Here is a 112,815-nt window from a genome sequence, read left to right on the forward strand (position 1 = left end):
CGCACGGCGTGGACTCCCTGAACGTCGGCGCGGCGGCCGCGGTCGCCTTCTACGCGGTGGCCACGGGCCGCCCGCAGGGGTAGCCGTGCCGCAGGGCGAGGCGATCGTCGCGATCCTGCGCCGCGGTGACCGGCTGCTGGCCATCCGCCGGGGCCCCGGTGTCGCGCGCCCCGGCTACTGGCAGCCCCTCAGCGGCAGGATCGAGCCGGGGGAGAGCCAGGAGGAGGCCGTCGTCCGGGAGGTCCGCGAGGAGGTCGGCCTCTCGGCGACACCCCTGGCCAAGGTCTGGGAGTCGGAGACCGACGACGGCACCTTCCGCCTCCACTGGTGGACGGCTCACGCACCCACCGGAGAGGTGGTCCCCGACCCCGACGAGGTCGGAGACTTCCGCTGGGTCACCCCCGAGGAGTTCCTCGCCCTCGACCCGGTCTTCGACGGCGACAGAGAGTTCTTCGCCCGCGTCCTTCCGAGCCTCTGAAGCCTTAGGGCCCGTCGCCCGCGACGCCCAGCTGATCCGGACGACAGGCCCTAGCTTCCCTGGCTGCGGCCCGGCTCCACCTGCTGCTGGTGCTGTCGTACGACGGGGCCGTCGCCGCCGAGGCCGCGGGACGGTCCCTGGCAGCCCTGGGCCGCGGCGATGCCGAGCGCGACCAGCAGCGTCACGACCACGAACACGAACAGCCGCTGCCGCAGCAGCCGCGGATTGGCCGGCCGGCGTCCCGTCCCGGTGGTCCTGGGCGCCGGGCGTCCGGCCCCGCTGCGCGGCGCGGGCCGGCTTCCGCTGCCGGAACGGGTGCCGCTGCGCGAGGCGGGCGTGGGCCGGGACCCCGAACGTGGGGACGCCGCCCCGCCGGCACGCGAGGACTGGCCGCCGCCTCGCGACTGGCTCCCGCCGCCGGTCGCCGCACCGCCACCCCGGGACGGGACCCCGCCCTGCGACGGGGCGGCCCCGCGCGAGGAGGAGGACGTACCGCGCGGCGGGGGAGTCCCCTGCGGACGCCTGCGCTGCGGCTCGCGCAGCGTCTCCGGATAGGTGTCGGCGAGCCGCCCGGTGGGCCGGTCCGCCTCGCCCGTCCGCGGCCCCGGCGGACGCACCTCCGCCAGGCCCTGCGCCTCACGGGCGGCGATCTCCTTCAGGCGCAGCGACAGCTGGAGTGTGCTGGGCCGCTCCTCGGGGTCCTTCGCCAGACACGCCCGCACCAGCGGCGCCAGCGCGTCCGGGACGCCGTGCAGCTGCGCCTCCTCGTGCACCACGCGGTACAGCATCACCTCCGAACTGCCGTGTCCGAAGGGCGAGTCGGCCATCGACGCGTACGCCAGGGTCGCCCCGAGCGAGAACACGTCCGTGGCCGGCGTGACGGCGGCACCCCGCACCTGCTCCGGGGCGAGGAAGCCGGGGGAGCCAACGGCCGTACCGACGTGGGTGAGCGTCGAGGCCCCCGTCGCCCAGGCGATGCCGAAGTCGATGATCCGTGGCCCCTTGGGGGACAGCAGGATGTTGGACGGCTTGAGGTCCCGGTGCACCACACCGGCCTCGTGCACCGCGACCAGCCCCTCCGACAGGGCGGCCCCCACGGCCGCGACGTCGGCCGCGGCCAGCGGCCCCTCGTCGGCGACCTTGTCGTGCAGCGAGGGCCCGGGCACGTACTGCGTGGCGAACCAGGGCCGGTCCGCGTCCAGATCGGCGGCGACCAGCCGGGCCGTACACCCACCCCTGATCCGCCGCGCCGCCGAGACCTCACGCGCGAACCGCGACCGGAACTCCTGGTCCTCCGCCAGGTCAGGCCGGATGACCTTCAGTGCTACCCGCTGCCCCTTCTTGTCGGAGCCCAGGTACACAACGCCCATCCCACCCGCGCCGAGCCGTCTGTGAAGCCTGAACGAGCCGACGACGCGCGGGTCCTCGCGCCTCAGGCGCATCATCGCCATGTTCATCCCCGCTGCCCGGTCCGTGTGACGTGGCACAGCTTACGTTTCCACGGCCGCCCGCGCGCAGAGGCCGCGCCCTCTCGCGCAGATCGATTGTCAGTGCCGGGTGGGAGACTTGAGGGGTGGTCAGGGAGCACGGCAGCAGGCGGACTTGTTGCTGCACGGGCTGCCAACCACCCATCACAGAAGGGGGATTGAACCCGTGAAGGGTGACCGTGTGGAGATAGTGGTGGACGCGGGGGACACGACCCGCACCTACGAGGTGGTGGCGAGCAGGGCGGGCCGCAGGGTGGAGACGGCGGTGCGCCGAGGCGTCGTGGAAGTGAGCGAAGTCACCCGAAACGGATCCGTGGTCCGCACGGCCCGCTTCATGGCGACCCGGGTCCTGGCCCTGGTCGAGCAGCCGGTCCCCAGGGAGGACAGCTCGGAAAAGCGCGCACACACCGGGCACCCCCTCGGGGAAGACCCTGAGACCTAGGTCCTCGTCTCCACCCAGGGGAGTACGCCTCGACCGGCGGCTCATCCTCCGGGAGGCCCGCCAATCGGTACGAGGGCATGACGACCCGAGCACGCCGGACGCCTAGATTTGAGGTCAAGCGGCGGGTGCAGCACTCGTCCCCCGAGGTCAGACACCCGCCGCTGCCAATGACAACAAGATCGGTCAGGAGAGGGACCATGGCCTGGACGGCACCGCGGACACAGTTCCGCACGCTGGAGCACCGTACGCTCCGCCCCCGCCGCACGGGCCGCCGCCACCCCCTGGTGGCGACGCTCATGGTCCTCCCCCTGGCGGCCCTGCTCTTCTTCGTCTTCGACGGCTGGGAGACAGTGGCCACACAGGCGTCGTCCGTGGGAGTGATGCTGGGGCGCTGAGCGGCGACCCCAGGCCCGGAAGAGCGGTCCGGGCGGGGACATCCACCCATGAAACCCCGTGGGGACGGGGGTGCGGCGGACGGCAAAAATGCCGGCGCAGCTGGGGAGCTGCGCCGGCATTGCTCTGCCCGGAGACGGACGTCACCTCGCCGACGCGGGTCCGCACGGCCGTTACGGCGACCGCGTCGTACGCCGTACCCTGCGCAAGCAGCCCCGCACCGCCCCAGGGAGCCCCGTGACCGCCACCCCCTTGCTCGCTGAACTCACCGTCCGAGCCGAGGCCACGGCCCACACCCGCACCCCGAACTGCCCCTGCGGCGAGTCCACCACCCTGGCCGACCGGCCGGACACCACCGTCGTCCGGCACGCGGACACGGTCGCCAAGGCACACGCCCCGCACACCGACCTCCGCGACCTCGCTCCCCGCCTCGCGGCCGCCGCCCGCCTCCCGGGCATCCTCCTGTCCCCACTGACCGCGGCCCCCGTCGACCTGCACGGCCGCGTCGTGACCTTCTGGCCCTACGGCACCCCCGTGGACCCGGACGCCCCCGACGCCGCCCCCTGGGAGGACGCCGCCACGCTCCTCGCCGACCTCCACCGCACCCCGGTCCCGCCCATGGCCGCACCGCTGCCGCCCATGCGCGGACCGGCGAAGGCGGCCGACGCCGTCGCCCGGCTCGCCGCCGCGGCCACCGGCTCGGCCGCGGCTCCCCACCCCGCCGTCGCACCCGTCCTGCGCGCCTGGACCACGCTCCCCGCCTGGGCCCGCGCCGAGGCCCCGATGCCGGACACCACCACCCTCTGCCACGGCGACCTCCACCTCGGCCAGCTCGTCCGTCATCCCGCCCCCGACGGTCGGTGGCTGCTGATCGACGTCGACGACCTCGGCACCGGCGTCCCCGCCTGGGACCTGGCCCGCCCGGCGGCCTGGTACGCCTGCGGGCTGCTCCCGCCCGACGAGTGGACCCGCTTCCTCACCGCCTACCGCGCCCGGGGAGGCCCGGCGGTCCCGGCGGACGGCGACCCGTGGCCCGCCCTGGACGTCCCGGCCCGCGCCCTGACCGTCCAGACCGCCGCCCGGGCCGTCACCAAGGCCGTCACCGGCAACCGCCCCCTCGACGAGATCGAGATGTCCGTGATCGACGCATGTGCCCGAATGAGTTCCCTCCCGGCGCAGTTGACCCCGGCCCGAGCGAAGTAGGGTGCAACCGACCGCCGCCGGACAGAGTCTGTGCTGGCGAAACACGAAGCAGGACCGACCGGCGAGGAGTTGAGCCGACCATGCAGTGTCCGAAGTGCCATGCGCCGATGCACACGTACAACCGCAACGGTGTCCAGATCGAGCAGTGCAGCGGTTGCCGCGGGATCTTTCTCGACTACGGCGAGCTGGAGTCGCTGACCCGGCTGGAGTCCCAGTGGTCCCAGCCCGCCCCGCCGCCTCCGCCCGCGCCGCAGGCCTACCCGGCCCCGCCCGCGCCGGCCTGGGGCGCCCCGCACGGTGGCCACGGCGGTGGTCACTACGGCGGCCACGGCGGTCACCACCGCCACAAGAGCTTCGGTCACATGCTGTTCTCCAGCTGACCGGAACCACGAAGAAGCCCCCGGCCGTCTCGGACGGCCGGGGGCTTCGGTGTGTGGACGATACTGGGATTGAACCAGTGACCTCTTCCGTGTCAGGGAAGCGCTCTCCCGCTGAGCTAATCGTCCAGGTCAGCCACCCCGCATGAGGGGCTGCGTGCGCGATACTGGGATTGAACCAGTGACCTCTTCCGTGTCAGGGAAGCGCTCTCCCGCTGAGCTAATCGCGCGGGTCAGACCTTCGAAGTTCCCTCGAAGATCCAGTGGACGATACTGGGATTGAACCAGTGACCTCTTCCGTGTCAGGGAAGCGCTCTCCCGCTGAGCTAATCGTCCTTGGAGGTGGAGACGGGATTTGAACCCGTGTAGACGGCTTTGCAGGCCGTTGCCTCGCCTCTCGGCCACTCCACCAGGAGTGCAGGGGTTCGGGAAGATCCCCTTGTTCTTTCGAGCGGACGACGAGGCTCGAACTCGCGACCTCAACCTTGGCAAGGTTGCGCTCTACCAACTGAGCTACGTCCGCTTGTCGTTTCGTTCCGCTCCCGCGGCCCGGCGACGTGTTGAACTCTAGCGGATTCCGGGGCCAGTACAAAAACGCGTTTGCGCAGCGTGCTGCGCTGCGCCTGCTCAGGGGCGTGGCCAGGGCCTCCGGCGGGACATGCCGAGGTCACCTTTCGGACACCCGCCCTAGACTCGACGCGTGCACGACCTCCCTCCTCTCGCCCGCTTCGGCACGCGCGTCGCCACCGGTCTCCGCGACGTCACCGCCGATCCCGCCGCCCTGGACTCCACCGGTTTCTGGGCGGTCGTCGCGGACTTCGAGGGCCGCCTGACCTGCGCCCGCTTCGACGACGTACGACAGGAGCCGGTGCCCGCGCCGGTGCCGGGCCGCTGGCAGGGGCCGACGGCCGGCGACTGGTCGTCGTCCCTCGACCACGGCGCGTACACGGCCGGCGTGCGCCGCATCCGTGAGCACATCGCGGCGGGCGAGGTCTACCAGGCGAACCTCTGCCGGGTGCTCGCGGCTCCCGTGGCCCCCGGGGCCGATGTGGACGACCTCACGGCGCTGCTGGCCCGCGGCAACCCGGCGCCGTACGCAGGAACGATCCGGCTGCGGGAGCACGGCGTCGAGATAGCCACCGCCTCGCCGGAGCTCTTCCTCCGCCGCCGCGGCCGGGTCGTGGAGTCGGGGCCGATCAAGGGCACCGGGCGCACGGAGGCCGACCTCCTCGACAAGGACTACGCCGAGAACGTGATGATCGTCGACCTGGTCCGCAACGACATCGGCCGGGTGTGCGCCACCGGCAGCGTCACCGTCCCCGACCTGTGTGCCGTGGAGAAGCACCCCGGCCTGGTGCACCTCGTCTCGACGGTCCGCGGCGAACTGCGCGACGGCGCGGGCTGGCCCGAGCTGCTCGACGCCGCCTTCCCGCCCGGCTCCGTCACCGGCGCTCCCAAGTCCAGCGCGCTGCGGATCATCGACGCCCTGGAGCCCGCGCCCCGGGGGCCGTACTGCGGGGGCATCGGCTGGGTGGACGCCGACCGTGGAACCGGCGAGCTGGCGGTCGGCATCCGCACCTTCTGGATCGACCGGGTCGCCGGGGACGCGGCCGTGCTGCGCTTCGGCACGGGCGCCGGCATCACCTGGGGCTCCGACCCGGAGGCGGAGTGGCGGGAGACCGAGCTGAAGGCGTCCCGACTGCTCGCGGTAGCGTCGGGGACGTACGAGGTGAGTGGAGAGGGAATCACGACGTGAAGATCTGGCTCGACGGCGCGCTGCGGGACATCGAATCCGCCCGCGTCTCCGTCTTCGACCACGGGCTGACCGTGGGCGACGGCATCTTCGAGACGGTGAAGGCGGTCGACGGGGAGCCGTTCGCGCTCACCCGCCATCTCGACCGGCTGACCCGCTCCGCGCGCGGTCTCGGTCTGCCCGACCCCGACCACGACGAGGTGCGCCGCGCCTGCGCCGCCGTCCTCGAGGCCAACCCGATGCCGCTCGGCAGGCTGCGCATCACCTACACCGGCGGCCACGGCCCCCTCGGTTCCGACCGGGGCGAGCACGGCCCCACCCTCGTGGTCGCGCTCGGTGAGACCGCCCGCCGCCCCGACTCCACGGCCGTGATCACCGTGCCCTGGACGCGCAACGAACGCGGCGCGCTGACCGGCCTGAAGACGACCTCGTACGCCGAGAACGTGGTCGCGCTCGCCCGCGCCCATGAACACGGCGCCTCCGAGGCCCTGTTCGCCAACACGGTCGGGCAGCTCTGCGAAGGCACCGGCTCGAACGTCTTCGTCGTCCTCGACGGCGAGATCCACACCCCGCCGCTCGCCTCCGGCTGCCTCGCGGGCATCACGCGCGCGTTGGCGATCGAGTGGACCGGCGCCGCGGAGACCGAGCTGCCCCTGGACGTGCTGGGGCGGGCCGACGAGATCTTCCTCACCTCCACCCTGCGCGACATCCAGGCCGTCCACCGCGTCGACGACCGCGAACTGCCCGGCGCGCCGGGCCCGGTGACCGCCAAGGCCATGCGGATCTTCGACGAGCGGTCGGGAGCCGACCAAGATCCGTGACAGACGCGGAAAATTGGCTGACGCATGGCCTCCCGGCGGGTAGAACTCCCCTGATGACGACGACCCTGCGGCCGACCGAGCCGCTCCAGCGTGCCGCCGACGGGGCGCAGTCGCGCCACTACCAGGTGTGCGTGAACGGCCGCCCCGTGGGCACGGTGCACCTCGCCACGAGTGCTGTCTTCGGTGAATCGGTGGCCCAGATCCTGGACCTGGGCATCGAGGAACCGGACCGCCGGCGCGGCCGCGGCACGGTGGCCGCGCTCGCCGCCGAGGAAGTGCTGCGCGGCTGGGGTTGCAAGAGGGTCGAGGTGTCGGTGCCCGCCGACGCCGAGGCGGCGCTCAGGCTGGCGAGGACCCTCGGGTACGTCGTCCGCAACCGTCATATGGAGAAGCCGCTCGGCGCCACCGCACCCGAACTCCCCGCCGGGAGCCGGGGCCGGCCCATGACCCGCGAGGAGTTCGGGCCCTGGCAGGCGCAGGACAAGGAGAGTTACGCGCAGAGCTGGATCGAGCGCGGGGTGCCCGAGGCGGAGGCCCGCGCCAAGGCCGAGCGTGACCACACCCTCGCGCTGCCGGACGGACCGGCCACCGAGGGAATGGTCCTGAGCGTCCTGGAGCACGAGGGGGAAGCGGTCGGCATCCTCTGGACGGGCGTCCGCGACGGCAAGGCCTTCGTCTACAAGGTGGAGTCCGACGCGAACCACCGCGGCCGGGGCCACGGCCGCACGCTGATGCTTCTCGCGGAGGCCCAGAGCGTGGCCGCCGGCCGCCCCGCGATCCAGCTGAACGTCTTCGCGGGCAACACCCCCGCCGAGCGGCTCTACGAGTCACTCGGCTACGAGACGACCGTCTACCACCTGTACAAAGAGCTGCTCTAGACGCTGGCTGCGACCGGCACGCTTCACGGGGTTCCGGCGAGCAGCCGGTCCGCGATCTCCTCGATCCGTTCGCGCAGGCCCTCCTGGCTCTTGGCGCCGTCCAGGCGTTCCCCGTCGATGACGTACGTCGGAGTGCCGGTGACGCCGATCGCCTTGCCCTCGGCCTGGTCGGCGTCGACGATCAGGATGTGCCGGCCGTCGATCAGCGCGGTGTCGAACTCCTCGGCGTCGAGACCGAGTTCGCGGGCGACCTCGACCAGGAAGGGCTCTCCCGCACGGTCCAGCTCCGCCACCCGGTCCAGCACGGCCTCCACGTACTCCCAGCCCTTGCCCTGCTCCAGCGCCTCCTCGGCGGCCTGCGCGGCGGCGAAGGCGTGCTTGTGCTTCTCCAGCGGGAAGTGGCGCAGGCGCAGCTCCAGCCGGTCGCCGTAACGCGCGCGCAGGGCACGCAGGTGGTCCAGGGCGCTTCGGCAGTCCGGGCACTGGAGTTCGCACCAGATGTCGAGGACGGGGGCGGGGGAGGAGTCGCTCATGGGGACAGTCTTCCAGCCCGGGCGCGGCAGCCCCAATCGGCCGGCACGCCGGTGACCTGCGGGCCCGGCCCCGAACCACTAGCGGGTGGGGCCCGGTACCGGCACCTGCGGAGGAGCCGACCCGGAGATGTCCCTGATGTCGGCCGGAGGCATGGCCCGGCGGGGCCCGAGCGGTGCAGGATGGAAGGGACGAACCACGCCTGCCCGATCGAGCCCCGCCCTGGAGGACCGGATGATCGCCGAGACAGTCTGTTCCGCCGTGGCCGCGGCCGGCCTGGGCATCGCGGCGGTCACCGCCTACCGCAAGCGGTTCCTCGCGGCAGCGCGCATCGCCGCCTACTCGCTGGTGCCCCTGGGCCTGGTGATGACCGGGGTCGTCAAGTGGCTGGCGGACACCGCCTTCAGTGTGACCGCCTGGGCCGGCTTCGCCGTGCTCGGCGTCTCCTGGCTGCTGTTCTCCACCACGCGCGCGGTGGAGCGCCGCCGGGGCGGGACCCGCAAGGAGCGCAAGGAGGCCAGGGCGGCCGAACGGCGCGCGGCCGTGGCCCCGACGGCTCCCGCCGCCTCCGCACCCTCCCTGGGTGCGGGCACGCGCGCCTCGACCCGGCCGACGGCCGCGCCGCGCGGCGACTCCGCGGACGACTTCAGCGACATCGAGGCCATCCTGAAGAAGCACGGCATATGACCTGCGCATGACGCCTGAAACGTCACAGTGGACCAATGTGTCGTCCGTAAGTGATCACGCCCGAAACGGGACGTCACGGGATCCGGCGAACTCCCGGTCATTTCGGGTGTGTTGATCGCGCCGAGGGTGCTGTTTACGCCATCATCGCCGCGAGATGCTGGACACGACACCAAGCGATACCGCGCCGCCCAAGGACGAGCCGCGCGGATGCCTCTTCGCCCTTTCCCAGCCACCGCTGATGATCTTCCTTGCGGTGATCGGGTGTCTGCTGCTCATGGCTGCGCTGCACGATCTGCTGCTGCTCTGAGCCGTACCCGTGGTCCCCGGCGTCACCCGTCGGGGACCACGTCGACATCGCCGGACCGCCGCCGGCCGCCTCAGCCCGCAGCCTCCTTGCGCCGCGCCCGGTAGGCGGCCACATGCAGGCGGTTGCCGCAGGTACGGCTGTCGCAGTACCGCCGCGACCGGTTCCGGGAGAGATCGACGAAGGCACGCCGGCAGTCGGGCGCCTCGCAGCGGCGCAGCCGCTCCTGTTCCCCGGCCACCACGAAGAAGGCGAGCGCCATCCCGCAGTCGGCCGCCAGGTGGTCGGCGACGGAGGCGCCCGGCGCGAAGTAGTGCACATGCCAGTCGTAACCGTCGTGGTCCGTCAGGCGGGGAGTGGTGCCCGCCGCGGCCACCAGTTCATTGATCAGTACGGCGGCGCTGCGGGCGTCGGGCGAGGCGAACACCGAGGCGAACCGGCCGCGGATCTTGCGCACCGCCGAGAGGTCGAACTCCGACAGCACACCGACATCACTGATCTCGTGGTTTTGTACGAACTCCTCGAGAGCCGGGACGTCCGGCAGCGCGTCCGGCGTCGTGTCGTCCTCCGGCGCGGTGTTCACCAGATCGACCACGGTGTCGAGGGCGCACCGGGTGTCGTGGGTGATCAGCACGTTTCGCTCCCTGGCCTGGGGGTCGGGCACACGCCCGCCGATGCTGGCCGATGGTAATGCGTCTCGGGGCCCACGGACCGGTCCCGCCCGTCACGCGAAGCCGTACACCGTGCTCCGCGGGCGGGAGAGGGGTGGGCGCGCCCCTCTGACGGGAGGGAGCGGACGCGGACACGCCGACGCCGTCCCGTGACGAACGGGACGGCGTCGGCGTGAGCCCTATGCGGTTGTTCCGGCCCGAGCCGTCTCCCCGAGTCGACGGCGCCGGGCGGCTTGGTGTGCTCTCGGCCTAGCTCTCCGCCAGGATGTGCGAGAGCTCCTGATCGAGATCGAAGTGCCGGTGTTCCGTGCCGGGAGGCACGGCGGCATCCGTCCGCTTCAGGAAGGACTCCAGAGCCCGCGCCGGGGCTTCCAGCAGGGCCTCGCCCTCCGGGGAGCTGAGGGCGATGCACACGACGCCCTGACCGTGACTGCGTGACGGCCAGACACGGACGTCGCCGGTGCCGGTCGGGCGGTGCAGGCCTTCCGCGAGGAGGTCGCGGGCGAACACCCACTCGACGGTCTCCTCGGCTCCGGTGTGGAAGGTGGCGTGCACGGCGTAGGGGTCGGCCGTGTCGTACCGCAGTCCTGCGGGGACAGGCAGGGAGGACTCGCTCGACACAACGAGGCGCAGGTGCAGCTCGCAGCTGACCGTGGTGTTCATAAGCGCCAGGGCCTTTCGCTCAGTGTGCGCTCGGGGATTCGCACGTCGGCGAAATCGACATGCCACCTACGGTGCCGTTGTAAACCCCTCTGAGTGTTTTGCGTGCGTTTACGTAACTCTTCCGGCCGAGAGCTCCTTCGTACGGTACGGCCATTCTGGTGACTGGTTTCCGGTCAGTAAAGTAAGGTAAAGTTTGGGCGTATGGATACGGGGAGTAACCGGACAGGCCGGGCGGGCGGCGAGGTCGCCGTGGCGTCGGGCGCGTCCGAAGCGGGCGGTACCGAGGCGGACGAGGTGCGGGACGGACAGGGGCTCGGATCGAGGGCGCCGGGGTTCATCAAGCGGCGCCGCGCACTGCATCTGAGCTGGCAGGTCGGCGTCTTCGTCGTCGGGCTCGCGGTCGTCGCCGCAGGCGTCGTCATGCTGCCGCTGCCCGGTCCGGGCTGGGTCGTGATCTTCGGCGGTATGGCCATCTGGGCGACCGAGTTCGTCTGGGCCCAGCTGGTGCTCCGCTGGACCAAGCGCAAAGTCACGGAAGCGGCCCAGCGGGCCCTCGACCCCAGGGTGCGGCGGCGCAACATCACGCTGACCGCCGTCGGGCTCGTGATCGTCGGCGTGCTGGTCGGCGTCTACCTGTGGAAGTTCGGCGTCGTGATGCCCTGGAAGATCGAGGATCAGTGATCTTCACAAGAGGGTGCGGGGCGCCGCCTGACATGGGGTAATGTTCTTCCTGCGCCCGGGCGATTAGCTCAGTGGGAGAGCGCTTCGTTCACACCGAAGAGGTCACTGGTTCGAACCCAGTATCGCCCACCCGGAAACAGCGGCCCATCTGCATCAGTGCAGGTGGGCCGCTGTTGTGTTGCGGGGGTGGGGGCGGCTGTTCGGCAGGCTGGGGCTGTTGGGCTCGGGGGGCGTGTTCGACGGTGCTCGGGTGCGGGGCGGGCGGGGGAGTCGTGCAGTCGTGCCTCACGGCGCTCGCGTGCGGGGCGTGGGGCATGGGGTGCGCCGTGCCGGTCCGATGCAGCCGTGGTCGACGGCGCCCGCGTGCGAGGCGTGCGGGGCGTTGAGCGTGAGCCGGGCGTGTGCAGGAGGGTGAGGCGTCTGCTGGTTCGGGGGATGCGCTGGGCGGGGGTGTCTGCTGGTTCGGGGGATGCGCTGGGCTGGGGCGTCTGCTGGTTCGGCGGATGCGCGCTGGGCTGGGGCGTCTGCGGGTTCGGCGGGGATGCGTTGGGCTGTGCCCGCGCGTGGGCGCCCGGGGCCTCTTTGGGCGCGCCGGACGTCCGGTGGCGGCGGGAGTGCGCCCGCGCAGCGGGACGGCATTGCGGCCCGCTCGGCCGTGGGCTCGACTCTGGAGCGCGGCTCGTCCACTCCGCCCAAGCGGCTGTCCGCCCTCCGCAGGAGACTTCCCCAGCGCATGCGCGGGGCTCGATCCCCGCCGGCCCACCAGCCCGACACCATCCCCGTCAGCCATGCCCTACCGACCCGAGAGCACTCCCGTCGGTCATTGCCCACCGGCCCGACAGCACCCCCGTCAGTCGTAGCCCCACCACCCCGACACCACCCCCGTCAGCCACACCCCCACCACCCCGACACCATCCCCGTCAGCCACACCCCCACCCACCGCCCCCCGTTCGACCACACACCGACCGCACCCCCGCCCCCCACCGCCAGACGCCCCGTCAACTCCCCACCGACCGAACAACTTTCAGCCGCACACCGACACCCCTCCCACCCCCGCCAACCGTCCGCCCTCCGGACCGTACGCCTCCGACCTGCACATTCACTCCGCGGCTCGCGCCGAGCGGCCCTCCTCCGTCACCCGCCCTCCCGCGAACCCCCCGAGAAATTCCTGTCCGAATCATTGACGCACTCCGAGCCCCTCCGTAACTTGTGCCAGCAAGCGCTTACTTGAAACGATTCATGCATGCGGCGACGATGCCGGGGAGGGCCCGACTGTGGGAACCAGCAGGAATGTTGAGAGGCGTACGATCCTCAAGGCCGCGGGGGCCGGCGCGGCCGCGCTGGGGCTGGCCGCGACGACGGGGTGCGGAGGCGACAGCGGCACCTCGGCCGACGGGACGGTGACGATCCGTTACTCGTGGTGGGGTGCCGACGAGCGGGCCAAGAAGATCAACCAGACCATCAAGCTCTTCGAGAAGAAGTATCCGAAGATCAAGGTGAAGACGGACTTCCAGGACTACGTGTCTTTCTGGGAGAAGTTCCAGACACAGGCCTCCGGCGGAAATCCCCCGGACGTTTTCCAAAACGCCGTCACATTCCTTCGGAAGTACGACAAGAGAAGTGTTCTGCTCGACCTGAAGTCGCAGATCGACGCGGGCAATCTCAGCCTCGACAACTTCCGTGCGGGCGTCACCAAGGTCGGCGAGGTAGACGGCAAGCAGCTCGGCGTTCCTGTCGGCTCCAACACCATGGCGCTGGTCATCGACAAGAAGGTCTTCCGGAAGGCGGGCGTCGAACCGGCGGCCGGCTGGACGTGGGACGACTACTTCAAGGCCCTGAAGACCGTCTACGACAAGACCAAGGTCCCCGGGGACACCGGCTACTTCAGCATCATGTACCTGTACGACCTGTACCTGCGCCAGAACGGGAAGGCGTTCTACACCAAGGACGGACTCGGCTTCGACAAGGCCGACCTGACGGAGTGGTGGCAGGACGGCTACAACCGGACGAAGGCCGGCATCATCACCAGCCCGAAGATCGTCGCGCAGGACCGGCCCAAGTCGTCTCTCTCCGCCGGGCACGGCGCCTCGGAGTTCACCTGGGACAACTTCACCGTCCGCTACACGGCCGAGGGCGACAGCGAGTACGGCCTCGCCCCGATCCCGACGACGGACGGCAAGCACACCGGCCAGTACCTCGCCTCCCTGATGCTGAGCGCGTCAGCGCGCACCCAGCACCCCAAGGAGGTCGCCCAGTTCATCGACTTCATGGTCCACGACCCCGAGGTCGGCAAGATCATGGGCTACGACCGGGGCATCCTCGCCTCCACCGAGCAGTACGACGCGTTCAAGCCGACGGACGCCGTCAACAAGGAGATCGCGCAGTACGAGGCCGACACCGCGAAGGCGGGCGTCCTCGGCACGATCACCCCGCACCCCTCCGGCGCCGACACCATCGAGGCCTCCTTCCTGCGCATCGGCGGCGACCTGGGCCTGGGCAAGGTCAAGGTCGCCGACGCGGTGAAGCAGTTCTTCGACGAGTCGCAGGCCGCCTTCCAGGCCTGACCGGACCGCACCGGAACCGATTGGGAAGCACCGTGACGCTCGTCAAGGACTCACCGCCCACCGCCCGCAAGGTCCGTTCAGTCGCCCCCGCCGCCGAGAAGCGGCGGGGCCGCCGGGAGAACCTGGCCGGCTATCTCTTCATGTCCCCGTGGATCGCGGGCTTCCTGCTCCTGACCGCGGGCCCCATGGCCGCCTCGCTCTACTTCGCGTTCACCGACTACAACCTCTTCAACACCCCGAAGTGGGTGGGTCTCGACAACTTCACCAAGATGTTCGACGACCCGCGGTGGCAGAAGTCGGTCGAGGTGACCGCCAAGTACGTCATCATCGGCACTCCGCTCAAGCTGCTGCTCGCGCTCGGGGTCGCCCTCCTGCTCGCGCAGAGCCGCCGGGGCCAGGCCTTCTACCGGGCCGCCTTCTACGCCCCCTCGCTCATCGGCGCGAGCGTCTCCGTGGCCTTCGTCTGGCGGTCGATCTTCTCCGACAACGCCATCGTGGACCGCGCCCTGTCCGCCGTCGGCATCCACGCCGGCGGCTGGGTCGGCAACCCCGACTGGATCCTGTACTGCCTGGTCGCACTGACCGTCTGGCAGTTCGGCGCCCCCATGGTCATCTTCCTGGCCGGTCTCAAGCAGGTGCCGAGGGAGCTCTACGAGGCCGCCGAACTGGACGGCGCGGGGGCCCTGCGCAAGTTCTGGAGCATCACGCTCCCGATGATCTCCCCGGTGCTGTTCTTCAACGTCCTGCTGGAGACCATCCACTCCTTCCAGATCTTCGGCTCGGCCTACGTCGTCTCCAACACCTACTGCGGCCCGGCCGACGCCACGCTCGTCTACACCTGCTACCTCTACCAGCAGGGCTTCAAGAACGCCCAGATGGGCTTCGCCTCCGCGATGGCCTGGATGCTGCTGCTCGCCGTCGCGCTGGTGACCGCCGTCCTGTTCTGGTCGCAGAAGAAGTGGGTGCACTACGAGGAGGGCGCCCGATGAGCGCGACCACGACAGAGCCCGCCGCCACGAAACCCCTGGTCCTGGGCCGCAGACGGACCGGCTCCCTGGCCTGGCACCTCGGGGCGCTGCTGATCCTCGCGGTCATCCTGTACCCCGTGCTGTGGGTCATCGGCGCGTCGTTCAAGCCGAGCAAGGACATCATCAACAGCCTGCAGCTGTTCCCGTCCCACCCGATCCTCGGCAACTTCAAGGGCCTGGCCGACGGCATAGCCGACATCTCCATCTGGACCTTCTTCCAGAACTCCCTGTTCTACGCGGGCGGGGCCGTCGTCGGCATCCTCATCTCCTGCTCGCTCACCGCGTACGCCTTCGCCAAGATCAGGTTCGCCGGCCGGAACCTGCTGTTCTCCCTGATGATCGGCACGCTCCTGCTGCCGTACCACGTGCTGCTCATCCCGCAGTACGTGATGTTCCAGAAGCTGGAGCTCATCAACACCTACGTGCCGCTGCTGCTGGGCAAGTACCTGGCCACCGAGGCCTTCTTCGTCTTCCTGATGGTGCAGTTCATGCGCAACCTGCCGAGGGAACTGGACGAGGCGGCGCGGATCGACGGCTGCGGCCATCTGCGCATCTACTGGTCGATCGTGCTGCCGCTGTGCCGGCCGGCGCTCATCACCAGCGCCATCTTCACCTTCATCAACGCCTGGAACGACTTCATGGGCCCGCTGATCTACCTCAACGAGCCCGGCAAGTACACCGTCTCCCTCGGCATGATGATGTTCCGCGACTCCGACGGCGTCGCCGCCAACTACGGCGGCCTCATCGCGATGTCCCTGGTGGCGCTCCTGCCCGTCCTGCTGTTCTTCCTCGCCTTCCAGCGCTATCTGATCGACGGAATGGCGACCTCCGGACTGAAGGGCTGAGGCGGTCACCATGGCCCAGGCACGCGTGAAGGCACGTAAGGAGTCCGTCCTCGCCGAGCGGTTCGCCGTGTTCGCCGAGTGCCTGCTCACCGGGGTGTGGATCGCGGTGGCCTCGCTCGGCGTGGTCACCTACCCGGCGGCGTTCGCGGCCGGCGCACGGCATCTGCGGCGGCGCACCGCGCACCGGGGCGGCGGCTGGCGGGAGTTCGCGGACGACTTCCGCACGGCCGTGCGCGGCGGCTGGGCCGTCGGGCTCGGCGGCTGGGTCGCGACGGCGGTGATCTGGGTGGACGTCCAGGCCGTACGCGCCGGGATTCCCGGCGGGCCGCTCGTCGGGGCCGTCGGCCTGTTCGCGCTGATCGGCGGCGCCGTCGCCGGGCTGCGGGCGGCGGCGGTCTGGACACCGGGCGAGAGCTGGCGGGCCCTGCTCGGAGCCGCCGGCCGCCGTACCGTCCTCGATCCCGCCGGATCCTTCCTGCTCATCGGCGGACTGGCGTTGGTGGCCCTGTCCGCCTGGTTCGTCGCGCCGCTGGCGGTCCCCGTCCTGGGGGCCGTCGCGGCGGCCGCCGTCGCCGTGGAGGAGCGGTACCGGCACCGCTGACGGGCGGTGCCCGCGCACCCGGTCGGCGCCCCGGCGCCGCACCTCGCTCTGTCATGCCCCTGACCAGCTGCAAGGAACGCACGCTTCCCGCACGGAAAGGAAAGGCTGAAGCCTCATGTCTCCCATCCCCCGCAGGTCCCTCCTCAAGGCGGCCGCCGTCGCCGGAGCCGCCGCGCAGTTCAGCTGGGCGCTGGGCGCCAAGGACGCGCAGGCCGCGCCGAGAGCCGAGGGCGCCGACGCCGATCCGGTGACCCTGGACTGGCTGGAGGACGGCGGCCTCGGCGCCGCGCCGGGCTCCACGGTCGGCGTCCCCTGGCCGAAGGGCGTGTACGAGGCCGACCAGACCTTCGCGCTCACGGACGCCGACGGCAAGGCCGTCCCCGTGCAGAGCTGGCCGCTCGCGTACTGGCCCGACGGATCCCTCAAGTGGACCGCCCACGCCGTCGGTTCGGGCTCCGGCAAGCTCACCCTCGCCGCCGGTGACGCGGCCGCCCCCGACAAGAAGGTCACCGTCGACAGGAGCGGCGGGACGGTCGACGTCTCCACCGGCGTCATCACCGTGAAGATCGGCAAGGACGGCTCCACCCTCGTCAAGTCGGTCCGGCGCGGCTCGACCGAGATCGCCAGGAACGGCCGGCTCGTGCTCATCCGCCAGCCGGAGATCGAGGACGAGGACCAGGGCACCGTCAGGACCGAGCGCTTCGACGGCGCCATCGGCGAGGTGACGGTCGAGCAGGACGGGCCGGTCCGCGCGGTCGTCCGCATCGACGGCAAGCACCGCAAGGGCAACCGGAGTTGGCTGCCGTTCTCCATCCGCCTGTACTTCTACGCCGGCGCCGACTCCTTCCGCATGGTCCACACCATCACCTACGACGGAACGCAGGAACCCGGCAAGGCGAGCGGCGACTTCATCCGCGGGCTGGGCGTGCGCTTCTCCGTGCCCATGCGGGACGAGGCCTACGACCGGCACATCCGCATCGGAGGTGAGGGCAAGGGCCTGCTCCGGGAGGCCGTCAAGGGCATCACCGGCCTGCGCCGCGACCCGGGCGCCGCCGTGCAGGCCGCCCAGTACGCGGGGCAGAGACTCCCCGACCCCTCCACCTGGGACCAGCGGGTCACGACCCGGCTGCAGTACATCCCGGAGTGGGGCGACTACACCCTCGCCCAGCTCTCCGCCGACGGCTTCACCCTGCGCAAGCGCACCAAGAAGGGGTACGGCTGGATCGGCGCCGGCGGCGGCAAGCGCGCCTCCGGCTTCGGGTACGTCGGCGGCGCTAGCGGCGGACTCTCCTTCGGACTCAGGGACTTCTGGGAGAGGCACCCCGCCCAGCTCGACATCCGCGACGCCCACACCGACGAGGCCGAGGTGACCCTCTGGCTCTGGTCGCCCGAGGCGCAGCCCATGGACCTGCGCTTCTACCACGACGGCATGGGCCAGGACACCTACGCCGAGCAGCTCGAAGGCCTCAACATCACCTACGAGGACTACGAGCCCGAGTTCGGCACCCCCTACGGCATCGCCCGCACCTCGGAAATGCTGTTCTGGGCCAACGAGTCGACCCCCTCCGCGGACGCCCTCGCCCAACAGGTGGCGGCCGTACGGACGTTGCCGCAGCTCGTCGCCCCGCCCAGGCAGCTCATCAGGGCCAAGGTCTTCGGCCCCGGCCTGTACTCCGAGCCGGACCGCTCCACACCCGCCAAGGCGAAGATCGAGGACCACCTCGACTTCCTCTTCACCTACTACAAGGACCAGGTGGAGCAACGCCGTTGGTACGGCTTCTGGGACTACGGCGACATCATGCACACGTACGACACCGTGCGGCACGTGTGGCGCTACGACATCGGCGGCTACGCCTGGGACAACTCCGAGCTGTCGCCCGACCTGTGGCTCTGGTACGCGTATCTGCGAAGCGGCCGGGCGGACATCTTCCGCTTCGCCGAGGCCATGACCCGGCACACCGGTGAGGTCGACGTCTACCACCTCGGCAAGTGGGCGGGCCTGGGCACGCGACACGGCGTCCAGCACTACGCCGACAGCGCCAAGCAGCAGCGCATCGCCAACACCACGTACCGGCGCTTCTACTACTTCCTCACCGCCGACGAACGGGTCGGCGACCTCATGCACGCCAACGTCGACTCCGACGAGACCTTCCTCGTCCTCGACCCGCTGCGCAAGGTGCGCACCGATCCCTACACGCCCGACCGGCACGCCCTGTCCATCGGCTTCGGCACGGACTGGAGCGGGCTGGTGTCCGCCTGGCTGACCGAGTGGGAGCGCAAGGGCCCCAAGTGGGAGAAGGCCAAGGCGCGCGTGCTGTCGACGATGGAGGGCATCGCCGCCCAGCCCAACGGTTTCGTGCAGGGCAGCGGGCTGTACGACCTCGACACCGGCAGGTTCGCGGTCGCCTCGACGCCCGTGGTGTCGGTGTCCCACCTGTCCGCGGTCTTCGGCCTCAACGAGCTGTGCGCCGAGCTGATCCATCTGGTCGACATGCCGAAGTTCAGCGACGCCTATTTCGACTACTGCCGGTACTTCAACGCCACCAAGGCGGAACAGAAGGCCCGTTACGGCTCCGACTTCGGCACGCTCCTGCTCTTCCAGGGGCATTCGCGGCTGGACGCGTACGCCGCCGTGCAGACGGGGGACGCCGCGCTGGCGAAGCGGGCGTGGACGAAGTTCTACGGCTCCGACGGGTACACGGAGTCCTCGCCGTGGAAGACGGAGGAGGTGAGCGGGCCCATGGCGTTGGTCGCGGGCAGTGAGGCGAGTTGGGTGTCGTCGAACGACACCGCGTTGTACGGGCTCGCCGCGATCGAGAACCTGGCGCTGCTGGGAGACAAGATGCCGTAGCGCCGTCGCGGGCATGGTGGTGGGGAACTGCGGGACCGTTGTGGCCGGTCCCGCAGTTCCCCGCGCCCCTCTCGGGGCGTGCTTCAGTGCATGCCTCCCAGGAAATCGCGGAGTTGGCGGGCCTGGCTCAAGCGGCGTTCGTAGGTGGCGCCCAGGGTGAGCAGGAGGAGGCCGGCCAGGGCGAAGGGGGCCCAGCGGGGGAGGGCGCCGGTCAACTGGACCAGGTAGGGCGCCAGTTCGTGCAGGGCGTCCAGGACCAGGACCGAGCCGCCGAGCACGAGCGGGGCCTGGAGCCGGTGCCGGGCGCCGAGCAGGGTGGTCAGCAGGGCCGCGGCGGCCAGCAGGAGGGGACGCACCCAGTGGGGGTCGGCCCAGGCCGCGGCGAGGCTCGGCAGGAGCGTGGTGGCGAGGCCGGGACCGTACGCCGTCCAGGACGAGGCCCGGGGATCGCGGCGCCTGCGCATCACGCCCACGACCAGCGCCGGGACGGTCACCGGCAGGGTGTACGCCTCCACCGTGCCGACGTCCCATGCCGCGAGCCGCACCCAGGCGGCCAGGACGAAGAGGGCGGCGGCCGCGTAGCCGACGGGACGCCGGTCCGGGCGCACGGCCGTGCCGGCGGCGAGCACCCCGCACAGAGCCAGCACCAGCGCGAGCATCGGCCGGTCCGGAACCGCGAGACCGATCGCGAGCAGCGCGGCGGCGATGCCGGACGCCTCGACCGGCACGGTGGCCCGGCGGTCGCCCAGGCGTGCGGCGAGCAGGGCCGCGGCCGTCGGCACCGCGAGGACCAGCAGGGCCGTGTGCTGCGGGGCCCAGTCCGCCGCCGCGCCCGTCGCGCAGGCCAGCGCGGTGGCGAGGACGAGGGCGGCCGGCGCGGTCACCGGCGTCAGCCGCGGCCGCAGGGACGCCGTCGCGAACAGCGCGGTCAGGGCCGACAGCACGGCGAGGGTGGCCGCCTGGGAGGCAAGGGCGAGGAAGACGAGGGGGACGGAGGTGCCCACGGCGAACGCGATCCAGGGATGCGGGCGGGCGGCGGCTGCCGCGAGGGCGGCGGCGGTGAGGAGTCCCGGCACCGACAGCGCGACCGGATAAGGCAGTTCGAAGGCGGACGGCACCGTCATCACGGTCGCCCACGCGAGGACCGTCGCGCCGGTCAGCGCCCTCGGCCGCCACGTCGTGTCACGCACCAGCAGCGCGAGTACGACGGCCACGACCGCGGGGGCGAGGAGCATGTGGGTCGGGAAGGCCGGCCAGGGTGTGTGGACGGTCACCGCCGCCCGCGCGTCCGAGGGAACACCGGCCCAGGGCTCGCGCGCCCAGCCCAGCGGACCGAGGAGAGCGACGCCGACCAGGGGCAGCGCACAGAAGGCGGCGACCGCCTGCACGACACCGGAGGCCCACACGCACCCTCGCCGGACGGCCGTCGGCAGCGGCCCCCGCAACACCGCCAGCAACGCGACACCGCAGGCCAGATACCCCGGCACCGCCCACTCTCCGGGCAGCAGAACCCGCAGCACGCCACCCCCGGCCGACACCAGGAGGAGCGCCCCGGCCAACGCATGACCGACGGCCCCTGCAGAATCACCGACACCCTCGCCCTCGGTGTCTGCCCCACCGCGCGTCGCAAGGCGCCACGACGTGCCCACCGCGATGCCCGCCGCGAGGAGGAGGAGCGCCGCCGCACGGGCGGCGGCGCTCGGGCCGGCTGCGGTCAAGGAGAGCAGGCCGGCCGTCAGGATGCCCCAGCCGCCCGTGCCGTACGCGCCGACGACGGCGGTGAGGCGTACGGGCCTCGGGGACGAGGAGGTCGGGCGGAGGACCGCCGCCGTGTCGAGTCCGGCCGTCACCAGCAGCGCGGCGGCGCAGCCGTACGGTCCGGTTTCCGCGGCCAGAGCCCAGAGCAGCAGCGGGAGTTGGGCGGCCGCCACGGCGGCCGGGACCGGCAGTCGCAGGGCGGCCGTGCGCGGCAGCAGGCCGTACGCCCCCCACAGCACCGCCAGTGTGGCGGTGGCGGCCGCCGCGTAGGCCGTGCCGTCCGCTCCCGCGAACACGGTCTCGTGCAGGGCGTACGCGTCCAGCGCCGTCAGCGCCAGCCCGAGCCCGGCCACCGACTCGGCCGTCGAGCGCAGCCCGCGCCGCAGGAGCGGCACCGGCGCCGCGAGGACGGCGAGCGTGAGCACGCCGAGCACCGCGGCGCGCCCGGCGATCCCCAGATGTCCCCAGCTGACCAGCGTGAACACCATGGCGGCGACGGTGAGCAGCACACCGCCGAGAAGGAGGAGCACGTTCTGTACGCGCGGAGCGTCCGTCTCGGGGCGGGCCGCCATGGCGTGCGGCACCGGGGCGCGGGGCGGCTGCGGCACCGCCTGCAGGGCCGCGACCAGCCAGGCGCGGCGGGCGAGCAGCTGGGCCCGGCGGTTGTCGAGCTGCCACAACTCTGCGTCGAGGAGCCGCAACTCCTCGGCCGGTGGCGGAACATGCGTCATGCCACGAAGTGTGGTCCCGGTCACGCCCCACGACATGAGTGCCGGTACTCAGGGGCTACTCAGATCCGGCACGAAAGCGCCCGGTGCGGGCAGACTCGCCCCATGGACTGGTCGCACTATCGCTTCCGCAGCCTGTGGCGGCTGACCGCGCCGCCCGCCGTCGTGTACGAGACGCTGGAGCGGGCCGAGGACTACCCCCGGTGGTGGCCGCAGATCCGCGAGGTGACCCGGCTCGACGACACCAGCGGCATCATCCGGATCCGCTCCGTCCTCCCGTACGACCTGCGGTTCACCGCGCGCGAGACACGCCGCGACCCCGGGGCCGGCGTCCTGGAGATCGCCATGACCGGCGACCTCGACGGCTGGGCGCGCTGGATGCTCACGGCGGACGGCGCCGTGACCCTCGCCCGCTACGAGCAGGTCGTCGACGTGAACAAGCCCCTGCTCAGGCGGTTCGCGATGCCGGGGCGGCCGGTGTTCCGGGCCAACCACCGGATCATGATGCGCTCCGGACGGCGTGGACTGGCCGCCCACCTGGAAGCGGTTTGAAGGAAACCCGTGGAGACCTGTATGGTTCAGTGCGTTCCCGGGCGATTAGCTCAGTGGGAGAGCGCTTCGTTCACACCGAAGAGGTCACTGGTTCGAACCCAGTATCGCCCACCGGGAGAGGCCGGTCCGCAGCAGCGGACCGGCTTTTTTCATGCCGCTGCCGGCAGGTCCGGACGCAGCGGCCACGAGGTGTCCACGATCTCGTCGGTGCCACTGCGCGCGAACCACGCCTGCAGCCCGCGCGCCTGCGCCGCGTGCCAGGTCGCCTGCAGGGAGTGCAGCTCGGCGGGGGAGAGACGCTCCAGCCGGGCCGCGAAACGGCGCCCGAGCGCCCGTACGACGTCCAGCGCGGCCAGCGCGTCCGCGGCCGCGTCGTGCGCGCCCTCCAGCGTCACCTCGTAGTGCGCGCAGAGGTCCGTCAGGGTGCGCCGGCCCTTGCGATAGCGGTCGAGGTGCTTGTCCAGTACCCGCGGGTCCAGGACCCGCAGCGTCGACGCCTGCAGCCAGCGGTCCAGCGACGAGGCGCGGTGCCGGCGCAGCTCGCGGTCCAGCAGCGTCAGGTCGAAGGGCGCGTTCATCACGACCAACGGGCGGTTCATCGCCGCCTGTTCGGCCAGCGCCTCCGCTATCTCGTACACCACCGGCGCCGGCCAGCGGCCGTTGCGCTGCAGGTGTTCGTCCGTCAGACCGTGCACCGCCGTCGCCGCCTCGGGCACCGGCACACCCGGGTTGACCAGCCAACGGGTCACCCGGGGCCGGCTGCCCGGCGCGTCCTGGACGACGACGGCGGCCGACACGATGCGGTCGGTCTCCACGTCGACGCCCGTTGTCTCCGTGTCGAAGGCCGCGAGGGGCCCCTCGTACCAGCACGTCATGCCTACCCAACTCCTCCATCACCCCTGGCAGCTGACGTCCCGTCTTCTGCCTGTTTGGTGATACCCGGGCTGTTTGCGCACTACGCCGGAAGGACACAACAGGAGTACGGGTCTTTGCAGTTCAGCGGCCCGCCACGGGGAATCACTTGGCTTGGAAGGCTGTTTGGTCATGGCGATAGCGCAGCCCGAGCGGGGCGGGCTGCTGCCCGAGCGCGCGGGCCCCCTTCGCGGCACACTCGCCACCACCGCGTGCATGGAGACACTGCAGGTCGGCTATCTGCACGCCGTGGCCGCGGCGGCCGGCTGCTCGCTGTCGCAGCCGTTCCCGGACAACGGCATCGACTGGCACGTCAGTCACGGCTCGCCCGGGCACACCGTCGACGACGAGGTGACCATCAAGGTGCAGCTGAAGTGCACCTACCAGGTCCCGCCGAACCCACCGGGCCGCTTCTTCTCCTTCACGCTCGACAACGACCATCTGCGCAAGCTGGCGCGCACCCCGGTCTCCGTGCACAAGATCCTCGTCGTGATGCTCGTCCCGAGAACCCAGGACGACTGGCTCAGGGCCAGCCACGACCGCCTCGACCTGCGGCACTGCTGCTACTGGGTCAACCTCGCCGGCCACCCCGTCACCGGGCGCACCCGCACCACCGTCCGCATTCCGACCTCACGCATCTTCGACGACCGGGCGCTGTGCGAGATCATGACGCGGGTCGGGACGGGAGGCAGACCATGACGCACCGCCCCCTGGAGGAGCCGACCCGGCCGGTGCGGCCGCATCCCGACGACATCGCCGCCGTGGCCTGGCAGCGTCCGCCCGACCCCGGCGAGGTCGACCCCGCCGTGCTCGGCGCCCTGCTGCACCGGCACGGCTGGCAGCGCCGCGGCGGCGCCGCCGGACGCTACGGCCGCTGGACCCCGCCCGGGCCCGGCGGCAGCGGCACGAGCCTCCTCGTGCCCGAGAGCCGCGCCTTTCCCGACAGCGACGACCTGCTCGGCGAGGCGCTCGTCGCCCTGACCCGCAGCGGCACCCCCGCCGCCCGGGAGGTCCTGGTCGGCCTCGCCGTGCCCAGCGACGAGATCCGCTGGTGGCGCGACGTCCCCGCCGGTCCCGCCGACGCCGCGTCCTGGGTGGTCGAGGAGCGGCTGCGCTCCGCCGCCCGCCAGATGCTGCTCGCCGCCGCGCTCGCCACGCGTGCGCGTGCCGGCTACTACGGCGCCCGGCACCGCCGTGCCGCCGCCGCCCTGCTGGAGAGCGTCCTCGTCGGCCCCGCGACCGGCGGCGGCCGGCTGACCGCCTTCGTGCCCGTCGGCGCCGGCCGGCCTCTCGCCGTACGCCTCCAGCAGGCCCTGTACGCGGCCCGGGAGGCCGTCGACTACCAACGGGCCACCGGCGGCATGGACGCCTTCGACGGAGCCGTGGAGGCGGGCGTCAGCCGCGAGCTCACCGAGGCGCTGATCGCCCTCGTGCGCGGCACCGAGGGCGCCCGGATCGCCGTCGAGTGGGCGCCCGCCGCCGGGGTGCCCGAGGACTGCGTGGCGGGCGTCGAGCCCGTGGAGTTCTCGCCGGGCGACCTGCCCGCGCTGCGCGAGGCCGGCGCCCGCTTCCTGCGCGACGAGCCGTCCGTGCCGGTCCACGTCACCGGAGCCGTGATACGGATGCGCAGGTCGGGGCCGCGCGGCGAGGGCAGCGTACGGCTGCGGGTGCTCGCCGGCGCCGACATACCGCACGTCCGCATCACCCTGGACGAGGAGGACTACCGCATCGCCGGGCACGCCCACCTCGTGGGACTGCCGGTGCGGGTGCGCGGGCGGCTGGAGAGCCGGGGCGGCTTCCGGCGGCTGACCGGCGCCGAGGGTGTCGTACCGGTACAGGTGGACGACGCGGAGCGGGACCGGCTGATGAAGTCGCTGCACGAGAACCTCGACTTCTTCGAGGAGGCGTGCGGCGGCGAGGAGGGCGACTGAGCGCCCTGCGCCGGTGACCGTTTCGCGGTCGGAGGGTCGGGGTCGGTACGATCCCCTATTGCGCGCGCTCCTGGTATGGCGCCGCACCCACCTTCAGTCAGGAGAGACCGGTGTCAGACGTCCGTGTGATCATCCAACGCGATTCCGAGCGGGAAGAGCGCGTGGTGACGACGGGCACTACGGCCGCCGAGCTCTTCGCCGGCGAGCGCTCGATCATCGCCGCGCGCGTGGCCGGGGAGCTGAAGGACCTCGCGTACGAGGTCCGGGACGGCGAGACCGTCGAGGGTGTCGAGCTCTCCTCCGAGGACGGCCTGAACATCCTGCGCCACTCCACCGCGCACGTCATGGCGCAGGCCGTGCAGGAGCTCTTCCCCGAGGCCAAGCTGGGCATCGGCCCGCCCGTCAAGGACGGCTTCTACTACGACTTCGACGTGGAGAAGCCGTTCACGCCCGAGGATCTCAAGGCCATCGAGAAGAAGATGCAGGAGATCCAGAAGCGCGGGCAGCGCTTCTCGCGCCGTGTGGTGACCGACGAGGCGGCCCGTGAGGAGCTGGCGAACGAGCCGTACAAGCTGGAACTGATCGGCCTGAAGGGCTCCGCCTCCAGCGACGACGGCGCGGACGTCGAGGTCGGCGCCGGCGAGCTGACGATCTACGACAACCTGGACGCCAAGACGGGCGACCTGTGCTGGAAGGACCTCTGCCGCGGTCCGCACCTGCCCTCCACCCGTCTCATCCCGGCGTTCAAGCTGATGCGCAACGCGGCCGCCTACTGGCGCGGCAGCGAGAAGAACCCCACGCTCCAGCGCATCTACGGCACCGCCTGGCCGTCCAAGGACGAGCTGAAGGGCTACCTCGACTTCCTCGCCGAGGCCGAGAAGCGCGACCACCGCAAGCTGGGCAGCGAACTCGACCTGTTCTCCGTCCCGGAGCAGATCGGCTCCGGCCTCGCCGTCTTCCACCCCAAGGGCGGCATCATCCGCCGCGTGATGGAGGACTACTCGCGCCGCCGGCACGAGGAGGAGGGCTACGAGTTCGTCTACACCCCGCACGCGACGAAGGGGAAGCTCTTCGAGACGTCCGGGCACCTGGACTGGTACGCCGACGGTATGTACCCGCCCATGCAGCTCGACGAGGGCGTGGACTACTACCTCAAGCCCATGAACTGCCCGATGCACAACCTGATCTTCGACGCGCGCGGCCGCTCGTACCGTGAACTGCCGCTGCGCCTCTTCGAGTTCGGGACCGTGTACCGGTACGAGAAGTCGGGCGTCGTGCACGGCCTCACCCGCGCGCGGGGCTTCACCCAGGACGACGCGCACATCTACTGCACCCGCGAGCAGATGTCGGAGGAGCTCGACAAGACGCTCACCTTCGTCCTCGGCCTGCTGCGCGACTACGGCCTGACCGACTTCTACCTGGAGCTGTCGACCAAGGACCCGGAGAAGTTCGTCGGCTCCGACGAGGCCTGGGAGGAGGCCACGGAGACCCTCCGCCAGGTCGCCGAGAAGCAGGGCCTGCCGCTCGTGCCCGACCCGGGCGGCGCCGCCTTCTACGGTCCGAAGATCTCCGTGCAGACCAAGGACGCCATCGGCCGCACCTGGCAGATGTCGACGATCCAGCTGGACTTCAACCTCCCCGAGCGCTTCGACCTGGAGTACACCGGCCCGGACGGCTCCAAGCAGCGCCCGGTCATGATCCACCGCGCCCTGTTCGGTTCCATCGAGCGGTTCTTCGCGGTGCTCCTGGAGCACTACGCGGGCGCCTTCCCGGCCTGGCTGGCCCCGGTGCAGGCGGTCGGCATCCCGATCGGCGACGGGCACGTGGAGTACCTGGAGAAGTTCGCAGCCGAGGCGAAGAAGAAGGGTCTGCGCGTCGAGGTGGACTCCTCCTCCGACCGCATGCAGAAGAAGATCCGCAACGCCCAGAAGCAGAAGGTGCCCTTCATGGTCATCGCGGGCGACGAGGACATGTCCAACAACTCGGTGTCCTTCCGCTACCGCGACGGCTCGCAGGAGAACGGCATCCCGTTCGACGAGGCCATCGCGAAGATCGTGAAGGTCGTGGAGGAGCGGACGCAGGTCTGACCGTCCGTCTGACTCGGAGGCCCCCGGGGAGCTCAGCTTCCCGGGGGCCTCTGGTCGTCCTCCCGCGCGAACACCTGCAGCAGCCAGGAGGCGAAGGTGCCGGTCACCGCACCCAGCAGGGCCAGGCCGACGGCCATCATGCCGACCGCGATCAGCCGGCCCAGCGGTGTCACCGGGGTGATGTCGCCGTAGCCGACGGTGCTGAGCGTGGCGCAGGCCCACCAGACCGCGTCCCCGAACGACTTCATGGACGTGCCCGGCGCCCCGCGCTCCTGCTGGTAGACGGCGAGGGCGCCGGCGAAGCCGAGCAGTACGGTGGCGAGCCCCGAGTAGGCGATCACGCGCGCGTGCAGCGCCAGCCGGGGTTTGCCGTGCCGGCGCTGGACGGCCTCGTAGACCTTGACGACCCGCAGGGGGCGCAGCAGCGGCAGGATCACCACCACGGCGTCCAGGGGATGCTTGCGCACGAAGCGCAGCCCCTGCCCGCTCAGGCGCCACAGCACCGCGTAATTGAGGGCGAACAGCGCCCAGGAGGCCAGCATCACCGCGAGGGCCAGAGCCTGCAGCGGGTCCGTCAGACCCGGCGCCAGGACGCGGACCGCGTAGGAGCCGAGAAAGACCAGCGACGCGACGGCGAGCGGCAGCTCGGTGCGCTGCTCCCAGCGCTCTCTGCGAGTGTCATCGTCCACGAGCCCAGCTTGTCGCGGCGGCCTTTTCCCACAACCCCGCCGACACGCCGCGAACGGGCGACGCCATATGCTGCACTGCATGACGAGTGAGCCGGAGCAGCAGTGGGGAGTGGGCACCCAGGACGCCTTCCAGCGTCTGTGGACGCCCCATCGGATGGCCTACATCCAGGGCGAGAACAAGCCGACCGGCCCCGGGGCCGACGACGGCTGCCCCTTCTGCTCCATCCCGGCCAAGTCCGACGAGGACGGGCTGATCGTCAGGCGCGGCGAGCAGGTCTACGCCGTCCTCAACCTCTACCCCTACAACGGCGGCCACCTCATGGTCGTCCCCTACCGTCACGTCGCCGACTACACGGACCTCACGGACGCCGAGACGAGCGAGCTCGCCGCCCTCACCAAGCAGGCGATGACGGCCCTGCGCACGGCCTCGGGCGCCCACGGCTTCAACATCGGCATGAACCAGGGCACGGTCGCGGGCGCCGGCATCGCGGCCCACCTCCACCAGCACATCGTGCCCCGCTGGGGCGGCGACACGAACTTCATGCCCGTGGTGGGCCACACCCGGGTACTGCCCCAGCTCCTGGCGGACACCAGGAAGATGCTGGCGGACGCGTGGCCGACGGCCTGATCACAGCCACTCCGGCACAATGATCCAGCCCGTCCGGCGTTCGAGGACGAGGCCGCAGGCCGAAAGGGGGCCTGGGGGCGCAGCCCCCAGAAACGCGCACCCCCACTCACCCGCACCGAGATCCAGCCGAACCGCCGGAGGTCTACGCGTCGTACACGTCGGCCTTCCGCGGCGTCGGATCCTGCACCTGCGTGCTCAGGAACGCCGACCTCGTGCCGAACTTCTCCGTGTCCACGCCGTTCTCCTGCAGCACCCGTATCGCCGCCGAGTGCACCACCCGCAGCACCGGCGTGGCCGCGCGGAGCGCGTCGTCGGCCATGAAGCGGTGCCGCCAGGGCTGATCGGCCCACGCGTGCCGCAGACCGAACGGCTCGGGCAGGGCTATCGTGCCGCCGAGCCAGTTCAGCAGCGGCGGGTACCAGGACAGCGGGGCGCGCACGGTCAGCCGTACGACCTCGTCGGTGTTGACCAGCGGAAGCGCCACCTTGCGGGTCTCCCACGGCTTGAACGACTTCTGGACCTCCTTGGACGGCGCCTCGGGCTTGCTGGTGAACAGGCCGTTGACGGGGCCCAGCGCATGGCCGGTGACCTCGATGCGCAGCGTCTGGTGCAGCACGGTCACCGTGATCATCATGGTGATGACCAGCTGGCCGTCCCACAGCGTCCACTGCACGCCCAGGTAGTGCCGGTCGCCGGCGCCGAACTGCTGCTTGTTGCAGATGTCCTGTATGGCGTGCGACTTGACCTGGAAGGCGTCCACGTCCGTGCCCTCGGGCCGGGAGACGGCCTTCGCGCCCTCCGCGATCGGCGTGACGATCCAGTGCCGTACGGACGGGGTCGGGAAACCGCCGGTGTTGATGGTGTTCCGCTCCAGCATGCGCAGGTCGTCGTGGATCGCCCTGATCACGTCCCAGCTGCGGAAGGGGTGGATCTCGCGGCTGGGGTCGGCCGGCACCAGGTCCTCGGCGAGCTGCCAGCTGCCCCAGCGCGTGCCCATGCCGAGGATGCCCTTGGGCCCGGCGTAGAACACGGAGTTGGACTGCTGCTCGGCGGCGAGCTTGGCGAGCGACTGGCGCAGCGCGTCCGCCTTCGTCTCACCGGGGCTGGTGGGCACCGCCTCGGGCACCTTGGCGCCGATGCTGCTGCCGGCGAGGAGGCTGTCCCAGCGCCCGCGCAGGTCCTTCGCCGTGCGCTCGCAGATCTGCTTGGCCCAGAACCAGCCGATGACGGGCATGACGACGCACGCACGCGCGTACCAGGCCCAGAATCCGGTGAACGGCATGCGGATCAGGAAGATCACCGCGAGGGCGCCGACGGCCACCAGGAGCGTCGTGCCCATCGCGCCCGCCCGCCGGTCCGCGGTGCGGGAGACCGCCATGCGGATCTGGAAGACCAGCAGCCAGACGAGCAGGCCGGGCAGGAACAGCAGCCCGCAGAGCACCATCACGATGGACAGCATCTGGTCGCGGGCCTTGCGGATGTTGTTCGCCGCGAGGGCGTGCTCCACGGCGACCTGCGGCTCGGAACCGAAGGACTGGATGAGGGGCTTGCGGCCCGGGCTCAGCATGCGGTCGACGATCGCCCGGGAGAAGGCCTCGCCCAGGTTGGGCCGGAATATCGCCGCCCAGGAGCGCCCCGGTTTGACCTCGGTCTGGTGCCACTCGTTGTCGGCCTTCTTGATGTCCACCACCGGGTTGTCCCGGTAGGCCGCGGAGGCCAGCGCGAACGTCGCCGTCTGGCTCTCGTCGCCCGTGCGCGGCACCTGCGGACCGAAGATGTCCCCGTAGCCGCTCTCAACGGTCATTCCCGCCCCCGATCGCCGCCCGATACCGCCTCTGCGGCTCTTCCCGACTTCCTTGCTCCGCACACCTGTTGATCAGGTCATCGCGCAGATGTGTTGATTCGACCACGAGTTGATTCGACGACGAGTCGATCCGACGAACGCTCCCGCGGAAACTTGATCAGCTTGTCATCAGCGTATCCGCAGCCACCGACAATCGTCGGCGGACGGCCGAAGCCGCCCGCCGACGCGGAGGGGAGCCTTCCGCGAAAGCCGTCCGCGTGCCCCCGCACGCCACTTGCGGAGCACCCGGTGTCAACTACGAGGCCTGTCGCGCCTCTTCACGAATCCTTTCCGCGATCTGCGGCGGCATCGGCTCGTGCCGCGCGTAGGAACGGTTGAAGCGCGCGGTGCCGTGCGAGAGGGAGCGCAGGTCCACGGCGTACCGCCCGATCTCGATCTCGGGCACCTCGGCCCGTACGACGGTGCGGCCGCCGCTGGTCTGTTCCGTGCCCAGCACCCGGCCCCGCCGCCCGGACAGGTCGCTCATCACGGCGCCCACGTAGTCGTCGCCGACCAGCACGCTCACCTCGGCGACCGGCTCCAGCAGGTGGATCTTCACGTCGGCCGCGGCCTCCCGCAGCGCCAGCGCGCCCGCCGTCTGGAAAGCGGCGTCAGAGGAGTCCACGGAGTGCGCCTTGCCGTCGAGCAGCGTCACCCGGACGTCGATCAGCGGATAGCCGGCCGCGACTCCCTTGGCCGCCTGGGCCCGTACGCCCTTCTCGACCGACGGGATGAACTGCCGCGGCACCGCGCCGCCGACCACCTTGTCCACGAACTCGATGCCCGAGCCACCGGGCAGCGGCTCCACCTCGATCTCGCAGATGGCGAACTGCCCGTGCCCGCCGGACTGCTTCACATGCCGGCCGCGCCCGCCGGACTTGCCCGCGAACGTCTCCCGCAGGGAGACCCTGTGCGGTACGACGTCGACCTGGACGCCGTAGCGGCTGCGCAGCCTCTCCAGCGCCACGTCCGCGTGTGCCTCGCCCAGGCACCACAGGACCACCTGGTGGGTGTCCTGGTTCTGTTCGAGCCGCATCGTCGGGTCCTCGGCGACCAGCCGGGACAGCCCCTGCGAGAGCTTGTCCTCGTCCGCCTTGCTGTGCGCCTCGATGGCGAGCGGCAGCAGCGGGTCGGGCATCTCCCACGGCTCCATCAGGAGCGGGTCGTCCTTGGCCGAGAGCGTGTCGCCGGTCTCCGCGCGGCCCAGCTTGGCCACGCACACCAGGTCGCCGGCGATGGCGTGCGTCACGGGGCGCTGCTGCTTGCCGAACGGTGTGGACAGCGCGCCGATGCGCTCGTCGACGTCGTGGTCCTCGTGGCCGCGGTCGGCCAGTCCGTGCCCGGAGACGTGCACCGTCTCGTCGGGGCGCAGGGTGCCGGAGAAGACGCGGACCAGGGAGACCCGGCCGACGTAGGGGTCGGACGCCGTCTTGACGACCTCGGCGACCAGCGGGCCCTCGGTGTCGCAGGCCTTGATCTCGCGCGGTTTGCCGTCGATGGTCGTCACCCCGGGAGTGGGGTGCTCGAACGGCGTCGGGAAGCCGCCCGTGACCAGTTCCAGCAGTTCGACCGTGCCCAGCCCCTGCCTGGAACCCTCGGCCGCGGGTGCGGCGGCCAGGACCGGGAAGAACACCCCGCGTGCGACGGCCCGCTCCAGGTCGTCGATGAGCGTCTTGACGTCGATCTGCTCGCCGCCCAGGTAGCGGTCCATGAGGGTCTCGTCCTCGCTCTCCGAGATGATCCCCTCGATCAGCCGGTTGCGGGCCTCCTCGATCTGCGGCAGCTGGTCCTCGCCCGGCTCCGACTCCTTGCGCTCGCCGGTCGAGTAGTCGAACAGTTTCTGCGACAGCAGCCCGACCAGGCCCGTCACGGGCGCGTGCCCGTCGGGACCCTGGGGGCCGTGCAGCGGCGTGTAGAGCGGGAGCACGGCGTCGGGGTCGTCGCCGCCGAAGGCCTCCGCGCAGGTGCGCGTCATCTCCTCGAAGTCCGCCCGGGCGGCCTCCAGGTGCGTCACGACGATCGCCCGGGGCATGCCGACGGCCGCGCACTCCTCCCAGACCATGCGCGTCGAGCCGTCCACGCCGTCGGAGGCGGAGACGACGAAAAGGGCCGCGTCCGCCGCTCGCAGACCGGCCCTGAGCTCACCGACGAAGTCGGCGTATCCGGGGGTGTCCAGAAGGTTGATCTTGATGCCGTCCCATTCGACCGGCACCAGGGAGAGCTGCACCGAACGATTCTGCCGGTGCTCGATCTCGTCGTAGTCGGAGACGGTGCCGCCGTCCTCCACGCGGCCCGCCCGGTTCACCGCCCCCGCTGTCAGCGCGAGGGCCTCCACCAACGTCGTCTTGCCCGATCCGGAGTGGCCGACCAGCACCACATTCCGTACGGACGCGGGGTGGTCGGCCGCTGTTGCCCTGCCGGCGGCTCCGGGGTGTGCGTTCGCCTTGTCGCCCATGATCCTGCCTCCCGTGCACGGTGAGGTCACTGTGGGCGCGGGCGTACGGGGCCGCGTGCGGTGACGGCTCCGATGACGCCCGCGGTTCTTCGAGCTTTCCACTCCCGTCACGGTGCGTCCATACGGAGGACGTGATCGTGCCCGTAGGTCCCCTCGGCGACGGCCACTGGTCCTGTCCGGCAGTGCCCGGCGGTCGCACACACGCGCGCGTGGCTACGATGGGCCAGCCGGTGGCCACAGGGGCCGAGCCGGTCACACCGACCGTCGGGAAGGCCATGCTGAACAAGTACGCGCGTGCATTCTTCACGCGTGTCCTCACACCGTTCGCCGCGTTTCTCATCCGCCGGGGCGTCAGCCCGGACACGGTCACGCTGCTGGGCACCGCGGGCGTGGTCGCCGGTGCCCTGGTCTTCTACCCCATGGGCGAGTTCTTCTGGGGCACGGTCGTCATCACGCTGTTCGTCTTCTCCGACCTGGTCGACGGCAACATGGCCCGCCAGCTCGGACGCAGCAGCCGCTGGGGCGCGTTCCTCGACTCCACGCTCGACCGCGTCGCCGACGGCGCGATCTTCGGCGGATTCGCCCTCTGGTACGCGGGCGACGGCAACGACAACGTCCTGTGCGCCGTCTCCATCTTCTGCCTGGCAAGCGGCCAGGTGGTGTCGTACACGAAGGCCCGGGGCGAGTCGATCGGCCTGCCGGTCGCCGTCAACGGCCTCGTCGAGCGGGCCGAGCGCCTGGTCATCTCGCTCGTCGCGGCCGGTCTCGCCGGACTGCACAAGTTCGGCGTGCCGGGGATCCAGTACCTGCTGCCCGTCGCCCTGTGGATCGTCGCCGTCGGCAGCCTCGTCACCCTCGTCCAGCGCGTCGTCACGGTCCGCCGCGAATCGGCCGAGGCCGAGGCGGCGGCCGCCGCCCAGGAGAGCGAGAATGCCTCCCAGGGGAGTGAGGCGGCGAAGTGAGCGTCCGGGATCAGCTGACCGACGGGCTGTACGGCCTGGGCTGGAGCACGGTCAAGAAGCTTCCCGAGCCGGCCGCCGTACGGCTCGGCCGGAGCATCGCCGACCTCGCCTGGAAGCGGCGCGGCAAGGGCGTGCAGCGCCTGGAGGCCAACTACGCGCGCGTGGTGCCGGACGCGAGCCCCGAGCGCCTCGCCGAGCTCTCACGCGCGGGGATGCGCTCGTACCTGCGCTACTGGATGGAGTCCTTCCGGCTGCCCGCGTGGAGCGCCGAACGCGTCAGGACGGGCTTCGACCCCAAGGACGTGCACTACCTCACCGACGGCATCGCCTCCGGCAGGGGCGTCGTTCTCGCGCTGCCGCACATGGCCAACTGGGACCTGGCCGGCGCCTGGGTCACCACCGCGCTCGAGACGCCGTTCACCACCGTCGCCGAACGCCTCAAGCCCGAGAGCCTCTACGACCGTTTCGTCGCCTACCGCGAGGGCCTCGGCATGGAGGTCCTCCCGCACAGCGGCGGCACCGCCTTCGGCACCCTGGCCCGCCGACTGCGCGACGGCGGCCTGGTCTGCCTGGTCGCCGAGCGCGACCTGTCGACCTCGGGCGTGGAGGTCGAGTTCTTCGGTGAGGCCACCCGGATGCCGGCCGGTCCGGCCCTTCTGGCCCAGCAGACCGGCGCGCTCCTGCTGCCGGTCACGCTCTGGTACGACGACTCGCCCGTCATGCGGGGGCGCGTGCATCCCCCGATCGAGGTGCCGGAGACAGGCAACCGGGCCGAGAAGACGTCTGTCATGACACAGGCGCTGGCCGACACCTTCGCCACCGGGATCGCCGACCATCCGGAGGACTGGCACATGCTGCAGCGTCTGTGGCTCAAGGACCTCGACCCCGCACGTGATCCCGCCAAGGGGGCCTTGTGAGGATCGGCATCGTCTGCCCGTACTCCTGGGACGTACCGGGCGGCGTCCAGTTCCACATCCGCGACCTCGCCGAGTACTTCATCCGGCTCGGTCACGAGGTGTCCGTCCTGGCGCCCGCCGACGACGACACCCCGCTGCCGCCGTACGTCGTCTCGGCGGGCCGCGCGGTCCCGGTGCCGTACAACGGCTCGGTGGCCCGCCTGAACTTCGGTTTCCTCTCGGCGGCCCGGGTGCGCCGCTGGCTGCACGACGGCCACTTCGACGTCGTGCACATCCACGAGCCGACCTCGCCGTCGCTGGGCCTGCTCACCTGCTGGGCGGCGTCGGGCCCGATCGTGGCGACCTTCCACACCTCCAACCCGCGCTCCAAGGCGATGATCGCCGCGTACTCGATCCTGCAGGCGGCCCTGGAGAAGATCAGCGCGCGGATCGCGGTGAGCGAGTACGCCCGCCGCACCCTGGTCGAGCACCTGGGCGGCGACGCGGTGGTCATCCCGAACGGCGTGGACGTCGACTTCTTCGCCAAGGCCGAGCCCAACCCCGCCTGGCAGGGCGACACGATCGGCTTCATCGGCCGCATCGACGAGCCGCGCAAGGGCCTGCCGGTGCTGATGCGGGCCCTGCCGAAGATCCTCGCGGCCCGGCCGCAGACACGGCTGCTGGTCGCGGGCCGGGGCGACGAGGAGGAGGCGGTCGAGTCGCTGCCCGCCGAACTGCGCTCCCGCGTCGAGTTCCTCGGCATGGTCAGCGACGAGGACAAGGCCCGCTTCCTGCGCAGCGTCGACCTCTACGTCGCCCCGAACACCGGCGGCGAGAGCTTCGGCATCATCCTCGTCGAGGCGATGTCGGCGGGCGCGCCGGTCCTCGCCTCGGACCTGGACGCCTTCGCGCAGGTGCTGGACCAGGGAGCGGCCGGAGAGCTGTTCGCCAACGAGGACTCCGACGCACTGGCGCAGGCGGCCGTGCGGCTGCTCGGGGACCCGGGGCGCCGGGCCGAGCTCCGCGAGCGGGGCAGCGCGCACGTACGGCGCTTCGACTGGTCGACGGTCGGGGCGGACATCCTGTCGGTGTACGAGACGGTGACGGACGGGACGACGGCGGTCGCGGCGGCGGACGACCGGGTGCCGGGGCTGCGGGCGCGGTTCGGGCTGGCGCGGGACTGACGCCCCCTCCGGGCGCCGTGACGTGCCCGGTAACGTGAGCGCCCGTGACCGCAACCCTGATCTGGATCCTCGCCGCCCTCGTCGCGTTCGGCCTGTACCTGAGCTGGACCGCGGGCCGCCTGGACCGGCTGCACGCCCGGATCGACGCCGCCCGCGCCGCACTCGACGCCCAGCTGCTGCGCAGGGCCTCGGTGGCCCAGGAACTGGCCACCTCGGGCGTGCTCGACCCGGCCGCGTCGATCGTCCTGTACGAGGCCGCGCACGCCGCCCGGCAGGCCGAGGAGGAGCAGCGGGAGGTCGCCGAGAGCGAGCTGAGCCAGGCGCTGCGGGCGGTGTTCGCCGAGTCGGCCCAGGTCGAGGTGGTGCGCGAGGCCCCCGGTGGCGAGGCGGCCACCCACGAGCTCGCGGAGGCCGTACGCCGCGTCCCGATGGCCCGCCGCTTCCACAACGACGCGGTCGGCGCGGCTCACCGGCTCCGCGAACACCGCAAGGTCCGCTGGTTCCGCCTGGCGGGTCACGCCCCCGTCCCGATGGCCTTCGAGATGGACGACGAACCACCGGCCGGCCTGGCGGACCGGGCGGCCTGAGACGCCGGCCCGGCGGCGCGCGGCCCGGCCGGCGCGGGGCCGGATCGGGCGGCTCGGCGGCAAAACGATCCACCGGGTTGTCATTGGCCCTTGCCGTGGACTGGTGCGCTCACGTTTCCTCGGGGATTGCAGAAACCCTCTTTCCCTTCAGTGAGGTCATCCGTGTCCAGCACGCTCTCCGAAAACCAGGCCCCCGAGACCGGCACCGCGCGCGTGAAGCGCGGTATGGCCGAGCAGCTCAAGGGTGGCGTGATCATGGACGTCGTCACGCCGGAGCAGGCGAAGATCGCCGAGGACGCGGGCGCCGTCGCCGTCATGGCCCTGGAGCGGGTCCCGGCCGACATCCGCAAGGACGGCGGCGTGGCCCGCATGTCCGACCCGGACATGATCGAGGGCATCATCGAGGCCGTCTCCATCCCGGTCATGGCCAAGTCCCGCATCGGCCACTTCGTCGAGGCCCAGGTCCTGCAGTCCCTCGGCGTCGACTACATCGACGAGTCCGAGGTCCTCACCCCGGCCGACGAGGTCAACCACTCCGACAAGTGGGCCTTCACCACCCCCTTCGTCTGCGGCGCCACCAACCTCGGCGAGGCCCTGCGCCGCATCGCCGAGGGCGCGGCCATGATCCGCTCCAAGGGCGAGGCCGGCACCGGCAACGTCGTCGAGGCCGTCCGCCACCTGCGCCAGATCAAGAACGAGATCGCCCGCCTGCGCGGCTACGACAACCACGAGCTGTACGCCGCCGCCAAGGAGCTGCGCGCCCCGTACGAGCTGGTCAAGGAGGTCGCCGAGCTCGGCAAGCTCCCCGTGGTGCTGTTCTCCGCCGGTGGCGTCGCCACCCCGGCCGACGCCGCGCTGATGCGTCAGCTCGGCGCCGAGGGCGTCTTCGTCGGCTCGGGCATCTTCAAGTCCGGCGACCCGGCCAAGCGCGCCGCCGCCATCGTCAAGGCCACCACCTTCTACGACGACCCGAAGATCATCGCGGACGCGTCGCGCAACCTCGGCGAGGCCATGGTCGGCATCAACTGCGACACCCTGCCCGAGGCCGAGCGCTACGCCAACCGCGGCTGGTAAGGCACCGGATCACATGAACACCCCCGTCATAGGCGTCCTGGCCCTCCAGGGCGACGTACGGGAGCACCTCATCGCCCTGGCCGCGGCCGACGCCGTGGCCAGGCCGGTCAGGCGCCCCGAAGAACTCGCCGAGGTGGACGGCCTCGTCATCCCCGGCGGCGAGTCCACCACCATCTCCAAGCTGGCCGTCCTCTTCGGCGTGATGGAGCCCCTCCGCGCGCGCGTGCGGGCCGGCATGCCGGTCTACGGCACCTGCGCCGGCATGATCATGCTCGCCGACAAGATCCTCGACCCGCGCTCGGGCCAGGAGACCTTCGGCGGCATCGACATGATCGTGCGCCGCAACGCCTTCGGCCGGCAGAACGAGTCCTTCGAAGCGGCGGTCGACGTCAAGGGCGTCGAGGGCGATCCTGTAGAAGGCGTCTTCATCCGCGCCCCCTGGGTCGAGTCCGTCGGCGCCGAGACCGAGGTGCTCGCCGAGCACGAGGGCCACATCGTCGCGGTCCGCCAGGGCAACGCGCTCGCCACGTCGTTCCACCCGGAACTGACCGGCGACCACCGCGTGCACTCCCTGTTCGTCGACATGGTGCACGCGAACCGGGCGACGGAGTCCTAGTAGGATTCCTGGCGTTCGTTGCAGAGATGGGTTACGCGAAGGAGACAGGCAGATGTCCGGCCACTCTAAATGGGCCACGACGAAGCACAAGAAGGCCGTGATCGACGCCAAGCGCGGCAAGCTCTTCGCGAAGCTGATCAAGAACATCGAGGTCGCGGCGCGCATGGGCGGCGTCGACCTCGACGGCAACCCGACGCTCTACGACGCCGTCCAGAAGGCGAAGAAGTCGTCGGTCCCGAACAAGAACATCGACTCCGCGATCAAGCGCGGCGGTGGTCTCGAGGCCGGCGGCGCCGACTACGAGACGATCATGTACGAGGGCTACGGCCCGAACGGCGTCGCGGTGCTCATCGAGTGCCTCACCGACAACCGCAACCGCGCCGCCTCCGACGTGCGCGTCGCCATGACCCGCAACGGCGGCTCCATGGCCGACCCCGGCTCGGTGTCGTACCTGTTCAACCGCAAGGGCGTCGTCATCGTCCCCAAGGGCGAGCTGGCCGAGGACGACGTCCTGGCCGCCGTCCTGGACGCGGGTGCCGAGGAGGTCAACGACCTGGGCGAGTCCTTCGAGGTGCTCAGCGAGGCCACCGACCTGGTCGCGGTCCGCACCGCCCTGCAGGAGGCCGGGATCGACTACGACTCCGCCGAGGCCAACTTCGTCCCGACCATGCAGGTCGAGCTGGACGAGGAGGGCGCCAAGAAGATCTTCAAGCTGATCGACGCGCTCGAGGACAGCGACGACGTGCAGAACGTCTTCGCCAACTTCGACGTCAGCGACGAGGTCATGGAGAAGGTCGACGCGTAGCGCTGCCGCGAGCTGAGCGGATTTCGGCGGGCCGATGGGACACGTCCCACCGGCCCGCCGCTGTTGTCAGTGGCAGCGGATAGCCTTGCGGCAGTCAAAGATCACCGTCCACGGACCGGAACCGGCCATTGAGGGACCCCGACGGTGCTCGGCCAGGTCCGCGAGAGCGGCGGCGGTTCAGCCGCAAAGAGGGGAGGGGGCGCGGTGCGTGTACTCGGGGTGGACCCCGGGCTGACCCGGTGTGGAGTCGGCGTCGTCGAGGGGGTGGCGGGCCGGCCGCTGACCATGGTCGGCGTGGGTGTCGTACGGACGCCCGCGGACGCCGAGCTGGGGCACCGTCTCGTCGCGATCGAACAGGGCATCGAGGCCTGGCTGGACGAGCACCGGCCCGAGTACGTGGCAGTGGAGCGCGTGTTCAGCCAGCACAACGTACGGACCGTGATGGGCACCGCCCAGGCCAGCGCCGTCGCCATGCTCTGCGCCGCCCGCCGCGGCATCCCCGTCGCCCTGCACACCCCCAGCGAGGTCAAGGCGGCCGTCACCGGCAGCGGACGCGCCGACAAGGCCCAGGTCGGCGCCATGGTCACCCGCCTCCTGCGGCTCGACGCGCCCCCGAAGCCCGCCGACGCCGCGGACGCCCTCGCGCTCGCCATCTGCCACATCTGGCGCGCCCCCGCGCAGAACCGACTCCAGCAGGCCGTGGCCCTGCACGCAGCCCAGGCGGCCAAGGCCGCCCAGGCATCTTCGAAAGGCCGTATCGCATGATCGCGTTCGTCAGCGGCCCGGTCGCCGCCCTGGCACCCGACTCCGCGGTGGTCGAGGTGGGCGGGATCGGCATCGCCGTCCAGTGCACGCCCAACACCCTCTCCGGGCTGCGCATGGGCCAGCAGACCAAGCTCGCCACCTCCCTGGTGGTACGGGAGGACTCGCTCACCCTGTACGGCTTCGTGGACGACGACGAACGCCAGGTCTTCGAGCTGCTGCAGACGGCGAGCGGAGTCGGCCCCCGCCTCGCCCAGGCGATGCTGGCCGTGCACAGCCCGGACGCCCTGCGCCGCGCCATCGCCACCAGTGACGAGAGGGCCCTCACCGCCGTCCCGGGCATCGGCAAGAAGGGCGCCCAGAAGCTGTTGCTGGAGCTCAAGGACCGGCTCGGCGAACCGGTCGGTGCCCCCGCGGTCGGCGCCCCCGTCACCCAGGGCTGGCGCGACCAGCTGCACGCCGCGCTCATCGGCCTGGGATACGCCACCCGCGAGGCCGACGAGGCGGTGACCGCGGTGGCACCGCAGGCCGAGGCCGCCGAGGGCACCCCGCAGGTCGGACAGCTGCTGAAGGCGGCCCTGCAGACCCTCAACCGCGCCCGCTGACCACCCCGAACCCGAGGCACACCACATGAACTGGGACGACACCACCGACACCTCCGCCGAGCGGCTCGTCGGTGCGTCCGCCGACCGTGAGGACCAGGCCGTCGAGGCCGCCCTGCGCCCCAAGGACCTGGGCGAGTTCATCGGCCAGGAGAAGGTCCGCGAACAGCTCGACCTGGTGCTGCGCGCCGCACGCGCCCGCGGCGCCACCGCCGACCATGTGCTCCTCTCCGGCGCCCCCGGCCTCGGCAAGACCACCCTCTCCATGATCATCGCGGCGGAGATGGGCGCCCCCATCCGCATCACCAGCGGACCCGCCATCCAGCACGCCGGCGACCTGGCCGCGATCCTGTCCTCCCTCCAGGAGGGCGAGGTCCTCTTCCTCGACGAGATCCACCGCATGTCCCGGCCCGCCGAGGAGATGCTGTACATGGCGATGGAGGACTTCCGCGTCGACGTCATCGTCGGCAAGGGCCCCGGCGCCACCGCGATCCCGCTCGAACTGCCCCCCTTCACCCTGGTCGGCGCCACCACGCGCGCGGGTCTGCTGCCGCCCCCGCTGCGCGACCGCTTCGGCTTCACCGCGCACATGGAGTTCTACGAGCCCGCCGAGCTGGAGCGCGTCATCCACCGCTCCGCGAACCTGCTCGACGTGGAGATCCAGGCCGACGGCGCCGCCGAGATCGCCGGCCGCTCCCGCGGCACGCCCCGTATCGCCAACCGCCTGCTGCGCCGCGTACGGGACTACGCCCAGGTCAAGGCCGACGGCCTCATCACGCGGGACATAGCGGCCGCGGCCCTCGCGGTGTACGAGGTCGACGCCCGGGGCCTGGACCGCCTCGACCGCGGTGTACTGGAGGCGCTGCTGAAACTGTTCGGCGGCGGACCCGTCGGCCTGTCCACCCTCGCCGTCGCCGTGGGGGAGGAGCGCGAGACCGTCGAAGAGGTCGCCGAGCCCTTCCTCGTACGGGAGGGGCTGCTGGCCCGCACCCCGCGCGGCCGGGTCGCCACGCCCGCCGCATGGGCGCATCTCGGCCTCACCCCGCCCCGCTCCGCCACTGCGGGAAACGGACAACAGGACCTGTTCGGGACGTGATGCCATTGTGACGGCGCCGGCATTGGCCGGGTCAGGAACCCAGGTGCCATGCTGAGCGTTGTTCCATGCGCGCGGACTCGCTTAGACTCCGCCGATGCCGCCTTTGTCGGCGGCATACATACCCCCATCCATGAGGCCGCTCTCCATCGCGGTCGTGCGAAGGAAATTCCGTCCCGTGAATATCACCATGCTCCTCCCGTTCATCGTGCTCATCGGGGCCATGTTCCTCATGACCCGTTCGGCCAAGCGCAAGCAGCAGCAGGCCCAGCAGATGCGGAACGAGATGCAGCCCGGCAGTGGCGTACGCACGATCGGGGGCATGTACGCGACGGTCAAGGAGGTCAACGAGGACACGGTCCTCCTCGACGCCGGCCCGGGCGTGGACCTCCTCTTCGCGAAGAACGCCATCGGTTCCGTGCTCAGCGATGACGAGTACAACCGCATCGTGCACGGCATCGAGCACGACCTGAAGTCCGACACCGACGTCGTCCCGGACGACGCCTCCTCCCTCACCGAGACCGACGACTCCGCCGACGAAGCTGCCGCCGCCTCCGACGACAAGTCCGTCGACCTCGGTAAGAAGGACGCGACCGAGGAGCCGGCCGACGAGACCGCCGCCACGGAGACGAAGTCGGACGAGGAGCCGAAGAAGACCGACGGCGACTCCGACGCGAAGTAGTCACGTCCCGGGGCGCGCGGCCGACCTCGCGCGCCCCGGGACGTGTCGTCTCGCACACGGGGATCCCGACACCATGTCATGGCCGACACCGCGCTGACCCGGCGTGGAACGGCCCGAGAGGGAGTACGAGAAGGTGGCAGCACCTAAAAAGGGCCGAAGCGCGAGCGCCCAGAGCAAGCCAGGGCGCTCGCTGGCCCTCATTCTGATCGCCATCGTGGCGCTCACCGGTGGGATGTTCGCCTCCGGGAACACCACTCCGCGCCTCGGCATCGACCTGGCCGGTGGTACGAGCATCACCCTTCAGGCGGTGAACGAGCCGGGCCAGCCCAACGCGATCAACAAGACCAACATGGACACCGCGGTCGCCATCATGAACCGCCGTGTCAACGGTCTGGGCGTGTCCGAGACGGAGGTGCAGACCCAGGGCAGCAGCAACATCATCGTCAACATCCCCCGGGGCACGAACTCCAAGGAAGCGCGCGACCAGGTCGGCACCACCGCCAAGCTGTACTTCCGCCCGGTGCTCACCACCGAGGTCTCCGGCGGCTCGGCGAAGGCCAGCCCGTCGCCCAGCACCTCCGGCAGCCCCTCGGCCAAGGCCACCGACAAGGGGCAGAAGGCCACCGGCACGTCGACTCCCTCGTCCTCCGCGAGCCCGTCGGCGACGGCCACCTCGCAGGGCCGCGCGGTCACCGACGCCCTCAAGGCGGACGCGACGCCGAGCGCCACCGCCTCCTCCGGCTCGAAGACGTCCGCCAGCCCCACCCCGTCGGCGAGCAGCAGCTCGGCCGCCGGCAACGCGGCCGCCAAGCTGCAGGCGCAGTACGCCGCCCTCGACTGCACGAAGAAGACGGTGCAGACCACCGCGGGCAAGAACGCCAAGGCCTCCGAGCCCACCGTCGCCTGCGGCAAGAACTCCTCGGGCCAGTGGCAGAAGTACATCCTCGGCCCCGCCGGCGTCGACGGCACGGACGTGAAGAAGGCCCAGGCCGTCTTCAACACGCAGAGCAGCGCCGGCTGGACCGTCACGATGGAGTTCACCTCCAAGGGCGCCAAGAAGTTCGGCGACATCACCGGTGAGCTGGCCAAGAACCAGCCCCCGCAGAACCAGTTCGCGATCGTCCTCGACGGCAACGTCGTCTCCGACCCGCGCGTCTCGGAGGCGCTGACCGGCGGCAGCGCGGAGATCACCGGCAGCTTCAGCCAGCAGGAGGCCCAGGGCCTCGCCAACATGCTGTCCTACGGCGCGCTCCCGCTCTCCTTCAAGGAGCAGAGCGTGACCACCGTGACGGCCGCGCTCGGCGGTGAGCAGCTGCACGCGGGTCTGATCGCGGGTGCGATCGGCCTGGGTCTGGTCATCATCTACCTGCTCGCCTTCTACCGCGGGCTGTCGATCGTCGCGATCCCCTCCCTGCTGGTGTCGGCGATCCTCACCTACGTGATCATGTCGCTGCTCGGCCCCACGATCCACTTCGCGCTGAACCTGCCGGCCGTCTGCGGCGCCATCGTCGCGATCGGCATCACAGCGGACTCGTTCATCGTGTTCTTCGAACGCATCCGGGACGAGATCCGTGAGGGCCGCACGCTGCGTCCCGCCGTGGAGCGGGCCTGGCCGCGCGCCCGGCGTACCATCCTGGTCTCCGACTTCGTGTCGTTCCTGGCCGCCGCGGTGCTGTTCATCGTGACCGTCGGCAAGGTCCAGGGCTTCGCGTTCACGCTCGGTCTGACCACCGTGCTCGACGTGGTCGTCGTCTTCTTCTTCACCAAGCCGCTGATGACGATCCTCGCCCGACGCAAGTTCTTCGCGAGCGGCCACAAGTGGTCGGGACTCGACCCGAAGGGCCTGGGCGCCAAGGCCCCCCTGCGCCGCACCCGCCGTCCCTCCGGCCCCGTCGCGGGCCCTGTCGACCCGAAGGAAGCGTGAGCGATGTCGAAACTCGGCAACCTCGGCGCCCGACTCCACCGCGGCGAGATCAGCTACGACTTCGTCGGCAAGCGCAAGATCTGGTACGGCATCTCCATCCTGATCACCATCACGGCCATCGTCGGCCTGGCGGTGCGCGGCCTGAACATGGGCATCGACTTCCGGGGCGGCGCCGTCTTCACCACCGGGAAGACCAGTGTCTCGGTGACGCAGGCGGAGACCTACGCGTCGCGGGCGGCCGGCCACGACGCGGTGGTGCAGAAGCTCGGCACCGGCGGCCTGCGCATCCAGATCGCCGGCATGGACACCGAGAAGTCGGACGCCACCAAGGCCGAACTGGCCAAGGACCTGAACATGTCCACCGAGTCCATCGCCGCCGACCTGGTCGGCCCGAGCTGGGGTGACCAGATCGCCAACAAGGCCTGGGAGGGCCTCGGCATCTTCATGGTGCTCGTGGTGATCTACCTGGCGATCGCCTTCGAGTGGCGCATGGCGCTCGCGGCCCTGGTCGCGCTGATCCACGACATCACCATCACGACCGGTATCTACGCCCTGGTCGGCTTCGAGGTCACACCGGGCACGGTCATCGGTCTGCTGACGATCCTCGGTTACTCGCTCTACGACACGGTCGTCGTCTTCGACAGCCTCAAGGAGCAGACGAAGGACATCACCAAGCAGACCCGCTTCACCTACAGCGACATCGCCAACAGGTCGATCAACGGCACCCTCGTCCGTTCGATCAACACCACGATCGTCGCCCTGCTGCCGGTGGCGGGCCTTCTGTTCATCGGCGGCGGCTTCCTCGGCGCGGGAACCCTCAACGACATCTCGCTGTCGCTGTTCGTCGGCCTCGCGGCCGGTGCGTACTCCTCGATCTTCATCGCCACGCCGCTCGTGGCCGACCTCAAGGAGCGCGAGCCGCAGATGAAGGCGCTCAAGAAGCGCGTCCTCGCCAAGCGCGCCCAGGCCGCCGCGCAGGACGAGCAGCCGGAGACGATGGACGACGGTTACGGCGACGAGCACGAGGACGCCGCCGCGGCGGTCGTCGGCCCGCGCCACCAGCCCGCCTCCCGCGGCCGAGGCCGCGGCCGTCCGTCCGGGAAGCGCCGATGACCGGCATCCAGGAGCTGCTGCTCAGCCGTATCCGCGATGTCGCGGACTACCCGGAGCCGGGGGTGATGTTCAAGGACATCACCCCGCTCCTGGCGGACCCGGCGGCTTTCACGGCGCTCACCGACGCGCTCGCCGAGGTCGCGGCGAACACGGGCGCCACGAAGGTCGTCGGCCTGGAGGCCCGCGGCTTCATCCTCGGCGCCCCGGTCGCCGTCCGCGCCGGCCTGGGATTCATCCCCGTCCGCAAGGCGGGCAAGCTCCCCGGAGCCACCCTCGCCCAGGCCTACGACCTGGAGTACGGCTCGGCGGAGATCGAGGTCCACGCGGAGGATCTGTCGGCGGACGACCGGATCCTCATCATCGACGATGTCCTCGCCACCGGCGGCACCGCCGAGGCCTCGATCCAGCTGCTCCGCCGGGCGGGAGCCGAGGTCGTGGGTCTCGCCGTCCTCATGGAGCTGGGATTCCTGGGCGGCCGTGCCCGTCTTGAGCCCGCCCTCAAGGGCGCTCCCCTGGAGGCCGTGCTCGCTCTCTGAGCGGAGTTCTCGAAATGACGGAGCCCCGAGTGCGCGCTTGTCGCACTCGGGGCTCCGTCTTTTTCCCCCTGCTATTTACGCAATCCGGTGGACGGCGAAATCAGCAGTCCTCGATGTCGTTGGTTATGATGGTGCCGGGCTCCTTGAGGTGACCCTTCGCATCGGCTCCGGCCGTGATGCGGTGCAGGTTGTTCTCCTGGCCGTCCTTCCACCAGACACACAGGTGCTTCGTGGTGCTGCACGTGTTGTGGTAGTAGATGGTGGTCGTCGTGGTCCCGTCGGCCCAGGACCAGTTGAAGCAACCCGAGCTCCCCCGGTGCGTCGACATGGGGGCCGCGGTCGCCGCCTGGGCGGGAAGTGCGAAAGCCGCACTCAGACCGACTGCCAGAGCCGCAGCCGCCATTGTCTTTCCAAGCATTCTCATGCTCTCCCGTTTCTTTTTCTTTAGAAGCGGAATAGGTCATTTTCCGCTTCTGGGTCGAAGTGGATCTTAGGCGGCGCCCGATGTTCGAGTCAACCGAATTAATTCGCCTTGATTCCTCTGCTCTGTCCAATTAGTGACTTTCGGAGAAAAGCTTTCCGATTTCTTTGCGGGGTCGTGGAATGCAGTGGCGGCCATCCGTGTTACGCGGGTAGACCGTTCTCACATCGGCCTGAAGGCGATCCTGATGCCCAGGATCGCTACCATGGGTCCTCCGGAGCCTGACCGGGGGACCCGGATCGCGCACGAGGAGTCCTCTTGCCAGACGAGGCCCAGCACCTGACCGCCGCCAAGCCCGAGTCCGCCTCGGCAGCCGCGGCCAAACCCGCGCCGACCGAGCCGGTCGCCAAGAACGACACCCGCGGGCCGGTCGAGCACGCCCAGTCCGCGCCCGTCGACAAGTCGGCCGAACAGTCCCGCCCCAAGCCGGCCCCGTCCGAAAGCCCGGTGCCCACGGCCCCGGCGGTGCGCCCGAACACCGGTCAGCCCGCCCGCTCCGGCTCCTCCAACCGCGTCCGCGCCCGCCTCGCCCGCCTCGGCGTCCAGCGCTCCAACCCGTACAACCCGGTGTTGGAGCCGCTGCTGCGGATAGTGCGCAGCAACGACCCGAAGATCGAGACGGCCACGCTCCGCAAGATCGAGACGGCCTACCAGGTCGCCGAGCGCTGGCACCGTGGCCAGAAGCGCAAGAGCGGCGACCCGTACATCACGCACCCCCTCGCGGTGACCACGATCCTCGCCGAGCTGGGCATGGATCCGGCCACCCTGATGGCGGGCCTGCTGCACGACACCGTCGAGGACACCGAGTACGGCCTCGACCAGCTCCGCCGCGACTTCGGCGACTCCGTCGCGCTACTCGTCGACGGCGTCACCAAGCTGGACAAGGTCAAGTTCGGCGAGGCCGCGCAGGCCGAGACCGTGCGCAAGATGGTCGTCGCCATGGCCAAGGACCCGCGCGTCCTGGTCATCAAGCTCGCCGACCGCCTGCACAACATGCGCACCATGCGCTACCTCAAGCGCGAGAAGCAGGAGAAGAAGGCGCGCGAGACCCTCGAGATCTACGCGCCGCTCGCCCACCGCCTCGGTATGAACACCATCAAGTGGGAGCTGGAGGACCTCGCCTTCGCGATCCTCTACCCCAAGATGTACGACGAGATCGTACGGCTGGTGGCCGAGCGGGCACCGAAGCGTGACGAGTACCTGGCCATAGTGACCGACGAGGTGCAGCAGGATCTGCGCGCGGCCCGGATCAAGGCGACCGTCACCGGGCGTCCGAAGCACTACTACAGCGTCTACCAGAAGATGATCGTCCGCGGCCGTGACTTCGCGGAGATCTACGACCTGGTGGGCATCCGCGTCCTCGTGGACACCGTCCGCGACTGCTACGCGGCCCTCGGCACCGTCCACGCGCGATGGAACCCGGTCCCCGGCCGGTTCAAGGACTACATCGCGATGCCGAAGTTCAACATGTACCAGTCGCTGCACACGACGGTCATCGGCCCCAACGGGAAGCCGGTCGAGCTCCAGATCCGCACCTTCGACATGCACCGCCGCGCCGAGTACGGCATCGCCGCGCACTGGAAGTACAAGCAGGAGGCCGTCGCCGGTGCCTCCAAGGTGCGCACCGACGTGCCCAAGGCCGGCAAGAAGGACGACCACCTCAACGACATGGCGTGGCTGCGCCAGCTGCTGGACTGGCAGAAGGAGACCGAGGACCCGGGCGAGTTCCTGGAGTCCCTCCGCTTCGACCTGTCCCGCAACGAGGTCTTCGTCTTCACCCCAAAGGGTGACGTCATAGCGCTCCCCGCGGGTGCCACTCCCGTGGACTTCGCCTACGCGGTCCACACGGAGGTCGGCCACCGGACGATAGGAGCACGGGTCAACGGCCGCCTCGTACCGCTGGAGTCGACGCTCGACAACGGCGACCTGGTGGAGGTGTTCACCTCCAAGGCGGCCGGCGCCGGCCCGTCCCGCGACTGGCTGGGCTTCGTCAAGTCACCGCGCGCCCGCAACAAGATCCGGGCGTGGTTCTCCAAGGAACGCCGCGACGAGGCGATCGAGCAGGGCAAGGACGCCATCGTCCGCGCGATGCGCAAGCAGAACCTGCCGATCCAGCGCATCCTCACCGGCGACTCGCTGGTCACGCTCGCCCACGAGATGCGCTACCCGGACATCTCCGCGCTGTACGCGGCGATCGGCGAGGGCCATGTCTCCGCGCAGAACGTCGTGCAGAAGCTCGTCTCCGCGCTCGGCGGCGAGGAGGCGGCCACCGAGGAGATCGACGAGGCGGTCCCGCCCACCCGCAGCCGCCGCAAGCGGCGCTCCAGCGCGGACCCGGGCGTCATCGTCAAGGGCGTCGAGGACGTGTGGGTCAAACTGGCCCGCTGCTGTACGCCCGTCCCCGGCGACCCGATCATCGGTTTCGTCACCCGGGGTAGTGGCGTATCGGTTCACCGCAGCGACTGCGTCAACGTGGAGTCACTGTCCCGCGAGCCCGAGCGCATCCTCGACGTCGAGTGGGCGCCCACCCAGTCCTCGGTCTTCCTGGTCGCCATCCAGGTCGAGGCCCTGGACCGCTCCCGGCTCCTGTCCGATGTCACCCGCGTCCTGTCCGACCAGCACGTCAACATCCTCTCCGCGGCCGTGCAGACCTCCCGCGACCGCGTCGCCACCTCCCGCTTCACCTTCGAGATGGGCGACCCGAAGCACCTCGGCCACGTCCTGAAGGCCGTACGAGGCGTCGAGGGCGTCTACGACGTCTACCGGGTGACCTCGGCCCGCAACCGCTCCTAGAGAGCACGAGAAGGGCCCCGTACGCGAGTACGGGGCCCTTCTCGTCGTATCCGCCGAAGGGACGGATCAGCCGCCGAATTCCTGCAGACCCTTCAGCGCCTGGTCCAGCAGGGCCTGGCGGCCCTCCAGCTCACGCTCGAGCTTGTCGGCCTTGGCGGTGTTGCCCTGGGCGCGCGCCTGCTCGATCTGGCCCCTGAGCTTGTCCACCGCGGCCTGGAGCTGTCCGGTCAGACCCTCGGCACGCGCGCGTGCCTCCGGGTTGGTCCGCCGCCACTCGGCCTCCTCGGCCTCCTGGATGGCCCGCTCCACCGCGTGCATCCGACCCTCGACCTTCGGACGGGCGTCGCGCGGCACGTGGCCGATGGCCTCCCAGCGTTCGTTGACCGAGCGGAAGGCCGCCCGCGCGGCCCGGAGGTCCGTCACCGGAAGGATCTTCTCGGCCTCCTCGGCCAGCTCCTCCTTCAGCTTCAGGTTCTCCGACTGCTCCGCGTCACGCTCGGCGAAGACCGAGCTGCGGGCGGCGAAGAACACGTCCTGGGCGCCGCGGAAGCGGTTCCACAGGTCGTCCTCGTGCTCGCGCTGCGCCCGTCCGGCGGCCTTCCACTCCGCCATCAGCTCGCGGTAGCGGGCGGCCGTCGGACCCCAGTCCGTCGAACCCGACAGCGCCTCCGCCTCGGAGACCAGCCGCTCCTTGATCCGGCGAGCCTCCTCGCGCTGCGCGTCGAGCGCCGCGAAGTGCGCCTTGCGCCGCTTGGAGAACGCCGAACGGGCGTGCGAGAAGCGATGCCACAGCTCGTCGTCCGACTTGCGGTCCAGCCGCGGCAGGCCCTTCCAGGTGTCCACCAGCGCCCGCAGCCGCTCACCCGCGGCCCGCCACTGGTCGGACTGCGCCAGCTGCTCCGCCTCGGCGACCAGGTCCTCCTTGGCGTGCCGCGCCTCGTCGGACTGCTTGGCCCGCTGCTGCTTGCGCTCCTCCCGGCGGGCCTCGACGGTCTGAACGAGCTTGTCCAACCGCTGCCGCAGCGCGTCCAGGTCGCCCACCGCGTGGTGGGCGTCGACCTGCTCGCGGATGTGGTCGATGGCCGCCTGGGCGTCCTTCGCGGACAGGTCGGTGGTCTTCACTCGCTTCTCGAGGAGGCCGATCTCCACAACCAGGCCCTCGTACTTGCGCTCGAAGTAGGCCAGCGCCTCCTCGGGGGAGCCGGCCTGCCAGGAGCCGACGACCTGCTCGCCGTCGGCCGTACGCACGTACACGGTCCCCGTCTCGTCGACGCGGCCCCACGGGTCGCTGCTCACAGCGCCTCCTCCACATGATGCCTGCGAGGGGCCTCGCTGCCCCCGGGCATCGTCCACAGTTTCGTCACGGCCAACATAGGCGACGTGCGGGCGGCCTGTCCGCATCCCGCACGACCGAAATTTCGCACCTCGGGGTCCGGATGAGGTGCTCAGAGGGTCAGGACTTCGTGACCGTGGCCTTGTTGATCACGACCGTCGCGTTCGGCGCGCCGTCGCCCTGCCCGGTGCTCTCGCCCGCGGCGGCGATCTTCTTGAGAACCTTCATGCCCGACGCGGACACGGTACCGAACGGTGTGTAGCTGGCCGGCAGCTGACTGTCCTGGTAGACGAGGAAGAACTGGCTGCCGCCGGTGTGCTTCTGCCCGGTGTTGGCCATCGCGACCGTGCCCGCCGGGTAGACACCGCCCTTCAGGCTTTTGTCCTTCAGGTTCTCGTCCGGGATCGTGTAGCCGGGACCGCCGCTGCCCGAGCCTGTCGGGTCGCCGCACTGCAGCACGTAGATGCCGTTGGTGGTGAGCCGGTGGCACTTCGTGTGGTCGAAGAAGCCCTTCGAGGCGAGGAAGTCGAAGGAGTTCACGGTGTGCGGGGCCGCCGACGTCTTCAGCGCGACGTCTATGTCACCGCACGTCGTGGCGAGCTTCATCGTGTACTTCGCCGACTTGTCGATCGTGACCGCCGGCTCCTTCTTCCAGCTGAGCTTCTTCACCGAGCCCTTGGCGGCCTTCTGGCACGGGTCCGGCGCCTTGCTGGTGGGCGTGGCGCTCGGGGTGGTCTGCGAACTGGCGTTGGCCTTGTCGTCGCCCTTCATCACCCCGGTCGTGTACAGGGCCACGCTGCCGATCAGGATCACGCCGAGCACCGACGCGATCACCGAGTTGCGCATGCGTGCCTTGCGCCGCGCCTCCGTACGCCGTTGCTGCTGCCGCAGAAACTTCTCCCGCGCGAGCTGCCGCTTCCGCTGTTCCTGGCTGACCACCGGGTTTTCTCCTCATGCGTCTCGTACGCCGACTGGGACGCGTGCGTCTTGTGAGCCGACCGCCTGCGTGTGCCCCGTACCGTATATGGGTTCGCTGAGGATTCGGCAGCGCCGGTAGGCTCTGGCAGTGGCTGTGGTCGCTCGTTCACGGCCACCGCAGCCGCCCGTACCGACACAACGAAGGACGATCGTGCTCATTGCCGGGTTCCCCGCCGGGGCCTGGGGGACGAACTGTTATCTCGTCGCCCCCGCCGCCGGTGAGGAGTGCGTGATCATCGACCCGGGCCATCAGGCCGCCCAAGGAGTCGAGGAAGCGCTGAAGAAGCATCGGCTCAAGCCCGTCGCCGTCGTCCTCACCCATGGCCACATCGACCATGTGGCCTCGGTCGTCCCGGTGTGCGGCGCGCACGACGTGCCCGCCTGGATCCACCCCGAGGACCGCTACATGATGGCGGACCCCGAGAAGGCGCTCGGCCGTTCCATCGGGATGCCGCTCATGGGCGAGCTCACCGTGGGGGAGCCGGACGACGTCAGGGAGCTGGCCGACGGCGCGCAACTGACTCTGGCGGGGCTGGAGTTCTCCGTCGCGCACGCGCCGGGCCATACCAAGGGGTCGGTGACCTTCCGGATGCCCGAGACGACTGACGTTCCGTCGGTGTTCTTCTCGGGGGATCTGCTGTTCGCCGGCTCCATCGGACGCACCGACCTGCCCGGCGGTGACATGGCCGAGATGCTCGACTCGCTGGCCCGCGTGTGCCTGCCGCTCGACGACTCGACCGTGGTGCTGTCCGGCCACGGCGCCCAGACGACCATCGGCCAGGAGCGCGCCACCAACCCGTATCTGCGGCAGGTGGCCGCCGGCCAGGGAGCCGCCGAGGCTCCCCGACGAGGAATGTGACGAGAGACTTCGTGAGCACCTTCAAGGCCCCCAAGGGCACGTACGACCTGATTCCGCCGGACTCCGCGAAGTTCCTGGCGGTCCGCGAGGCGATCGCCGCCCCGCTGCGCGCCGCCGGCTACGGCTACATCGAGACCCCCGGCTTCGAGAACGTCGAGCTCTTCGCGCGCGGTGTCGGCGAGTCCACCGACATCGTGACCAAGGAGATGTACGCCTTCGAGACCAAGGGCGGCGACCGGCTCGCCCTGCGCCCCGAGGGCACCGCCTCCGTGCTGCGCGCGGCCCTGGAGGCCAACCTGCACAAGACGGGCAACCTCCCGGTCAAGCTCTGGTACTCCGGCTCGTACTACCGCTACGAGCGCCCGCAGAAGGGCCGTTACCGCCACTTCTCGCAGGTCGGTGCCGAGGCGATCGGCGCGGAGGACCCGGCGCTCGACGCCGAGCTGATCATCCTGGCCGACCAGGCGTACCGCTCGCTGGGCCTCAGCGACTTCCGCATCCTGCTCAACAGCCTGGGCGACAAGGAGTGCCGGCCGGTCTACCGGGCCGCGCTGCAGGACTTCCTGCGCGGCCTCGACCTCGACGAGGACACCCTGCGGCGCGCCGAGATCAACCCGCTGCGCGTCCTGGACGACAAGCGCGAGTCGGTCCAGAAGCAGCTCGGCGACGCCCCGCTCCTGCGCGACTACCTCTGCGACGCCTGCAAGGCGTACCACGAGGAGGTCCGTGAGCTGATCACGGCGGCGGGCGTCTCCTTCGAGGACGACCCCAAGCTGGTGCGCGGCCTGGACTACTACACCCGTACGACCTTCGAGTTCGTCCACGACGGTCTGGGCTCGCAGTCCGCGGTGGGCGGCGGCGGCCGCTACGACGGCCTGTCGGAGATGATCGGCGGCCCCGCGCTGCCGTCGGTCGGCTGGGCCCTCGGCGTCGACCGCACGGTCCTGGCCCTGGAGGCGGAGGGCGTCGAGCTCGAACTGCCCTCCACCACCAGCGTGTTCGCGGTACCGCTCGGTGAGGAGGCCCGCCGGGTCCTCTTCTCGAAGGTCACCGAACTGCGCAAGGTCGGCGTCGCGGCGGACTTCTCCTACGGCGCCAAGGGCCTCAAGGGCGCGATGAAGAACGCCAACCGCAGCGGCGCCCGCTACACGATCGTGGCCGGCGAACGCGACCTCGCCGAGGGCGTCGTCCAGCTCAAGGACATGGAGTCCGGCGAGCAGACGGCCATCGGCGTCAACGAGATCGTGGCGGAACTGGAGTCACGGCTCGGCTGAGAACGCACGAAGGGCGCCGGAACCACCCTCCGGCGCCCTTCTCACTGCTCCAGCAGCCCGAACCGCATCGCGCTCGTCACCGCGGCCGTGCGGTCGTCGACGTCCAGCTTGGCGAAGACGCGCAGGAGGTGGGTCTTCACCGTCGATTCGCCGATACCCCGTCATCGTGCGGCTGCCGCCGCGGGGCCGTCGGCCGGTCTTTGTGTTCCAGGCGGAGATTTCCGTCATTGGTCGAGCAGCCCGTGCCGCATGGCGCTGGTGACCGCGGCCGTGCGGTCGTCGACGTCCAGCTTGGCGAAGACGCGCAGGAGGTGGGTCTTCACCGTCGATTCGCCGATACCCCGTCATCGTGCGGCTGCCGCCGCGGGGCCGTCGGCCGGTCTTTGTGTTCCAGGCGGAGATTTCCGTCATTGGTCGAGCAGCCCGTGCCGCATGGCGCTGGTGACCGCGGCCGTGCGGTCGTCGACGTCCAGCTTGGCGAAGACGCGCAGGAGGTGGGTCTTCACCGTCGATTCGCCGATACCCCGTCATTGTGCGGCTGCCGCCGCGGGGCCGTCGGCCGGTCTTTGTGTTCCAGGCGGAGATTTCCGTCATTGGTCGAGCAGCCCGTGCCGCATGGCGCTGGTGACCGCGGCCGTGCGGTCGTCGACGTCCAGCTTGGCGAAGACGCGCAGGAGGTGGGTCTTCACCGTCGATTCGCCGATGAAGAGGCGTCGGCCGATCTCCGCGTTCGTGCAGCCCTCCGCCACCAGGCGCAGTACCGCCGTCTCGCGGTCCGACAGTCGGGGCCGCTCCGGCTTCGTGCGCAGTTGGTCCACCAGGCGTGCGGCCACCGACGGGGCCAGGACCGTCTCGCCGCGTGCTGCGGCCCTCACCGCCTCCGCGAGTTCGCCGCGCGGCATGTCCTTGAGCAGATAGCCCGCGGCCCCGGCCTCCACGGCCCGCAGGATGTCCCGGTCCGTCTCGTAGGTCGTCAGCACGACCACCCGGCAGGCCAGCCCCGCCTCACCCATCCGCACGATCGAGTCGACGCCCCCGCCGCCCGGCATCCGCAGGTCCATCAGGACGATGTCCGGCCTCAGTTCCGCCGCCAGCGCCTCCGCCTGCGGACCGCTCGCCGCGTCGGCGACCACGTCGAGGTCGGGCTCCGCGCTGAGCATCGCCCGCAGACCCTCGCGTACGACGGGATGGTCGTCGGCGAGGACGATACGGATCACGAGGGGCTCCTCACCGCGGACAGGGGCAGGCTGACCGTCACCGTCGTACCGTCCCCCGGCGTGCTGTCGATCCGTGTGGTGCCGCCGAGCTCGGTGGCCCGGGCGCGCAGGCCCGCCAGACCGTAGCCGTCGCACGGGGCGCCGGGGTCGAAGCCGCAGCCGTCGTCCCGAACCGAGAGGGTGAGCGCGTCGTCGGCATACGTCAGCTCGATGCCCACCTCGGCCGAACTCCCCGCGTGTTTGCGGGCGTTGGCCAGCGCCTCCTGGCAGGAGCGCAGGGCCACCACCTCGGGGCCGGCCGGCAGCGTGCGCACCGGGCCGCGTACCCGAAGCGCCGCCTCGTGGCGGGCGGCCAGTCGGCGCAGGGCGTCCGGGAGGGAGGCGCCGTCGAGGTCGGCCGGTGCGGCGCCGGCGACCAGGGCACGCGCTTCGGCGAGGTTCTGCCGGGCCGTCTCGTCCATCAGCGCGAGATGGCGGCGGGCCTCGGGCAGGTCGTGGTCCAGTTCCGCCTCCACCGCCTGGACCAGCATCAGCAGGCTGGTGAAGCCCTGCGCCAGGGTGTCGTGGATCTCCCGGGCCATGCGTTCGCGTTCGGTCAGGGCGCCGTGCGCGGCGGACAGACGGGAGATCTCGTGGCGGCTGGCGTCGAGCTCGGCGATCAACTGGGCCCGCTCCGCGCTCTGTTCGATGATGCGGATGATCCAGCTGCCGATCACGACCGAGAAGACCAGGGTGACCACGGAGAACAGGAAGTTGGCGAACAGGTCCGTGCCGTCGGGCCGCCACAGCAGCGCCCAGCCCGCGACCGGCGCCAGGTTGATCACGGTGACGGTCACCAGGGACCAGTGCATGCGCAGCGTCATGAAGCACTGGGGGATGAGCGCGAACGCCATCAACCGTGTCTCGCCGACCAGGACGGCCGACGGCAGGAACAGCGCCATCGACACGGCGAGGTAGCGCAGGGCCCGCCGCTGGTCCGGTGGGTCCTCCTGGAGCAACGGGCGCCCCATCACGGCGTACCAGGGCACCAGCGGGACCAGCAGCGCGGCCGCGGTCAGGCGCACGGGCGAGTCGGGATGCGCCGCGTTGAGCACGAAGGCCAGGGTGGCCGCCCAGGCGACCGCGAAGTACACGTCCCACAGCCGGATGGTCCGGTCCCAGGCGTGTTCGCCGCGAGCGGCCCCCGGGTGGTTCATCCGTCGCGCCGGCTCTTCCAGCGAAAGGTCAGCAGACACAGCACCAATCCTCCGACGCACCAGGCGGCCAGCACCAGGGCGACCTTCCCGAACTCCCAGCTCCCGGCCTGCTCCAGGACCCGCGCCGAGTCCGGCAGGAAGACGCCCCGAAGACCCTGGCACAGCCACTTCAGCGGGAACAGGGCACCGACGTTCAGCATCCACTCGGGGATCGTGTCGATGGAGATGTACACCCCGGAGATGAACTGCAGGACCAGGAAGGGCAGTACGACCACGGAGCTCGCGCTCTTAGCCGACTTGGGCACCGAACTGATGGCGATGCCGAGCAGCGAGCAGCCGGTCAGCCCGAGCACGAAGATCCAGCCGAAGTCGAGCCAGCGGGACGCGTCCGACGGCAGCCGCACGCCGTAGAAGGCGGTGCCGACGAACAGCAGGATCGCCGTCTCCACGACACCGGTGAACAGAACGAGCCAGATCTTGCCCAGGAAGTACGCGGCCGGAGGCATCGGCGTGCCGCGCAGCCGGCGCAGCACCTTCTCGTCGCGCTCCACGGCGATCGAGATGCCCAGCGACTGGAAGCTGGTCGACATGATGCCGGAGGCCATCATCGCCGGGACGTACAGCTGGGAGGCGTTGACACCGGAGCCGCGTACGTCGTCGTGGAAGATCGCCGCGAACAGGAACAGGAAGACGACCGGGAAGGAGAAGGTGAAGACGACCTGGTCGCGCTGGCGGAAGAACTGCCTGATCTCCAGCGCTCCCCGGCTCAGCCCCAGGGTCCACGCCCCGGGCAGCCGACCGGTCGCGGCGCGGGTGCGGGTCGGCACGGCGGTCGTGGTCATCGCGTGTCCTCCTGTCCGGTCAGCCGGAGGTAGACGTCCTCCAGGGTGGGGCGGGTCACCAGCAGCCCCGGGATCTCGCCGTCGAAGCGGTGCATGAGTTCGGCGACCGTCCTGGTCGGGGTGTCCGTGGGTTCGCGGCGGGCGGTGCCGTCGGCCTCGGTCCACTCGACCGTGGCCCCGGTGCCGTACCGCTCCCGGAGAGCGGCGGGCTCGCCCTCGGCCACGACCCGGCCCCGGGCGACCACCGCGAGCCGGTCGGCCAGGGCCTCCGCCTCCTCCAGGTAGTGCGTGGTCAGCAGGATCGTCGTGCCCTCGCCCGCCAGCAGCCGGATCAGGTCCCAGAACATGCGGCGGGCGGCCGGGTCGAAGCCGGTCGTCGGCTCGTCCAGGAGCAGCAGTTCGGGGTCGCCGATCACCCCGAGGGCCACGTCGAGACGGCGGCGCTGGCCGCCCGACAGCGCCTTGATCCTGCTGCCCGCCTTCGCCTCCAGGCCCACCAGGGCGATGACCTCCTCGGGGTCCCGGGGCCTCGGGTAGTAGCGCGCGAAGTGCCGTACGGTCTCGTGGACCGTCAACTCCGCGGGCGCCGATTCGTCCTGCCAGACGATTCCCACACGCGACCTCCACGCGCGCGTGCCCGTCGCCGGATCGGACCCGAGCACCGACACCTCGCCCGCGTCCCGGCCGCGGTTGCCCTGGAGGATCTCCACGGTGGTGCTCTTGCCCGCGCCATTGGGTCCCAGCAGGCCGAACACCTCACCGCGCCGGATGCCGAGGTCGATGCCGTCCACCGCGGTCACGTCCCCGTACCGCTTGCGCAGCCCCCGAACATCCACCGCGAGTTCGTTCACGTGTGCCGTCATGCCGTCGATCCTCGTCCGGAACCGAACGCTCAGGGACGACCGTGCGTACTTCCTTATGTCCATCGAACGGTGGACAAGGCGCCGGGTGCGGCAGAATGGCCGGTGCCCCCTGAAGGTCCAACTCTCAAGCAGACGGAATCGACGTGATGAGCAAGACCACAGTCAAAGACGTCTCCACCGAGCCCGAGCCGGGCAGTGCGGCCGCGGAGACGCGCACGGTCGGCGGCAGCCGCGCCTTCGCCCTGCTGCTGATCATCACCGGCGCTGCCGGGCTGCTCGCCGCATGGGTCATCACGATCGACAAGTTCAAGCTCCTCGAGGCCAAGGTCGCGGGCAAGACCTTCACCCCGGGCTGCAGCCTCAACCCGGTCGTCTCCTGCGGCAGCGTGATGGAGTCCAAGCAGGCCGCCGCCTTCGGCTTCCCCAACCCGATGCTCGGCCTGGTCGCCTACGGCATCGTCATCTGCGTCGGCATGAGCCTGCTGGCCCGCGCCCGCTTCCCGCGCTGGTACTGGCTGACCTTCAACTTCGGCACGCTCTTCGGTGTGGCCTTCTGCACCTGGCTGCAGTTCCAGTCGCTGTACCGCATCAACGCGCTGTGCCTGTGGTGCTCGCTGGCCTGGGTCGCGACGATCACCATGTTCTGGTACGTGACCTCGTTCAACATCCGCAACGACTTCCTGCCGGCCCCGCGCTGGCTGAAGGGCTTCTTCGGCGAGTTCACCTGGGTCCTGCCCGTCCTGCACGTCGGCATCATCGGCATGCTGGTGCTGACCCGCTGGTGGGACTTCTGGACCAGCTGACCCCGGGCAGCCCGGGGCCCGGGGTCCGGGGCCCGGGAAGATTGTCAGTGCCGTGATTTAGGGTTTCAGCGTGGAGCCCGACCTGTTCACCGCAGCCGCAGAAGAACGCCAGGAGAAGGATCCGGCAGGAAGCCCCCTGGCGGTGCGGATGCGCCCGCGCATCCTCGACGAGGTGGTGGGCCAGCAGCACCTGCTCAAGCCCGGCTCGCCCCTGCGCCGCCTGGTCGGCGAGGGCGCGGGCGGCCCGGCGGGACCGTCGTCGGTGATCCTCTGGGGCCCACCAGGCACCGGCAAGACGACCCTCGCGTACGTAGTGTCCAAGGCCACCAACAAGCGCTTCGTGGAACTGTCGGCGATCACCGCGGGCGTCAAGGAGGTCCGCGCGGTCATCGACGGCGCCCGCCGCGCCACCGGCGGATACGGCAAGGAGACCGTCCTCTTCCTGGACGAGATCCACCGTTTCAGCAAGGCCCAGCAGGACTCCCTGCTGCCCGCGGTGGAGAACCGCTGGGTGACCCTGATCGCGGCGACCACGGAGAACCCGTACTTCTCGGTGATCTCCCCGCTGCTGTCCCGCTCCCTTCTGCTGACTCTCGAACCACTCACCGACGACGACGTCCGCGGCCTGCTGAAGCGGGCGCTGAGCGACGAGCGCGGCCTGAAGGACGTCGTCGCGCTCCCCGCGGACACCGAGGACCACCTCCTGCGCATCGCCGGCGGTGACGCCCGCCGCGCCCTGACCGCCCTGGAGGCCGCGGCGGGGGCCGCCCTCGACAAGGGCGAGACGGAGATCTCCCTGACCACCCTGGAGGAGACCGTCGACCGGGCGGCGGTCAAGTACGACCGCGACGGCGACCAGCACTACGACGTCGCCAGCGCCCTGATCAAGTCCATCAGGGGCTCGGACGTCGACGCCGCCCTGCACTACCTGGCCCGCATGATCGAAGCCGGCGAGGACCCCCGGTTCATCGCCCGCCGCCTGATGATCTCCGCGAGCGAGGACATCGGCCTGGCCGACCCCAACGCCCTGCCGATCGCCGTGGCCGCCGCCCAGGCCGTCGCCATGATCGGCTTCCCCGAGGCCGCCCTCACCCTCAGCCACGCCACCATCGCCCTCGCCCTGGCCCCGAAGTCCAACTCCGCCACGACCGCGATCGGCGCCGCCCTGGACGACGTACGCAAGGGACTGGCCGGGCAGGTGCCGCCGCATCTCAGGGACGGGCACTACAAGGGCGCCGCCAAGCTCGGCCACGCGCAGGGGTACGTGTACCCGCACGACCTGGCCGAGGGCATCGCCGAGCAGCAGTACGCCCCTGACGCCCTCAAGGACCGCGAGTACTACACCCCGACCCGGCACGGGGCTGAGGCCCGGTACGCGGACGCCGTGGAGTGGACCAGGACCCACCTCGGTCGGAAGCGCCCCTGACAACCCTGTAGACTTCGCCGGAGTGCCGAGTCCCGCGCAGTCAGAGCGGGACATCCGGCCGGAACCCCCAGCGGGTTCCAGGAGCGTCGCGCACCGTTCGAATGGTGTCGCGGGCAGCCCACCACCACCCGTCGCAGGACGGGACAGGTCGGTGGGCCACTCGCGTGCTGCACGTAGTGCCCAGACCAGGGGAGCGGCTGCCCACCGAAGTCCACCAGGACGAGGCGGGTTTCCCCGGCTGCGGATGCGACCTCCCTCAACCCTGACGAGCCGAATATCAGAAGGAAGAAAGAGACAGTGGCGAACCAGTCCCGCCCCAAGGTCAAGAAGTCGCGTGCCCTCGGCATCGCGCTGACCCCGAAGGCCGTCAAGTACTTCGAGGCCCGCCCCTACCCGCCGGGTGAGCACGGCCGTGGCCGCAAGCAGAACTCGGACTACAAGGTCCGTCTGCTGGAGAAGCAGCGTCTGCGCGCGCAGTACGACGTCTCCGAGCGCCAGCTGGTCCGTGCCTACGAGCGTGCCTCCAAGGTGCAGGGCAAGACCGGTGAGGCCCTGATCGTGGAGCTCGAGCGCCGTCTCGACGCCCTGGTGCTGCGTTCGGGCATCGCCCGCACCATCTACCAGGCCCGTCAGATGGTCGTTCACGGCCACATCGAGGTCAACGGCCAGAAGGTCGACAAGCCGTCGTTCCGTGTCCGTCCCGACGACGTCGTGATGGTCCGCGAGCGCAGCCGCGAGAAGACCCTCTTCCAGATCGCCCGTGAGGGCGGCTTCGCCCCCGAGGGCGAGACCCCGCGCTACCTGCAGGTGAACCTCAAGGCCCTGGCGTTCCGCCTGGACCGCGAGCCGAACCGCAAGGAAGTTCCGGTCATCTGCGACGAGCAGCTCGTCGTCGAGTACTACGCCCGCTGATCCTCGGCAGGCGGCAGTACCACCTCAGCCCGCCGTCTCCCCGCCCTTCCGGGTGCGGGAGGCGGCGGGTTCGTGCGTCTGCGGGCTCGCCGCGGCGTACCGCGCGGGCTCCCGCGGCGACGGCATGGCGTCCAGGGGCCGCTCCAGCGCCCGCGACACCGCGGCCTCCCGCACCAGCCGTGCCCCTTCCCGTACGCGCTCCTCGTACCGCTCGTCGCCGAGCCGCTGTCTGGCCGTCGTCTCGCACAGCTGGTGCGGGGCGTTGTAATAGGCCGAGCCGAACAGCGGCAGCCCCACCGAGCGCCACATCCGGCCCGCCGCGCCCTGCAGCACCGCGGCCTCGGCCGCGTCTCCCTCCACCACCGTGACCAGGGCCAGCAGCTCGACCGCCAGCACCGAACCGAGCAGGTCGTGGAAGGCGTGGGCGCCGGTCAGGCAGTCACCCAGCAGGGCGCGGGCCCGGGCGGGATCGCCGTCGGCCCAGGCCGAGTACGCCAGGACGTACAGCGCGTAGGTGCGCGTCCACCGCTCGCCGTGGTCCTCGCAGATGCGGCGCACGTCCTCGCACATCCGCACCGCGCCCGGCAGATCGCCCTGGAAGGCGCGCGTCATCGCCAGCTCGACCCGGGCCATCAGCACATTGCTGTTGAGCTCGCCGATCTCCTCGTAGCGCTCCAGCGCCGAGCGCAGCAGCCTCTCCGCGCGCGGCATGTCGTCCGTGACCAGGGCCAGACAGCCGGTGCGGTGCTCCGCGTACGCCACCGCCGTCGCATCGCCACAGCGCTCCGCCTCCTCCCGGCACTCCCGCAGCGCCGCCAGCGCGGACACCGTGTCGCCCTGCAGGATCGCCACGTAACCGAGCACCCACAGGGCCTTCAGCCGCGACCGGTCGTGGCCCGAGTCCAGCTCCACGACCTGCTCCAGCCAGTGCCGCCCCTCGGCCAGCCGCCCACAGCCCGCCCAGCAGAACCACAGCGAGCCCGCGAGGTACTGGCCCAGATGGGCCTCCTCCGGCTCGGTGAGGCAGTGCTCCAGGGCATGGCGCAGATTGGGCAGCTCCGCCTCCACACGCCCCGCCACCTCGTCCTGCCGAGGCGAGAACCAGTCCAGCTCGCACCAGGTCGCCAGCCCCAGGTACCAGTCCCGGTGCCGCCGCCGCAGCCTGGCCGCGTCCCCCGTCGCCTCCAGCCAGTCCGCCCCGTACGCCCGTACGGTGTCCAGCATCCGGTAGCGCACCCCGGCCGGCGTCTCCTCCCGCGCGATCACCGACTGCGCGAGCAGCTCGGTCAGTACGTCGAGGACGTCGTCGGCGTCGAGACCGTGCCCGGCGCACACGTACTCGACGGCCTCCAGGTCGAACCGGCCGGCGAACACCGACAGCCGCGCCCACAGCAACCGCTCCCGCGGTGTGCACAGTTCATGGCTCCAGCCGATCGCCAGACGCAGCGTCCGATGCCGGGGCGGGCGCGCCCCCGGGCCCGTGCGCGGCGGAGAGCCCGGGGAAGCGTCCCGGCCGCCGTCGGTCAGCAGCCGGAACCGGTCGTCCAGCCGCTCCAGCAACTGGCCGGGGGACAGGGCCCGCAGCCGCCCCGCCGCCAGCTCGATCGCGAGCGGAATCCCGTCGAGGCGCCGGCACAGCGCGCGCACGTCCCGGTCGTCCGCGACCGGCACGCCGTGCAGCGCCGCCCGCTCGGTGAACAGCTCCACCGCCTCGTCCTCGCCGAGCGGCGCCAGCGGGAACACCCGCTCTCCCGGCACGCCCAGCGGACGGCGCCCCGCCGCGAGCACCCGCAGTCCGGGCAGGGCCTGCAGCAACGCGCCGACCAGCTCGGCACACGCGTCCACCAGATGCTCGAACCCGTCCAGGAGCAGCAGGAGTTGACGCTCGGCGAGATGGGCGAGCAGCGTCTCGCGCGGCGGCCGGGCGGTGTGATCGGCCAGCCCCAGCGCTTCTGCGACGGCGTGGTCGACGAACCGTGGATCCCGCACCGGCGCCAGCTCCACGCGCCGGACGCCGTCGGGCGGGACCCGCATGGCGGCCGCCCGTGCCGCGAGCCGCGACTTGCCGACCCCGCCCGCGCCGGTCACGGTGACCAGCCGAGCGGCGTCGAGTGCCCGCGCCAGATCGGCGAGTTCGACCGAGCGTCCCACGAACGCGTCGAGCTCCTGGGGGAGGTTGCCGTCCGCCGGACCGCCGTCGCGTTGATGTCGCCGCATGGAATACGGAGCGTACTGAACCGTATTCAGTCCGTACAATCTCCTTGCGCAACTCGACAGTGTGTGGAAGGGAATCCGGTGCGGAGCGCCACCCCCGGCGCGATAGGCTCGGCCTACGACTTTTTCGATGTTCAGGGCAAGCTGAGGGAGCGGGTGCGCGTGGTGTCCGGTGGTGAGGTGGCCGGGATCCTGGTGGCCGTGTTCTGGGCGATCCTGGTCTCCTTCCTCGCGGTGGCCCTCGCGAGGCTGGCCCAGACGCTCAGAGCGACCACCAAGCTGGTCGCGGACGTGACCGACCAGGCCGTCCCGCTGCTGGCCGACGCCTCCGCCGCGGTGCGCTCGGCGCAGACCCAGATCGACCGGGTCGACGCGATCGCGACCGACGTCCAGGAGGTCACCTCGAACGCCTCGGCGCTGTCGACCACCGTCGCCTCCACCTTCGGCGGCCCTCTGGTCAAGGTCGCGGCCTTCGGCTACGGCGTCCGCAGGGCCATGGGTACCCGCCGGGACGACATGCCCACGAAGGAGCCGAGGCGTACCGTGATCGTGGGCCGGACCGTCCCGGCGTCCCGGCGGGGCAAGCGGAAGAAGGACTGAGACCTAGCGATGTTCCGCCGTACGTTCTGGTTCAGCACGGGCGTGGCCGCCGGTGTGTGGGCCACCACCAAGGTCAACCGCAAGCTCAAGCAGCTGACCCCCGAGAGCCTCGCCGCCGCCGCGGCCAACAAGGCGATCGAGGCCGGTCACCGCATCAAGGACCGCGCGGTCGGGTTCGCGCTCGACGTCCGCGACAACATGGCCCAGCGGGAGGAGGAGCTCGGGGAGGCCCTGGGCATCAACGCGGCCCCCGAACTCCCCGCGCCCCGGCGCCACGCCGCCATCGAGAACCGCAACAACCCGAAGTACGTCGAGGGCTCGACGTACCAGACGCACTCGTACAACCGGAATGAGGACCACTGATGGAGTCGGCCGAGATTCGCCGCCGCTGGCTGAGCTTCTTCGAGGAGCGCGGGCACACCGTCGTCCCTTCGGCGTCGCTCATCGCGGACGACCCGACTCTGCTCCTCGTCCCCGCCGGCATGGTGCCCTTCAAGCCCTACTTCCTGGGTGAGGTCAAGCCGCCCTTCGCCCGCGCCACCAGCGTGCAGAAGTGCGTGCGCACCCCGGACATCGAAGAGGTCGGCAAGACCACCCGGCACGGCACCTTCTTCCAGATGTGCGGCAACTTCTCCTTCGGCGACTACTTCAAGGAAGGCGCCATCAAGTACGCCTGGGAGCTGCTCACCAGCCCCCAGGACAAGGGCGGTTACGGCCTGGAGCCGGACCGGCTGTGGATCACCGTCTACAAGGACGACGACGAGGCCGAGCGCATCTGGCACGACGTCGTCGGCGTGCCGAAGGAGCGCATCCAGCGCCTCGGCATGAAGGACAACTACTGGTCCATGGGCGTCCCCGGCCCGTGCGGCCCGTGTTCCGAGATCAACTACGACCGCGGCCCCGAGTTCGGCGCCGAGGGCGGCCCCGCCGTCAACGACGAGCGATACGTGGAGATCTGGAACCTGGTCTTCATGCAGTACGAGCGCGGCGAGGGCATCGGCAAGGACAACTTCGAGATCCTCGGCGAGCTCCCCAGCAAGAACATCGACACGGGCCTCGGCCTGGAGCGTCTCGCCATGATTCTGCAGGGCGTGCAGAACATGTACGAGATCGACACCTCCATGGCCGTCATCAAGAAGGCCACCGAACTGACCGGTGTCCACTACGGCGCCGCCCACGCCTCGGACGTCTCGCTGCGCGTGGTCACCGACCACATGCGCACCTCGGTGATGCTCATCGGCGACGGCGTCACCCCCGGCAACGAGGGCCGCGGTTACGTCCTGCGCCGCATCATGCGCCGCGCCATCCGCAACATGCGCCTGCTCGGTGCCACCGGCCCGGTCGTCCTCGACCTCGTCGACACCGTGATCGGCATGATGGGCCAGCAGTACCCGGAGCTGGTCACCGACCGCGAGCGCATCGAGAAGGTCGCCGTCGCCGAGGAGAACGCCTTCCTCAAGACGCTGAAGGCCGGCACCAACATCCTCGACACCGCCGTCACCGAGACCAAGCAGTCCGGCGGCACGGTCCTCGCCGGCGACAAGGCGTTCCTGCTCCACGACACGTGGGGCTTCCCGATCGACCTCACCCTGGAGATGGCCGCCGAGCAGGGCCTCTCCGTGGACGAGGACGGCTTCCGCCGCCTGATGAAGGAGCAGCGGGAGCGCGCCAAGGCCGACGCCCAGGCCAAGAAGACCGGCCACGCCGGCGCCGGCGCCTACCGGGAGATCGCCGACAAGACCGGCGAGACCGAGTTCATCGGCTACAGCGACACCGAGGGCGAGTCCACGATCGTCGGCATCCTCGTCGACGGCGCCTCCTCCCCGGCCGCCACCGAGGGCGACGAGGTCGAGATCGTCCTCGACCGCACCCCCTTCTACGCCGAGGGCGGCGGCCAGATCGGCGACACCGGCAAGATCAAGGTCGACTCCGGCGCCGTCATCGAGGTCCGCGACTGCCAGAAGCCGGTCCCGGGCGTCTACGTCCACAAGGGCGTCGTCCAGGTCGGCGAGGTCACCGTCGGCGCCAAGGCCGTCGCCTCGATCGACGCCCGCCGCCGCAAGGCCATCGCCCGCGCCCACTCGGCCACCCACCTCACCCACCAGGCGCTGCGCGACGCGCTCGGCCCGACGGCCGCCCAGGCCGGTTCCGAGAACCAGCCCGGCCGCTTCCGCTTCGACTTCGGGTCCCCGTCCGCCGTTCCCACGGCCGTCATGACCGACGTCGAGCACAAGATCAACGAGGTTCTCGCCCGCGACCTCGACGTCCGCGCCGACGTCATGGGCATCGACGAGGCCAAGAAGCAGGGCGCCATCGCCGAGTTCGGAGAGAAGTACGGCGAGCGCGTCCGCGTCGTGACCATCGGCGACTTCTCCAAGGAGCTGTGCGGCGGCACGCACGTGCACAACACCGCCCAGCTGGGCCTGGTGAAGCTGCTCGGCGAGTCTTCCATCGGCTCCGGTGTGCGCCGTATCGAAGCCCTCGTCGGTGTCGACGCCTACAGCTTCCTCGCGCGCGAGCACACGGTCGTCAACCAGCTGACCGAGCTGCTCAAGGGCCGCCCGGAGGAGCTGCCGGAGAAGGTCTCCTCGATGCTCGGCAAGCTGAAGGACGCCGAGAAGGAGATCGAGAAGTTCCGCGCCGAGAAGGTGCTGCAGGCCGCCGCCGGTCTCGCCGAGTCCGCCAAGGACGTCCGCGGGATCGCCGTCGTCACCGGGCAGGTCCCGGACGGCACCACCCCGGACGACCTGCGCAAGCTGGTCCTCGACGTGCGCGGCCGCATCCAGGGCGGACGCGCCGCCGTGGTGGCTCTCTTCGCCGTCAACAACGGCAAGCCGCTGACGGTCATCGCCACCAACGAGGCCGCCCGCGAGCGCGGCCTGAAGGCCGGTGACCTGGTCCGCACCGCCGCCAAGACCCTCGGCGGCGGCGGTGGCGGCAAGCCCGACGTCGCGCAGGGCGGCGGCCAGAACCCGGCCGCCGTCGGCGAGGCCGTCGACGCGGTCGAGCGGCTCGTGGCGGACACGGCCAAGTGAGTACCGGGCAGGAATCCGGTGAGGGCGGCCCGGTGATGCGCCGGGGCCGCCGCCTCGCCGTCGACGTCGGGGACGCCCGGATCGGGGTCGCCTCCTGCGACCCCGACGGGATCCTCGCCACCCCGGTGGAGACGGTCCCCGGCCGGGACGTCCCGGCCGCCCACCGCCGCCTTCGCCAACTGGTCGAGGAGTACGAACCGATCGAGGTCGTCGTCGGCCTCCCTCGCTCCCTCAAGGGGGGCGAGGGCCCGGCCGCGGCGAAGGTCCGGGCCTTCGCCCAGGAGCTGGCCAGGGGCATCAAGCCGGTACCGGTCCGCCTGGTCGACGAACGGATGACGACGGTGACGGCCAGTCAGGGGCTGCGCGCCTCGGGCGTGAAATCCAAGAAGGGCCGCTCGGTCATCGACCAGGCAGCCGCTGTGATCATCCTGCAGCAGGCCCTGGAATCCGAACGGGTGTCAGGTAAAGCACCCGGCGAGGGCGTCGAAGTGGTCATCTGATCGCGATACGGTAACGTTCCGCGCGATTGCGCCGCTGAATCGAACAGCCGGTGCACAGCAAGAGGCGGAACCGTGAGCGGGCCCCCACCGAGGCCGCGTGATCAACCGCCTCGCGGCTCTAGGGGTTTGATGACTGAGTATGGCCGGGGCCAAGGCTCCGAACCGTGGCATCCGGAGGACCCGTACTACGGGGACGACGGATGGGGAGGACAGCAGGCCCAGGTGGGCCCGCAGTCCCCCTACGGCGGCCAGCCGCAGCACTATCCAGAGCAGCCGCAGCAGCAGTACGAGGGCGGCTGGCACGACGGTCAGCAGACCGGATACGGGCAGGCGCAGCAGTATCAGCAGTACGACCAGCAGTACTACGCGGGTCACACACAGCAGCAGTCGTACGACCAGCAGGCATGGGGCCAGGGCACGCACACCCACGCCCAGTACACCGACGTCCGGTACACGGACCCGCAGGACCCCTACGCCCAGCAGGCCGCCGCCTCCTACGGCGGTGACCAGTCCGACTACTACGGCACCCCGGACGCCTACCCGCCGCCCGAGCCGCCGAGCCGCCGGCAGGCCGAGCCCGAACCGCAGCAGACCGACTGGGACCCAGGGCCCGACCAGGGCGAGCACGCCTTCTTCGCGGGCGGCGACGACGAAGAGGACGAGGACGACGACCCCGCCGAGGGGCGCAAGGCCCGCGGCGGCAAGAAACCGAAGAAGAAGAGCCGCAACGGCTGCGCCTGCCTGGTGCTCGTGCTGGTCTTCGGTGGCGGCCTCGGTGGCGTCGGCTATTTCGGCTGGCAGTTCTACCAGGATCGTTTCGGCCCGGCCCCCGACTTCGCGGGCGACGGCAACGGCCAGTCGGTCACCGTCGTCATTCCCAAGGGCGCCGGCGGCTATGTGATCGGACAGAGGCTGAAGGAGGCGGGCGTCGTCGAGAGCGTCGACGCGTTCGTCTCGGCCCAGCAGTCCAACCCCGACGGCAAGAAGATCCAGGACGGCGTCTACACGCTGGAGAAGCACATGTCGGCCGCGAGCGCGGTCGAGCTGATGCTGAGCCCGAAGAGCCGCGACAACCTGATCATCGCCGAGGGCTGGCGCAACTCGCAGGTCTACGAGCTGATCGACAAACGTCTCGGCGTGGCGGACGGCACCACGGCCAAGATCGCGAAGAACGACTACAAGAAGCTCGGCCTGCCCTCCTGGGCGCTGAACCACCCCAACGTCAAGGACCCGCTGGAAGGGTTCCTCTACCCCTCCAGCTACGCGGCCAGCAAGGGACAGAAGCCCGAGGCGGTCCTCAAGGACATGGTCACCCGGGCCAGTGACAAGTACGCGGCGCTCGGCCTCGCGAACAAGGCCAAGAGCCTCGGCCTCCAGGACCCCTGGCAGCTGCTCACGGTGGCCAGCCTGGTCCAGGCCGAGGGCGTCAGCCACGACGACTTCCGCAAGATGGCCGAGGTCGTCTACAACCGCCTCAAGCGCGGCAACCCCGAGACCTACGGCTCGCTCGAGTTCGACTCCACCTACAACTACATCAAGAACCAGAGCAAGATCGACCTGAGCATCACCGAGCTGCGCAAGTACAACAACCCGTACAACACGTACTACGTCAAGGGCCTGCCGCCCGGCCCGATCGACAACCCCGGCGAGGAAGCCCTCAAGGGCGCGCTCAACCCCACGCACGACGGGTGGTACTACTTCATCTCGTTGGACGGCAAGACCAGCAAGTTCACCAAGACGCTCGCCGAGCACAACAAGCTGGTCGACGAATTCAATGCGTCGAGGAACAAGAACTGATGGCAGCAACCCACAGGGCGGCCGTGCTCGGCTCGCCCATCGGCCACTCCCTGTCCCCGCGGCTGCACAACGCGGCCTACCGGGCGCTCGGCCTGGACGACTGGTCGTACGACAGGTTCGAGATCGACGAGGCCGCGCTGCCCGGCTTCCTCGAGCGGCTAGGTCCCGAGTGGGCGGGACTCTCCCTGACCATGCCGCTCAAGCGGGCGGTGATCCCGCTGCTCGACGAGATCACCGACACGGCCGCCTCGGTGGAGGCCGTCAACACCGTGGTCTTCCGCGAGGACGGCAAGCGCGTCGGCGACAACACCGACATCCCTGGGCTGATCGCCGCGCTGCAGGAGCGCGGCGTGGAGAAGGTCGAGTCGGCGGCCATCCTGGGCGCGGGCGCCACCGCCTCGTCGGCGCTGGCGGCACTGGCCAGGCTGTGCACGGGCGAGGTCACGGTGTACGTACGCAGCGAGCGGCGCGCCGACGAGATGCGGCAGTGGGGCGAACGGCTCGGGGTCCAGGTCCGGCCGGCGGACTGGGCCGACGCGATACGTGCCGTCGAGGCGCCCCTGGTGATCTCCACGACCCCCGCCGGAGGCACGGACGACCTCGCAGCGCGGCTCCCCGCCCGGGTCGGCACCCTCTTCGACGTCCTCTACGAGCCGTGGCCCACGCCCCTCGCCGCCGCCTGGCAGGACCGCGGCGGCCCGGTGCTGAGCGGCCTCGATCTGCTGGTGCACCAGGCCGTTTTCCAGTTCCGCCGGTTCACGGGGGACCCGCGCTCTCCGCTGGCCGCGATGCGTGAGGCCGCTCGGTCGGCCTGATCTGTCCGTTTGCCGGACTCGGATCGGAGTCGCACCCCCGGACATGGGAGGATCGGGGGTGGCGGGCCGGAGCCGCGCACCCGGTCGCGCCGTCGCCGTACGCGAGGACACGCGTACGCAGGGCTGTACCGGGGCGCGAGCATTGAGGAGCACCGTTGAGCAGGTTGCGCTGGCTGACCGCGGGGGAGTCCCACGGTCCCGCACTCGTGGCGACGCTGGAGGGTCTTCCCGCGGGCGTGCCGATCACGACGGAGATGGTGGCGGACCACCTGGCCCGGCGCCGACTCGGCTATGGGCGCGGTGCGCGCATGAAGTTCGAGCGTGACGAGGTCACCTTCCTCGGTGGCGTCCGGCACGGTCTGACCCTCGGCTCCCCGGTCGCGATCATGGTGGGCAACACCGAGTGGCCCAAGTGGGAGCAGGTCATGGCGGCCGACCCGGTCGACCCGGAGATCCTCGCCGGCCTGGCCCGCAACGCGCCGCTGACCCGCCCGCGGCCCGGCCACGCCGATCTGGCGGGCATGCAGAAGTACGGCTTCGACGAGGCGCGGCCGATCCTGGAGCGGGCTTCCGCTCGGGAGACCGCGGCCCGGGTCGCGCTGGGCGCGGTGGCGCGGTCGTACGTGAAGGAGACGGCCGGCATCGAGATCGTCAGCCATGTCGTGGAGCTGTGCTCGGTGAAGGCTCCGCAGGGCGTGTACCCGACCCCGGCCGACGTGGAGCGGCTGGACGCCGACCCGCTGCGCTGCCTGGACGCCGACACCTCGAAGGCGATGGTGGCCGAGGTCGACCAGGCCCACAAGGACGGCGACACCCTCGGTGGCGTGGTGGAGATCCTGGCCTACGGCGTCCCGGTCGGCCTGGGCTCGCACGTGCACTGGGACCGCAAGCTGGACGCCCGCCTGGCCGGTGCGCTGATGGGCATCCAGGCGATCAAGGGCGTCGAACTCGGCGACGGCTTCGAACTCGCCCGGGTCCCCGGTTCCAAGGCGCACGACGAGATCGTCGGCACCGACGAGGGCATCCGGCGGGTCTCGGGCCGCTCCGGCGGCACCGAGGGCGGTCTGTCCACCGGTGAGCTGCTGCGGGTGCGGGCGGCGATGAAGCCGATCGCGACCGTGCCGCGGGCCCTGCAGACCGTGGACGTGGCCACCGGCGAGGCCGCCCAGGCCCACCACCAGCGCTCCGACGTCTCCGCGGTGCCGGCCGCCGGCATCGTCGCCGAGGCGATGGTGGCCCTGGTCCTGGCGGACGCCGTGGCGGAGAAGTTCGGTGGCGACAGCGTCCCCGAGACCCGCCGCAACGTGCGCTCCTACCTCGACAACCTGGCCATCCGATGACGGCTGCGCAGGTCGTCCTGGTCGGACCGATGGGCGTGGGCAAGTCCACGGTGGGGCAGCTGCTGGCCGACCGGCTGGGCGTCGGCTACCGGGACACCGACGACGACATCGTCGCCGCCCAGGGCCGCACCATCGCCGAGATCTTCGTCGACGACGGCGAGCCGGCCTTCCGGGCGATCGAGAAGGCCGCCGTGCGCGAGGCGCTGGCCGGACACGACGGTGTGCTGGCGCTGGGCGGCGGCTCGATCCTCGACGCCGACACCCGCGCGCTGCTGGCCGGACACCGGGTCGTCTACCTCTCGATGGACGTCGAGGAGGCCGTCAAGCGCACCGGGCTGAACACCGCGCGCCCGCTGCTCGCGGTCAACCCGCGCAAGCAGTGGCGCGAGCTGATGGAGGCCCGGCGCGCGCTGTACGAGGAGGTCGCCACGGTCGTCGTCGCGACCGACGGCCGCACCCCCGAAGAGGTCACGCAAGTCGCCCTGGACGCGTTGGAGTTGAAGCAGGCATGAGCGAGGCAGTCACCCGGATCCAGGTCGGCGGCACGGCGGGGTCCGAGCCGTACGAAGTCCTGGTGGGGCGTCAACTCCTCGGTGAACTGGCCGGGTTGATCGGGGAGAAGGCCAAGCGGGTCGCGGTGATCCACCCCGAGGCGCTGGCCGAGACCGGCGACGCGCTGCGTGCCGACCTGGCCGAGCAGGGCTACGAGGCGATCGCCATCCAGGTGCCGAACGCCGAGGAGGCCAAGACCGCCGAGGTCGCCGCCTACTGCTGGAAGGCTCTGGGCCAGTCCAACTTCACCCGCTCCGACGTCGTCGTCGGCGTCGGCGGCGGCTCCACCACCGACCTGGCCGGGTTCGTCGCCGCGACCTGGCTGCGCGGGGTGCGCTGGATCGCCGTACCGACCACCGTGCTGGCCATGGTGGACGCCGCGGTCGGTGGCAAGACCGGCATCAACACCGCCGAGGGCAAGAACCTGGTGGGCGCGTTCTTCCCGCCCGCGGGCGTGCTGTGCGACCTGGCCGCGCTGGACTCCCTGCCGGTCAACGACTACGTTTCCGGGCTCGCCGAGATCATCAAGGCGGGCTTCATCGCCGACCCGGTGATCCTGGACCTCATCGAGTCCGACCCGCAGGCCGCCCGCAGCCCCGACGGCCCGCACACCGCCGAACTCATCGAGCGCTCCATCCGGGTCAAGGCCGAGGTCGTCTCCGCGGACCTCAAGGAGTCGGGTCTGCGGGAGATCCTCAACTACGGCCACACGCTCGGCCACGCCATCGAGAAGAACGAGCGCTACCAGTGGCGGCACGGCGCCGCGGTCTCGGTCGGCATGCACTTCGCCGCCGAACTCGGCCGTCTGGCGGGCAGGTTGGACGACGCGACGGCGGACCGTCACCGCGCCGTCCTCGAATCCGTCGGCCTTCCGCTGCACTACCGCTACGACCAGTGGCCCAAGCTGCTGGAGGCGATGAGGGTCGACAAGAAGTCCCGCGGCGACCTGCTCCGCTTCATCGTCCTCGACGGCCTGGCCAAGCCCACCGTCCTCGAGGGGCCCGACCCGGCCGTACTGCTCGCCGCCTACGGCGAAGTGGGCGAGTAAGTCCGCCGGAGCGCGTTCCGTCCCATTTGCCTTGCCGGCGTGGGCACTTCGAGCCGTCCCCGGCCGTTCAACAAACGGCGGCCGGGGAAGGTACCGTTCGGTAGGAAGCGGGGCCCGTACCCTGCTGCCAGGGTCAATCGCCTGTACGAGACGGAGTGGCACCGGATGCAGCACGCAGTGGGTTCTCCGCTGCCGCCGCCCCACCAGCCGGGGCACGGACCTGGCGCCGGCTGGTCGCCGGCCGCACACCACCCGGGTCACCCCGGGCCGCACCAGGGCTCCGCCCCCGTGCCCCCGCCGCCTCCCGCGCCGGGTTTCACACCCCAGGGCCCGGTCCAGCCCGCCCCGCACCACAACCCGGCCCCGCCGGTCCCGCCCGCCCCGCACCACAACCCGGCCCCGCCGGTCCCGGACACCACCGGCCACGTCCCGCTTCCCCCGGGCGGCCCGGTCACCATGCCCGGCACGGCGCCCGCGAGCGCCCCCGACCCGGCCACCACGACCCTCGCGGTCCTGCTGATCGGTCCCGCGGGCGCCGGCAAGACGAGCGTCGCCAAGTACTGGGCCGAGCACCGCAGGGTGCCCACGGCCCACATCAGCCTCGACGACGTGCGCGAATGGGTCCGCTCCGGCTTCGCCGACCCCCAGTCCGGGTGGAACGACAACTCCGAGGCCCAGTACCGCCTGGCCCGCCGCACCTGCGGCTTCGCCGCCCGCAACTTCCTGGCCAACGGCATCTCCTGCATCCTCGACGACGCCGTCTTCCCCGACCGCCCCGTGGTCGGCCTGGGCGGCTGGAAGCGTCACGTCGGCCCGGGCCTGCTGCCGGTGGTCCTGCTCCCCGGCCTCGAGATAGTCCTGGAGCGCAACGCCGAGCGCTCGGGCAACCGCCGCCTCACCGACGAGGAGGTCGCCCGGATCCACGGCCGCATGGCGGGCTGGTACGGCTCCGGCCTCCCGATCATCGACAACAGCCAGCTGGACGTCCCTCAGACGGCCCGCGTCCTGGACGACGTACTGGCGAGGTCGATCGCAAGTCCCCCGAGCTGGTGAACGCCGGGGGCGCGCACGCCCTCAGGGGCGCGGGGAACCGCGCGACAAGCCCCTACGCACCCGCAGACGGCGCACTGCCGAGGTGGCACCCCATCCCCCGATCGGCACCCCCAAAACCGGCACAAACCGCCCACCCCTCCTACGCTCATCTCATGTCAGAGATGTACGCGAACCGCCGAACCCGGCTCAGGGAGCAATACAGCGCGGCCGGCCACGCGGCAGCGCTCGTCTCGCGCCCCGCCAACGTCCGCTACCTCGCGGGCACCGCCCCGCACGGCGCCGTCCTCCTCCTGGGCCGGACGGAAGACCTGCTGCTGTGCCCCGGCCCCCCCGACGACCGCCCCACGGAAGGCCGGCCCGACGAGGCCCTGCGGGTGCAGTACCTCACCGCGGGCCAGGGCGATCCCGCGGTCGCCGGCGCCGACCTCGCCGCGGCCCAGGGCGCCGACTCCCTCGCCGTGGAGGAGCACCACCTCACGGTCGCCCGGCACCGTGAGATCCGCTCCGTCGCCCCACGCCTGCGCATCGCCGACCTGGGCGGCGCCGTCGAACAGCAGCGGGTGGTGAAGGACGAGGAGGAGATCTCCTGCCTCCGCATCGGCGCCGAGATCGCCGACCAGGCACTCGGGGAACTCCTGGAGTCCATCCTGGTGGGGCGCACCGAACGCCATCTCGCCCTCGAACTCGAACGCCGGCTGGTCGACCACGGCGCCGAGGGCCCGGCCTTCCCCACCTCCGTCGCCACCGGCCCCAACTCCGGCCGCCGCGCGCACCGCCCCACAGACCGGCGGGTCGAGGAGGGCGACTTCCTCTCCGTCTGCCTCGGCGCCACCTACCGCGGCTACCGCTGTGAGATCGGCCGTACGTTCGTGATCGGCACCTCGCCCGCGGACTGGCAGATCGAGCTGTACGACCTGGTCTTCGCCGCGCAGCGCGCCGGACGGGAGGCCCTCGCACCCGGCGCGGCCTGCCGAGACGTCGACCGCGTCACCCGCCAGGTGCTCGACGCCGCGGGGTACGCCGGGGGACTGCCCTCCCTCACCGGCCACGGCGTGGGACTCGAAATCGACGAGGACCCGCAGCTGGCCCCTGCGGCCATGGGTAAACTGGACGCTTGCGTGCCGGTCACCGTCGAACCTGGGGTCCACCTCCCGGGCCGGGGCGGCGTCCGGATCGATGACACGCTCGTCGTCCGCCCCGAGGCGGACGGCGGACCCGAGCTACTCACCATCACGACCAAGGAGCTGCTCGCACTATAGAGAAGGTGCGTGCGCCGGGGTCGTCCACGTCAGTCCAGGAGATTCCGCAACCGTGGCTTCCACGAACGACCTCAAGAACGGCCTGGTGCTCAAGCTCGAAGGCGGCCAGCTCTGGTCCGTCGTCGAGTTCCAGCACGTCAAGCCCGGCAAGGGCCCCGCCTTCGTGCGCACCAAGCTCAAGAACGTGCTCTCCGGCAAGGTCGTCGACAAGACCTTCAACGCCGGCGTCAAGGTCGAGACGGCCACTGTCGACAAGCGCGACATGCAGTTCTCGTACATGGACGGCGAGTACTTCGTCTTCATGGACATGGAGACCTACGACCAGCTCATGGTCGACCGCAAGGCCGTCGGCGACGCCGCCAACTTCCTCATCGAGGGCTTCACCGCCACCGTCGCGCAGCACGAGGGCGAGGTGCTCTTCGTCGAGCTGCCGGCCGCCGTCGAGCTCGTCGTCCAGGAGACCGAGCCGGGCCTGCAGGGCGACCGCTCCACCGGCGGCACCAAGCCCGCCACCCTGGAGACCGGTCACCAGATCCAGGTCCCGCTCTTCATCACCACCGGTGAGAAGATCAAGGTCGACACCCGTACCAGCGACTACCTCGGCCGGGTGAACAGCTAACCGTGGCTGCCCGCAACACGGCCCGCAAGCGCGCCTTCCAGATCCTCTTCGAGGGCGACCAGCGCGGCGCGGACGTCCTGACGGTCCTCGCGGACTGGATCCGGCTCTCCCGGGACGACACCCGGCAGCCGCCGGTGAGCGAGTACACGATGCAGCTGGTCGAGGGCTACGCCAAGCAGGCGAAGCGGATCGACGAGCTCATCGCGCAGTACTCGGTCGGCTGGACGCTCGACCGGATGCCGGTCGTGGACCGCAACATCCTGCGTCTGGGCGCCTACGAGCTGATCTGGGTGGACGAGGTCCCGGACGCCGTCGTCCTCGACGAGATGGTGCAGCTGGCGAAGGAGTTCTCCACCGAGGAGTCGCCCGCCTTCGTCAACGGTCTGCTCGGCCGGCTCAAGGAGCTGAAGCCCTCCCTGCGCCGCGAAGAGGCGTAAGAGGCAGTACATCGCCAGGGGGCCCGCAGCGTGAGTGCTGCGGGCCCCCTGGCGTTCCCGCATCGCCGGGGCGTCGGAAAGCCGCAGAAAGCCGCCGGGGTGGCCGGAACCGTGAAGTTCCGGCCACCCCGGCGGCACGTTTCTGCTGTGGTGCGGTGGGACTCAGCTCTCCTCGTGAGCCACCGCGCGGCGCGCGTCCGCGTCGAGGACGCCCCAGCTGATCAGCTGCTCGGTCAGGACCGAGGGCGACTGGTCGTAGATGACGGCGAGTGTGCGCAGGTCGTCCTGGCGGATCGACAGCACCTTGCCGTTGTAGTCACCGCGCTGCGACTGGATCGTGGCCGCGTAGCGCTGCAGGGGGCCGGCCTTCTCGGCGGGCACGGTGGCCAGCCGCTCCAGGTCCAGGACCAGCTTCGGCGGGGGCTCGGCGGCGCCGCCCGGGGTGGTGCCCGGGAGCAGCTCCTGCACGGGCACACCATAGAAATCCGCCAGTTCGGCAAGGCGCTGTACGGTCACCGCGCGGTCACCGCGCTCGTACGACCCGACCACGACCGCCTTCCAGCGTCCCTGGCTCTTCTCCTCGACACCGTGGAGGGAAAGGCCCTGCTGGGTGCGGATGGCCCGGAGCTTGGCCCCGAGCTGTTTGGCGTATTCGCTGGACATATAGCTCCCCGGACACTGTGTCGACGCGGCTGCGGACGTTCCGCCGCCGCGCGTCTGGTAACTCACTGTGAGGTTACGCAGCGTGATTCTTCTGCGTCAAGCCGAATGGTCCACACCGACTCTTCCGTGGTGGCGGTGGCCGATTACGCCAGGGGGGTGATCAGGCGTGTCGTGCGGGCCTGCTACCGTGGATGGCGCAAATCCGACGTCCTTTAAGGTCCGTCCCGTGAGGCGGAGAAGGAGGTCCGTTTCTTATGGACAAGCAGGACACGCAAGCCTCCGATGCCCGGCCCGTTCTCGAGGGCCCCGACATCGCGCGGGTACTGACCCGCATCGCCCACGAGATCGTCGAGCGCGCCAAGGGCGCCGACGACGTGGTGCTCCTCGGCATTCCGACCCGAGGCGTCTTCCTCGCCCAGCGGCTCGCAGCCAAGCTCGAGGAGATCACCGCCCGCAGGATCCCGGTCGGTTCGCTCGACATCACCATGTACCGCGACGACCTGCGCATGCACCCGCCGCGTGCGCTGGCCCGCACCGAGATCCCCGGTGACGGCATCGACGGCAAGCTCGTCGTCCTCGTCGACGACGTGCTCTTCTCCGGCCGTACCGTCCGCGCCGCCCTGGACGCCCTGAACGACGTCGGGCGCCCGCGCGCGGTCCAGCTCGCGGTCCTCGTCGACAGAGGCCACCGCGAACTGCCCATCCGCGCCGACTACGTCGGCAAGAACCTCCCCACGTCGCTGCGGGAGACGGTCAAGGTCCAGCTCGCCGAGGAGGACGGTCGCGACACCGTGCTGCTCGGCGCGAAGCAGACCGCGCAGTAGCGATCCGGGTGCTCGGCGATCGCCGAGCCATGAGCCCGGTTGCCCAGCTGTGCCCCGTGGGGGACACCCCCACGCCCCCGCTTCCCGAATTGCCTTACGGAGCCTGACAGATGCAGCGTCATCTCATCTCGGCCGCCGACCTCACCCGCGACGACGCCGTCCTGATCCTCGACACCGCCGAGGAGATGGCCCGGGTCGCGGACCGGCCGATCAAGAAACTGCCGACCCTGCGCGGCCGTACGATCGTCAACCTCTTCTTCGAGGACTCCACGCGCACGCGTATCTCCTTCGAAGCCGCCGAGAAGCGCCTCTCGGCGGACGTCATCAACTTCTCCGCCAAGGGCTCCAGCGTCTCCAAGGGCGAGTCCCTGAAGGACACCGCCCAGACCCTGGAGGCCATGGGCGTCGACGCCGTGGTCATCCGGCACGGCGCCTCCGGAGCCCCGTACCGCCTGGCCAACTCCGGCTGGATCGACGCCGCCGTCATCAACGCCGGCGACGGCACCCACCAGCACCCCACCCAGGCCCTGCTGGACGCCTTCACCATGCGCCGCCGCCTCGTCGGCCGGGACGCCGGGCTCGGCCAGGACCTGTCCGGCAGGCGCATCACGATCGTCGGCGACGTCCTGCACAGCCGGGTCGCCCGCTCCAACGTCGACCTGCTGCACACCCTCGGCGCCGAGGTCACCCTGGTCGCCCCGCCCACCCTGGTGCCGGTCGGCGTCGAGACCTGGCCCTGCGAGGTGTCGTACGACCTCGACTCCACCCTCACCAAGTCCGACGCGGTGATGATGCTGCGGGTCCAGCGCGAGCGCATGAACGCCGCCTTCTTCCCGACCGAGCGCGAGTACTCGCGGCGCTACGGACTCGACGGCGACCGCATGGCGCGGATGCCCGGGCACGCCATCGTGATGCACCCCGGCCCGATGGTCCGCGGCATGGAGATCACCGCCGAGGTCGCCGACTCCGACCGCTGCACCGTCGTCGAGCAGGTCGCAAACGGAGTCTCCATCCGGATGGCCGTCCTGTACCTGCTGCTCGGGGGCAACGAGCCCGCCGTCACCCACGCCCGTATCGAGGAGAAGTAAGACACATGAGCAAGATCCTGATCCGTGGTGCGAAGGTGCTCGGCCGCGACGCGCAGGACGTCCTGATCGACGGTGCCACCATCGCCGAGGTCGGCACCGGACTGAGCGCCGAGGGCGCCGAGGTCGTCGAGGCCGACGGCAAGGTCCTGCTGCCGGGCCTGGTCGACCTCCACACCCACCTGCGCGAGCCCGGCCGCGAGGACTCCGAGACCGTGCTGACCGGCACCCGCGCGGCGGCGAGCGGCGGCTTCACGGCCGTCTTCGCCATGGCCAACACCTTCCCGGTCGCCGACACCGCCGGCGTCGTCGAGCAGGTCTACCGGCTCGGCCAGGAGCACGGCTACTGCGACGTGCAGCCCATCGGCGCCGTCACCGTCGGCCTGGAGGGCAGGAAGCTCGCCGAGCTGGGCGCCATGCACGAGTCGGCCGCCGGCGTCACCGTCTTCTCCGACGACGGCAAGTGCGTCGACGACGCGGTGATCATGCGGCGGGCCCTGGAGTACGTGAAGGCCTTCGGCGGTGTCGTCGCCCAGCACGCGCAGGAGCCGCGGCTGACCGAGGGCGCCCAGATGAACGAGGGGATCGTCTCCGCCGAGCTGGGGCTCGGGGGCTGGCCCGCGGTGGCCGAGGAATCGATCATCGCCCGGGACGTCCTGCTCGCCGAGCACGTCGGCTCCCGCGTGCACATCTGCCACCTCTCCACCGCCGGGTCCGTCGAGATCGTCCGCTGGGCCAAGTCCCGCGGCATCGACGTCACCGCCGAGGTGACCCCGCACCACCTGCTGCTGACGGACGAGCTGGTGCGCACCTACAACCCGGTCTTCAAGGTCAACCCGCCGCTGCGCACCGAGCGCGACGTGCTCGCGCTGCGCGAGGCGCTCGCCGACGGCACGATCGACATCGTCGCCACCGACCACGCCCCGCACCCGCACGAGGACAAGGACTGCGAGTGGGCCGCGGCCGCCATGGGCATGGTCGGCCTGGAGACGGCGCTGTCGGTGGTGCAGGAGACCATGGTGGACACCGGGCTGCTCACCTGGGCCGGGGTCGCCGAGCGCATGTCCTTCAAGCCGGCCGCCATCGGCGGGGCCAAGGGCCACGGGCGTCCCGTCTCGGCTGGTGAGCCCGCCAACCTCACGCTCGTCGACACGGCATACCGTGGGTCGGTGGACCCCGCGGGCTTCGCCTCGCGCAGCCGGAACACCCCCTACGAGGGGCTTGAGCTGCCGGGCCGTGTGACGCACACGTGGCTGCGGGGCAAGGCCACGCTCGTCGACGGGAAGCTCACGTGACACCTGTAATCCTGCTGGCCGCCGAGAAGAAGTCGGCCGAGGTCACCGACTGGGCCGCCCGCATCGGCTGGCTCGTCGGACTCGCGCTCTTCGTCGCGCTCGTCTACTGGCTGATGCGCGAGGGCTGGAAATGGCGCGGCACGCTCCAGGGCGACCTGCCCGAGCTGCCCGGCGCGCCGGACGAGCCCGGCGAGGCGAGACTGACCTTGAGCGGCCGCTACCACGGCTCCACCACGGCCGGTCAGTGGCTCGACCGCATCGTGGCGCACGGGCTCGGCACCCGCAGCCGGGTCGAGCTCACGCTGACGGACGCGGGACTGGACGTCGTACGGCCCGGCGCGACCGACTTCTTCGTCCCGGCGGCGCGACTGCGCGAGGCCCGGCTGGACAAGGGCATCGCCGGCAAGGTGCTGACCGAGGGCGGGCTGCTCGTGGTGACCTGGCAGCACGGCGAGCGGCTGATCGACTCCGGTTTCCGCTCCGACCACGCGGCCGAGCACACGGAGTGGGTCGAGGCCCTGAATGTGATGATCAACAAGACGGAAGGCGCACGATGACAACCTCCACCAGGGGAGCTTCCAGGACTCCCGCCGTACTCGTCCTGGAGGACGGCCGGATCTTCCGCGGCCGTGCCTACGGGGCCGTGGGGGTGACCTTCGGCGAGGCGGTCTTCTCGACCGGCATGACGGGCTACCAGGAGACGTTGACCGACCCCTCGTACCACCGCCAGGTCGTCGTGATGACCGCCCCGCACATCGGCAACACCGGCGTCAACGACGAGGACCCGGAGAGCAAGCGCATCTGGGTCGCCGGATACGTCGTGCGCGACCCCGCGCGCGTGCCGTCCAACTGGCGCTCGCGCCGCTCGCTCGACGACGAGCTGCGCCACCAGGGCGTCGTCGGCATCTCCGGCATCGACACCCGCGCGCTCACCCGTCACCTGCGCGAGCGCGGCGCCATGCGCGTCGGCATCTTCTCCGGCAACGCCATGCCCGACGAGGGCACCATGCTCGCCGAGGTCCGCCAGGTCCCCGAGATGAAGGGCGCCGACCTCTCGGCCGAGGTCGCCACCAAGGAGGCGTATGTCGTCCCGGCGATCGGCGAGAAGAAGTTCACCGTCGCCGCCGTGGACCTCGGCATCAAGGGCATGACCCCGCACCGGATGGCCGAGCGCGGCATCGAGGTGCACGTCCTGCCCGCCACGGCCACCGCCGAGGACGTCTTCGCCGTCGAGCCCGACGGCGTGTTCTTCTCCAACGGCCCGGGCGACCCGGCCACCGCCGACCACCCGGTCTCCGTGATGCGGGCGGTCCTGGAGCGCGGCACCCCGCTGTTCGGCATCTGCTTCGGCAACCAGATCCTGGGCCGCGCGCTGGGCTTCGGCACCTACAAGCTCAAGTACGGCCACCGCGGCATCAACCAGCCGGTGCAGGACCGTACGACCGGCAAGGTCGAGGTCACCGCGCACAACCACGGCTTCGCCGTCGATGCCCCGCTCGACCAGGTCTCCGAGACCCCCTACGGCCGCGCCGAGGTCTCCCACGTCTGCCTCAACGACAACGTGGTGGAGGGCCTGCAGCTCCTCGACCGCCCGGCCTTCAGCGTCCAGTACCACCCCGAAGCGGCAGCCGGCCCGCACGACGCCGCCTACCTGTTCGACCGCTTCGTATCCCTGATGGAGGGCCAGCGTGCCTAAGCGCACCGATATCCAGTCCGTCCTGGTCATCGGCTCCGGCCCGATCGTCATCGGCCAGGCCGCCGAGTTCGACTACTCCGGCACCCAGGCGTGCCGCGTCCTGAAGTCCGAGGGTCTGCGTGTGATCCTCGTGAACTCCAACCCGGCGACGATCATGACCGACCCGGAGATCGCCGACGCCACCTACGTCGAGCCGATCACCCCGGAGTTCGTCGAGAAGATCATCGCCAAGGAGCGCCCGGACGCCCTGCTGCCCACGCTGGGCGGCCAGACGGCCCTCAACACGGCCATCTCCCTGCACGGCAACGGCGTCCTGGAGAAGTACGGCGTCGAGCTGATCGGTGCCAACGTGCAGGCGATCCACAAGGGCGAGGACCGCGACCTGTTCAAGGAGGTCGTGGAGGAGGTCCGCAGGAAGATCGGGCACGGCGAGTCCGCCCGCTCCGTCATCTGCCACTCCATGGACGACGTCCTCGCGGGCGTCGAGACCCTCGGCGGCTACCCGGTCGTCGTCCGCCCCTCCTTCACCATGGGCGGCGCCGGCTCCGGCTTCGCGCACGACGAGGAGGAGCTGCGCCGCATCGCCGGGCAGGGCCTGACCCTCTCGCCGACCACCGAGGTGCTCCTGGAGGAGTCCATCCTCGGCTGGAAGGAGTACGAGCTGGAGCTGATGCGCGACAAGCACGACAACGTCGTGGTCGTCTGCTCCATCGAGAACTTCGACCCCATGGGCGTGCACACCGGCGACTCGATCACCGTGGCGCCCGCGATGACGCTGACCGACCGCGAGTACCAGATCCTGCGCGACGTCGGCATCGCGATCATCCGCGAGGTCGGCGTCGACACCGGCGGCTGCAACATCCAGTTCGCGGTGAACCCCGACGACGGCCGCGTGATCGTCATCGAGATGAACCCGCGCGTCTCGCGCTCCTCGGCCCTCGCCTCCAAGGCGACCGGCTTCCCGATCGCCAAGATCGCCGCCAAGCTCGCCGTCGGCTACACCCTCGACGAGATCCCGAACGACATCACGCAGGAGACCCCGGCCTCCTTCGAGCCCACGCTCGACTACGTGGTCGTCAAGGCCCCCCGGTTCGCCTTCGAGAAGTTCCCGCAGGCCGACTCCACGCTGACCACCACCATGAAGTCGGTCGGCGAGGCCATGGCCATCGGCCGCAACTTCACCGAGGCCTTCCAGAAGGCGCTGCGCTCGCTGGAGAAGAAGGGCAGCCAGTTCACCTTCGTCGGCGAGCCCGGCGACAAGGACGAGCTGCTGCGCGAGTCGGTACGGCCCACCGACGGCCGGATCAACACCGTCATGCAGGCCATCCGCGCGGGCGCCACGCCGGAGGAGGTCTTCGAGTACACCAGGATCGACCCCTGGTTCGTCGACCAGCTCTTCCTCATCAAGGAGATCGCCGACGAGCTCGCCGAGGCACCCGAGCTGACGCCGGAGCTGCTCGTCGAGGCCAAGCGGCACGGCTTCTCCGACGCGCAGATCGCGGAGGTCCGCGGCCTGCGCGAGGACGTCGTGCGCGAGGTCCGGCACGCGCTGGGCGTCCGCCCGGTGTACAAGACGGTCGACACCTGCGCCGCCGAGTTCGCCGCGAGGACGCCGTACTTCTACTCCTCCTACGACGAGGAGACGGAGGTCGCCTCCCGTGAGAAGCCCGCGGTCATCATCCTGGGCTCCGGCCCGAACCGCATCGGCCAGGGCATCGAGTTCGACTACTCGTGCGTGCACGCGTCCTTCGCGCTGAGCGACGCCGGGTACGAGACGGTGATGGTCAACTGCAACCCCGAGACCGTCTCCACCGACTACGACACCTCCGACCGCCTGTACTTCGAGCCGCTGACGCTGGAAGACGTGCTGGAGATCGTCCACGCCGAGCAGCAGGCCGGTCCGGTGGCGGGCGTGATCGTGCAGCTGGGCGGCCAGACCCCGCTGGGCCTCTCGCAGGCGCTCAAGGACAACGGCGTGCCGATCGTGGGCACCTCGCCCGAGGCCATCCACGCCGCCGAGGACCGGGGCGCCTTCGGACGCGTGCTCGCGGAGGCCGGCCTGCCGGCCCCCAAGCACGGCACCGCCACCACCTTCACCGAGGCCAAGGCCATCGCCGACGAGATCGGCTACCCGGTCCTCGTGAGGCCGTCGTACGTCCTCGGCGGGCGCGGCATGGAGATCGTCTACGACGAGACCCGGCTGTCGTCCTACATCGCCGAGTCGACCGAGATCAGCCCCTCCCGGCCGGTCCTCGTCGACCGCTTCCTGGACGACGCGATCGAGATCGACGTCGACGCACTCTACGACGGCACCGAGCTCTACCTCGGCGGCGTCATGGAGCACATCGAGGAGGCCGGCATCCACTCCGGCGACTCGGCGTGCGCCCTGCCTCCGATCACCCTGGGCGGCTTCGACATCAAGCGGCTGCGCGCCTCCACCGAGGCCATCGCCAAGGGCGTCGGCGTCCGGGGCCTGATCAACATCCAGTTCGCCATGGCCGGGGACATCCTCTACGTCCTGGAGGCCAACCCGCGCGCCTCCCGCACCGTCCCCTTCACCTCGAAGGCGACCGCGGTGCCGCTGGCGAAGGCCGCCGCCCGGATCTCGCTGGGCGCGACCATCGCCGAGCTGCGGGCCGAGGGCCTGCTGCCGGCGACCGGCGACGGCGGTGAGCTGCCGCTCGACGCGCCGATCTCCGTCAAGGAGGCGGTCATGCCGTGGTCGCGCTTCCGTGACGTCCACGGCCGCGGTGTCGACACGGTCCTCGGCCCCGAGATGCGCTCCACCGGCGAGGTCATGGGCATCGACGCCGTCTTCGGCACGGCGTACGCCAAGTCGCAGGCCGGTGCCTACGGCCCGCTGCCCACCAAGGGGCGCGCGTTCATCTCGGTCGCCAACCGCGACAAGCGGTCGATGATCTTCCCGGCGCGCGAGCTGGTCGCCCACGGCTTCGAGCTGATGGCCACCTCCGGCACCGCCGAGGTCCTCAAGCGCAACGGCATCAACGCCACCGTCGTGCGCAAGCAGTCCGAGGGCACCGGCCCGAACGGCGAGAAGACCATCGTCCAGCTCATCCACGACGGCGAGGTCGACCTCATCGTCAACACCCCGTACGGCACCGGCGGCCGCCTCGACGGCTACGAGATCCGTACGGCGGCCGTGGCGCGGTCGGTCCCGTGCCTGACGACGGTCCAGGCGCTCGCCGCCGCCGTCCAGGGCATCGACGCCCTCAACCACGGTGACGTGGGCGTGCGTTCGCTCCAGGAACACGCCGAACACCTGACCGCGGCCCGCGACTAGCAGCCGACGAGGGGGACACCGGAAACGGTGTCCCCCTCGTCGTGAGGACACCATGTACAAGATCTTCTTCAACCTCGTCTTCCGGCGCATGGACCCGGAGCAGGCCCATCACCTGGCCTTCCGCTGGATCCGCCTCGCCGCCCGCATCCCGGTGCTGCGCACCTTCGTCGCCGCCGCCCTCGCGCCCCGCCACAAGGAACTGCGCACGGAGGCCTTCGGGCTGCGCATGCACGGCCCGTTCGGCCTGGCCGCCGGCTTCGACAAGAACGCGGTCGCCGTCGACGGCATGTCGATGCTGGGCTTCGACCACGTCGAGATCGGCACCGTCACCGGGGAGGCCCAGCCCGGCAACCCCAAGAAGCGGCTGTTCCGTCTGGTGCCGGACCGTGCGCTCATCAACCGCATGGGCTTCAACAACGAGGGCTCCCTGGCCGTCGCGGCCCGTCTGGCCTCCCGCGAGCCGGTCTTCAGGACCGTCGTGGGCGTCAACATCGGCAAGACCAAGGTCGTCCCCGAGGCCGAGGCCGTCGGCGACTACGTGAAGTCCACCGAGCGGCTCGCGCCCTACGCCGACTACCTGGTCGTGAACGTCTCCTCCCCGAACACGCCCGGCCTGCGCAACCTGCAGGCCACCGAGGCCCTGCGGCCGCTGCTGAGCGCCGTCCGCGAGGCCGCCGACCGCACGGTGTCCACTCGCCGGGTGCCGCTCCTCGTCAAGATCGCGCCGGATCTCGCCGACGAGGACGTCGACGCCGTCGCCGACCTGGCCGTCGAACTCGGTCTGGACGGGATCATCGCCACCAACACCACCATCGCGCGCGAGGGGCTCGGCCTGAACTCCGACCCCTCGCTGGTGAAGGAGACCGGCGGCCTGTCCGGAGCGCCGCTCAAGGCGCGCTCCCTGGAGGTGCTGCGCCGCCTCTACGCGCGCGTGGGCGACCGCATCACCCTGGTGGGCGTCGGCGGCATCGAGAACGCCGAGGACGCCTGGCAGCGCATCCTCGCCGGCGCCACGCTCGTGCAGGGCTACAGCGCGTTCGTGTACGAGGGGCCCTTCTGGGGCCGAGCCATCCACAAGGGGCTCGCCGCGCGCCTGCGCACGAGCCCGTACGCCACCCTCGCCGACGCGGTCGGCGCCGACGTGAGGAAGCACGCATGACCGTCCTCGAGCCCTTCGGCGCGCGTCTGCGGCGCGCCATGGACGCCCGCGGCCCGCTGTGCGTCGGCATCGACCCGCACGCGTCCCTGCTCACCGAGTGGGGCCTGAACGACGACGTGGCCGGCCTGGAGCGGTTCAGCCGCACGGTGGTCGAGGCGGTGGCCGACCGGGTCGCCGTCCTCAAGCCACAGAGCGCCTTCTTCGAGCGCTTCGGTTCGCGCGGCGTCGCCGTCCTGGAGAAGACGGTCCAGGAGGCCCGCGCGGCCGGCGCCCTGGTCGTGACGGACGCCAAGCGCGGCGACATCGGCTCCACCATGGCCGGGTACGCAGAGGCCTTCCTGCACAAGGACTCCCCGCTGTTCTCGGACGCGCTGACCGTCTCGCCGTACCTGGGCTACGGATCGCTCAGCCCGGCCGTCGCGCTGGCCCGGGAGAGCGGCACGGGCCTGTTCGTGCTGGCCCTCACCTCCAACCCGGAGGGCGGCGAGGTCCAGCACGCGGTGCGCCCCGACGGCCGGAACGTCGGCGCGACGATCCTGGGCCACCTGGCGGCCGAGAACGAGGGGGAGGAGCCCCTGGGCTCCTTCGGCGCCGTCGTGGGCGCCACGCTGGGCGACCTGTCCTCGTACGACCTGGCGATCAACGGCCCGCTCCTGGCTCCCGGCGTCGGCGCCCAGGGGGCCACCCCGGCCGACCTTCCGAGGGTCTTCGGGGCCGCCGTGCGCAACGTCGTGCCGAACGTCAGCCGGGGGGTACTCCGTCATGGTCCCGACGTCGCCGCGCTGCGGTCGTCCGCGGACCGCTTCGCGGAGGAGATCAAGGCGGCACTGGCCCAGGTGTGAGCTGTACCACGTGCGGGGCTCCCGGGACGACCGTATGAGGCGTTCATGACGGCCGTTCCGGGCGTTCCAGAAGGTCGCGGGAGTCTTCCGACAGGTGTTCGGAAGCCCGCTTGAGTCTGAATACATCCTCAAATCCGGGGCATTATGTCCTAAATGTCCGGCCTGACGGAGGCTGACCAGGACTTTTCCGCTGTTCTCGCTGACTCTGGCGGACTTGACCGCTAGTCTCCGACGAGAGTCAAAGGGCAAGCGTGTTGCTCGTGGCTCCCCAGGTGTGGGGCGACTAGGTTCCTCACCGGTCCGTATCCGACAGTTCGACATCCGAGGTGACGTAGGCGTGGCTCTTCCGCCCCTTACCCCTGAACAGCGCGCAGCCGCGCTCGAAAAGGCCGCCGCGGCTCGCCGGGAGCGGGCCGAGGTCAAGAATCGACTCAAGCACTCCGGCGCCTCCCTGCACGAGGTCATCAAGCAGGGCCAGGAAAACGACGTCATCGGCAAGATGAAGGTCTCCGCCCTGCTCGAGTCCCTGCCGGGCGTGGGCAAGGTCCGCGCCAAGCAGATCATGGAACGACTCGGCATCTCCGAGAGCCGCCGGGTTCGCGGCCTCGGCTCCAACCAGATCGCTTCCCTGGAGCGTGAGTTCGGCAGCACCGGCTCCTGAGTCCCGGGACCTCCGGACCAGGAGTCCCGGGCACACCGGGATTGCTGGAATAATCGCTGCATGGCTGCAACATTCCGGGGGACGACCCCCGAGCCCCCGGACGTACGTCCGCGGCTGACCGTGCTCTCCGGCCCCTCCGGGGTCGGCAAGAGCACGGTCGTCGCCCATATGCGCAAGGAACACCCCGAGGTCTGGCTCTCGGTGTCGGCGACGACCCGCAAGCCCCGCCCCGGTGAGAAGCACGGCGTCCAGTACTTCTTCGTCACCGACGAGGAGATGGACAAGCTGATCGCCAACGGCGAGCTGCTGGAGTGGGCCGAGTTCGCCGGCAATCGCTACGGCACGCCCCGCGCGGCCGTCCTGGAGCGGCTGGAGGCGGGGGAGCCCGTCCTGCTGGAGATCGATCTCCAGGGTGCCCGGCAGGTGCGTGAGTCGATGACGGACGCACAGTTGGTGTTCCTGGCTCCTCCCTCCTGGGAGGAGCTCGTGCGCAGGCTCACGGGACGCGGCACCGAACCGCCCGAGGTGATCGAGCGTCGCCTCGACGCGGCGAAGGTCGAACTGGCCGCCGAGCCGGAGTTCGACGTGACCCTGGTCAACACCTCCGTCGAGGACGTGGCTCGCGAGCTGCTAGCCTTGATGGATGTTGTGTGATCGCACGTGATGTGATCACGACCGATCTTTTCCCATCCATCGGAAGGTAGAGCGTGTCCTCTTCCATCTCCGCGCCCGAGGGCATCATCAACCCGCCGATCGACGAGCTCCTCGAGGCCACCGACTCGAAGTACAGCCTCGTGATCTACGCGGCCAAGCGGGCCCGCCAGATCAACGCGTACTACTCGCAGCTCGGCGAGGGCCTCCTCGAGTACGTCGGTCCGCTCGTCGACACCCACGTCCACGAGAAGCCGCTCTCGATCGCCCTGCGCGAGATCAACGCGGGTCTGCTGACGTCCGAGGCCGTCGAAGGCCCCGCGCAGTAGTACTTTCGTATCGCGGTTGACTTATCCACAGGCCCGGCAGCGCGACTGTCGGGCCTGTGGTGTGTGATGGGACCGTACGTTGCCGAGCCGGGGAGAGACGGTGGACAAGCCGAAGGTCGTTCTGGGGGTCAGTGGCGGCATCGCCGCGTACAAGGCCTGTGAGCTGCTGCGCAGGCTGACGGAGTCGGGTCACGACGTGCGCGTGGTGCCGACGGCCTCCGCTCTGCACTTCGTGGGCGCCGCCACCTGGTCCGCGCTCTCCGGCCACCCCGTCTCCACCGAGGTCTGGAACGACGTCCACGAGGTCCCCCACGTCCGCATCGGGCAGCACGCGGACCTGGTCGTCGTCGCACCGGCCACCGCGGACATGCTGGCCAAGGCCGCCCACGGACTCGCCGACGACCTGCTCACCAACACCCTCCTGACCGCCCGCTGCCCGGTCGTCTTCGCCCCCGCCATGCACACCGAGATGTGGGAGCACCCGGCCACGCAGGAGAACGTCGCGACGCTGCGCCGCCGCGGCGCCGTCGTCATCGAGCCCGCCGTCGGCCGCCTCACCGGCGTCGACACCGGCAAGGGCCGGCTGCCCGACCCCGCCGAGATCTTCGAGGTCTGCCGTCGCGTCCTCGCCCGGGGTGTCACCGCACCCGACCTCGTCGGCCGACACGTCGTCGTCAGCGCGGGAGGCACCCGCGAACCCCTCGACCCGGTCCGATTCCTCGGCAACCGCTCCTCCGGCAAGCAGGGCTACGCCCTCGCCCGCACCGCCGCGGCGCGCGGCGCCCGCGTCACACTGGTCGCCGCCAACACCGGCATGCCGGACCCGGCGGGCGTCGACGTCGTCCAGGTCGGCACGGCCGTGCAGCTGCGCGAGGCGGTGCTCAAGGCCGCCGCGGACGCCGACGCCGTCGTCATGGCCGCGGCCGTCGCGGACTTCCGACCCGTGGCCTACGCCGCCGGAAAGATCAAGAAGAAGGACGGCCAGGATCCCGAGCCCCTCGTGCTGGTACGGAATCCGGACATCCTCGCCGAGATCTCGGCCGAGCGGGCCCGCGACGGGCAGGTGATCGTCGGCTTCGCCGCCGAGACCGACGACGTCCTGGCCAACGGCCGTGCCAAGCTGGAGCGCAAGCGCTGCGACCTCCTCGTGGTGAACGAGGTGGGCGAGCGCAAGACGTTCGGCTCCGAGGAGAACGAGGCGGTGGTGCTGGGCGCCGACGGCACCGAGACGCCGGTGCCCCACGGACCGAAGGAACATCTGGCCGAAATCGTCTGGGACCTGGTGGCGGAGCGGCTCGGCTGAATGTTTCATTCGCTTCTCGGCTCCCTCAAACCTCTGCCACAGGGGTGTGGCGACCCTGGCCAAGGCCGCAGGGGATTGGGCAGAATGCCCGTGCCGCTGGTCACAGCCCTCCCGAGAGGCGAGACGGAGAGGCCGGTGGCCGAGACAGACCGATAAACTGTTCTCGGACGGTGCCGGGCGCAGCCCCCGAGCCCGTCCGCCCATGATCAGCCAGCAGCCGCTGCAACCCCAGGGAGCGTTGTGTCCCGTCGCCTGTTCACCTCGGAGTCCGTGACCGAGGGCCACCCCGACAAGATCGCTGACCAGATCAGCGACACCATTCTCGACGCGCTCCTGCGCGAGGACCCGACCTCCCGGGTCGCCGTCGAGACGCTGATCACCACCGGCCTGGTGCACGTGGCCGGCGAGGTCACCACCAAGACCTACGCGGACATCGCGACCCTCGTCCGCAACAAGATCCTCGAGATCGGCTACGACTCCTCCAAGAAGGGCTTCGACGGCGCTTCCTGCGGTGTCTCGGTCTCGATCGGCGCGCAGTCGCCGGACATCGCGCAGGGCGTGGACACGGCGTACGAGTCCCGGGTCGAGGGCGACGAGGACGAACTCGACAAGCAGGGCGCCGGCGACCAGGGCCTGATGTTCGGCTACGCCACGGACGAGACGCCGACCCTGATGCCGCTGCCGATCTTCCTGGCGCACCGCCTGTCCAAGCGCCTGTCCGAGGTCCGCAAGAACGGCACCATCCCCTACCTGCGCCCGGACGGCAAGACGCAGGTCACCATCGAGTACGACGGCGACAAGGCCGTCCGCCTCGACACGGTCGTCGTCTCCTCGCAGCACGCCTCCGACATCGACCTGGACTCGCTCCTCGCGCCCGACATCCGCGAGTTCGTCGTGGAGCCGGAACTCAAGGCGCTCCTGGACGAGGGCATCAAGCTCGACACGGAGAACTACCGCCTCCTGGTCAACCCGACCGGCCGCTTCGAGATCGGCGGCCCGATGGGCGACGCGGGCCTGACCGGCCGCAAGATCATCATCGACACGTACGGCGGCATGGCCCGCCACGGCGGTGGCGCGTTCTCGGGCAAGGACCCGTCCAAGGTGGACCGCTCGGCCGCCTACGCGATGCGCTGGGTCGCCAAGAACGTCGTCGCGGCCGGCCTGGCCTCCCGCTGCGAGGTGCAGGTGGCGTACGCGATCGGCAAGGCCGAGCCGGTGGGTCTGTTCGTCGAGACCTTCGGTACCGCCACGATCGACCACGAGAAGATCGAGAAGGCGATCGACGAGGTCTTCGACCTCCGCCCGGCCGCCATCATCCGCGACCTCGACCTGCTCCGCCCGATCTACGCCCAGACGGCGGCCTACGGCCACTTCGGCCGCGAGCTCCCCGAGTTCACCTGGGAGCGGACGGACCGGGTGGAAGCGCTGAAGAAGGCCGTGGGGCTGTAACCCCTCCAGCGGCTGTACCAGGGCCCGGTTCCCCTCGGGGGACCGGGCCCGACGCTTTCGTGCTCCGGCCGCCTCCTGGCTACTCCTCGGTGCCGTCGCCCCCGTCCCCGCCCTCTTCCCCCACCGTGCCCTGGTCCGGGGACAGGTCAGCGGACTCCTCACGGGACTCCTCAGGGGACTCCTCAGGCGGGGCGAAACGTGTCCGGATCTCCTCCGCCGTGTCCGCGTCCTTGTCCTTGATGGCCCTCGCGACCTGATCGGCGACCATCACGCACGCGTCGTCACCGGGCTTGAAGCCCATCTGCCGCATGAACTCGGTGAACAGGTCCGCCGGGTCCCTGACGACCTCGGCCGCCTCCTCGACGGCGGCGCCGGGGACGAGATGCCGGAACGGCTCGGCCACCTGTTCGTTGTTGGCGGCCGAGGTGAGCTGCGCCAGCAGGCCGATGTCGTTGACGGTCCGCTCGACCTTCTCGTCGTTGCGGGCCAGCCACCACACGACCGCGCGTCCGGTGTTCTGGAGCACGTCGTGGCCCAGGTAGTCGCGCTTGCTCTTCTCCTGTTTCCGCTCGTGCTCCCAGAGCTCCTCGTCCTTGCGGATGGCGGCCAGCCGGTCCAGGCGGCGCTGGTCGTCCTCCGACAGCCGCAGGACGACATCGAGGGCCATGGCCCGGATACGGCCGCCACGATCGGGCAGCATCTCCGCCAGCGCCCCGCTCAGTTCCTGCTGGATCAGCGAACTGCGCAGCGGCTGGTGGGCCAGCGTCACCGCACCGGCCCGTTCCACGATCGCCTGCAGCGCGAGGCCACCGTGGTGCGTGCCGGTCTCCTGCGCGTACGGCTTCTCGGGGCACCAGCGGATCGTCGCCGAGAACAGGAAGTCGTAGTCCGCCAGGGCGCTGGGCAGCGCGATGTCCTCGACCGGCAGTTCACGGCGCTCGACCTCGGGCACCGGTGGCGCGGTGACCGTCTCGGACAGCGGCCTGCCACGGTTCGTACGCAGCGTCGCGAACGTGACGCCCGCCCACGCGGCCCCCAGCAGGATCACGGTGAGCGGCCACGCCCACGCGGGCCAGCCCGTGTACAGACCGAGGATCAGCACGAGCATGGCGCTGATCAGAGCCATGAAGACGGAGACGGTCTTCTGGGCGGAACTCATGTCCGGGTCTCCTTCTCGGGATCGGCCCGCCGTGGCGGACGCCTGCGCTGCGCCTCTTCGATACGGGACAGCAGCCACTCGGTCTTCTCGGCGGACAGGGACTTGCGTGCCGTCAGATAGATCTGGCGGAGGGCGGGATAGTTCTCGGCGGCGGCGTCGACGAGGACGTCCAGGGCGAGGTGGACGAGTTCGGGGTCGTCGGCCGCGTCCGTAGTGGTCATCCACCGCTGCACATGCGGGAGCCAGCTCCTGCTGCTGAACCCCCACAGCACGTCGATCCAGCACATCGAGAGCCACAGCCGGGTGGAGGACAGCTGGAGAAAGATGTGTTCCGGTCGGCTGGGCATGGTGAGCAGGCCGAGGAAGAGCCAGGCGTCGAGCGCCCGTTGCCGCCCCGGTCGCCTCTGCCGTGGCATGAAGGCCAGCCGGTAGAGGAGATGGAGCCGCAGGCGCGTATCCATCTCGACCAGTCTCAGCAGCACGTGCCGGGCCGAGTTCTTTGCGCTTCCCTCGTCGAAGGGCTCCCTGCGGGCGAGGTGGTGCAGCCTGACGACGGCCTGTTCCGGATGCGTGGACGCCATGACGTTCACGCACACCTCGGTCAACACCCGGCGCAGATCCGGTTCGACGGGCCGGATCGCCCAGCTGTAGATCGCCTGGCGGAAGTGCCGGCTCGTCGGCTCGTCCTCGTGGCGCACACCCCAGCCGAGCCAGTCGGCCGCGGCACGCAGGCGCGCCGGGTCGCCGTACCGCAGTGCCCAGTCCCGGGCCGGTTCGGCCAGTCTGTCCGCGTCCTCCGTCAGCGCGCACAGCTCCGCCAGCCGTACGACGACGTCCTTCCGCCCCTCCTCGGGGAACTGGGGCAGAGCCAGCACCTGCTCCACCCAGTCGCGCAGCGGTCTGCGCAGGTCGGGCATGTTCCGCCAGAAGAAGTGGCGTACGGCGTGGTCGTAGCGCAGCTTGTCGAAGTGGACGCGGGCCTCGTCGTTCCGGGAGGCACCCACCTCGCGCAGGCGCTCCGTCAGACTCTCGTGCTCCAGCAGTGGACGGTCGTCGCCCGCGATCCGCAGGCTCCCGCGGAGAATCGCCGCCGCCCGGTGAATCAGGTCGGCGGGCGCGCCGTGCAGCATGGCGACCGACAGCAGCAGGGCCCGCTGGGAGCCCGCCCGCAGATCCGGGAGGAAGTCGTTCACCTCCTCGGCCCGGATCGTCGCGGCGGCGATGGCCTGCCGGCACCAGTCCGCGAAGGAATCCTCCGGCTTCGCAGTCCGACAGGCGTCCACGATGATGTCCGCCGTGCTCGCCAGCTCCCGCATGGGCGGCTTTTCGGTGAGGTAGTCGGTCAGTTCCTTCGGCGCCTGCCAAAGGCTCCCGGGATCGACGCCCCGCAGGCGCAGGTGCCGAGCGATCACTTCGAGGTCGTCGGGGCGGTTGACGGGTTTGCGGTACGCCGCGAAGTCGGGGCTCAACCCGTCGGCGTGCGCATGCGGCAGGACCACGGCGAGGAACGACCGCTTGTCCAGGAGAACCTTGTGAAAGCCGGGGAACCGGTCGTGGCAGCGCGTCCACACGTCCTCCTTGGCATCCGACAGGTCCAGCAGCATCCGGTCCCCTTCCCCGATGAGTTCCGGGGTGAGCGGTTCGGGTGACTGGCCGTCCGCATCGGGAGTGAGTTCCTGGTAGACGCCCGAACCGCGCGGCAGTTCTCGCAGCAGGACCCGGGCGGCCGTGGTTCTGCCGTTCCCGGGAGTGCCGTACAGGAACACGATGTTGTGGCGTTCCAGGGTGTCGTAGGCGTCGTTGATGCCCGTCGGCCTGGCGAACCGCTGCTGGAGGCGGCTCAGTTGCTGGTCGGCCACCTGGCGGGGCGGGGTGTTCCGCGCCGACATGAAATCCGGCGGGGGCTCGCTCCCGTGGAAATGGAACGTGGTGTTGTAGTAGTCACCGGTGCCGCCCGCACCGGGGGGATCGGGCGCGTCGGTCATCGCCTGTCGTCCTGGGCCGGGGGTATCGGGCCGAAGGTGTGGCTGATGTCGCCCTGGTGATTTCCGGCCGTGTAGTTCGCGCCGGGGCCGGACTGGTCGACGTGGTGCGTGGGGCCGATGTGGATCTTTCCGTTGTTCCCGCCCATGTCGGTCCGGTAGGTGTCGCCCGTCGCCGGGGCCGGCTCGGGCGGTTCGGGCTCGGTCGCCGTGCGGTCCGCGGCGGCGAGGGCGGGGACCAGGTCGGCCAGGGAGTCGCCGATGCGTTTGAGATCGGACTCGTCGTTCTGGTGGTCGTAGCGGAGGGTCTGGCAGTCCGCCAGCCACATCATCGCGTCGGGCAGCTCGTTGCGCGCCGGCCGTTCGGTGCGGCGGCCGACGAGGACCGGGATGACGCGCCGGTGGCAGCGGTACGACTCCAGGATCTCCTTCGTGACCCAGTCGCCCTCGATCCCGAGCCGGGGGTGGCCGAGCCAGCGGTCGCCGATCAGGGCGAGCAGGACGGAGCTGCTGCGCGCGTTGCCGAGGAGGTGGTCGTCGAACTTGTCGCCCGGGGCGATGGACCGGCTGGCACGGTAGACGTGCTCGTCGCCGAAGCGGGCGCGCAGGGCGTTGTCGAGGGTCGTGGCGGCCTGTTCGCCGTCGTTCGTGCGGTAGTTGATGAAGATTTCGGGCATGGCGGAGCGACCTCTCTGTCGGACGGCTGCGAGGGAGCGGATGCGGGTCAGAGCGCCTGCGGTGTGAGCGCGGCGGTGAGCGAGGGCGCCAGGGCGCGGCACGCGGGGTGGCGCGGATGCCGGGAGAGGACACGGGCGAGGCGGCGCAGGTCGGCCGTGACGGTCTGCGAGCCCACGCCCGCGGTGTGCTCCAGCAGATCAATCGTCAGTTCGCAGGCGTGCCCGATCTCTCCGGCGACGGCGTGGGCCAGCGCCCTTCGGGCGCCGTAGCGGCGTCGGGTGCGCAGGGCGTCCGGGGCGAGCCGGGCGTACTCGGCGTCGAGGACCTCGGCGGCCTCCCGTGGCCGGCCCAGGTCCAGCAGGCACCAGCCGGTCACCATGGCGACGGGGTCGCGCAGGTGCGTGGGGCCGAGTACCGGGGCGTCGGAGGCGGGCTCCTCCGCGGCGGCCCGGCCGAAGAGGACGCGGGCGCGTTCGAGCAGGCGCATGCAGGCGTCGTGGTCCCCGTCCAGGGCGTGTCCTTGCGCCGCGCGCTGAGCCGCCAGCGCCCGGATGCGCGGCGGCAGCCTCCCGCCCAGCGCGCCCTCCGCGAGCGCGACCGTGTCCGCGCCCTCGCCCCGGTAGTAGGTGATCAGGGCTTGGCGGACCAGCGCGTACGACGCCAGGTGCCCGTCGCCCGCGGCCTCGGCGATGTCCACGGCATGAGCCGTCCAGTGGGCCGCGGCCACGTCGTCACCCGCTTCCTGGGCCATCCAGCCGGTGAACTCGGCGAAGCGCGCGGCCAGGGCGAGCAGCCCGCGCCCCGTGTCGCCCCCGGTGTGCACCGCCAGCGAACGCAAGGCGCCGGTCTGTTCGACGAGCGTCGGCAGAACGGACTGCGGCGGGGACAACTGGCCGATGCGGCGGTACGCGTCGAACAGCCCGCGGTAGGCGTCGACCAGCGGTTGACCGGAGGACTCGGGCTGGACGGCTGTGGTGGTGGCGGGAGCGGAGGCCGCGATGCCGAACACCGACACCGCGCCCGCCGCCATCAGCTGCCGACGCGTCGGCGGGGACCACTGAGCGTCGTCCGGATGGTTGGGGGAGTCTGTGCGCATGGCTCCTGCCTGGTCGGGAACGGGCGGCTGTGCGGACGGACGGCGTCCCGGGCCCGCGGGGACGAGAGCCGCCAGCGCACCACCGGCCCCCAGGGCCGCGTCGCACAGGCGGGCGAACTCGGTCGTCGGCCGTTTGCGGCCTGTCTCGACCTTGCTGATCTGCCCCTTGCTGTAGTGCACCGTGGCGGCGAACCGCGTCAGCGTGAGCCCGGCGGCGATGCGCAGCCGGCGCAGTTCGGCCCCGAAGAGACATGGCCGCTCCAGCATGTGAACCCCCCTCATGCCGACGCCGCCGGTGCTCCGGGCCGTCCGTCGTCGCGTTTCAGCGTCGCCAGGCGTCGTGGGGCGGGCAAGGCGGTCGGCGGTGTTTCCCGTTTCCACTTCTGATACCGGGCCCCGGGCCCATGGCAAGCCTGCGGACGGCCAGGGAGGCCGGATCGGCCGGGGAAATGGCCGGGAGCGCGGACTTGCCGGGCGGCGCGCCGATGATCCGCGGGCGGGGTCTTCGGGGGATCGGACGCCGTCGTTTGTCAGTGGCGTTTGGAAGAATGCAAGCGTGAGCAGCGAGAACGGTTCGGGGGGCGGTGGCGGCGAGGGTGCGCCGCCGGAGCAGCTTGCGCTCATCAGGGAGAGTGTGCGCAAGGCCAGGGAGCCGCGGGCCAAGCCGCGGACCTGGCGGGGTGCCGCGCTGGCCGGGGAGCTGCCGGTCGCGCGGGTGCTGGTCGACAAGGGCGTGCTGCATCTCGACCGGTACTTCGACTACGCGGTGCCGGAGGAGCTCGATGCCGACGCGCAGCCCGGTGTGCGGGTGCGGGTGAGGTTCGGGGCCGGGCGGCACCGGGTGCGGGAGGGGCGCCGTGAGGGCGGCGGGCTGATCGACGGGTTCCTGATCGAGCGGCGCGCCGAGTCCGACTACTCGGGGCCGTTGGCCGCGCTCGCCCAGGTCGTGTCGCCCGAGCCGGTGCTGAGCGAGGAGCTGCTGGGGCTCGCGCGGGCGGTCGCCGACCGGTACGCGGGCAGCCTCGCCGACGTGCTGCAGCTCGCCGTGCCGCCGCGCAGCGCCCGGGCCGAGCAGCGGCCCTCGCCCGACCCGCTGCCGCCGCCCGGCGCGCCGGAGACGGGGCCCTGGGCGCGGTACGAGCGAGGGGCCGCGTTCCTGGAGTCGCTGGCGTCCGGCGGAGCCCCACGTGCCGTGTGGAACGCGCTGCCGGGGCCCGGGTGGAGCGAGGAGATCGCGCGAGCCGTCGTGGCGACGCTGGCCTCGGGGCGCGGGGCACTCGTCGTCCTGCCGGACGGGCGGGCCGTCGCGCGCGTCGACGCCGCGCTGACCGCCCTGCTGGGGGAGGGGCGGCACGCGGTGCTCACCGCCGACGCCGGGCCCGAGAAGCGGTACCGCCAGTGGCTGGCGGTGCGGCGCGGGTCCGTACGGGCCGTCGTCGGGACCCGGGCCGCCATGTTCGCGCCCGTCCAGGACCTCGGGCTCGTGGCCGTCTGGGACGACGGCGACGACAGCCACAGCGAACCGCACGCCCCTCAGCCGCATGCGCGCGAGGTGCTGCTGTTGCGGGCCGCGCAGGACAAGTGCGCCTTCTTGCTGGGCGGTTGGAGCTGCACCGTGGAGGCGGCCCAGCTCGTCGAGAGCGGCTGGGCACGGCCGCTCGTCGCCGCGCGGGAGCAGGTGCGGGCTCTCGCGCCGCTCGTGCGGACCGTGGGGGACGGCGATCTCGCGCGCGACGAGGCCGCCCGGGCCGCCCGGCTGCCGACCCTCGCCTGGCAGGCCGTCCGGGAGGGGCTGCGCCACGGGCCGGTGCTCGTGCAGGTGCCCCGGCGGGGATACGTGCCGCGCATGGCGTGCGCCGACTGCCGTGCGCCCGCCCGGTGCCGGCACTGCTCGGGGCCGTTGGAGGGGCAGGAGTCGCGGGCGGCGCTGCGGTGCGGGTGGTGCGGGCGCGAGGAGAGCGGCTGGCACTGCCCGGAGTGCGGCGGATTCCGGCTGCGGGCGCAGGTCGTGGGGGCCCGCCGGACGGCCGAGGAGCTGGGGCGGGCCTTCCCCGCCGTTCCCGTGCGGACCTCGGGGCGTGAGCATGTGCTGGACACCGTGCCGGGCGCGCCGGCGCTGGTCGTCAGCACACCGGGCGCCGAGCCGGTCGCCGAGGGCGGTTATGCGGCGGCGCTGCTGCTGGACGGCTGGGCGATGCTCGGGCGGCCCGACCTGCGGGCGGGCGAGGACGCGCTGCGGCGGTGGATCGCGGCCGCCGCGCTCGTCCGGCCGCAGGGCGCCGGCGGCACCGTGGTCGTCGTCGCCGAGCCGACGCTGCGACCCGTGCAGGCGCTGGTGCGGTGGGATCCCGTCGGACACGCGGTGCGGGAGCTCGGCGAGCGGACCGAGCTGGGCTTCCCGCCCGTGTCGCGGATGGCGGCCGTGTCGGGGACGGGGGAGGCGGTCACCGAGTTCCTGCGTACGGCCGAACTGCCGCCGGAGGCCCAGGTGCTGGGGCCCGTTCCGCTGCCGGTCACGTCGGCGGGCGGGCCGCGGCGGGTGGGGGCACCGCCTCCCGGTGAGCACTGGGAGCGGGCGCTGGTGCGGGTACCGCCCGGCAGCGGAGCCGCGCTGGCATCGGCGCTGAAGTCCGCACAGGCGGCACGGATGGCGCGCGGCGCCGCGGCCGGGGAGACGGCGGTCCGGGTGCGCATCGACCCACCGGACATCGGCTGACGCACAACCAGGGGGCGGCCTGCGGGGCGGCGGACCGGTCGCCGTCGGCCCGCGCGCAGGGCGAGCGGCGGCATGCGAGGCTGCCGTCGTTCCAGACCGGCGGCCGTCGGCCCGCCCGGAGGGCGGACTGTCCCGGCGGCCCAGGCGGCTGCCTCGTGGCCGACGGGCGCGCCGTGACGCGGACGGCCGCATCCCGGCATGCGTCTGCGCATGCGTCTGCCCTCCCGGATGCGCATGGTCGCCGGGGGGGCAGGAGGTGAGGTGGTTCAGCCGTTGCGTGGGCCGGGGAAGGCAGTGGGTCTGGCCTCCTCGCGGAGGGCGGGGCTGCCCGCCGTCGGCTGGGTGGGCATGGCGCGGGCGGCGGGGACCGACGGCACCGTGGGGATGCCGGTGTTCACGGCGACCGCCCTGCTTTCCGACGGCTCGGCCGTGCGCTCGGCCTCGGCGGCGGCCTGGGCCGCGGCGCGACGGGCGCCGTAACGGCGGTGCACCGCCTGCTTGGTGACGCCGAGTGCGGAACCCACCGCGTCCCACGAGAAACCGAGAGAGCGGTCGAAGTCGACCGCGGCCGTCACCAGGGTCTCGACACTGTCCCGAAGTTCCTGGGCGAGACGGACGGTCGGGGCGGGGGCGCGTCCGTAGACGACGAAGCCCGTGGAGGGACCGGAGCGGCGCGGGCGGTAGACGTTGCCCAACTGGGCGGTGAGCGTGCGCAGTGCGTCCACCTGCCGGCGGACCCGCTCGATGTCCCGCACCAGCAAGTGCAGGCTGGCCCGAGCCTGGGCGTCGTGGGTTGCATGGTCGGCCATGAACAAGCCTCTCGAACCGGCGTTGAAAAGGATCGGGCCGCGCTGAAGCGGCCCATTGTGGTCAACTCTTTCTTGACCAACGCGGCAACGCTCCGCGGGTCACGCACTGGGGGCGTGTGGGCATATTCGTGCGCCCCGGTGGAGGACGGCGCGCCTCGGCCGCCGGTCGTGGGCCCGGCCGTTCTCCCGCCCGCACCAGCCGTTTCCGGTCGGCCGTGAGGTCATAGACTGGGTCGCTGCCCGCAACCCGCTCCCCGAGAGGCCCGAACCCACCCATGAAGCTCGTCTTCGCCGGGACCCCCGAGGTCGCCGTTCCCGCCCTGGACGCTCTGATCGCCTCCGGGCGGCACGAGGTGGCCGCCGTCGTCACGCGGCCCGACGCGCCGGCGGGACGGGGGCGCCGGCTGGTCGCGTCGCCCGTGGCGCAGCGGGCGGAGGAAGCCGGCATCGAGGTGCTGAAGCCGGTCAAGCCCCGGGACCCGGAGTTCCTGGACCGGCTCCGGGAGATCGCGCCCGACTGCTGTCCCGTGGTGGCCTACGGCGCGCTCCTGCCGCGCGTCGCCCTCGACGTCCCCGCCCACGGCTGGGTCAACCTGCACTTCTCGCTGCTGCCCGCCTGGCGGGGCGCGGCGCCGGTGCAGCACTCCCTCATGGCCGGGGACGAGATCACGGGCGCCTCGACCTTCCTGATCGAGGAGGGGCTGGACTCCGGGCCCGTCTACGGCACCGTCACGGAGGAGATCCGGCCCACCGACACCAGCGGCGACCTGCTCACCCGCCTCGCCTTCGCCGGCGCCGGCCTGCTCGCCGCGACCATGGACGGCATCGAGGACGGCACGCTGAAGGCCGTGCCGCAGCCGGCCGACGGCATCTCCCTGGCCCCGAAGATCACCGTCGAGGACGCCCAGGTGGACTGGCACGCACCGGCGTTGCGGGTCGACCGGCTCGTGCGCGGCTGCACCCCCGCGCCCGGTGCCTGGACCGTCTTCCGGGGCGAGCGGCTCAAGCTCATCCAGGTCACGCCCGTGCCGGAGCGCACCGACCTCGCGCCCGCGCAGATGGCCGTCGGCAAGAACAGCGTGCACGTCGGCACCGGCTCGTACGCCGTCGAGCTGCTCTGGGTGCAGGCCCAGGGCAAGAAGCCGATGCGGGCCGCCGACTGGGCCCGCGGGGTGCGCATCGCCGACGGCGAGGGCCTCGGCGGGTAACCGGCGGGCCCGGGCGACGTACGCTGGGGACGTATTTCCCTGATCTCACCTCCGGAGCACCTTTTTCGTGAGCGACACCCCCCGTCGGCCCCACAAGCCCGGCAAGCCGTATCGGCGGCCCAAGAAGGACCCCGTCCGCATCCTCGCCTTCGAGGCGCTGAGGGCCGTGGACGAGCGGGACGCCTACGCCAACCTCGTCCTGCCGCCGCTGCTGCGCAAGGCGCGGGAGAAGGAGGGACCCGACAGGTTCGACGCGCGGGACGCGGCGCTCGCGACCGAACTGGTCTACGGGACGCTGCGCCGGCAGGGGACGTACGACGCGGTCATCGCCGCCTGTGTCGACCGGCCGCTGCGCGAGGTCGATCCGCCGGTGCTCGACGTGCTCAGCCTGGGCGCGCACCAGCTGCTGGGCACGCGCATCCCGACGCACGCCGCCGTCTCCGCCTCCGTGGAGCTCGCGCGGGTCGTGCTCGGCGACGGGCGGGCCAAGTTCGTCAACGCCGTGCTGCGCAAGGTCGCCCAGGACGACCTCGACGGTTGGATCGCGAAGGTCGCGCCGAGCTACGACGAGGACCCCGAGGACCATCTCGCCGTCGTGCACTCGCATCCGCGCTGGGTGGTCTCCGCCCTGTGGGACTCCCTCGGCGGCGGCCGCGCCGGCATCGAGAAGCTGCTGGCGGCCGACAACGAGCGGCCCGAGGTGACACTCGTGGCGCGCCCCGGCCGGGCCACGACCGAGGAGCTGCTCGACGAGAAGGCCGCGGTGCCGGGACGCTGGTCGCCGTACGCCGTGCGGCTGACCGAGGGCGGCGAGCCCGGGGCCATCGAGGCCGTGCGGGAGGGACGGGCCGGCGTGCAGGACGAGGGCAGCCAGCTCGTCGCGCTCGCACTGGCCAACGCGCCGTTGGACGGGCCCGACGAGAGGTGGCTCGACGGGTGCGCGGGGCCGGGCGGCAAGGCCGCGCTGCTGGCGGCCCTGGCCGCCGCGCGGGGGGCCGTGCTGCTCGCCTCCGAGAAGCAGCCGCACCGGGCCGGCCTGGTGGCCAAGGCACTCAGCGGCAATCCCGGCCCGTACCAGGTCATCGCCGCCGACGGGACCCGCCCGCCGTGGCGGCCCGGCTCCTTCGACCGCGTGCTGATGGACGTGCCCTGCACCGGGCTCGGCGCCCTCAGGCGGCGGCCGGAGGCGCGCTGGCGGCGTCGCCCCGAGGACCTGGAGGGCTTCGCGCCCCTGCAGCGGGCCCTGCTGCACTCCGCCCTGGACGCCGTACGCGTCGGCGGCGTGGTCGGCTACGCCACCTGCTCGCCGCACCTCGCCGAGACCAGGGCCGTCGTCGACGACGTGCTCAAGCAGCGCCCGGAGGCCGAACTCCTCGACGCCCGGCCGCTGTTGCCGGGCGTGCCGGACCTCGGCGCGGGTCCCGACGTACAGCTGTGGCCGCACCTGCACGGGACCGACGCCATGTATCTGGCGCTCATTCGGAGGACTGGCTGACTCTGGTGCCGACCCCCTCGGGCGTGCGGCTCCCTCCGTCGGCGTGTGACAGGTGGTGCGGCCACCACACCTTCTTGCCCACGTCCAGGAAGAGCGACGTCACCAGCACCGAACGCACCACGAACGTGTCCAGCAGCACGCCCAGCGCCACCGCGAAGCCGATCTCGGCGAAGCCCACCATGGGCAGCGTGCCGAGCGCGGCGAAGGTGCCCGCGAGAACCAGGCCCGCCGAGGTGATCACCGCGCCGGTGGCGGCGAGACCCGTGACCACGCCCGGGCGCGTGCCCTGGCGCACGGCCTCCTCGCGGATACGGGTGGTCAGGAAGATGTTGTAGTCGATGCCGAGCGCCACCAGGAAGACGAAGACGAAGAGCGGGAAGGCCACGTCCTCGCCCGCGTAGTCGAAGACGTGCCGGAACACCAGGGCGCTCAGCCCCAGCGCCGTGGCCAGTGACAGGCACACCGTCGCGATCAGCAGCAGCGGGGCCACCAGCGCGCGCAGCAGGAGGCACAGCACCAGCAGGACGACGGCCAGGACGAGCGGAATGACCAGGTAGTTGTCGTGGACCTGGGCGTTCTCCATGTCCAGCAGCGCCGCCGTGCCGCCGCCCACCAGGGCGTTCGCGCCGGGCACGGCGTGCACCGCGTCGCGCACCCGCTCCACGGTCGCCTTGGCCGCGTCGCTGTCGGAGGGCGCCCGCATGGTCGCCTCCAGCAGCACCTGGCCGTTGTGCTCGGGCGCCGCGCCGGGCGGTATGCCGATGCTCTGCGGGACGACACCGCGGTCCGCGGCGATCGCGCGGCCCACCTGCTCGGCCTGCGCCCGGTTGGCGACGATCACGAGCGGATCGCCCGTGCCCGCCGGGAAGTAGCGTGCGGAGACCTTCTGTCCGGTGATGGAGTCCGGGGTGTTGGTGAAGGCGTCCGCGTTGGCGATCCCGTCCGCGCGCAACTGGAGCAGGCCCATCGACAGCGCGACCAGCACCGCGGTGGTGATGCCCCAGATCAGCCGCGGGCGCACGGCGATACGGCGGCCCATGCGGGCCCAGATGCCCCGCTCGGTGGGATCGGCCGAGCCGTAGTGCGGGATCGCGGGCCAGAAGATCCACCGGCCGAAGATCAGCAGCAGGGCCGGGAAGAGGGTGAGCATGGCCAGCAGCGCGACCGTGACGCCGATGGCGGCCACCGGCCCCAGGCCCCGGGTGGAGTTCATCTCGGCGACCAGGAGCACCAGCATGCTCAGCACGACGGTGGCGCCCGAGGCGAGGACCGCGGGGCCGGCCCGGTTCATGGCGAGTTCCATCGCCTCGTGGCGGTCCGTGTGCCGGCGCAGCTCCTCCCGGTAGCGGGCGACGAGCAGCAGCGCGTAGTCGGTGCCCGCGCCGAAGACGAGGACCGTCAGGATGCCCGCGCTCTGGCCGTTGACGGTCAGGCCCGCGTGTTTGGCGAGCAGATAGATCAGCGCCTGTGCCGTGAACAGGGCCGCCACCACCCCGAGCAGCGGCACGAACAGCAGCGTCGGACTGCGGTAGGTGAACAGCAGAATCACGATGACGATGGCCATCGCCGAGAACAGCAGCGTCGAGTCGATGCCCTCGAAGGCCTTGGAGAAGTCGGCGGACGTGCCGCCCGGCCCGGTGATGTGGACCACGAGCCCGCCGCCGCCCCTGCCCACCTGTTCGCGGATCGAGTCCACCGCCGGCGCGATGCGCTGCCAGCCCTGCGCGTCCATGGTGATGGGCACATAGATCTGGGCGGCGCGCGGTGCGGCCGCGCGGTCGTAGACGGGGCCGCGGGTCTCGGCGCCGCGGATGCCGTGGGCGCGCAGCGTCTTGATCTGCTGGACGTCCTGGGCGATCTGCTGCCGGTCGCGGAGCGTCAGCCCGTCCGCGCGGGCGTAGACGACCACCGCGGGGATCTGCTCGGGCCTGAAGTGCTCGGAGGCGTTCAGAACCTGCGTGGACTCGGCGGAACCGGGCAGCCAGGACTGAGCGTCGTTGTCCTGAGCACTGTTGAGCTTCGAACCGAACGGGGCCGCGATCACCAGGACCACCAGCCACAGGATCACGATCAGCCACTTCGAGCGCCGGCCGCACACGAACCGGATGGCGTTCCGCTTCCAGGCGTACAGCTGCCTCATTGCGACCCCCGTGGACGTACGTGGTGCCCGACGGCGGCCCAGCATGGCACGCGGCGGCCGCGGACGGCATCCGATGAACGGCTTAGGTCTGGACCGGCGCGAACAAACGTGCCCGGACATGGCAGGCTTGGGTCATGGCCGTGCAGATCAACCCCAGCATCCTGTCCGCAGACTTCGCCCGCCTCGCGGACGAGGCGAAGGCGGTCAAGGGAGCCGACTGGCTCCACGTCGACGTCATGGACAACCATTTCGTCCCGAACCTCACGCTCGGTGTGCCGGTCGTAGAGTCCCTGGCCCGTGCGACGGACACCCCGCTGGACTGCCATCTGATGATCGAGGCCCCCGATCGGTGGGCGCCCCAGTACGTGGAAGCGGGGGCCGGTTCCGTCACCTTCCACGTGGAGGCGGCCACCGCTCCGGTGCGGCTGGCCCGCGAGATCCGGGCCAAGGGCGCCCGAGCTTCCATGGCGCTGCGGCCCGCGACGCCCATCGAGCCGTACGAGGACCTGCTGCCGGAACTCGACATGCTGCTGATCATGACGGTCGAGCCGGGCTTCGGCGGGCAGGCGTTCCTGGACATCATGCTTCCGAAGATTCGGCGCACCCGCGAGTTGATCAGCAAGCACGGGCTGGAGCTGTGGCTCCAGGTCGACGGCGGGGTCTCGGCCGCCACCATCGAGCGCTGCGCGGAGGCCGGCGCGGACGTCTTCGTCGCGGGCTCCGCGGTGTACGGCGCCGAAGACCCCGCCGAGGCGGTACGTGCCCTGCGCAACCAGGCGGAGTCGGTGACCGCTGAGGCGTCCTGGGCGTGCGACCACTGAGCCACAGGTCGGTGAACAGCTGTGAACGGCGCCCATCGGGGCGGATCAACAACGCCGGATCTGCAAGGATGAACGGCGAATCCAGAGTGTGAACAGCAGTGAGGAGAACGCCGTGTCGGGTATGACGGCGGGCGGCCGGTCAGCAGTGCGGATGGGACCCGCCGAGCTGGTGCAGGCGGCGGCCATGGCCCGCCGCTTCTACCTCGAGGGCAAGTCCAAGATCCAGATCGCGGAGGAGTTCGGCGTCAGCCGCTTCAAGGTGGCCAGGGTCCTGGAGACCGCTCTCGAACGGGATCTCGTACGCATCGAGATCCGAGTCCCGGCCGAGCTGGACGCCGAGCGCTCGGACGCGCTGCGCGCCCGCTACGGGCTCAGGCACGCCGTAGTGGTGGAGTCCCCGGCCGAGGCCGAGGACACCCCCGACCCCGAGAACCTCGGCGAGGTGGCCGCCGACCTGCTCGGCGAGCTCGTCAACGAGGGCGATGTGCTCGGACTCGCCTGGGGCCGCTCCACCATCCACATGGCCGCCGCCCTGGACCGGCTGCCACCGTGCACCGTGGTGCAGCTGACGGGCGTGTACGACGCCGGTACCGCCGAGCGCGGCTCCGTCGAGGCCGTGCGCCGCGCCGCCCAGGTGTCCGGCGGCGACGCCCACCCCATCTACGCGCCGATGCTCCTGCCGGACGCGGCGACCGCGGCGGCGCTGCGCCACCAGACCGGCATCGCGCGGGCCTTCGAGTACTTCGACAAGGTCACGGTCGCCTGCGTCTCCATCGGCTCCTGGGAGCCCGGTATCTCGACGGTGCACGACATGCTCAGCGACGAGGAGCGCGCGCACTACGCCTCCCTCGGTGTCGCCGCCGAGATGTCCGCGCACCTGTTCAACGCCGAGGGCCGCCGGGTCGGACGGGACCTCGGCGAGCGGTGCATCACGGTCAAGGCCGACCAGCTGCGCCGTATCCCCGAGGTCGTCGCCATCGCCGGCGGGGCACGCAAGGCGGCGGCGATCGACGCGGTGCTGCGCTCCGGGCTGGTGACCAGCCTGGTGACGGACACGTCGGCCGCGGACGTGCTGATGACGGCGGGGCCGACGCCGAGGCCGGCCCTCAACAGGGCGGACCCCGACGGGCCCTGACGGAAGGTCATGAGGGGACGGCCGTGGCAGCATCGGGCGCATGGTGCTCCGGTCCGTCCCCCGTGTGCTGCTCTGCCTGCTCCTCGCGCTGCTGACGGCGTGCTCGTCGGTCGACCCGACGACCACGCGTTCCCCCTCCGGCCCGGCCACCGTCCAGGCCTCCCGACTCCCCGCCGAGGCGCGGCGGACGCTCGCCCTCATCGACGAGGGCGGCCCCTTCCCGTACGCCAAGGACGGCGCCGTCTTCGGGAACTTCGAGGGGCTGCTGCCCCGGCAGCGGCGCGGCTACTACCACGAGTACACGGTCCCCACGCCGGGCTCGCGCGACCGCGGGGCCCGGCGCATCGTCACCGGGCGGGGCGGCGAGCTCTACTACACCGATGATCACTACCAATCGTTCAGGGTGGTACGGAGATGACGGAGCACGTGGTCACGCTGGATCTCGACGGGGTCCGGGACAAGGCCGGGCTGATGGACCGGTGCGCCCGGGACCTGATGCTGCCGGACTGGTTCGGCCGCAACTGGGACGCCCTGGCCGACGTCCTGTCCGACCCGGGCGTGTGGCCCGAGGGGGCCGCCGGCAGGGGGCTGCTGGTCGTCGTGCGCAACTGGCGGCCGTACGCCGAGGCGCGACCGGACGAGTGGGAGACGGCCGTGGACGTGTTCACGCACGCCTCCGCGGCCACTGTGGCCCTCGCTCTTGGAGCATCCTCCAAGTAGCCCCCTGACCTGCCTGGATGATTCGCCCGGGCATCGCATTCCGGCCGACATGGGACAATGAAGTACGTGCTCTTCCCCCTGGCTGACCTGTCCGGGGGCCACCTCTGATCGACTGGGATGTGCAGCACGTGCGTTTCCTCAACGACATCCAGCCCCCGTACGACCTGACGTACGACGACGTCTTCATGGTCCCGAGCCGCAGCTCGGTCGGCTCGCGGCAGGGCGTGGACCTCAGCTCCCCGGACGGCACGGGCACCACGATCCCGCTGGTCGTCGCCAACATGACCGCCATCGCCGGACGCCGCATGGCCGAGACGATGGCCCGGCGCGGCGGCCTGGTGGTCATCCCGCAGGACATCCCGATCGAGGTCGTCACCGACGTCATCTCCTGGGTCAAGAGCCGCCATCTCGTCCTCGACACCCCGATCGTCCTCACCCCGCACCAGACCGTCGCCGACGCGCTGTCCCTGCTGCCGAAGCGGGCGCACAACGCCGGCGTCGTCGTCGACGGGGAGGGGCGGCCCGTCGGTGTCGTCACCGACCGGGACCTGTCCGGCGTCGACCGCTTCACGCAGCTCGAGGTCGTCATGTCGAAGGACCTGCTGCTCATCGACGCCGACATCGACCCGCGCGAGGCCTTCAACCGCCTCGACGGCGCCAACCGGCGCTACGCCCCCGCCGTAGACGCCGAGGGCCGCCTGGCCGGCATCCTGACCCGCAAGGGCGCCCTGCGCGCCACGCTCTACACGCCGGCCACCGACGCCGACGGCAAGCTGCGCGTGGCCGCCGCCGTCGGCATCAACGGCGATGTCGCGGGCAAGGCCAAGCAGTTGCTCGACGCGGGCGTCGACACGCTCGTCATCGACACGGCGCACGGCCACCAGGAGTCGATGATCAGCGCGATCCGCACGGTCCGCGCGCTCGACCCGGGGGTGCCGATCGTGGCCGGGAACATCGTCGCCGCCGAGGGTGTCAGGGACCTCGTCGAGGCCGGTGCCGACATCATCAAGGTCGGCGTCGGACCGGGCGCCATGTGCACCACCCGCATGATGACCGGCGTCGGCCGGCCGCAGTTCTCCGCCGTGCTGGAGTGCGCGGCCGAGGCCCGTAAGTACGGCAAGCACGTGTGGGCCGACGGCGGTGTCCGGCACCCCCGCGACGTCGCCATGGCCCTCGCGGCCGGCGCCTCCAACGTGATGGTCGGGTCCTGGTTCGCGGGCACCTACGAGTCGCCGGGCGACCTCCAGCAGGACTCCTCCGGCCGACTCTACAAGGAGTCCTTCGGTATGGCGTCGGCCCGCGCCGTACGCAACCGCACCTCCGAGGAGTCGGCCTACGACCGTGCCCGCAAGGCGCTGTTCGAGGAGGGCATCTCGACCTCCCGCATGTACCTCGACCCGGCCCGCCCGGGCGTCGAGGACCTGATCGACTCGATCATCGCGGGCGTCCGCTCCTCCTGCACCTACGCCGGCGCGGGCTCCCTGGAGGAGTTCGCCGAGAAGGCCGTCGTCGGCATCCAGAGCGCCGCGGGCTACGCCGAGGGCAAGCCGCTGCACGCCAGCTGGAGCTAGACGCTAAAACGCTCCGCTCGGGAGTGCTGAGGCCGTGGGGCAGCTGCGGGCCGGTCCGTGGCCGGTCGCGCAGTTCCCCGCGCCCCCGGGGCGCCGTTCGCACGTTCCGACACACCGGCGCAACGAACACCCACCCTCTTCGCTATGAACGCAACGATCTTGCGGGTATCCGCAAGGTTGCTGCATTTCGCCTGCGAAGGCCCGGCCCGTAGGGTCATGCGCTGTACCTGGCGTGGCGCGGACCCCGCTCGATGGGTCCCTGCTCGCGCGGGGACGCCTGACGGTCCCCGCCGCGCTGACCGCAGCGACGAAGGAGTCAGCGCGTGCTCGACCAAGGCGCACCCCCGCAAAGCCGTACCACCGATGCCCCGTCGTCCCCGGGCCTCGGCGCGCGCCTCATGCGTCGCAAGCCGGTGGAACGCCTGGTCGCAGAGGGCGGCCAGGGTGAAGGCGGCAGTCTGCGCCGCTCCCTCGGGCTCTGGCAGCTCACCATGATCAGCATCGGTGCCACCCTGGGCACCGGCATCTTCGTGGTCCTCGGCGAGGCCGTCCCCAAGGCCGGCCCGGCCGTCACCCTCTCCTTCGTGATAGCCGGTCTGACCGCGCTGTTCTCGGCCCTGTCCTACGCCGAGCTCGCCGGCACCATCCCCGTCTCCGGCTCCTCGTACTCGTACGCATACGCAACGATGGGCGAGCTGATCGCCTGGATCTGCGGCTGGTGCCTGGTCCTGGAGTACGGCGTCTCGGTGGCGGCCGTCGCCGTGGGCTGGGGCGAGTACCTCAACGAACTCCTCGACGGGACCATCGGCGTCACGATCCCCGACGCCCTGTCCGCGCCCCCCGGCGACGGCGGCGTCTTCAACCTGCCCGCGCTGATCGTCGTCCTGCTCGCCATGGCGTTCCTGCTCGGCGGCGCCCGGGAGTCGGCCCGCGCCAACACCGTCATGGTGTGCGTGAAGATCGCCGCGCTGGTCCTGTTCTGCGCCATCGGCGTCCAGGGCTTCCGGTCCGGGAACTACGCCCACTTCATGCCGCTGGGCATGGCGGGCGTGAGCGCCGCCGGGGCCACCCTGTTCTTCTCCTACATCGGCTTCGACGCCGCCTCCACCGCCGGTGAGGAGGCGAAGGACGCCCAGCGCGACCTGCCCCGCGCCATCATGCTGTCGCTCGTCATCGTCACCGCCCTCTACGTCCTCGTCGCCGCCGTCGCCGTCGGCGCCAAGCCCTGGCGGCGGTTCAACGACTCCGAGGCCGCGCTCGCCCAGATCATGCGCGACGTCACCGGCCAGTCCTTCTGGGGGACGCTGCTCGCCGCGTGCGCCGTCATCGCCATCGCGAGCGTCGTGCTCACGGTCCTCTACGGCCAGACCCGCATCCTCTTCGCCATGTCGCGCGACGGCCTGGTACCGAAGGTGTTCTCCAAGGTGCACCCGAAGACCGGCACCCCCCGCGCCAACACCGTGATCGTCTCCCTGTTCTGCGGTGTCCTCGCCGCCGCGATCCCGCTGGGCCAGCTCGCCGACGCCACCAGCATCGGCACGCTGTTCGCCTTCGCCCTGGTCAACATCGCCGTCGTGGTGCTGCGTCGGACCCGCCCGCACATGAACCGCACCTTCCGCGTCCCGCTCTCGCCCGTCCTGCCCGCGCTCGGCTTCGGCTTCTGCGTGTGGATGATGGGCAGCCTGTCCGCCGTCACCTGGGTGGTCTTCGGTGTCTGGATGGCCGTCGGGCTCGTGTTCTACTTCGGGTACGGCCACCGCCGCTCCCGACTCGCACCATCTGAGAGCTGAACGACCCACCGTGCTGAACGATCTCGACGAACGCATCGTGCACGCCCTCGCGGAGGACGCCCGCCGCTCCTACGCCGACATCGGGCAACTGGTCGGCCTGTCCGCGCCCGCCGTGAAGCGGCGCGTGGACCGGCTGCGCGCCACCGGGGCCATCACCGGCTTCACCGTACGCGTCGACCCCTCGGCCCTCGGCTGGGAGACCGAGGGGTTCGTCGAGATCTACTGCCGGCACAACACCTCGCCGGAGACCATCCGGCGCGGACTGGAGCGCTACCAGGAGGTCGTGGCCGCGTCGACCGTCACCGGCGACGCGGACGCGATCGTCCAGGTCTTCGCCTCCGACATGCGGCACTTCGAGCGCGTCCTGGAGCGGATCGCCGGGGAGCCCTTCGTGGAGCGGACGAAGTCCGTGCTGGTGCTGTCGCCGCTGCTGCGCCGCTTCTCGTCGGGCTCACCCACCTGATCCCTCGGCACGGCGCCGGACCGTCGCCAGCAGACGTCCGGTGAGCAGCGCGTGCGCCCCCGTGCCGATGACCAGCAGCCGGTAGAGGGCGCCGCCGGGTCCGGGGAACCGGGCCCGGGTCTCGGCCCGCAACCGGGTGCGCCCGCTCCCGGCCGCCTCCAGGCGGAAGACCAGGGCGTACGTCGAGAAGTGGTGCCGGCCGACCAGCACCAGCTCCCGTCCCGGGACCGCGTCGGCCACCCGGAACCCGGGGAAGGCCGACCCCCGGGTCAGGGGCCGCGGTCCCGACGCCGTCCGGTCGGCGGCGCCGACGAGACGGGCGTAGCGGGCGGAGCGCGGTCGCCCCAAGGACCGCTCCAGGGTCTCGCCGAGCGCGTGCCAGAGGGCACCGCCCTCGGCCACGACCACCGTCGAGTGCTCGTCGATCCGGGGCAACTCCGCGATGTTCACCGCAACCTCCGTATTCTCGCTGGGCGCCGGGCCCGGGACTGTCTAGCATCGGTTGCATGACCTGGCGACATTGATCCACGAACCGGGCCTCCCGAGGGCCGCCTCGGACGCCGTACCCACGACGTCCGAACCGCCCCTCCGGGAAGGCCACATGACACTCTCCTCCATCCGTCCGCCCGCGACCCGCGTCCGCCGGCTGACGGCCACCCTGTACGGGTACTCGTTCCTCGACGAGTTCGTGCTGCTCTACCCGGTGTACACGCTGCTGTTCAGCGACACCGGGCTGTCCCTCTGGCAGATCTCCTCCCTGTTCGTGCTGTGGTCGGTCACCGGCGTGGTGCTGGAGGTGCCCTCCGGTGCCTGGGCCGACGCCGTCTCGCGACGGCTGCTGCTGTGGCTCGGCCCGCTGCTGACCGCCGTCGGCTTCGCGCTGTGGGTGCTCGTCCCGTCGTACTGGGCCTTCGCCGTGGGCTTCGTGCTGTGGGGTGCGCGGGGAGCGTTCGTCTCCGGGGCGCTGGAGGCCCTGGTGTACGAGGAGCTCGAGCGGCTCGGCGCGGCCGAGCGGTACGCCCGCCTGATGGGCAGGTCCCGGGCGGTCGGCCTGGTCGCGGTCATGGCCGCGATGGGACTCGCCGGACCCGTCCTCGCCCGGGGCGGCTATCCGGCCGTCGGCGCGGCGAGTGTGCTGGCCTGTGTGGCGGCCGCGGTGACGGCCTGCGCGTTCCCCGAACGCCGGACCGCGGCCGCGCACGACGAAGAGATCGGGACCGCCACCCTGAAGGCCGGCCTCACGCAGGTCCGGCGCGAGCCCTCGGTGCGCGGGGCGATCCTGCTCGTCCCGATGGTGACCGCGGTGTGGGGGGCGCTGGACGAGTACACGCCGCTGCTGGTGCGGGGAACCGGAGTGCCGGACGCCCGGGTCCCCTACCTGCTCCTGCTGATCTGGGCGGGCGCCACGGCCGGCAGTCTGCTCGCCGGCCGCTTCGCACGCCTGGGGACCAGGGGGCTGGCCTGGCTCCTCGGGGCGGCCGCCGTAGCCCTCGCCGCGGGCGCGGCGGCCCGGACACCACTCGCCCTCGGACTGGTGGCCGTCGCCTTCGGGGGCTTCCAGCTGGCGACCGTACTCGCCGACGTCCGTCTCCAGCAGCGCATCGGCGACACCGGCCGCGCCACCCTCACCTCGGTCGCCGGCCTGGGCACGGAACTGGTCACGGTCGCCGTGTACGCCGGATACGCGGCGATCGCGACGCGATCCGCCCACAGCACGGCCTTCACCCTGTTCGCGCTGCCGTATCTGCTGACGGCCCTGGCGCTGGGGGTCCGCGCCCGTACCGGGGCGCGCAACGAATCGCCGCGCGAGGGGCGCTGCACGCAATGAACCGCTCACCGGCGCGCAACGGG

General features: G+C 71.1%; 105 protein-coding genes, 7 tRNA genes and 2 pseudogenes (1 of these 114 running past the window's edge). 81 read left to right on the plus strand and 33 right to left on the minus strand.

Annotated elements, in window-relative coordinates:
- Positions 1–83, plus strand: the end of a protein-coding gene (locus ACQF4J_RS36750; protein ID WP_200702712.1) for a TrmH family RNA methyltransferase. Its footprint begins 736 nt before the window's first position; the window shows 83 of its 819 coding nt (coding positions 737–819); its start codon lies off the left edge, out of view; it ends in the stop codon at positions 81–83.
- Between the two features lie 2 nt (positions 84–85).
- On the plus strand, positions 86–478 hold the full coding sequence (locus tag ACQF4J_RS36755) for an NUDIX domain-containing protein (RefSeq protein WP_351581554.1): 393 nt from the start codon (positions 86–88) through the stop codon (positions 476–478).
- Positions 479–528: 50 nt separating this feature from the next.
- Here ACQF4J_RS36755 and ACQF4J_RS36760 read toward each other — a convergent pair whose 3' ends face one another.
- A complete protein-coding gene (locus ACQF4J_RS36760; protein ID WP_351581585.1) occupies positions 529–1,935 on the minus strand; it encodes a serine/threonine-protein kinase in 1,407 nt (468 codons plus the stop codon).
- A gap of 196 nt (positions 1,936–2,131) precedes the next feature.
- Between ACQF4J_RS36760 and ACQF4J_RS36765 the strand changes: the two genes are divergently transcribed.
- From ACQF4J_RS36765 to ACQF4J_RS36780, 4 genes are all read left to right on the plus strand, one after another.
- Entirely contained in the window at positions 2,132–2,407 is a 276-nt protein-coding gene (locus ACQF4J_RS36765; RefSeq protein WP_351581556.1) for a hypothetical protein, read from the plus strand.
- A 197-nt stretch (positions 2,408–2,604) separates the two neighbouring features.
- A complete protein-coding gene (locus ACQF4J_RS36770) occupies positions 2,605–2,802 on the plus strand; it encodes a hypothetical protein (protein WP_351581558.1) in 198 nt (65 codons plus the stop codon).
- Positions 2,803–3,037: 235 nt separating this feature from the next.
- Positions 3,038–4,003, plus strand: a complete 966-nt coding sequence (locus ACQF4J_RS36775) for a phosphotransferase (RefSeq protein ID WP_351581560.1) — start codon at positions 3,038–3,040, stop codon at positions 4,001–4,003.
- 80 nt (positions 4,004–4,083) lie between these two features.
- Positions 4,084–4,383 (plus strand): zf-TFIIB domain-containing protein, encoded by a 300-nt coding sequence (locus ACQF4J_RS36780; RefSeq protein WP_079078205.1) that lies wholly within the window; start codon positions 4,084–4,086, stop codon positions 4,381–4,383.
- Positions 4,384–4,437: 54 nt separating this feature from the next.
- Here the strand turns inward: ACQF4J_RS36780 and ACQF4J_RS36785 are convergent.
- From ACQF4J_RS36785 to ACQF4J_RS36805, 5 genes are all read right to left on the minus strand, one after another.
- Positions 4,438–4,509, minus strand: a tRNA-Val gene (locus ACQF4J_RS36785).
- Between the two features lie 29 nt (positions 4,510–4,538).
- Positions 4,539–4,610: transfer RNA gene (locus tag ACQF4J_RS36790), tRNA-Val, on the minus strand.
- Positions 4,611–4,644: 34 nt separating this feature from the next.
- Positions 4,645–4,716, minus strand: a tRNA-Val gene (locus tag ACQF4J_RS36795).
- A gap of 1 nt (position 4,717) precedes the next feature.
- Positions 4,718–4,791: transfer RNA gene (locus ACQF4J_RS36800), tRNA-Cys, on the minus strand.
- A 39-nt stretch (positions 4,792–4,830) separates the two neighbouring features.
- Positions 4,831–4,903, minus strand: a tRNA-Gly gene (locus tag ACQF4J_RS36805).
- 177 nt (positions 4,904–5,080) lie between these two features.
- Here ACQF4J_RS36805 and ACQF4J_RS36810 point away from each other — a divergent pair.
- The 3 genes from ACQF4J_RS36810 to ACQF4J_RS36820 are packed head-to-tail and all read left to right on the plus strand — an operon-like array spanning position 5,081 to position 7,832.
- Complete coding sequence (locus ACQF4J_RS36810) at positions 5,081–6,136, plus strand: chorismate-binding protein (RefSeq protein ID WP_351581562.1); 1,056 nt, start codon at positions 5,081–5,083, stop codon at positions 6,134–6,136.
- Positions 6,133–6,954 (plus strand): aminotransferase class IV, encoded by an 822-nt coding sequence (locus ACQF4J_RS36815; protein WP_351581564.1) that lies wholly within the window; start codon positions 6,133–6,135, stop codon positions 6,952–6,954. Before ACQF4J_RS36810 ends, ACQF4J_RS36815 begins: the two co-directional genes overlap by 4 nt.
- A gap of 53 nt (positions 6,955–7,007) precedes the next feature.
- Complete coding sequence (locus tag ACQF4J_RS36820; RefSeq protein WP_351581566.1) at positions 7,008–7,832, plus strand: GNAT family N-acetyltransferase; 825 nt, start codon at positions 7,008–7,010, stop codon at positions 7,830–7,832.
- Positions 7,833–7,855: 23 nt separating this feature from the next.
- Here the strand turns inward: ACQF4J_RS36820 and ACQF4J_RS36825 are convergent, their stop codons facing one another.
- Positions 7,856–8,365 (minus strand): DsbA family protein, encoded by a 510-nt coding sequence (locus ACQF4J_RS36825; RefSeq protein WP_427167742.1) that lies wholly within the window; start codon positions 8,363–8,365, stop codon positions 7,856–7,858.
- 232 nt (positions 8,366–8,597) lie between these two features.
- On the opposite strand from ACQF4J_RS36825, the gene ACQF4J_RS36830 reads away from it, so the two are divergent.
- Complete coding sequence (locus ACQF4J_RS36830) at positions 8,598–9,050, plus strand: hypothetical protein (RefSeq protein WP_351581570.1); 453 nt, start codon at positions 8,598–8,600, stop codon at positions 9,048–9,050.
- 154 nt (positions 9,051–9,204) lie between these two features.
- On the plus strand, positions 9,205–9,357 hold the full coding sequence (locus ACQF4J_RS36835; RefSeq protein WP_174267277.1) for a hypothetical protein: 153 nt from the start codon (positions 9,205–9,207) through the stop codon (positions 9,355–9,357).
- 70 nt (positions 9,358–9,427) lie between these two features.
- Here the strand turns inward: ACQF4J_RS36835 and ACQF4J_RS36840 are convergent, their stop codons facing one another.
- Together ACQF4J_RS36840 and ACQF4J_RS36845 are read right to left on the minus strand one after the other, a co-directional pair.
- Positions 9,428–9,988, minus strand: a complete 561-nt coding sequence (locus tag ACQF4J_RS36840; RefSeq protein WP_351581572.1) for a CGNR zinc finger domain-containing protein — start codon at positions 9,986–9,988, stop codon at positions 9,428–9,430.
- A 286-nt stretch (positions 9,989–10,274) separates the two neighbouring features.
- On the minus strand, positions 10,275–10,688 hold the full coding sequence (locus ACQF4J_RS36845) for an SsgA family sporulation/cell division regulator (protein WP_004002642.1): 414 nt from the start codon (positions 10,686–10,688) through the stop codon (positions 10,275–10,277).
- 201 nt (positions 10,689–10,889) lie between these two features.
- Between ACQF4J_RS36845 and ACQF4J_RS36850 the strand changes: the two genes are divergently transcribed.
- The 7 genes from ACQF4J_RS36850 (at position 10,890) to ACQF4J_RS36880 (ending at position 19,258) form a co-directional block, all read left to right on the plus strand.
- On the plus strand, positions 10,890–11,369 hold the full coding sequence (locus ACQF4J_RS36850; RefSeq protein WP_351581574.1) for a TIGR02611 family protein: 480 nt from the start codon (positions 10,890–10,892) through the stop codon (positions 11,367–11,369).
- A 57-nt stretch (positions 11,370–11,426) separates the two neighbouring features.
- A tRNA-Val gene (locus ACQF4J_RS36855) sits at positions 11,427–11,498 on the plus strand.
- A gap of 1,145 nt (positions 11,499–12,643) precedes the next feature.
- Positions 12,644–13,933 (plus strand): ABC transporter substrate-binding protein, encoded by a 1,290-nt coding sequence (locus ACQF4J_RS36860; protein WP_427167743.1) that lies wholly within the window; start codon positions 12,644–12,646, stop codon positions 13,931–13,933.
- A 32-nt stretch (positions 13,934–13,965) separates the two neighbouring features.
- Complete coding sequence (locus tag ACQF4J_RS36865) at positions 13,966–14,922, plus strand: carbohydrate ABC transporter permease (RefSeq protein ID WP_351581578.1); 957 nt, start codon at positions 13,966–13,968, stop codon at positions 14,920–14,922.
- The gene (locus tag ACQF4J_RS36870; RefSeq protein WP_351581579.1) at positions 14,919–15,806 is read left to right on the plus strand and encodes a carbohydrate ABC transporter permease; all 888 of its coding nucleotides are present in this window, start codon (positions 14,919–14,921) and stop codon (positions 15,804–15,806) included. The genes ACQF4J_RS36865 and ACQF4J_RS36870 overlap by 4 nt, the downstream gene beginning before the upstream one ends.
- Positions 15,807–15,816: 10 nt before the next feature.
- On the plus strand, positions 15,817–16,407 hold the full coding sequence (locus tag ACQF4J_RS36875; protein WP_351581581.1) for a hypothetical protein: 591 nt from the start codon (positions 15,817–15,819) through the stop codon (positions 16,405–16,407).
- 115 nt (positions 16,408–16,522) lie between these two features.
- On the plus strand, positions 16,523–19,258 hold the full coding sequence (locus tag ACQF4J_RS36880; protein ID WP_427167745.1) for a Tat pathway signal sequence domain protein: 2,736 nt from the start codon (positions 16,523–16,525) through the stop codon (positions 19,256–19,258).
- A gap of 83 nt (positions 19,259–19,341) precedes the next feature.
- On the opposite strand, the gene ACQF4J_RS36885 is transcribed toward ACQF4J_RS36880, so the two are convergent.
- Positions 19,342–21,783 (minus strand): SCO7613 C-terminal domain-containing membrane protein, encoded by a 2,442-nt coding sequence (locus tag ACQF4J_RS36885; protein ID WP_427167746.1) that lies wholly within the window; start codon positions 21,781–21,783, stop codon positions 19,342–19,344.
- 66 nt (positions 21,784–21,849) lie between these two features.
- On the opposite strand from ACQF4J_RS36885, the gene ACQF4J_RS36890 reads away from it, so the two are divergent.
- Together ACQF4J_RS36890 and ACQF4J_RS36895 are read left to right on the plus strand one after the other, a co-directional pair.
- Positions 21,850–22,296, plus strand: a complete 447-nt coding sequence (locus ACQF4J_RS36890; protein WP_351580758.1) for an SRPBCC family protein — start codon at positions 21,850–21,852, stop codon at positions 22,294–22,296.
- Between the two features lie 39 nt (positions 22,297–22,335).
- Positions 22,336–22,407, plus strand: a tRNA-Val gene (locus ACQF4J_RS36895).
- A 38-nt stretch (positions 22,408–22,445) separates the two neighbouring features.
- Here the strand turns inward: ACQF4J_RS36895 and ACQF4J_RS36900 are convergent.
- Positions 22,446–23,171 carry a 3'-5' exonuclease gene (locus ACQF4J_RS36900; RefSeq protein WP_351802533.1) on the minus strand — a complete coding sequence of 242 codons (726 nt, stop codon included), beginning with the start codon at positions 23,169–23,171 and terminating at the stop codon, positions 22,446–22,448.
- 169 nt (positions 23,172–23,340) lie between these two features.
- Between ACQF4J_RS36900 and ACQF4J_RS36905 the strand changes: the two genes are divergently transcribed.
- The 3 genes from ACQF4J_RS36905 to thrS all read left to right on the plus strand — a co-directional run bounded on the left by ACQF4J_RS36905 (position 23,341) and on the right by thrS (position 27,226).
- Positions 23,341–23,907, plus strand: a complete 567-nt coding sequence (locus tag ACQF4J_RS36905) for a DUF4365 domain-containing protein (RefSeq protein WP_351580764.1) — start codon at positions 23,341–23,343, stop codon at positions 23,905–23,907.
- The gene (locus ACQF4J_RS36910) at positions 23,904–25,139 is read left to right on the plus strand and encodes a hypothetical protein (protein WP_351580771.1); all 1,236 of its coding nucleotides are present in this window, start codon (positions 23,904–23,906) and stop codon (positions 25,137–25,139) included. The genes ACQF4J_RS36905 and ACQF4J_RS36910 overlap by 4 nt, the downstream gene beginning before the upstream one ends.
- A 110-nt stretch (positions 25,140–25,249) precedes the next feature.
- Positions 25,250–27,226 (plus strand): threonine--tRNA ligase, encoded by a 1,977-nt coding sequence (gene thrS / locus ACQF4J_RS36915; protein WP_351580774.1) that lies wholly within the window; start codon positions 25,250–25,252, stop codon positions 27,224–27,226.
- A 32-nt stretch (positions 27,227–27,258) separates the two neighbouring features.
- Here thrS and ACQF4J_RS36920 read toward each other — a convergent pair whose 3' ends face one another.
- Positions 27,259–27,915, minus strand: coding sequence for a potassium channel family protein (locus ACQF4J_RS36920; protein ID WP_351580777.1), 657 nt, complete (start codon positions 27,913–27,915; stop codon positions 27,259–27,261).
- 67 nt (positions 27,916–27,982) lie between these two features.
- Between ACQF4J_RS36920 and ACQF4J_RS36925 the strand changes: the two genes are divergently transcribed.
- Positions 27,983–28,543 carry an HIT family protein gene (locus ACQF4J_RS36925; protein WP_351580780.1) on the plus strand — a complete coding sequence of 187 codons (561 nt, stop codon included), beginning with the start codon at positions 27,983–27,985 and terminating at the stop codon, positions 28,541–28,543.
- 142 nt (positions 28,544–28,685) lie between these two features.
- On the opposite strand, the gene ACQF4J_RS36930 is transcribed toward ACQF4J_RS36925, so the two are convergent.
- Positions 28,686–30,347 carry a hypothetical protein gene (locus ACQF4J_RS36930; RefSeq protein ID WP_351580783.1) on the minus strand — a complete coding sequence of 554 codons (1,662 nt, stop codon included), beginning with the start codon at positions 30,345–30,347 and terminating at the stop codon, positions 28,686–28,688.
- Between the two features lie 295 nt (positions 30,348–30,642).
- Complete coding sequence (locus ACQF4J_RS36935; RefSeq protein WP_351580786.1) at positions 30,643–32,841, minus strand: elongation factor G-like protein EF-G2; 2,199 nt, start codon at positions 32,839–32,841, stop codon at positions 30,643–30,645.
- Between the two features lie 218 nt (positions 32,842–33,059).
- Between ACQF4J_RS36935 and pgsA the strand changes: the two genes are divergently transcribed.
- The 14 genes from pgsA (at position 33,060) to ACQF4J_RS37005 (ending at position 45,677) form a co-directional block, all read left to right on the plus strand.
- Positions 33,060–33,803 carry a phosphatidylinositol phosphate synthase gene (pgsA, locus tag ACQF4J_RS36940; RefSeq protein ID WP_351802563.1) on the plus strand — a complete coding sequence of 248 codons (744 nt, stop codon included), beginning with the start codon at positions 33,060–33,062 and terminating at the stop codon, positions 33,801–33,803.
- The gene (locus ACQF4J_RS36945) at positions 33,800–34,720 is read left to right on the plus strand and encodes a phosphatidylinositol mannoside acyltransferase (RefSeq protein ID WP_427167748.1); all 921 of its coding nucleotides are present in this window, start codon (positions 33,800–33,802) and stop codon (positions 34,718–34,720) included. The genes pgsA and ACQF4J_RS36945 overlap by 4 nt, the downstream gene beginning before the upstream one ends.
- Positions 34,717–35,883 (plus strand): glycosyltransferase family 4 protein, encoded by a 1,167-nt coding sequence (locus ACQF4J_RS36950; protein WP_351802541.1) that lies wholly within the window; start codon positions 34,717–34,719, stop codon positions 35,881–35,883. The genes ACQF4J_RS36945 and ACQF4J_RS36950 overlap by 4 nt, the downstream gene beginning before the upstream one ends.
- Positions 35,884–35,927: 44 nt before the next feature.
- Positions 35,928–36,470, plus strand: coding sequence for a hypothetical protein (locus ACQF4J_RS36955; RefSeq protein ID WP_351580794.1), 543 nt, complete (start codon positions 35,928–35,930; stop codon positions 36,468–36,470).
- Positions 36,471–36,632: 162 nt separating this feature from the next.
- The gene (gene pdxS, locus ACQF4J_RS36960) at positions 36,633–37,544 is read left to right on the plus strand and encodes a pyridoxal 5'-phosphate synthase lyase subunit PdxS (RefSeq protein WP_058926477.1); all 912 of its coding nucleotides are present in this window, start codon (positions 36,633–36,635) and stop codon (positions 37,542–37,544) included.
- A gap of 13 nt (positions 37,545–37,557) precedes the next feature.
- Positions 37,558–38,160 carry a pyridoxal 5'-phosphate synthase glutaminase subunit PdxT gene (gene pdxT / locus ACQF4J_RS36965; protein ID WP_142150515.1) on the plus strand — a complete coding sequence of 201 codons (603 nt, stop codon included), beginning with the start codon at positions 37,558–37,560 and terminating at the stop codon, positions 38,158–38,160.
- Between the two features lie 52 nt (positions 38,161–38,212).
- Positions 38,213–38,965, plus strand: a complete 753-nt coding sequence (locus ACQF4J_RS36970; RefSeq protein WP_351802543.1) for a YebC/PmpR family DNA-binding transcriptional regulator — start codon at positions 38,213–38,215, stop codon at positions 38,963–38,965.
- Positions 38,966–39,169: 204 nt separating this feature from the next.
- The gene (gene ruvC / locus ACQF4J_RS36975; RefSeq protein ID WP_351580800.1) at positions 39,170–39,730 is read left to right on the plus strand and encodes a crossover junction endodeoxyribonuclease RuvC; all 561 of its coding nucleotides are present in this window, start codon (positions 39,170–39,172) and stop codon (positions 39,728–39,730) included.
- A complete protein-coding gene (gene ruvA, locus ACQF4J_RS36980) occupies positions 39,727–40,332 on the plus strand; it encodes a Holliday junction branch migration protein RuvA (protein ID WP_351580803.1) in 606 nt (201 codons plus the stop codon). The genes ruvC and ruvA overlap by 4 nt, the downstream gene beginning before the upstream one ends.
- A gap of 25 nt (positions 40,333–40,357) precedes the next feature.
- Complete coding sequence (ruvB, locus tag ACQF4J_RS36985; protein ID WP_058926482.1) at positions 40,358–41,425, plus strand: Holliday junction branch migration DNA helicase RuvB; 1,068 nt, start codon at positions 40,358–40,360, stop codon at positions 41,423–41,425.
- Between the two features lie 187 nt (positions 41,426–41,612).
- On the plus strand, positions 41,613–42,104 hold the full coding sequence (gene yajC, locus ACQF4J_RS36990; RefSeq protein ID WP_427168663.1) for a preprotein translocase subunit YajC: 492 nt from the start codon (positions 41,613–41,615) through the stop codon (positions 42,102–42,104).
- Between the two features lie 133 nt (positions 42,105–42,237).
- Complete coding sequence (secD, locus tag ACQF4J_RS36995) at positions 42,238–44,028, plus strand: protein translocase subunit SecD (protein WP_351580810.1); 1,791 nt, start codon at positions 42,238–42,240, stop codon at positions 44,026–44,028.
- 3 nt (positions 44,029–44,031) lie between these two features.
- The gene (secF, locus tag ACQF4J_RS37000; RefSeq protein ID WP_351802547.1) at positions 44,032–45,141 is read left to right on the plus strand and encodes a protein translocase subunit SecF; all 1,110 of its coding nucleotides are present in this window, start codon (positions 44,032–44,034) and stop codon (positions 45,139–45,141) included.
- The gene (locus ACQF4J_RS37005) at positions 45,138–45,677 is read left to right on the plus strand and encodes an adenine phosphoribosyltransferase (RefSeq protein WP_351580815.1); all 540 of its coding nucleotides are present in this window, start codon (positions 45,138–45,140) and stop codon (positions 45,675–45,677) included. Before secF ends, ACQF4J_RS37005 begins: the two co-directional genes overlap by 4 nt.
- Before the next feature lie 100 nt (positions 45,678–45,777).
- Here the strand turns inward: ACQF4J_RS37005 and ACQF4J_RS37010 are convergent, their stop codons facing one another.
- Complete coding sequence (locus ACQF4J_RS37010) at positions 45,778–46,005, minus strand: hypothetical protein (protein WP_351580818.1); 228 nt, start codon at positions 46,003–46,005, stop codon at positions 45,778–45,780.
- Positions 46,006–46,416: 411 nt separating this feature from the next.
- On the opposite strand from ACQF4J_RS37010, the gene ACQF4J_RS37015 reads away from it, so the two are divergent.
- Entirely contained in the window at positions 46,417–48,951 is a 2,535-nt protein-coding gene (locus ACQF4J_RS37015) for a RelA/SpoT family protein (RefSeq protein ID WP_351580821.1), read from the plus strand.
- Between the two features lie 66 nt (positions 48,952–49,017).
- On the opposite strand, the gene ACQF4J_RS37020 is transcribed toward ACQF4J_RS37015, so the two are convergent.
- Together ACQF4J_RS37020 and ACQF4J_RS37025 are read right to left on the minus strand one after the other, a co-directional pair.
- Positions 49,018–50,247, minus strand: coding sequence for a DUF349 domain-containing protein (locus ACQF4J_RS37020; protein WP_351580824.1), 1,230 nt, complete (start codon positions 50,245–50,247; stop codon positions 49,018–49,020).
- Positions 50,248–50,404: 157 nt separating this feature from the next.
- A complete protein-coding gene (locus ACQF4J_RS37025; RefSeq protein ID WP_351580827.1) occupies positions 50,405–51,223 on the minus strand; it encodes a peptidylprolyl isomerase in 819 nt (272 codons plus the stop codon).
- 190 nt (positions 51,224–51,413) lie between these two features.
- Here ACQF4J_RS37025 and ACQF4J_RS37030 point away from each other — a divergent pair, with 190 nt between their 5' ends.
- Entirely contained in the window at positions 51,414–52,121 is a 708-nt protein-coding gene (locus ACQF4J_RS37030; protein WP_351580830.1) for an MBL fold metallo-hydrolase, read from the plus strand.
- An 11-nt stretch (positions 52,122–52,132) separates the two neighbouring features.
- Entirely contained in the window at positions 52,133–53,395 is a 1,263-nt protein-coding gene (gene hisS, locus ACQF4J_RS37035) for a histidine--tRNA ligase (protein ID WP_351802549.1), read from the plus strand.
- A 41-nt stretch (positions 53,396–53,436) separates the two neighbouring features.
- Here hisS and ACQF4J_RS37040 read toward each other — a convergent pair.
- From ACQF4J_RS37040 to ACQF4J_RS37070, 7 genes and pseudogenes are all read right to left on the minus strand, one after another.
- Positions 53,437–53,550: pseudogene (locus ACQF4J_RS37040) on the minus strand (DNA-binding response regulator); the annotation flags it as partial.
- Positions 53,551–53,619: 69 nt separating this feature from the next.
- Positions 53,620–53,733, minus strand: coding sequence for a hypothetical protein (locus tag ACQF4J_RS37045; RefSeq protein WP_427168664.1), 114 nt, complete (start codon positions 53,731–53,733; stop codon positions 53,620–53,622).
- Positions 53,734–53,802: 69 nt separating this feature from the next.
- A pseudogene (locus ACQF4J_RS37050) lies at positions 53,803–53,916 on the minus strand (DNA-binding response regulator); the annotation flags it as partial.
- A gap of 69 nt (positions 53,917–53,985) precedes the next feature.
- Positions 53,986–54,612 (minus strand): response regulator transcription factor, encoded by a 627-nt coding sequence (locus ACQF4J_RS37055; protein ID WP_351580836.1) that lies wholly within the window; start codon positions 54,610–54,612, stop codon positions 53,986–53,988.
- Positions 54,609–55,808 carry a sensor histidine kinase gene (locus tag ACQF4J_RS37060; RefSeq protein WP_427168665.1) on the minus strand — a complete coding sequence of 400 codons (1,200 nt, stop codon included), beginning with the start codon at positions 55,806–55,808 and terminating at the stop codon, positions 54,609–54,611. The genes ACQF4J_RS37055 and ACQF4J_RS37060 overlap by 4 nt, the downstream gene beginning before the upstream one ends.
- Positions 55,805–56,650, minus strand: a complete 846-nt coding sequence (locus ACQF4J_RS37065; RefSeq protein WP_351580839.1) for an ABC transporter permease — start codon at positions 56,648–56,650, stop codon at positions 55,805–55,807. Before ACQF4J_RS37065 ends, ACQF4J_RS37060 begins: the two co-directional genes overlap by 4 nt.
- Entirely contained in the window at positions 56,647–57,513 is an 867-nt protein-coding gene (locus tag ACQF4J_RS37070) for an ABC transporter ATP-binding protein (protein WP_351580842.1), read from the minus strand. Before ACQF4J_RS37070 ends, ACQF4J_RS37065 begins: the two co-directional genes overlap by 4 nt.
- Before the next feature lie 146 nt (positions 57,514–57,659).
- Between ACQF4J_RS37070 and ACQF4J_RS37075 the strand changes: the two genes are divergently transcribed.
- The 3 genes from ACQF4J_RS37075 to rpsD all read left to right on the plus strand — a co-directional run bounded on the left by ACQF4J_RS37075 (position 57,660) and on the right by rpsD (position 60,654).
- Positions 57,660–58,316: a vitamin K epoxide reductase family protein gene (locus ACQF4J_RS37075; protein ID WP_427167749.1), complete on the plus strand. Its 657-nt coding sequence runs from the start codon at positions 57,660–57,662 to the stop codon at positions 58,314–58,316.
- Positions 58,317–58,386: 70 nt separating this feature from the next.
- Positions 58,387–59,742 carry a replication-associated recombination protein A gene (locus ACQF4J_RS37080; RefSeq protein ID WP_427167750.1) on the plus strand — a complete coding sequence of 452 codons (1,356 nt, stop codon included), beginning with the start codon at positions 58,387–58,389 and terminating at the stop codon, positions 59,740–59,742.
- Positions 59,743–60,039: 297 nt separating this feature from the next.
- The gene (rpsD, locus tag ACQF4J_RS37085; RefSeq protein WP_200699046.1) at positions 60,040–60,654 is read left to right on the plus strand and encodes a 30S ribosomal protein S4; all 615 of its coding nucleotides are present in this window, start codon (positions 60,040–60,042) and stop codon (positions 60,652–60,654) included.
- Positions 60,655–60,678: 24 nt separating this feature from the next.
- Here the strand turns inward: rpsD and ACQF4J_RS37090 are convergent, their stop codons facing one another.
- Positions 60,679–62,871, minus strand: coding sequence for an ATP-binding protein (locus ACQF4J_RS37090; RefSeq protein ID WP_351802553.1), 2,193 nt, complete (start codon positions 62,869–62,871; stop codon positions 60,679–60,681).
- Between the two features lie 153 nt (positions 62,872–63,024).
- Between ACQF4J_RS37090 and ACQF4J_RS37095 the strand changes: the two genes are divergently transcribed.
- The 13 genes from ACQF4J_RS37095 to nusB all read left to right on the plus strand — a co-directional run bounded on the left by ACQF4J_RS37095 (position 63,025) and on the right by nusB (position 75,923).
- On the plus strand, positions 63,025–63,468 hold the full coding sequence (locus tag ACQF4J_RS37095) for a DUF948 domain-containing protein (RefSeq protein ID WP_351580866.1): 444 nt from the start codon (positions 63,025–63,027) through the stop codon (positions 63,466–63,468).
- Between the two features lie 9 nt (positions 63,469–63,477).
- Positions 63,478–63,831 (plus strand): hypothetical protein, encoded by a 354-nt coding sequence (locus ACQF4J_RS37100; protein ID WP_351580854.1) that lies wholly within the window; start codon positions 63,478–63,480, stop codon positions 63,829–63,831.
- Positions 63,831–66,503 carry an alanine--tRNA ligase gene (alaS, locus tag ACQF4J_RS37105; RefSeq protein WP_351580857.1) on the plus strand — a complete coding sequence of 891 codons (2,673 nt, stop codon included), beginning with the start codon at positions 63,831–63,833 and terminating at the stop codon, positions 66,501–66,503. Before ACQF4J_RS37100 ends, alaS begins: the two co-directional genes overlap by 1 nt.
- A gap of 35 nt (positions 66,504–66,538) precedes the next feature.
- Positions 66,539–67,003: a Holliday junction resolvase RuvX gene (gene ruvX, locus ACQF4J_RS37110; protein ID WP_058926501.1), complete on the plus strand. Its 465-nt coding sequence runs from the start codon at positions 66,539–66,541 to the stop codon at positions 67,001–67,003.
- Positions 67,004–67,132: 129 nt separating this feature from the next.
- Entirely contained in the window at positions 67,133–68,800 is a 1,668-nt protein-coding gene (gene mltG / locus ACQF4J_RS37115) for an endolytic transglycosylase MltG (protein WP_351584807.1), read from the plus strand.
- The gene (locus ACQF4J_RS37120; RefSeq protein WP_351802559.1) at positions 68,800–69,615 is read left to right on the plus strand and encodes a shikimate dehydrogenase; all 816 of its coding nucleotides are present in this window, start codon (positions 68,800–68,802) and stop codon (positions 69,613–69,615) included. Before mltG ends, ACQF4J_RS37120 begins: the two co-directional genes overlap by 1 nt.
- Positions 69,616–69,770: 155 nt before the next feature.
- Positions 69,771–70,955 (plus strand): chorismate synthase, encoded by a 1,185-nt coding sequence (gene aroC, locus ACQF4J_RS37125; RefSeq protein WP_351584811.1) that lies wholly within the window; start codon positions 69,771–69,773, stop codon positions 70,953–70,955.
- Positions 70,952–71,467, plus strand: coding sequence for a shikimate kinase (locus tag ACQF4J_RS37130; RefSeq protein ID WP_351584813.1), 516 nt, complete (start codon positions 70,952–70,954; stop codon positions 71,465–71,467). The genes aroC and ACQF4J_RS37130 overlap by 4 nt, the downstream gene beginning before the upstream one ends.
- Positions 71,464–72,555: a 3-dehydroquinate synthase gene (gene aroB, locus ACQF4J_RS37135; protein ID WP_351584815.1), complete on the plus strand. Its 1,092-nt coding sequence runs from the start codon at positions 71,464–71,466 to the stop codon at positions 72,553–72,555. The genes ACQF4J_RS37130 and aroB overlap by 4 nt, the downstream gene beginning before the upstream one ends.
- A 165-nt stretch (positions 72,556–72,720) precedes the next feature.
- The gene (locus ACQF4J_RS37140; protein WP_427167751.1) at positions 72,721–73,608 is read left to right on the plus strand and encodes a Pro-rich N-terminal domain-containing protein; all 888 of its coding nucleotides are present in this window, start codon (positions 72,721–72,723) and stop codon (positions 73,606–73,608) included.
- A 152-nt stretch (positions 73,609–73,760) separates the two neighbouring features.
- Positions 73,761–74,867 (plus strand): aminopeptidase P family protein, encoded by a 1,107-nt coding sequence (locus tag ACQF4J_RS37145; protein WP_351584819.1) that lies wholly within the window; start codon positions 73,761–73,763, stop codon positions 74,865–74,867.
- Between the two features lie 52 nt (positions 74,868–74,919).
- Positions 74,920–75,486, plus strand: coding sequence for an elongation factor P (efp, locus tag ACQF4J_RS37150; protein ID WP_020117452.1), 567 nt, complete (start codon positions 74,920–74,922; stop codon positions 75,484–75,486).
- 2 nt (positions 75,487–75,488) lie between these two features.
- On the plus strand, positions 75,489–75,923 hold the full coding sequence (nusB, locus tag ACQF4J_RS37155) for a transcription antitermination factor NusB (RefSeq protein WP_351584825.1): 435 nt from the start codon (positions 75,489–75,491) through the stop codon (positions 75,921–75,923).
- Between the two features lie 162 nt (positions 75,924–76,085).
- Here nusB and bldD read toward each other — a convergent pair whose 3' ends face one another.
- Entirely contained in the window at positions 76,086–76,586 is a 501-nt protein-coding gene (gene bldD / locus ACQF4J_RS37160) for a transcriptional regulator BldD (protein WP_142150451.1), read from the minus strand.
- A 254-nt stretch (positions 76,587–76,840) separates the two neighbouring features.
- Here bldD and pyrR point away from each other — a divergent pair, with 254 nt between their 5' ends.
- The 13 genes from pyrR to metK all read left to right on the plus strand — a co-directional run bounded on the left by pyrR (position 76,841) and on the right by metK (position 91,181).
- Positions 76,841–77,410, plus strand: a complete 570-nt coding sequence (gene pyrR, locus ACQF4J_RS37165; RefSeq protein ID WP_351571402.1) for a bifunctional pyr operon transcriptional regulator/uracil phosphoribosyltransferase PyrR — start codon at positions 76,841–76,843, stop codon at positions 77,408–77,410.
- 110 nt (positions 77,411–77,520) lie between these two features.
- Positions 77,521–78,498: an aspartate carbamoyltransferase catalytic subunit gene (locus ACQF4J_RS37170; RefSeq protein WP_351571399.1), complete on the plus strand. Its 978-nt coding sequence runs from the start codon at positions 77,521–77,523 to the stop codon at positions 78,496–78,498.
- Positions 78,499–78,503: 5 nt separating this feature from the next.
- Positions 78,504–79,790: a dihydroorotase gene (locus ACQF4J_RS37175; protein ID WP_427167752.1), complete on the plus strand. Its 1,287-nt coding sequence runs from the start codon at positions 78,504–78,506 to the stop codon at positions 79,788–79,790.
- Positions 79,787–80,347 (plus strand): hypothetical protein, encoded by a 561-nt coding sequence (locus ACQF4J_RS37180; RefSeq protein ID WP_351571393.1) that lies wholly within the window; start codon positions 79,787–79,789, stop codon positions 80,345–80,347. Before ACQF4J_RS37175 ends, ACQF4J_RS37180 begins: the two co-directional genes overlap by 4 nt.
- A complete protein-coding gene (carA, locus tag ACQF4J_RS37185) occupies positions 80,344–81,486 on the plus strand; it encodes a glutamine-hydrolyzing carbamoyl-phosphate synthase small subunit (protein ID WP_351805870.1) in 1,143 nt (380 codons plus the stop codon). Before ACQF4J_RS37180 ends, carA begins: the two co-directional genes overlap by 4 nt.
- Positions 81,479–84,787: a carbamoyl-phosphate synthase large subunit gene (gene carB, locus ACQF4J_RS37190; protein ID WP_427167753.1), complete on the plus strand. Its 3,309-nt coding sequence runs from the start codon at positions 81,479–81,481 to the stop codon at positions 84,785–84,787. Before carA ends, carB begins: the two co-directional genes overlap by 8 nt.
- Before the next feature lie 52 nt (positions 84,788–84,839).
- Positions 84,840–85,946: a quinone-dependent dihydroorotate dehydrogenase gene (locus ACQF4J_RS37195; protein WP_351571384.1), complete on the plus strand. Its 1,107-nt coding sequence runs from the start codon at positions 84,840–84,842 to the stop codon at positions 85,944–85,946.
- Complete coding sequence (pyrF, locus tag ACQF4J_RS37200) at positions 85,943–86,788, plus strand: orotidine-5'-phosphate decarboxylase (protein WP_351805866.1); 846 nt, start codon at positions 85,943–85,945, stop codon at positions 86,786–86,788. The genes ACQF4J_RS37195 and pyrF overlap by 4 nt, the downstream gene beginning before the upstream one ends.
- A 337-nt stretch (positions 86,789–87,125) precedes the next feature.
- Entirely contained in the window at positions 87,126–87,449 is a 324-nt protein-coding gene (locus ACQF4J_RS37205) for an integration host factor (protein WP_003977346.1), read from the plus strand.
- 60 nt (positions 87,450–87,509) lie between these two features.
- Positions 87,510–88,103 carry a guanylate kinase gene (gene gmk, locus ACQF4J_RS37210; RefSeq protein WP_200703881.1) on the plus strand — a complete coding sequence of 198 codons (594 nt, stop codon included), beginning with the start codon at positions 87,510–87,512 and terminating at the stop codon, positions 88,101–88,103.
- A 53-nt stretch (positions 88,104–88,156) separates the two neighbouring features.
- Entirely contained in the window at positions 88,157–88,429 is a 273-nt protein-coding gene (rpoZ, locus tag ACQF4J_RS37215) for a DNA-directed RNA polymerase subunit omega (RefSeq protein ID WP_003988945.1), read from the plus strand.
- Between the two features lie 100 nt (positions 88,430–88,529).
- Positions 88,530–89,732 carry a bifunctional phosphopantothenoylcysteine decarboxylase/phosphopantothenate--cysteine ligase CoaBC gene (gene coaBC, locus ACQF4J_RS37220; RefSeq protein WP_351571377.1) on the plus strand — a complete coding sequence of 401 codons (1,203 nt, stop codon included), beginning with the start codon at positions 88,530–88,532 and terminating at the stop codon, positions 89,730–89,732.
- A 240-nt stretch (positions 89,733–89,972) separates the two neighbouring features.
- On the plus strand, positions 89,973–91,181 hold the full coding sequence (gene metK, locus ACQF4J_RS37225; protein WP_058926521.1) for a methionine adenosyltransferase: 1,209 nt from the start codon (positions 89,973–89,975) through the stop codon (positions 91,179–91,181).
- Positions 91,182–91,260: 79 nt separating this feature from the next.
- Here the strand turns inward: metK and ACQF4J_RS37230 are convergent, their stop codons facing one another.
- Genes ACQF4J_RS37230 through ACQF4J_RS37245 form a run of 4 tightly spaced genes read right to left on the minus strand, consistent with a single transcriptional unit; the run spans position 91,261 to position 96,363 of the window.
- Positions 91,261–92,340: a hypothetical protein gene (locus ACQF4J_RS37230; protein WP_427167754.1), complete on the minus strand. Its 1,080-nt coding sequence runs from the start codon at positions 92,338–92,340 to the stop codon at positions 91,261–91,263.
- A complete protein-coding gene (locus tag ACQF4J_RS37235; protein ID WP_427167755.1) occupies positions 92,337–94,325 on the minus strand; it encodes a hypothetical protein in 1,989 nt (662 codons plus the stop codon). Before ACQF4J_RS37235 ends, ACQF4J_RS37230 begins: the two co-directional genes overlap by 4 nt.
- Positions 94,322–94,999, minus strand: a complete 678-nt coding sequence (locus ACQF4J_RS37240) for a toll/interleukin-1 receptor domain-containing protein (RefSeq protein WP_351571367.1) — start codon at positions 94,997–94,999, stop codon at positions 94,322–94,324. The genes ACQF4J_RS37235 and ACQF4J_RS37240 overlap by 4 nt, the downstream gene beginning before the upstream one ends.
- Before the next feature lie 47 nt (positions 95,000–95,046).
- Positions 95,047–96,363 carry a helix-turn-helix domain-containing protein gene (locus tag ACQF4J_RS37245; RefSeq protein WP_427167756.1) on the minus strand — a complete coding sequence of 439 codons (1,317 nt, stop codon included), beginning with the start codon at positions 96,361–96,363 and terminating at the stop codon, positions 95,047–95,049.
- Between the two features lie 289 nt (positions 96,364–96,652).
- Here ACQF4J_RS37245 and ACQF4J_RS37250 point away from each other — a divergent pair, with 289 nt between their 5' ends.
- Complete coding sequence (locus ACQF4J_RS37250; RefSeq protein ID WP_427167757.1) at positions 96,653–98,812, plus strand: primosomal protein N'; 2,160 nt, start codon at positions 96,653–96,655, stop codon at positions 98,810–98,812.
- A 266-nt stretch (positions 98,813–99,078) separates the two neighbouring features.
- On the opposite strand, the gene ACQF4J_RS37255 is transcribed toward ACQF4J_RS37250, so the two are convergent.
- Positions 99,079–99,621, minus strand: a complete 543-nt coding sequence (locus ACQF4J_RS37255; RefSeq protein ID WP_351571358.1) for a hypothetical protein — start codon at positions 99,619–99,621, stop codon at positions 99,079–99,081.
- Between the two features lie 275 nt (positions 99,622–99,896).
- Between ACQF4J_RS37255 and fmt the strand changes: the two genes are divergently transcribed.
- Together fmt and ACQF4J_RS37265 are read left to right on the plus strand one after the other, a co-directional pair.
- Entirely contained in the window at positions 99,897–100,829 is a 933-nt protein-coding gene (gene fmt, locus ACQF4J_RS37260; RefSeq protein WP_351571355.1) for a methionyl-tRNA formyltransferase, read from the plus strand.
- A 67-nt stretch (positions 100,830–100,896) separates the two neighbouring features.
- A complete protein-coding gene (locus ACQF4J_RS37265) occupies positions 100,897–102,324 on the plus strand; it encodes an RsmB/NOP family class I SAM-dependent RNA methyltransferase (protein ID WP_427167758.1) in 1,428 nt (475 codons plus the stop codon).
- Here ACQF4J_RS37265 and ACQF4J_RS37270 read toward each other — a convergent pair.
- Entirely contained in the window at positions 102,305–104,464 is a 2,160-nt protein-coding gene (locus ACQF4J_RS37270; RefSeq protein WP_351571349.1) for an MMPL family transporter, read from the minus strand. The two genes, ACQF4J_RS37265 and ACQF4J_RS37270, sit on opposite strands and share 20 nt — an antisense overlap.
- 134 nt (positions 104,465–104,598) lie before the next feature.
- Here ACQF4J_RS37270 and rpe point away from each other — a divergent pair, with 134 nt between their 5' ends.
- The 7 genes from rpe (at position 104,599) to ACQF4J_RS37305 (ending at position 110,964) form a co-directional block, all read left to right on the plus strand.
- The gene (gene rpe / locus ACQF4J_RS37275; protein ID WP_351571346.1) at positions 104,599–105,285 is read left to right on the plus strand and encodes a ribulose-phosphate 3-epimerase; all 687 of its coding nucleotides are present in this window, start codon (positions 104,599–104,601) and stop codon (positions 105,283–105,285) included.
- 88 nt (positions 105,286–105,373) lie between these two features.
- On the plus strand, positions 105,374–106,420 hold the full coding sequence (locus ACQF4J_RS37280; protein WP_058926528.1) for a sugar-binding transcriptional regulator: 1,047 nt from the start codon (positions 105,374–105,376) through the stop codon (positions 106,418–106,420).
- Between the two features lie 40 nt (positions 106,421–106,460).
- Positions 106,461–106,838, plus strand: a complete 378-nt coding sequence (locus ACQF4J_RS37285; RefSeq protein ID WP_351571342.1) for a ribonuclease domain-containing protein — start codon at positions 106,461–106,463, stop codon at positions 106,836–106,838.
- Positions 106,835–107,140: a barstar family protein gene (locus ACQF4J_RS37290; RefSeq protein WP_351571334.1), complete on the plus strand. Its 306-nt coding sequence runs from the start codon at positions 106,835–106,837 to the stop codon at positions 107,138–107,140. Before ACQF4J_RS37285 ends, ACQF4J_RS37290 begins: the two co-directional genes overlap by 4 nt.
- 128 nt (positions 107,141–107,268) lie before the next feature.
- Positions 107,269–108,711, plus strand: coding sequence for a GuaB1 family IMP dehydrogenase-related protein (locus ACQF4J_RS37295; RefSeq protein ID WP_351571417.1), 1,443 nt, complete (start codon positions 107,269–107,271; stop codon positions 108,709–108,711).
- Between the two features lie 323 nt (positions 108,712–109,034).
- Positions 109,035–110,501, plus strand: coding sequence for an amino acid permease (locus ACQF4J_RS37300; RefSeq protein WP_351571331.1), 1,467 nt, complete (start codon positions 109,035–109,037; stop codon positions 110,499–110,501).
- Positions 110,502–110,511: 10 nt separating this feature from the next.
- The gene (locus ACQF4J_RS37305; protein ID WP_142150397.1) at positions 110,512–110,964 is read left to right on the plus strand and encodes an Lrp/AsnC family transcriptional regulator; all 453 of its coding nucleotides are present in this window, start codon (positions 110,512–110,514) and stop codon (positions 110,962–110,964) included.
- Here ACQF4J_RS37305 and ACQF4J_RS37310 read toward each other — a convergent pair.
- Complete coding sequence (locus ACQF4J_RS37310; protein WP_351571328.1) at positions 110,953–111,414, minus strand: hypothetical protein; 462 nt, start codon at positions 111,412–111,414, stop codon at positions 110,953–110,955. The two genes, ACQF4J_RS37305 and ACQF4J_RS37310, sit on opposite strands and share 12 nt — an antisense overlap.
- A 151-nt stretch (positions 111,415–111,565) precedes the next feature.
- On the opposite strand from ACQF4J_RS37310, the gene ACQF4J_RS37315 reads away from it, so the two are divergent.
- A complete protein-coding gene (locus ACQF4J_RS37315; protein WP_351571325.1) occupies positions 111,566–112,792 on the plus strand; it encodes an MFS transporter in 1,227 nt (408 codons plus the stop codon).
- The last annotated feature ends 23 nt before the right edge of the window (positions 112,793–112,815 follow it).

The organism is Streptomyces sp. C1-1, from assembly GCF_050214755.1.
GTDB lineage: Bacteria > Actinomycetota > Actinomycetes > Streptomycetales > Streptomycetaceae > Streptomyces.

Excerpts from the sequence above, each read along its gene's own strand:
- ACQF4J_RS36885 (WP_427167746.1), bottom strand. The coding sequence starts at position 21,783 with ATGTCGTGGGGCGTGACCGGGACCACACTTCGTGGCATGACGCATGTT.
- ACQF4J_RS37195 (WP_351571384.1), top strand. The coding sequence starts at position 84,840 with ATGTACAAGATCTTCTTCAACCTCGTCTTCCGGCGCATGGACCCGGAG.
- ACQF4J_RS37270 (WP_351571349.1), bottom strand. The coding sequence starts at position 104,464 with ATGAGGCAGCTGTACGCCTGGAAGCGGAACGCCATCCGGTTCGTGTGC.
- ACQF4J_RS37290 (WP_351571334.1), top strand. The coding sequence starts at position 106,835 with ATGACGGAGCACGTGGTCACGCTGGATCTCGACGGGGTCCGGGACAAG.
- ACQF4J_RS36830 (WP_351581570.1), top strand. The coding sequence starts at position 8,598 with ATGATCGCCGAGACAGTCTGTTCCGCCGTGGCCGCGGCCGGCCTGGGC.
- ACQF4J_RS37090 (WP_351802553.1), bottom strand. The coding sequence starts at position 62,871 with ATGCGGCGACATCAACGCGACGGCGGTCCGGCGGACGGCAACCTCCCC.
- ACQF4J_RS36930 (WP_351580783.1), bottom strand. The coding sequence starts at position 30,347 with ATGACCGTTGAGAGCGGCTACGGGGACATCTTCGGTCCGCAGGTGCCG.
- ACQF4J_RS37120 (WP_351802559.1), top strand. The coding sequence starts at position 68,800 with ATGGCAGCAACCCACAGGGCGGCCGTGCTCGGCTCGCCCATCGGCCAC.
- ACQF4J_RS37315 (WP_351571325.1), top strand. The coding sequence starts at position 111,566 with ATGACACTCTCCTCCATCCGTCCGCCCGCGACCCGCGTCCGCCGGCTG.
- ACQF4J_RS36875 (WP_351581581.1), top strand. The coding sequence starts at position 15,817 with ATGGCCCAGGCACGCGTGAAGGCACGTAAGGAGTCCGTCCTCGCCGAG.
- ACQF4J_RS37235 (WP_427167755.1), bottom strand. The coding sequence starts at position 94,325 with ATGACCGACGCGCCCGATCCCCCCGGTGCGGGCGGCACCGGTGACTAC.
- ACQF4J_RS36825 (WP_427167742.1), bottom strand. The coding sequence starts at position 8,365 with ATGAGCGACTCCTCCCCCGCCCCCGTCCTCGACATCTGGTGCGAACTC.
- ACQF4J_RS37140 (WP_427167751.1), top strand. The coding sequence starts at position 72,721 with ATGCAGCACGCAGTGGGTTCTCCGCTGCCGCCGCCCCACCAGCCGGGG.
- fmt (WP_351571355.1), top strand. The coding sequence starts at position 99,897 with ATGAAGCTCGTCTTCGCCGGGACCCCCGAGGTCGCCGTTCCCGCCCTG.
- pyrR (WP_351571402.1), top strand. The coding sequence starts at position 76,841 with ATGGACAAGCAGGACACGCAAGCCTCCGATGCCCGGCCCGTTCTCGAG.
- ACQF4J_RS36870 (WP_351581579.1), top strand. The coding sequence starts at position 14,919 with ATGAGCGCGACCACGACAGAGCCCGCCGCCACGAAACCCCTGGTCCTG.
- pgsA (WP_351802563.1), top strand. The coding sequence starts at position 33,060 with ATGGGCCAGCCGGTGGCCACAGGGGCCGAGCCGGTCACACCGACCGTC.
- ACQF4J_RS36905 (WP_351580764.1), top strand. The coding sequence starts at position 23,341 with ATGGCGATAGCGCAGCCCGAGCGGGGCGGGCTGCTGCCCGAGCGCGCG.
- ACQF4J_RS37285 (WP_351571342.1), top strand. The coding sequence starts at position 106,461 with ATGGTGCTCCGGTCCGTCCCCCGTGTGCTGCTCTGCCTGCTCCTCGCG.
- ACQF4J_RS36910 (WP_351580771.1), top strand. The coding sequence starts at position 23,904 with ATGACGCACCGCCCCCTGGAGGAGCCGACCCGGCCGGTGCGGCCGCAT.
- ACQF4J_RS37240 (WP_351571367.1), bottom strand. The coding sequence starts at position 94,999 with ATGCCCGAAATCTTCATCAACTACCGCACGAACGACGGCGAACAGGCC.
- alaS (WP_351580857.1), top strand. The coding sequence starts at position 63,831 with ATGGAGTCGGCCGAGATTCGCCGCCGCTGGCTGAGCTTCTTCGAGGAG.
- ACQF4J_RS37245 (WP_427167756.1), bottom strand. The coding sequence starts at position 96,363 with ATGCTGGAGCGGCCATGTCTCTTCGGGGCCGAACTGCGCCGGCTGCGC.
- ACQF4J_RS36770 (WP_351581558.1), top strand. The coding sequence starts at position 2,605 with ATGGCCTGGACGGCACCGCGGACACAGTTCCGCACGCTGGAGCACCGT.
- yajC (WP_427168663.1), top strand. The coding sequence starts at position 41,613 with ATGCTCCTCCCGTTCATCGTGCTCATCGGGGCCATGTTCCTCATGACC.
- ACQF4J_RS37255 (WP_351571358.1), bottom strand. The coding sequence starts at position 99,621 with ATGGCCGACCATGCAACCCACGACGCCCAGGCTCGGGCCAGCCTGCAC.
- gmk (WP_200703881.1), top strand. The coding sequence starts at position 87,510 with ATGGCTGCAACATTCCGGGGGACGACCCCCGAGCCCCCGGACGTACGT.
- secF (WP_351802547.1), top strand. The coding sequence starts at position 44,032 with ATGTCGAAACTCGGCAACCTCGGCGCCCGACTCCACCGCGGCGAGATC.
- aroB (WP_351584815.1), top strand. The coding sequence starts at position 71,464 with ATGAGCGAGGCAGTCACCCGGATCCAGGTCGGCGGCACGGCGGGGTCC.
- ruvB (WP_058926482.1), top strand. The coding sequence starts at position 40,358 with ATGAACTGGGACGACACCACCGACACCTCCGCCGAGCGGCTCGTCGGT.
- ACQF4J_RS37170 (WP_351571399.1), top strand. The coding sequence starts at position 77,521 with ATGCAGCGTCATCTCATCTCGGCCGCCGACCTCACCCGCGACGACGCC.
- rpe (WP_351571346.1), top strand. The coding sequence starts at position 104,599 with ATGGCCGTGCAGATCAACCCCAGCATCCTGTCCGCAGACTTCGCCCGC.
- ACQF4J_RS36845 (WP_004002642.1), bottom strand. The coding sequence starts at position 10,688 with ATGAACACCACGGTCAGCTGCGAGCTGCACCTGCGCCTCGTTGTGTCG.
- ACQF4J_RS36900 (WP_351802533.1), bottom strand. The coding sequence starts at position 23,171 with ATGACGTGCTGGTACGAGGGGCCCCTCGCGGCCTTCGACACGGAGACA.
- ACQF4J_RS37175 (WP_427167752.1), top strand. The coding sequence starts at position 78,504 with ATGAGCAAGATCCTGATCCGTGGTGCGAAGGTGCTCGGCCGCGACGCG.
- ACQF4J_RS36850 (WP_351581574.1), top strand. The coding sequence starts at position 10,890 with ATGGATACGGGGAGTAACCGGACAGGCCGGGCGGGCGGCGAGGTCGCC.
- ACQF4J_RS36890 (WP_351580758.1), top strand. The coding sequence starts at position 21,850 with ATGGACTGGTCGCACTATCGCTTCCGCAGCCTGTGGCGGCTGACCGCG.
- ACQF4J_RS36925 (WP_351580780.1), top strand. The coding sequence starts at position 27,983 with ATGCTGCACTGCATGACGAGTGAGCCGGAGCAGCAGTGGGGAGTGGGC.
- ACQF4J_RS37060 (WP_427168665.1), bottom strand. The coding sequence starts at position 55,808 with ATGAACCACCCGGGGGCCGCTCGCGGCGAACACGCCTGGGACCGGACC.
- mltG (WP_351584807.1), top strand. The coding sequence starts at position 67,133 with ATGACTGAGTATGGCCGGGGCCAAGGCTCCGAACCGTGGCATCCGGAG.
- ACQF4J_RS36760 (WP_351581585.1), bottom strand. The coding sequence starts at position 1,935 with ATGAACATGGCGATGATGCGCCTGAGGCGCGAGGACCCGCGCGTCGTC.
- carA (WP_351805870.1), top strand. The coding sequence starts at position 80,344 with ATGACAACCTCCACCAGGGGAGCTTCCAGGACTCCCGCCGTACTCGTC.
- ACQF4J_RS37230 (WP_427167754.1), bottom strand. The coding sequence starts at position 92,340 with ATGAGTTCCGCCCAGAAGACCGTCTCCGTCTTCATGGCTCTGATCAGC.
- ACQF4J_RS37070 (WP_351580842.1), bottom strand. The coding sequence starts at position 57,513 with ATGACGGCACACGTGAACGAACTCGCGGTGGATGTTCGGGGGCTGCGC.
- ruvX (WP_058926501.1), top strand. The coding sequence starts at position 66,539 with ATGCGCCGGGGCCGCCGCCTCGCCGTCGACGTCGGGGACGCCCGGATC.
- ACQF4J_RS37145 (WP_351584819.1), top strand. The coding sequence starts at position 73,761 with ATGTCAGAGATGTACGCGAACCGCCGAACCCGGCTCAGGGAGCAATAC.
- ACQF4J_RS37130 (WP_351584813.1), top strand. The coding sequence starts at position 70,952 with ATGACGGCTGCGCAGGTCGTCCTGGTCGGACCGATGGGCGTGGGCAAG.
- ACQF4J_RS36935 (WP_351580786.1), bottom strand. The coding sequence starts at position 32,841 with ATGGGCGACAAGGCGAACGCACACCCCGGAGCCGCCGGCAGGGCAACA.
- ACQF4J_RS37010 (WP_351580818.1), bottom strand. The coding sequence starts at position 46,005 with ATGTCGACGCACCGGGGGAGCTCGGGTTGCTTCAACTGGTCCTGGGCC.
- ACQF4J_RS37100 (WP_351580854.1), top strand. The coding sequence starts at position 63,478 with ATGTTCCGCCGTACGTTCTGGTTCAGCACGGGCGTGGCCGCCGGTGTG.
- ACQF4J_RS37005 (WP_351580815.1), top strand. The coding sequence starts at position 45,138 with ATGACCGGCATCCAGGAGCTGCTGCTCAGCCGTATCCGCGATGTCGCG.
- ACQF4J_RS36880 (WP_427167745.1), top strand. The coding sequence starts at position 16,523 with ATGTCTCCCATCCCCCGCAGGTCCCTCCTCAAGGCGGCCGCCGTCGCC.
- ACQF4J_RS36970 (WP_351802543.1), top strand. The coding sequence starts at position 38,213 with ATGTCCGGCCACTCTAAATGGGCCACGACGAAGCACAAGAAGGCCGTG.
- ACQF4J_RS36820 (WP_351581566.1), top strand. The coding sequence starts at position 7,008 with ATGACGACGACCCTGCGGCCGACCGAGCCGCTCCAGCGTGCCGCCGAC.
- ACQF4J_RS36835 (WP_174267277.1), top strand. The coding sequence starts at position 9,205 with ATGCTGGACACGACACCAAGCGATACCGCGCCGCCCAAGGACGAGCCG.
- ACQF4J_RS37075 (WP_427167749.1), top strand. The coding sequence starts at position 57,660 with ATGAGCAAGACCACAGTCAAAGACGTCTCCACCGAGCCCGAGCCGGGC.
- pyrF (WP_351805866.1), top strand. The coding sequence starts at position 85,943 with ATGACCGTCCTCGAGCCCTTCGGCGCGCGTCTGCGGCGCGCCATGGAC.
- ruvA (WP_351580803.1), top strand. The coding sequence starts at position 39,727 with ATGATCGCGTTCGTCAGCGGCCCGGTCGCCGCCCTGGCACCCGACTCC.
- pdxT (WP_142150515.1), top strand. The coding sequence starts at position 37,558 with ATGAACACCCCCGTCATAGGCGTCCTGGCCCTCCAGGGCGACGTACGG.
- ACQF4J_RS36780 (WP_079078205.1), top strand. The coding sequence starts at position 4,084 with ATGCAGTGTCCGAAGTGCCATGCGCCGATGCACACGTACAACCGCAAC.
- ACQF4J_RS37065 (WP_351580839.1), bottom strand. The coding sequence starts at position 56,650 with ATGACCACGACCGCCGTGCCGACCCGCACCCGCGCCGCGACCGGTCGG.
- bldD (WP_142150451.1), bottom strand. The coding sequence starts at position 76,586 with ATGTCCAGCGAATACGCCAAACAGCTCGGGGCCAAGCTCCGGGCCATC.